At 69.3% G+C, this 87,184-nt stretch carries 79 protein-coding genes, 1 tRNA gene and 1 pseudogene; 42 read left to right on the plus strand and 39 right to left on the minus strand.

The features are described from left to right. Nucleotides 1-1,318: DUF6545 domain-containing protein (locus tag ACWC09_RS29175; protein WP_450853897.1), on the minus strand; the 1,318-nt coding region annotated here is incomplete at its 3' end. Then, nucleotides 1,315-1,833, minus strand: a complete 519-nt coding sequence (locus ACWC09_RS29180) for a toxin-antitoxin system, toxin component family protein (protein WP_450853898.1) — start codon at nt 1,831-1,833, stop codon at nt 1,315-1,317. The genes ACWC09_RS29175 and ACWC09_RS29180, both read right to left, overlap by 4 nt. A gap of 241 nt (nt 1,834-2,074) precedes the next feature. Here ACWC09_RS29180 and ACWC09_RS29185 point away from each other — a divergent pair, with 241 nt between their 5' ends. Genes ACWC09_RS29185 through arfA form a run of 5 tightly spaced genes read left to right on the plus strand, consistent with a single transcriptional unit; the run spans nt 2,075 to nt 7,739 of the window. Next, nucleotides 2,075-3,430 (plus strand): extracellular solute-binding protein, encoded by a 1,356-nt coding sequence (locus ACWC09_RS29185; protein WP_450853899.1) that lies wholly within the window; start codon nt 2,075-2,077, stop codon nt 3,428-3,430. After that, on the plus strand, nt 3,427-4,365 hold the full coding sequence (locus tag ACWC09_RS29190) for a carbohydrate ABC transporter permease (RefSeq protein WP_450853900.1): 939 nt from the start codon (nt 3,427-3,429) through the stop codon (nt 4,363-4,365). Before ACWC09_RS29185 ends, ACWC09_RS29190 begins: the two co-directional genes overlap by 4 nt. After that, entirely contained in the window at nt 4,362-5,231 is an 870-nt protein-coding gene (locus tag ACWC09_RS29195) for a carbohydrate ABC transporter permease (protein WP_450853901.1), read from the plus strand. Before ACWC09_RS29190 ends, ACWC09_RS29195 begins: the two co-directional genes overlap by 4 nt. Beyond that, nucleotides 5,228-6,199: an arabinan endo-1,5-alpha-L-arabinosidase gene (locus ACWC09_RS29200; RefSeq protein WP_450853902.1), complete on the plus strand. Its 972-nt coding sequence runs from the start codon at nt 5,228-5,230 to the stop codon at nt 6,197-6,199. The genes ACWC09_RS29195 and ACWC09_RS29200 overlap by 4 nt, the downstream gene beginning before the upstream one ends. 22 nt (nt 6,200-6,221) lie before the next feature. Next, the gene (gene arfA, locus ACWC09_RS29205; protein WP_450853903.1) at nt 6,222-7,739 is read left to right on the plus strand and encodes an arabinosylfuranosidase ArfA; all 1,518 of its coding nucleotides are present in this window, start codon (nt 6,222-6,224) and stop codon (nt 7,737-7,739) included. A gap of 599 nt (nt 7,740-8,338) precedes the next feature. Here the strand turns inward: arfA and ACWC09_RS29210 are convergent. Beyond that, complete coding sequence (locus tag ACWC09_RS29210) at nt 8,339-11,278, minus strand: glycoside hydrolase family 35 protein (RefSeq protein WP_450853904.1); 2,940 nt, start codon at nt 11,276-11,278, stop codon at nt 8,339-8,341. A gap of 79 nt (nt 11,279-11,357) precedes the next feature. Here ACWC09_RS29210 and ACWC09_RS29215 point away from each other — a divergent pair, with 79 nt between their 5' ends. Then, nucleotides 11,358-11,816 carry an RrF2 family transcriptional regulator gene (locus tag ACWC09_RS29215; protein WP_450853905.1) on the plus strand — a complete coding sequence of 153 codons (459 nt, stop codon included), beginning with the start codon at nt 11,358-11,360 and terminating at the stop codon, nt 11,814-11,816. A 156-nt stretch (nt 11,817-11,972) separates the two neighbouring features. Then, nucleotides 11,973-12,881, plus strand: a complete 909-nt coding sequence (locus ACWC09_RS29220) for a sulfite exporter TauE/SafE family protein (protein ID WP_450853906.1) — start codon at nt 11,973-11,975, stop codon at nt 12,879-12,881. On the opposite strand, the gene ACWC09_RS29225 is transcribed toward ACWC09_RS29220, so the two are convergent. Further along, nucleotides 12,882-13,730: an intradiol ring-cleavage dioxygenase gene (locus ACWC09_RS29225; RefSeq protein WP_450853907.1), complete on the minus strand. Its 849-nt coding sequence runs from the start codon at nt 13,728-13,730 to the stop codon at nt 12,882-12,884. A 301-nt stretch (nt 13,731-14,031) separates the two neighbouring features. On the opposite strand from ACWC09_RS29225, the gene ACWC09_RS29230 reads away from it, so the two are divergent. Next, nucleotides 14,032-14,682, plus strand: a complete 651-nt coding sequence (locus tag ACWC09_RS29230; RefSeq protein ID WP_450853908.1) for a DUF4360 domain-containing protein — start codon at nt 14,032-14,034, stop codon at nt 14,680-14,682. Between the two features lie 52 nt (nt 14,683-14,734). Here the strand turns inward: ACWC09_RS29230 and ACWC09_RS29235 are convergent, their stop codons facing one another. Beyond that, entirely contained in the window at nt 14,735-15,517 is a 783-nt protein-coding gene (locus ACWC09_RS29235) for an intradiol ring-cleavage dioxygenase (RefSeq protein WP_450853909.1), read from the minus strand. 347 nt (nt 15,518-15,864) lie between these two features. On the opposite strand from ACWC09_RS29235, the gene ACWC09_RS29240 reads away from it, so the two are divergent. After that, nucleotides 15,865-16,827 carry an arabinan endo-1,5-alpha-L-arabinosidase gene (locus ACWC09_RS29240; protein WP_450853910.1) on the plus strand — a complete coding sequence of 321 codons (963 nt, stop codon included), beginning with the start codon at nt 15,865-15,867 and terminating at the stop codon, nt 16,825-16,827. A 186-nt stretch (nt 16,828-17,013) separates the two neighbouring features. On the opposite strand, the gene ACWC09_RS29245 is transcribed toward ACWC09_RS29240, so the two are convergent. After that, entirely contained in the window at nt 17,014-18,636 is a 1,623-nt protein-coding gene (locus ACWC09_RS29245; RefSeq protein ID WP_450853911.1) for a pyridoxal phosphate-dependent aminotransferase, read from the minus strand. Nucleotides 18,637-18,951: 315 nt separating this feature from the next. Here ACWC09_RS29245 and ACWC09_RS29250 point away from each other — a divergent pair, with 315 nt between their 5' ends. Next, nucleotides 18,952-19,122 (plus strand): hypothetical protein, encoded by a 171-nt coding sequence (locus ACWC09_RS29250; RefSeq protein WP_450853912.1) that lies wholly within the window; start codon nt 18,952-18,954, stop codon nt 19,120-19,122. Between the two features lie 41 nt (nt 19,123-19,163). After that, on the plus strand, nt 19,164-20,678 hold the full coding sequence (araA, locus tag ACWC09_RS29255) for an L-arabinose isomerase (protein ID WP_450853913.1): 1,515 nt from the start codon (nt 19,164-19,166) through the stop codon (nt 20,676-20,678). Between the two features lie 198 nt (nt 20,679-20,876). On the opposite strand, the pseudogene ACWC09_RS29260 reads toward araA, so the two are convergent. The 7 genes and pseudogenes from ACWC09_RS29260 to ACWC09_RS29290 form a co-directional block, all read right to left on the minus strand. Then, nucleotides 20,877-22,003: pseudogene (locus ACWC09_RS29260) on the minus strand (aldose epimerase family protein). A gap of 166 nt (nt 22,004-22,169) precedes the next feature. Continuing rightward, on the minus strand, nt 22,170-23,417 hold the full coding sequence (mmsB, locus tag ACWC09_RS29265) for a multiple monosaccharide ABC transporter permease (RefSeq protein WP_450853914.1): 1,248 nt from the start codon (nt 23,415-23,417) through the stop codon (nt 22,170-22,172). Next, nucleotides 23,414-24,964: a multiple monosaccharide ABC transporter ATP-binding protein gene (mmsA, locus tag ACWC09_RS29270; protein ID WP_450853915.1), complete on the minus strand. Its 1,551-nt coding sequence runs from the start codon at nt 24,962-24,964 to the stop codon at nt 23,414-23,416. The genes mmsB and mmsA overlap by 4 nt, the downstream gene beginning before the upstream one ends. 50 nt (nt 24,965-25,014) lie before the next feature. After that, entirely contained in the window at nt 25,015-26,121 is a 1,107-nt protein-coding gene (gene chvE / locus ACWC09_RS29275; RefSeq protein ID WP_450853916.1) for a multiple monosaccharide ABC transporter substrate-binding protein, read from the minus strand. Nucleotides 26,122-26,257: 136 nt separating this feature from the next. Beyond that, nucleotides 26,258-27,229 (minus strand): hypothetical protein, encoded by a 972-nt coding sequence (locus ACWC09_RS29280; protein WP_450853972.1) that lies wholly within the window; start codon nt 27,227-27,229, stop codon nt 26,258-26,260. Between the two features lie 112 nt (nt 27,230-27,341). After that, entirely contained in the window at nt 27,342-28,346 is a 1,005-nt protein-coding gene (locus tag ACWC09_RS29285) for a zinc-dependent alcohol dehydrogenase (RefSeq protein ID WP_450853917.1), read from the minus strand. Next, nucleotides 28,343-29,503 (minus strand): mandelate racemase/muconate lactonizing enzyme family protein, encoded by a 1,161-nt coding sequence (locus ACWC09_RS29290; RefSeq protein WP_450853918.1) that lies wholly within the window; start codon nt 29,501-29,503, stop codon nt 28,343-28,345. The genes ACWC09_RS29285 and ACWC09_RS29290 overlap by 4 nt, the downstream gene beginning before the upstream one ends. Before the next feature lie 298 nt (nt 29,504-29,801). Between ACWC09_RS29290 and ACWC09_RS29295 the strand changes: the two genes are divergently transcribed. The 6 genes from ACWC09_RS29295 (at nt 29,802) to yjfF (ending at nt 36,943) form a co-directional block, all read left to right on the plus strand. Then, complete coding sequence (locus ACWC09_RS29295) at nt 29,802-30,569, plus strand: SCO2400 family protein (protein ID WP_450853919.1); 768 nt, start codon at nt 29,802-29,804, stop codon at nt 30,567-30,569. 291 nt (nt 30,570-30,860) lie between these two features. Beyond that, on the plus strand, nt 30,861-31,907 hold the full coding sequence (locus ACWC09_RS29300; RefSeq protein WP_450853920.1) for a LacI family DNA-binding transcriptional regulator: 1,047 nt from the start codon (nt 30,861-30,863) through the stop codon (nt 31,905-31,907). Nucleotides 31,908-32,042: 135 nt separating this feature from the next. Then, on the plus strand, nt 32,043-33,050 hold the full coding sequence (locus ACWC09_RS29305) for an ABC transporter substrate-binding protein (protein ID WP_450853921.1): 1,008 nt from the start codon (nt 32,043-32,045) through the stop codon (nt 33,048-33,050). Between the two features lie 238 nt (nt 33,051-33,288). Further along, nucleotides 33,289-34,827 (plus strand): sugar ABC transporter ATP-binding protein, encoded by a 1,539-nt coding sequence (locus ACWC09_RS29310; RefSeq protein ID WP_450853922.1) that lies wholly within the window; start codon nt 33,289-33,291, stop codon nt 34,825-34,827. Continuing rightward, on the plus strand, nt 34,824-35,918 hold the full coding sequence (locus ACWC09_RS29315) for an ABC transporter permease (protein ID WP_450853923.1): 1,095 nt from the start codon (nt 34,824-34,826) through the stop codon (nt 35,916-35,918). Before ACWC09_RS29310 ends, ACWC09_RS29315 begins: the two co-directional genes overlap by 4 nt. Nucleotides 35,919-35,920: 2 nt before the next feature. Continuing rightward, nucleotides 35,921-36,943: a galactofuranose ABC transporter, permease protein YjfF gene (yjfF, locus tag ACWC09_RS29320; protein WP_450853924.1), complete on the plus strand. Its 1,023-nt coding sequence runs from the start codon at nt 35,921-35,923 to the stop codon at nt 36,941-36,943. 93 nt (nt 36,944-37,036) lie between these two features. Here yjfF and ACWC09_RS29325 read toward each other — a convergent pair whose 3' ends face one another. Continuing rightward, nucleotides 37,037-37,507, minus strand: a complete 471-nt coding sequence (locus ACWC09_RS29325) for a MarR family winged helix-turn-helix transcriptional regulator (protein WP_450853925.1) — start codon at nt 37,505-37,507, stop codon at nt 37,037-37,039. Nucleotides 37,508-37,595: 88 nt separating this feature from the next. On the opposite strand from ACWC09_RS29325, the gene ACWC09_RS29330 reads away from it, so the two are divergent. Further along, nucleotides 37,596-38,594, plus strand: coding sequence for an NADP-dependent oxidoreductase (locus tag ACWC09_RS29330; RefSeq protein WP_450853926.1), 999 nt, complete (start codon nt 37,596-37,598; stop codon nt 38,592-38,594). A 136-nt stretch (nt 38,595-38,730) separates the two neighbouring features. Here ACWC09_RS29330 and ACWC09_RS29335 read toward each other — a convergent pair whose 3' ends face one another. Both ACWC09_RS29335 and ACWC09_RS29340 read right to left on the minus strand, forming a co-directional pair. Next, on the minus strand, nt 38,731-39,882 hold the full coding sequence (locus ACWC09_RS29335; RefSeq protein ID WP_450853927.1) for a serine hydrolase domain-containing protein: 1,152 nt from the start codon (nt 39,880-39,882) through the stop codon (nt 38,731-38,733). Nucleotides 39,883-39,891: 9 nt separating this feature from the next. Continuing rightward, nucleotides 39,892-40,095, minus strand: coding sequence for a hypothetical protein (locus ACWC09_RS29340; RefSeq protein WP_450853928.1), 204 nt, complete (start codon nt 40,093-40,095; stop codon nt 39,892-39,894). A 174-nt stretch (nt 40,096-40,269) separates the two neighbouring features. Between ACWC09_RS29340 and ACWC09_RS29345 the strand changes: the two genes are divergently transcribed. Then, complete coding sequence (locus ACWC09_RS29345) at nt 40,270-41,133, plus strand: hypothetical protein (RefSeq protein ID WP_450853929.1); 864 nt, start codon at nt 40,270-40,272, stop codon at nt 41,131-41,133. Nucleotides 41,134-41,190: 57 nt separating this feature from the next. Continuing rightward, entirely contained in the window at nt 41,191-41,988 is a 798-nt protein-coding gene (locus ACWC09_RS29350) for an EI24 domain-containing protein (RefSeq protein WP_450853930.1), read from the plus strand. Nucleotides 41,989-41,994: 6 nt separating this feature from the next. Here the strand turns inward: ACWC09_RS29350 and ACWC09_RS29355 are convergent, their stop codons facing one another. Further along, entirely contained in the window at nt 41,995-43,236 is a 1,242-nt protein-coding gene (locus ACWC09_RS29355) for a pyroglutamyl peptidase (RefSeq protein WP_450853931.1), read from the minus strand. Nucleotides 43,237-43,331: 95 nt separating this feature from the next. Then, complete coding sequence (locus ACWC09_RS29360) at nt 43,332-43,577, minus strand: hypothetical protein (RefSeq protein ID WP_450853932.1); 246 nt, start codon at nt 43,575-43,577, stop codon at nt 43,332-43,334. Nucleotides 43,578-43,654: 77 nt separating this feature from the next. Between ACWC09_RS29360 and ACWC09_RS29365 the strand changes: the two genes are divergently transcribed. After that, complete coding sequence (locus ACWC09_RS29365) at nt 43,655-43,993, plus strand: YrdB family protein (protein WP_450853933.1); 339 nt, start codon at nt 43,655-43,657, stop codon at nt 43,991-43,993. 22 nt (nt 43,994-44,015) lie between these two features. On the opposite strand, the gene ACWC09_RS29370 is transcribed toward ACWC09_RS29365, so the two are convergent. Continuing rightward, on the minus strand, nt 44,016-44,594 hold the full coding sequence (locus ACWC09_RS29370) for a TetR/AcrR family transcriptional regulator (protein WP_450853934.1): 579 nt from the start codon (nt 44,592-44,594) through the stop codon (nt 44,016-44,018). A 105-nt stretch (nt 44,595-44,699) separates the two neighbouring features. Between ACWC09_RS29370 and ACWC09_RS29375 the strand changes: the two genes are divergently transcribed. Continuing rightward, a complete protein-coding gene (locus ACWC09_RS29375; RefSeq protein ID WP_450853935.1) occupies nt 44,700-47,141 on the plus strand; it encodes a beta-glucosidase in 2,442 nt (813 codons plus the stop codon). A 90-nt stretch (nt 47,142-47,231) separates the two neighbouring features. Here ACWC09_RS29375 and ACWC09_RS29380 read toward each other — a convergent pair whose 3' ends face one another. Together ACWC09_RS29380 and ACWC09_RS29385 are read right to left on the minus strand one after the other, a co-directional pair. Next, nucleotides 47,232-48,200 carry an aldose epimerase family protein gene (locus ACWC09_RS29380; protein WP_450853936.1) on the minus strand — a complete coding sequence of 323 codons (969 nt, stop codon included), beginning with the start codon at nt 48,198-48,200 and terminating at the stop codon, nt 47,232-47,234. A 10-nt stretch (nt 48,201-48,210) separates the two neighbouring features. Further along, complete coding sequence (locus tag ACWC09_RS29385; protein WP_450853937.1) at nt 48,211-49,104, minus strand: SGNH/GDSL hydrolase family protein; 894 nt, start codon at nt 49,102-49,104, stop codon at nt 48,211-48,213. A gap of 257 nt (nt 49,105-49,361) precedes the next feature. On the opposite strand from ACWC09_RS29385, the gene ACWC09_RS29390 reads away from it, so the two are divergent. Next, nucleotides 49,362-49,856 carry a DUF3145 domain-containing protein gene (locus tag ACWC09_RS29390; RefSeq protein WP_450853938.1) on the plus strand — a complete coding sequence of 165 codons (495 nt, stop codon included), beginning with the start codon at nt 49,362-49,364 and terminating at the stop codon, nt 49,854-49,856. A 91-nt stretch (nt 49,857-49,947) separates the two neighbouring features. Here the strand turns inward: ACWC09_RS29390 and fabF are convergent, their stop codons facing one another. The 5 genes from fabF to fasR form a co-directional block, all read right to left on the minus strand. Next, nucleotides 49,948-51,219 (minus strand): beta-ketoacyl-ACP synthase II, encoded by a 1,272-nt coding sequence (gene fabF, locus ACWC09_RS29395; RefSeq protein ID WP_450853939.1) that lies wholly within the window; start codon nt 51,217-51,219, stop codon nt 49,948-49,950. 84 nt (nt 51,220-51,303) lie between these two features. Next, nucleotides 51,304-51,552 carry an acyl carrier protein gene (locus ACWC09_RS29400; protein ID WP_015660680.1) on the minus strand — a complete coding sequence of 83 codons (249 nt, stop codon included), beginning with the start codon at nt 51,550-51,552 and terminating at the stop codon, nt 51,304-51,306. A gap of 79 nt (nt 51,553-51,631) precedes the next feature. Then, nucleotides 51,632-52,627, minus strand: a complete 996-nt coding sequence (locus ACWC09_RS29405; RefSeq protein ID WP_450853940.1) for a beta-ketoacyl-ACP synthase 3 — start codon at nt 52,625-52,627, stop codon at nt 51,632-51,634. 20 nt (nt 52,628-52,647) lie between these two features. Beyond that, nucleotides 52,648-53,565, minus strand: coding sequence for an ACP S-malonyltransferase (locus ACWC09_RS29410; protein WP_450853941.1), 918 nt, complete (start codon nt 53,563-53,565; stop codon nt 52,648-52,650). A gap of 89 nt (nt 53,566-53,654) precedes the next feature. Further along, complete coding sequence (gene fasR, locus ACWC09_RS29415; protein WP_450853942.1) at nt 53,655-54,857, minus strand: fatty acid biosynthesis transcriptional regulator FasR; 1,203 nt, start codon at nt 54,855-54,857, stop codon at nt 53,655-53,657. Between the two features lie 95 nt (nt 54,858-54,952). Between fasR and ACWC09_RS29420 the strand changes: the two genes are divergently transcribed. Next, complete coding sequence (locus tag ACWC09_RS29420; RefSeq protein ID WP_450853969.1) at nt 54,953-55,612, plus strand: pirin family protein; 660 nt, start codon at nt 54,953-54,955, stop codon at nt 55,610-55,612. Here ACWC09_RS29420 and ACWC09_RS29425 read toward each other — a convergent pair. Further along, nucleotides 55,609-56,427 (minus strand): serine hydrolase domain-containing protein, encoded by an 819-nt coding sequence (locus ACWC09_RS29425; protein WP_450853943.1) that lies wholly within the window; start codon nt 56,425-56,427, stop codon nt 55,609-55,611. The genes ACWC09_RS29420 and ACWC09_RS29425 overlap by 4 nt on opposite strands. 116 nt (nt 56,428-56,543) lie before the next feature. Here ACWC09_RS29425 and ACWC09_RS29430 point away from each other — a divergent pair, with 116 nt between their 5' ends. Continuing rightward, nucleotides 56,544-57,014, plus strand: a complete 471-nt coding sequence (locus tag ACWC09_RS29430) for a MerR family transcriptional regulator (RefSeq protein WP_450853944.1) — start codon at nt 56,544-56,546, stop codon at nt 57,012-57,014. After that, nucleotides 57,011-58,027 (plus strand): aldo/keto reductase, encoded by a 1,017-nt coding sequence (locus tag ACWC09_RS29435; protein ID WP_450853945.1) that lies wholly within the window; start codon nt 57,011-57,013, stop codon nt 58,025-58,027. Before ACWC09_RS29430 ends, ACWC09_RS29435 begins: the two co-directional genes overlap by 4 nt. Nucleotide 58,028: 1 nt before the next feature. On the opposite strand, the gene ACWC09_RS29440 is transcribed toward ACWC09_RS29435, so the two are convergent. The 3 genes from ACWC09_RS29440 to ACWC09_RS29450 form a co-directional block, all read right to left on the minus strand. Then, on the minus strand, nt 58,029-58,886 hold the full coding sequence (locus ACWC09_RS29440) for a DUF4429 domain-containing protein (RefSeq protein WP_450853946.1): 858 nt from the start codon (nt 58,884-58,886) through the stop codon (nt 58,029-58,031). A 57-nt stretch (nt 58,887-58,943) separates the two neighbouring features. Continuing rightward, complete coding sequence (locus ACWC09_RS29445; RefSeq protein ID WP_450853947.1) at nt 58,944-60,161, minus strand: alpha/beta hydrolase; 1,218 nt, start codon at nt 60,159-60,161, stop codon at nt 58,944-58,946. A gap of 92 nt (nt 60,162-60,253) precedes the next feature. Further along, nucleotides 60,254-60,880: a TetR family transcriptional regulator gene (locus tag ACWC09_RS29450; RefSeq protein WP_450853948.1), complete on the minus strand. Its 627-nt coding sequence runs from the start codon at nt 60,878-60,880 to the stop codon at nt 60,254-60,256. A gap of 66 nt (nt 60,881-60,946) precedes the next feature. Here ACWC09_RS29450 and ACWC09_RS29455 point away from each other — a divergent pair, with 66 nt between their 5' ends. Both ACWC09_RS29455 and ACWC09_RS29460 read left to right on the plus strand, forming a co-directional pair. After that, nucleotides 60,947-62,590, plus strand: coding sequence for an MFS transporter (locus ACWC09_RS29455; protein ID WP_450853949.1), 1,644 nt, complete (start codon nt 60,947-60,949; stop codon nt 62,588-62,590). A 271-nt stretch (nt 62,591-62,861) separates the two neighbouring features. Next, a complete protein-coding gene (locus ACWC09_RS29460) occupies nt 62,862-63,170 on the plus strand; it encodes a small hydrophobic protein (RefSeq protein WP_450853970.1) in 309 nt (102 codons plus the stop codon). A 50-nt stretch (nt 63,171-63,220) separates the two neighbouring features. On the opposite strand, the gene ACWC09_RS29465 is transcribed toward ACWC09_RS29460, so the two are convergent. Then, nucleotides 63,221-63,958, minus strand: coding sequence for a potassium channel family protein (locus ACWC09_RS29465; RefSeq protein WP_450853950.1), 738 nt, complete (start codon nt 63,956-63,958; stop codon nt 63,221-63,223). A gap of 39 nt (nt 63,959-63,997) precedes the next feature. Further along, nucleotides 63,998-66,745, minus strand: a complete 2,748-nt coding sequence (gene aceE / locus ACWC09_RS29470) for a pyruvate dehydrogenase (acetyl-transferring), homodimeric type (protein WP_450853951.1) — start codon at nt 66,743-66,745, stop codon at nt 63,998-64,000. 386 nt (nt 66,746-67,131) lie between these two features. On the opposite strand from aceE, the gene ACWC09_RS29475 reads away from it, so the two are divergent. From ACWC09_RS29475 to ACWC09_RS29500, 6 genes are all read left to right on the plus strand, one after another. Continuing rightward, a complete protein-coding gene (locus ACWC09_RS29475; RefSeq protein ID WP_356341877.1) occupies nt 67,132-67,563 on the plus strand; it encodes a DUF3052 domain-containing protein in 432 nt (143 codons plus the stop codon). Nucleotides 67,564-67,674: 111 nt separating this feature from the next. After that, complete coding sequence (locus ACWC09_RS29480) at nt 67,675-68,133, plus strand: peroxiredoxin (protein WP_450853952.1); 459 nt, start codon at nt 67,675-67,677, stop codon at nt 68,131-68,133. Nucleotides 68,134-68,245: 112 nt separating this feature from the next. Continuing rightward, the gene (locus tag ACWC09_RS29485; RefSeq protein WP_356341872.1) at nt 68,246-68,821 is read left to right on the plus strand and encodes a calcium homeostasis/redox stress adaptation protein; all 576 of its coding nucleotides are present in this window, start codon (nt 68,246-68,248) and stop codon (nt 68,819-68,821) included. A 103-nt stretch (nt 68,822-68,924) separates the two neighbouring features. Further along, the gene (locus ACWC09_RS29490; protein WP_450853953.1) at nt 68,925-69,500 is read left to right on the plus strand and encodes a TerD family protein; all 576 of its coding nucleotides are present in this window, start codon (nt 68,925-68,927) and stop codon (nt 69,498-69,500) included. Nucleotides 69,501-69,548: 48 nt separating this feature from the next. Continuing rightward, complete coding sequence (locus ACWC09_RS29495; protein WP_450853954.1) at nt 69,549-70,697, plus strand: DUF475 domain-containing protein; 1,149 nt, start codon at nt 69,549-69,551, stop codon at nt 70,695-70,697. 89 nt (nt 70,698-70,786) lie between these two features. Next, the gene (locus tag ACWC09_RS29500) at nt 70,787-71,524 is read left to right on the plus strand and encodes a TerD family protein (protein WP_450853955.1); all 738 of its coding nucleotides are present in this window, start codon (nt 70,787-70,789) and stop codon (nt 71,522-71,524) included. 62 nt (nt 71,525-71,586) lie between these two features. Here ACWC09_RS29500 and ACWC09_RS29505 read toward each other — a convergent pair whose 3' ends face one another. Then, on the minus strand, nt 71,587-72,378 hold the full coding sequence (locus ACWC09_RS29505) for a TerD family protein (protein ID WP_450853956.1): 792 nt from the start codon (nt 72,376-72,378) through the stop codon (nt 71,587-71,589). Between the two features lie 184 nt (nt 72,379-72,562). Between ACWC09_RS29505 and ACWC09_RS29510 the strand changes: the two genes are divergently transcribed. The 3 genes from ACWC09_RS29510 to ACWC09_RS29520 are packed head-to-tail and all read left to right on the plus strand — an operon-like array spanning nt 72,563 to nt 77,224. Continuing rightward, nucleotides 72,563-73,729, plus strand: a complete 1,167-nt coding sequence (locus ACWC09_RS29510; protein WP_450853957.1) for an HpcH/HpaI aldolase/citrate lyase family protein — start codon at nt 72,563-72,565, stop codon at nt 73,727-73,729. Between the two features lie 19 nt (nt 73,730-73,748). Further along, entirely contained in the window at nt 73,749-76,409 is a 2,661-nt protein-coding gene (locus tag ACWC09_RS29515; RefSeq protein ID WP_450853958.1) for a phosphoribosyltransferase, read from the plus strand. Beyond that, nucleotides 76,409-77,224 (plus strand): HAD family hydrolase, encoded by an 816-nt coding sequence (locus ACWC09_RS29520; protein ID WP_450853959.1) that lies wholly within the window; start codon nt 76,409-76,411, stop codon nt 77,222-77,224. Before ACWC09_RS29515 ends, ACWC09_RS29520 begins: the two co-directional genes overlap by 1 nt. Nucleotides 77,225-77,240: 16 nt before the next feature. On the opposite strand, the gene ACWC09_RS29525 is transcribed toward ACWC09_RS29520, so the two are convergent. Next, nucleotides 77,241-77,456, minus strand: a complete 216-nt coding sequence (locus ACWC09_RS29525) for an FmdB family zinc ribbon protein (protein ID WP_450853960.1) — start codon at nt 77,454-77,456, stop codon at nt 77,241-77,243. A gap of 299 nt (nt 77,457-77,755) precedes the next feature. Here ACWC09_RS29525 and ACWC09_RS29530 point away from each other — a divergent pair, with 299 nt between their 5' ends. From ACWC09_RS29530 to ACWC09_RS29540, 3 genes are read left to right on the plus strand one after another with little or no spacing between them, the layout of a single operon-like run. Continuing rightward, nucleotides 77,756-79,687: a transglycosylase domain-containing protein gene (locus ACWC09_RS29530; protein WP_450853961.1), complete on the plus strand. Its 1,932-nt coding sequence runs from the start codon at nt 77,756-77,758 to the stop codon at nt 79,685-79,687. Nucleotides 79,688-79,735: 48 nt separating this feature from the next. Further along, on the plus strand, nt 79,736-81,037 hold the full coding sequence (locus ACWC09_RS29535; protein ID WP_450853962.1) for a hypothetical protein: 1,302 nt from the start codon (nt 79,736-79,738) through the stop codon (nt 81,035-81,037). Nucleotides 81,038-81,066: 29 nt separating this feature from the next. Further along, entirely contained in the window at nt 81,067-82,221 is a 1,155-nt protein-coding gene (locus ACWC09_RS29540; protein WP_450853963.1) for an amidase domain-containing protein, read from the plus strand. 77 nt (nt 82,222-82,298) lie between these two features. Here ACWC09_RS29540 and ACWC09_RS29545 read toward each other — a convergent pair whose 3' ends face one another. After that, nucleotides 82,299-83,696 (minus strand): hypothetical protein, encoded by a 1,398-nt coding sequence (locus ACWC09_RS29545; protein ID WP_450853964.1) that lies wholly within the window; start codon nt 83,694-83,696, stop codon nt 82,299-82,301. Nucleotides 83,697-83,777: 81 nt separating this feature from the next. After that, nucleotides 83,778-84,551: a DUF4097 family beta strand repeat-containing protein gene (locus ACWC09_RS29550; protein WP_450853971.1), complete on the minus strand. Its 774-nt coding sequence runs from the start codon at nt 84,549-84,551 to the stop codon at nt 83,778-83,780. A 184-nt stretch (nt 84,552-84,735) separates the two neighbouring features. Here ACWC09_RS29550 and ACWC09_RS29555 point away from each other — a divergent pair. Continuing rightward, nucleotides 84,736-84,807, plus strand: a tRNA-Val gene (locus ACWC09_RS29555). Between the two features lie 46 nt (nt 84,808-84,853). Here the strand turns inward: ACWC09_RS29555 and ACWC09_RS29560 are convergent. The 3 genes from ACWC09_RS29560 to ACWC09_RS29570 all read right to left on the minus strand — a co-directional run bounded on the left by ACWC09_RS29560 (nt 84,854) and on the right by ACWC09_RS29570 (nt 86,911). Then, nucleotides 84,854-85,180 carry a hypothetical protein gene (locus ACWC09_RS29560; protein ID WP_450853965.1) on the minus strand — a complete coding sequence of 109 codons (327 nt, stop codon included), beginning with the start codon at nt 85,178-85,180 and terminating at the stop codon, nt 84,854-84,856. 51 nt (nt 85,181-85,231) lie between these two features. After that, on the minus strand, nt 85,232-86,554 hold the full coding sequence (locus ACWC09_RS29565; RefSeq protein WP_450853966.1) for an MFS transporter: 1,323 nt from the start codon (nt 86,552-86,554) through the stop codon (nt 85,232-85,234). 189 nt (nt 86,555-86,743) lie between these two features. Further along, nucleotides 86,744-86,911 carry a hypothetical protein gene (locus tag ACWC09_RS29570; protein ID WP_450853967.1) on the minus strand — a complete coding sequence of 56 codons (168 nt, stop codon included), beginning with the start codon at nt 86,909-86,911 and terminating at the stop codon, nt 86,744-86,746. On the opposite strand from ACWC09_RS29570, the gene ACWC09_RS29575 reads away from it, so the two are divergent. Beyond that, entirely contained in the window at nt 86,910-87,134 is a 225-nt protein-coding gene (locus ACWC09_RS29575; protein WP_450853968.1) for a DUF2277 domain-containing protein, read from the plus strand. The two genes, ACWC09_RS29570 and ACWC09_RS29575, sit on opposite strands and share 2 nt — an antisense overlap. Nucleotides 87,135-87,184 lie beyond the last annotated feature (50 nt).

Genomic DNA, 87,184 nt, shown 5'->3' on the forward strand with positions numbered 1-87,184 from the left:
CGCCCGGGGCCTTCACCCCCGACCGCTCCACGCCCGGGGCCTTCACCCCCGACCGCTCCACGCCCGGGGCCTTCACCCCCGACCGCTCCACGCCCCCCACCCGCTCCACCCTCCGCACCGCCGCCAAGTCCTCGCCCCAGCGCAGCGCGCACGACACCGCCCCGATCTCCCGAAGCAGTTCCGTCGTGTCGGCCTCGTGTCCGGCCTCCCCGTCGTCTCCCGCCCGGTCCCGCCGCGCCTCCACCGCGTCCTGCACGGCCGCCGCGGCGGCGAGCGCCTTCGCCCGGGTCGGCTCGAAGCCCAGGGCCACCGCCGCCTCGTAGAACCGCTGTCGCCGTCCCTCGTCGATGTGGCGGGCCAGCGGCAGCAGGACGTCGCGGATGAACGTCTCCCGGCGGATCAGCCGCAGCTCCGGTGTGGCGTGCAGGAGTACGGGGACGCCGGTGCCGTTGGCCGTACGCATCAGCAGGTACAGGGGGCGCAGGCGGTGGTGGGCGAGGCGGAGGCGCCAGCGGTCGTGCAGGTACTGGCCGGCGTGGGGGAGGATGAAGCCGACCGCGATGAGGAGGGCCGACAGACAGGCCAGGGGTGGGGCCACCGCTGTGCTCAGCCAGTCCAGGTGGTGGCCGGTCCAGCGCGCCACCACCGCCGGCAACTTGACCGCGTAGAAGGAGAGTTGGGCCGCGTACCCGGCGCCCAGGAACTTCAGGCCCCAGCGCAGCCAGGCGTCGAGGCCGTCCGTGCGGATCCAGTTCCAGATCAGGGCCGACGTGATCACCGTGGCCACGGTCTGCGCCAGCAGGTACAGCACGATCATCTCGCGCATGTACGGCGTGTTCGCGTAGTACGTGTCGAGGTCGCGCAGGCGTTCCACCGGTGCGTCGGCGAGGGCGAAGAGCACCCACAGAGCGGCTATCACGCCCAGGGAACCCGCGATGACCCACCGCACCGCCCGCACCGTCGACGCCGAGCGGTCGTTCAGGCCGTTGCGCCACGCGATGATCAGCAGCAGACAGGAGCCGCAGAACGCGGTCAGCAGTGAGTACACCCAGGGCGCCGAGATGTTCGGCACGCCCGTGATCCGGTTGACCCGGGCGATCGTCGACGGCGCCACGAACACGAACACCGCGCAGGCGACGAGCAGTACGCCGCCCACGGCACGCAGCAGCGGGTCGCTCCACAGGCGCACGATCGTCGGCAGCTTGATGGCCAGCGCCGCGGTCAGGACGCCCGCCGGGATCCACCAGAAGGACGGGTAGAACTCGTTCACGAACCCCGCCGGGGACCAGGCCAGTTGGGCGGCGAGGGCGGAGCTCATCGGCCCGTTCCCCCGCGGCCCCGGTAGCCCAGCGACCGCCGGAGGGGGTCCAGCGGGGCCTCGGTGTCCCGCCCCGACAGCAGGGGCCTGAGCTCCGCCGCGAGCCGGTGCCCGAAGTCGTCCGCCTCCGCCTCGTCGTCCGCGCGCGAGCCGTCACGGGCCGCGACGGAGAGCGCCGCGTCCGCCCACTCCCGCCGGTCGGCCAGCGCCGCCCCCGCCAGGTGGTGATGGCTGTGCCCGGCGTGCAGATGCCACAACTCGTGCCCCAGTATGACCAGTTGCTGCATCCCCTCGGCCCGCTCCTCGACGATGACCAGGTCGAAGTCCTGGAAACCGACCCAGAGCCCGGTCACCTCGATCTCGTCCGGGAACCGCTCGAACCGCAGCTCCACCGGCCGCCCACCGCGCCGGACGCTCATCTCCGCGCACAGCGCCCGGCACAGCTCCTCCGCATCGGCCGGCCGGCCCGGTCTCGCCCGCACCGCGGCGGCCAGGCCCTCGGTGAGCTCCCGCATCCCGGAGGCTCGTCGCGAGCGTCGCAGCCGTAGCCGCATACCTCCCCCTCTCGCAGCCGCACAGCAGGCCGTTCGAGACTACGCCGTCGTACCGGTCGTTCAACCCGTAACGATCGCCTGTGGCTGGAAAGTCCCGCCCAGCCCATTGACCAGCAAGCGCTTCCTATCTACGGTCTCGTTCGAAGTTACGAGCGTATTTCGATATCTCGAACATTGGCTTCCTGGAGAGATAGGGCAGGGCATGGGACGACCTGACCTGAACCGCAGGCAACTTCTGGCCGCCGCGGGCGGTCTGGCGATCGCCGGCAGCTTCGGCTTCGCCGCGCTCGGCACCGGCGCCGACGCACTCGCCTCCACCGCACACACCCGCGTGCGCTACTGGAACCTGTTCAGTGGCGGCGACGGCTACAACATGATCGCGATGCTGGACGCCTTCCGTAAGGCCCACCCCGACATCGCCGTGAAGGACTCCACCCTCCAGTGGGGCAACCCCTTCTACACCAAGCTCGCCATGGCCGCCGCCGGCAACCGCGCGCCCGACCTCGGTGTGATGCACATGGGCCGGGTCACCGGCTTCGCGCCGGGCCGCCTCCTCGACGCCTGGGACGTCGACCTGCTCGCCCGGTACGGGCTGCGGGAACAGGACTACAACCCCAAGCTGTGGCAGCGCGGGGTCATCGACGGCAAGCTCTACGCCCTCCCGCTCGACGTCCACGTCCAGCTCTGCTTCTACCGCAAGGACGTGCTGAAGAAGGCGGGCCTGCTCGGCGCCGACGACCGGATCGTGCCGATCACGTCCACCGACGACTGGTTCGGCGTGCTCAAGGAGGCCAAGAAGGCCACCAAGAAGGACCTGCAGACCATCGGACTGTGGATCAACGACCAGAACTTCCAGTGGTGGTTCTTCGTCGCCTTCTACACCCAGCTCGGCGGCACCTGGTTCAACGACGCCCGGACCGAGGTCACCTTCGACACCGACAAGGCCACCCGGGTCCTGGAGTTCCTGCGCCGGCACGTCACCGACGGGTACGCCGACCCGACCAAGGGCTCCGTCGGCTCCGAGCAGTTCCTCAACGGCTCCCCCTTCGCCTGGGAGGGCAACTGGTCGGTGCCGGTCTACAACTCCGCCAAGCTCGAGTACGGCGCGATCCCGCTGCCGCCCGTGTTCGGCACGCAGGCCACCCACGCCGAGTCGCACACCTTCGTCCTGCCGCACCAGTCCGACCGCGGCGGCGCCACCAACGAGGCGGCCCACCGGCTCGCCGCCCATGTCGTCACCCACGCCACGCAGTGGGCGGCCGGCGGCCACATCCCCGCGTACACGCCGACGCTCTCGACACCCGCGTACAAGAGGCTCTACCCGCAGAACGAGTACGCGTCCGCCATCGACCACCAGGCCAACGAGCCGAAGGTGTGGTTCGCGGGCTCCACCGGCATCCTCGCCCAGCGGGTCGGCCCGATCGTCGTCTCCTCGACGCTGGGCTCCGCCAAGCCCGACGTGGTGGCCCGCCGGATGAAGAGCGAACTCGGCAAGCTGCTCACGATGAAGAACCCGATGGACGGCAAGACCGCCGCGCAGGGAGGTGCGACCGCATGACGACCAGTGCCGAGACCGTCCTCGCGCCGGCCCGCACGAGGACCGCCGCCGCAAGCGCCACCCTCCGTCGCAAGCAGGGCTTCCAGCACGGGGGTTGGTTCGTCGCCCCGTTCCTCGTCCTGTTCGTGCTCTTCGTGATCTGGCCGCTGCTGCGCGGTGTCTACCTCAGCTTCACCGACGCCAACATCACCGGCGACGGCGAGAGTTTCATCGGCCTCGACAACTACCGCGAGGCCCTCAAGGACCCCCTGATGTGGGACACCCTCGGCCACAGCGCGTACTTCACGCTGCTGGTCGTCCCCTGCATCACCGTCCTCGCCTTCCTGCTCGCGATGCTGGCCCACCACATCGAACGTGGCCCATGGCTGTGGCGGCTCTGCTTCTTCGCGCCCTTCCTCCTTCCCTCCACGGTCGCGGGCAACCTGTGGCAGTGGCTGTTCAACCCCGGTACGGGGATGGTCAACTACGTCCTCGGGATCAACACCCCGTGGCTCACCGACAAGTCGTACGCCATGCTCGCCATCGTCATCGAGACCCTGTGGTGGACGGTCGGCTTCAGCTTCCTGCTCTACCTGGCCGCGCTCCAGAACATCCCCGACCACCTCTACGAGGCAGCGAAGCTGGACGGTGCCAACGCCTGGCACCGCATGGTCCACATCACCCTGCCGATGCTGCGCAACATCACCGGCCTCGTCATCGCCCTGCAGATCCTGGCCTCGCTCCAGGTCTTCGACCAGGCCGTGGTGATGATGGACTTCGGCCCCGGACCCGAGCAATCGACCCGCACCTTCGTCCAGTACACCCTCGAAGAGGGCTTCACCAGCTACCGCGTGGGCTACGCCTCCGCGATCTCCGTCATCTTCTTCGTCGTCATCGCGTCCGTCGCCCTGGCGCGGATGTGGCTGCTGCGCAAGCGTGAGGAGGGCGTGCGATGACCGCCACGCAGGTACCGGTACGCGTCACGTCCCGCCCCCGCAGGGCCTGGACGCCCAGCCAGATCATCCTCACCCTCGTCGGCGCCGCCGTCTCCGTCGTTTTCCTGGCCCCCTTCTTCTGGGCCCTGTTCACCTCCCTCAAGTCCGAGACCGAGGCCGTGGAGGTGCCGCCGCACTGGCTGCCCAAGGTCTGGACGGCACAGGCCTGGAAGGCCATCTTCGAGACCGGCAACATCACCGACTGGTTCCTGAACTCCCTCGTCGTCTCCGTCTGCGTCACCACCGTCGTCCTGCTGGTCAGCGCACTCGCCGGATACGGCTTCGCCCGCACGGAGTTCCGTGGCAAGGGCGTCCTGATGGGCGTCGTGATGTCCGGGCTGATGGTCTCGCCGGCGGTCCTCGGCGTCCCCCTGTTCACCACCGTCCAGCAGATGGGCATGGTCGACACCTACTGGGGCATGATCCTGCCGCAGTGCGCGCCGGCCGCGATGGTCTACATCCTCTACAAGTTCTTCCAGGGCATCCCGCGCGAGCTGGAGGAGGCCGCCTTCATCGACGGCGCGGGCCGCTGGCGGGTCTTCTTCACGATCGTCCTCCCCCTCTCCCGCCCCTCCCTCGCGGCGGTCGGCATCTTCACCTTCATCGCCTCGTGGAACAACTTCCTGTGGCCGTACATGGTGACGAACAACCCCGACCTGATGACCATGCCGAACGGCATCGCGACCGTCATGAACTCCTACGGCATCCAGTGGGCCCAGCTCATGGCCGGCGGCCTCATGGCGGCCCTGCCGCTGATCGTCGTGTTCGTCTTCTTCCAGCGCCAGATCGTGGCGGGTGTCGCACACACGGGATTGGCGGGACAGTGAGAGTACACAGAGCGCTTACGGCCGTGGCGGTCGCCGCCCTCCTGGCCTTCCTCCCCAACGTCGCGCAGGCGACCGAGAGTTACCCCGACCCGCTCCCCCTCACGGGCCAGCAGATCATCCACGACCCCACGGTCATCCACCTCAAGTCCGGTGGCTACGTGGCCTATTCGACCGGCGGCATCATCGGCGCCCGCCTCTCGAAGGACCTGCGCCAGTGGGACGACGCGGGCAACGCCTTCGCCGTGCCGCCGAGTTGGTGGTACGAGTACAACTCCACCGGCGACCCCTGGGCCCCGGACATCTCCTACCGCGACGGCCGCTACTGGCTTTACTACGCCGTCTCGTCCTGGGGTACCAACCACTCCGCCATCGGCGTGGCGACCTCCCGCTCCGGCCTCCCCGGCACCTGGACCGACCACGGCACGGCGTTCACCTCCCAGGCCACGGACACCTGGAACGCCATCGACCCGGCGATCGTCCGCGCCGACGGCCGACTGTGGATGGCCTTCGGCTCGTACTGGACGGGCATCCGCATGGTCCAGCTGAACCCGAGGACCGGCAAGGCGATCCCCGGAGCGACGGTGGCCCACCTGGCGACCCGCCCGGACGCGCCGTACGCCGTCGAGGGGCCGTATGTGGTCAAGCACGGCCACTACTACTACCTCTTCGCCTCGTACGACGCCTGCTGTCAGGGCGTGAACTCCACCTACAAGATCAGGGTCGGCCGCTCCACATCGGTGACGGGCCCGTACGTCGACAGCGCGGGCCAGCCCCTGCTGGAGGGCGGCGGCGACCTGCTGCTGGCCGGCCACGGCAGATACATAGGCCCAGGTGGAGAATCGGTCTTCCGTGACCGAGGCCAGGACTGGCTGGCGTACCACTACTACGACGGTGAGGACAACGGCACGCCGAAGCTAGGACTGAACAGGTTGGATTTCACGCGTGATGGCTGGCCTGTTCTCAGGTAACACCTGTATCCGAGAGGACCCCATGAGCAAGACCACCGCCCGCTTCACCCTCGACCCCGCCTTCACCGTCGGTCAGGTCAACCCACGTCTCTTCGGATCCTTCGTCGAACACCTCGGCCGCTGTGTCTACACCGGCATCTTCGAACCGGACCATCCCACCGCCGACGACAAGGGCCTGCGCCAGGACGTCCTGGATCTCGTCCGCGAACTCGGCGTCACCGCCATCCGCTACCCCGGCGGCAACTTCGTCTCCGGCTACAAGTGGGAGGACTCCGTCGGCCCCGTCGAGGACCGCCCCCGCCGCCTCGACCTCGCCTGGCGCTCCACCGAGACCAACCGCTTCGGTCTCTCCGAGTACATCGCCTTCCTGAAGAAGATCGGCCCCCAGGCCGAGCCCATGATGGCCCTCAATCTCGGCACCCGGGGCGTCGCCGAGGCCCTCGAACTCCAGGAGTACGCCAACCACCCCGCCGGCACGGCCCTGTCCGACCTCCGTGCCGCGCACGGCGACAAGGACCCCTTCGGCATCAACGTCTGGTGCCTGGGCAACGAGATGGACGGCCCCTGGCAGACCGGCCACAAGACCGCCCAGGAGTACGGCCGGATCGCCGCCGAGACCGCCCGCGCGATGCGCCAGATCGACCCGAAGGTCGAACTCGTCGCCTGCGGCTCCTCCAGCCAGTCCATGCCGACCTTCGCCGAGTGGGAGGCGACGGTCCTGGCGGAGACGTACGACCTCGTGGACTACATCTCCCTGCACGCCTACTACCAGCCCGAGGACGGCGACGTCGACTCCTTCCTGGCCTCCGCCGTCGACATGGAGTCCTTCATCGAGAACGTGATCGCCACCTGTGATCACGTGGGCGCCAGGCTGAAGTCCAAGAAGAAGATCAACCTCTCCTTCGACGAGTGGAACGTCTGGTACATCTCGGAGTGGCACGCGATCGAGAACTCCGGCGCGCGGGACTGGGCGGAGGCCCCCCGCCTGCTGGAGGACAACTACAGCGTCACCGACGCCGTCGTCTTCGGCTCGCTCCTCATAGCCCTGCTGCGGCACGCCGACCGCGTCACCGTCGCCTGCCTCGCCCAGCTGGTCAACGTCATCGCCCCGATCATGACCGAGCCCGGCGGCGCGGCCTGGCGCCAGACGACCTTCTTCCCCTTCGCCCAGGCCGCGCGGTACGGCCGCGGCCAGGTCCTCGACGTCCGCGTGGACTCGCCGACGTACGAGACGAAGAAGTACGGCGAGACCGATCTGCTGCACGCCACCGCGGTCCGCGCCGAGGACGGCACCGTCACCGTCTTCGCCGTCAACCGCAGCCGCACGGACGCGCTGCCGCTCGAAGTCGCCCTCAGCGGGCTGGACTTGACGCACGTCGTCGAGCACAGCGCCCTCGCGGATGCCGACCCGGACGCCCGCAACACCCTCGACGACCCGGAGCGGGTGGCCCCGCACGCCGTCGAGGGCACGTCGGTGGAGGACGGCACCCTCACGGCCGTACTCGAACCGCTGTCGTGGAACGTGATCCGGCTGGCGTAGGCCCGTTCACTGCTCGATGTGCACCGTCGCGGGCGGATACGGCGAGGAGGACGTCGTACCGACGGACCAGTAGCCGCCCGCGCCGGGTACGGACGCAAGTCCCAGAGGAACCACCGGAGTCGACGAGACCGGACCGCGCTCGCTGATCCAGCCGATGCCGTTCCAGCGGAGGTAGTGCGCGCGGGTCTGGTCCCAGAAGTCCCAGCCGGCGATGCGGTCGGGAGCGCCCTGGCCGTCGTCGACGATGCCGCTCAGCAGGCCGGCGGTGAAGGGGGCGGCGACGCTGCTCCAGGCGGTGCCGTCCCAGTGCTTGAGGGTGATGCCCGGGGGTTTGCCGGGCGGGCCGCCGACCCCGTAGTCGTAGCCGGTGAGCCAGATGTCGTCGGTGGCGACGGGAAGCAGGCCGGTGACGGCGGGGCGGATGCCGCCGGGTGCGGTCAGCTCGGTCCAGGCCGCGCCGTCCCACCACCCTCACCGGCGTCACGGTCGGCCCCGACGGCCTCCCCTGGCTCTCCGGCCGGGACAGCGACGGCTCGGTGCTGCTGCACGGCCAGGACGGCCGACCGGATAAGGCAATGCACGGGGACGGCTCCATATGGTCACACCGCGGTCACCGGGACCCCGCCCGCCGCCGCCCCCAACAACGTCAGCCGCACCTCCGAAGGCCCCGACGCCGTGGTCCCGTCGGACAGGACCGCCAGCGCGAGTGTGTTGGAGCCACGTGTGCGCAGCACCCCGTTGGGGAGGACGAACGTGTGCTGGGGACCCACGTCGTTGATGTACTGGCCCATGTTCCAGCCGTTGAGGAAGATCTGGACGCGGTAGGCACGGCCCGGGTCGTCGTCGAGGACCAGCCCGATCGAAGCGTCGATGCCGGAGTCGACGGCCAGCTTGAAACTCGTCCGGTACCAGGTCACACCCTGCCCACGGTCGGCACGCGGCAGTTCGGCGCTCGCCCAGCCCCCGTCGGCGAACCCCGGCAGATGCCAGCCGTGCCGCTCCCCGTACAGCCCGCCGGTGTTCTGCGGCCCGCGCACCGGGTCCGCCGCCTTCTCGCCCTGGATCCGCCAACTCACCTTCGGAGCGGCCCCGTCGAAGGTCACCGCCGTCAGTCCGCGGGCCGTCTTGTGCGTGTTCTGCGCCTTGCCGTCCTGGTCGTGCTGCATCCGGCGGACGAGCACGGACAGCACATGCGAGCCGTCCGTCCGCACCGCCTCCGGCACCGCGAACTCCGCCGTCGCCGTCCAACTCCCTTGCCGCACCGTGCTGTTGTCCGGCACCGGCATCCGGTGCGAGCCCAGCGGACGCCCGTCCAGCCAGGCCATCAGCAGTCCCTGCGTGCCCGTGCTGTAGGCGAGGGACACGGTCCGTGCGCCACGTGCGTCGGTGAAGTGCCCCCGGTACCAGACGTCGCCGTAGTGGAAGCCGTAGTCGTCGGCGAAGAGGACGGGCTGTCCGTCGGGGACGGGGGTGGTGCTGTACGAGGTCGACTTGTCGGCGGCCTTCCAGGCGGAGTCGTCGTGGCCGGTGGCCGACTCGGGGTTCTCGGTCCTGCGCCGCCAGCCGTCGCGCAGGGCGGGCAGCGCGACCTTTCCGACGCCGGGGAGGGATCGGGTCGCCCGCAGGCTTCCGGAAGGGGTGGTCCTCGCCGTCAAGTCCTCGCCGTTCCAGGCGAGTTCACTCATCCCGCGCGGCCCCCACACCTCCAGTTCCGCCGCCTGGACGGTGTCCCCGGTGAGCGACACGGCCTTCCCGTTCACCTCCGCGGTCCGCACCAGCGCGGGCCCGTACACCAGCACCGGCCCGGACGGGGTGTCGCGGGGGAACAGCCGTAGCGAGGTCGGATCGTCGGCGAGGAGCAGGAGCAGCGGGGTGCCGGTGCCGCCGCCCGACACCAGTACCCGGGTCAGTCCGTCCAGGTGGGCCTCGATCCGCAGCAGCCCGTCCTGGTACGTATGGGCGGCGCCACCCTCCAGCACCTTCACCGTCGGCCGCACCGGGCACTCCAGCACGGTCACCGTCGCCTCGCCCGGACGCCCGGTGAGCACGGCGATCTCCTGGCGGCCGGCGGTGAGGGCCAGCATCGGCTGGGCGTTGGAGCAACGGACCCTGCGCCTGCCCAGCCGGAGGCCGGCGGCGAGCAGCCGGGCGTCCTTCGGCGGGACGGTGACATCGAGGCCGCCGAGGCCCGGGACGGTCGAAGTGACCGTCCGCGTACCGTCGTTGCGGACCACGTACACATCGGCGCCGGTGTCCGGGTTCTTGAGGTGATACACCTTCAGGCCCGCCGCCGAGACGTCCGTCGCGCGGTCCAGCTTGGCGAAGTCCGGTACATGGTGCAGGAGATGGCCGAGCTGGTGCATCGGGACGAGCTTGTCGGTGGGCTGCCGGCCCTCGTCGATGGCGGCCCCGTAGTCGTACGAGGTGTAGACGACCGGCGCGGGCAGCCAGCCCCAGGAGGTGCCGCCGAAGGTCATGTAGACGCTGTGCACGGTGATGCCGTTGGCGAGGTTGGTGAGGTAGAAGCGCCGCTCGTACGCCGCGTCGCGCTGCCGTCGCGACTCCGCGTACCCCTTCCTGTCGAACCAGACCCCGCCCCAGGGATCGAACCACCCGCCCCCGAACTCGGGCACGCACCCGGGCGTCAGTGGACTCGCCGTGGCCCCGCCCTTCGGCCCGCCCACTCCGAAGTGCCCCCAGTCGGGCGGGGTCTGGGTCGGCGAGGGATATCCGTCGAACCCGTACAGCCAACCCCCGTTCTCCCCACCGGTGTCGAACGACCCCGGCGTCCAGTACCCGTTCCTGCCCTTGTCGTTGTGGAAGAGCGGTACGTCGATGCCGTCGGCCCGCACCTTCCTGTACAGGTGGGACATGTAGTCCCGCCCCGTCGCCTCGGCGACATGGGCGTCGTACTCGTTCTCGATCTGGTAGAGCAGGACGGTGCCGCCGCCGTCGGTGTGGAGATGCCGGGCGGCGATGGCGTTCACCTGTGTCAGCCACTCGTCGACGTACGACAGATAGGTCGGGTCGGAGGTGCGCGCCGAGCCCTTCGTCGCCGTCAGCCAGCCGGGGTAGCCGCCGCCGTCGATCTCGGCGTTGATGTAGGGGCCGGGGCGGAGGATTACGTAGAGACCGGTTTCGGCGGCCGTACGCAGGAAGAGATCCAGGTCCCGGATGCCGGTGAAGTCGTAGGCCCCCGGGGCGGGGGAGTGGTAGTTCCAGGACACGTAGATGCTGACGGCGTTGTAGCCGTGGGCGCGCATCTTCTGCAGGACGTCCCGCCACAGGGACGGGCTGGGCAGCCGGAAGGGGTGCATCTCGCCCGACCAGACCACCAGCCGCCTGCCGTCGACGACGAGCGAGTAGCGGTCGAAGCCGATCGTGTGCCGCCGCCGGTCCGCGCGAGGCGGCGCGGGCGCGGGTCCCGTCGGGGCGGTCGGGCTGGCGTAGGCGCAGGTCGCGGCCCCGCTGCCGCCGAGCGCCAGCCCCAGCGCGGTGGTCCCGGCGAGAGCGCTGAAGGTACGTCTGCTGAGCCCCATGGAGGCCTCCCGTCGGGCCGGGTCGGTCGGCGGTGCGTGCGAGGTCATTTTGTACAGCAGTACCCGCCACAATGGTGTTATGAGGATCTCGGCACGGGCGGATTACGCGGTACGGGCGGTTCTCGAGGTGGCCGTTCGGCAGGACGGCGGGCCGGTGAAGGCGGAGGCCATCGCCGCGACGCAGGAGATCCCGCACAAGTTCCTGGAGGGCATCCTCGGCGATCTGCGGCGTGGCGGCATCCTCGACAGCCGGCGCGGGGGAGGGGGCGGTTACCGGCTGGCGCGCGAGGCGGAGAAGATCACGGTCGCCGACGTCATCCGCGCGGTCGACGGCCCGATCGTGTCCGTACGCGGCGAGCGCCCCACGGGCCTTGAGTACACCGGCTCCGCCCAGCCCCTCCTCCCCCTGTGGATCGCCCTGCGCGCCAACGTCCGCCGCATCCTGGAGGGCGTCACCATCGCCGACATCGCGGCGAACGCCCTGCCGGAACCGGTGAGGGAGCTGGCGGCGGAACCGGCGGCCTGGGAGAACCCGTAACCGGTCCTTGCCGTGAGCGTCCTCGCCCCGCCGATGTGTGCCGTCCTCATCCCCGTCTAAGGCTCTCCTCAGGTTGACCCCCTAGCGTCCCCTCCCGTTCATCCCTACCTCACCGGTGGGAAAACTCGGCAAACGGAAACACGGACGGGATCCCACATGCGCACGCTGATCCTGCTCGCCCTCGCGGGTCTGGGCGCCCAGCTCGTGGACGGCAGCCTCGGCATGGCGCACGGGGTGATCTCGACCGCGCTGCTGCTGGCCATGGGGACGACCCCGGCCGCCGCCTCGGCCATCGTCCACTTCGCGCAGATCGGCACCGGCCTGGTGTCCGGCGTCTCGCACGCCCGCTTCGGGAACGTCGACTGGAAGGTGGTGGTCCGGATCGGTGCCCCGGGCGCGGTGGGCGCCTTCGTCGGGGCGACCCTGCTGTCCACCATCTCGACCGCGCTCGCCGAACCGGTGATGGCGGTGATTCTGCTCACCCTGGGCCTCTACGTCACCTGCCGCTTCACTGTGCGCGGTGTGCCCAGGGGGCAGCTGGGCCGGCCGCTCGGCAAGCGGTTCCTCGTGCCGGTCGGGCTGGTCGCCGGGTTCCTCGGGGCCACCGGCGGGGGCGGCTGGGGTCTGATCGGAACCCCGGCGCTGCTGGCCAGCGGCCGGCTGGAGCCGCGCAAGGTGGTGGGTTCCGTCGATGCCAGTAAGGCGCTGGTCGCGGTCGCCGCCAGCCTGGGGTTCCTCTTCTCGCTGGGCTCGAACGGGGTGAACTGGTCGTGGGTGCTCGCGTTCCTCGTCGGCGGCATGGCGATCGCCCCGGTCGCCGCCTGGCTGGCCCGCTTCGTCGCCCCGCGCATCCTGGGCTCGACGGTCGGCGGACTCATCGTCCTGCTCAACGTCCGCACGCTGCTCGGCGACTGGTTCGACGTCTCCGGCACGGTCGGCACATCCGTCTACGTCCTCCTCTACGCCCTGTGGGCCGCCGCCCTCGCGTTCTCGATCCGCGCCCACCGTCAGGAGCGGGCCGCGGAGGCCGAGTCCGCCGAGGAGCGGCAGCCCGTCGGCGTCTGATCAGCTGGATTTGACGCCGACCGTGAGGGTGGCCGTGTAGCCGTCGGACACGCTCGAACCGAGCGCGGTCAGGGTCAGCAGGCCGGAGGAGGCGCCTCCGTCGTCGTAGATGGTGTCGTCGGAGAGGGACGTCTCGGTCGTGGTGTTGTCCGAGTACGGCGAGATCGCCTGGATCTCCTCGTTGATGTCCGGGTCGAAGAACAGCTGGCCGGTGTGGATGATCGAGCCGCCGGTGTACGAGTCGTCGGTGAGTGTCACATCCGTGTGCACCCGCATATGGACGTGCACCGCGCGCGAGACGTAGTGGCCCGGCCAGATCGAGATCAGGCTGACCTGACCGTTCTCGTCGGTCATCTGACCGCCGCGCAGGAACGTGCCGTCGTCGGTCTCGGTGTGGCCGTTGCCGCCGACGAAGCCTGAGTACTCGCCGAGCGAGTCGCAGTGCCAGATCTCGACGAGCGCGTCGGCGAGCGGCGCGCAGTCGTTGTCCTGGTCGACGACGGTGAAGGTGTACTGGACCTCCACGCCCTCCTTGTCCTCCCTGATGTCCTCGCGGACCAGGGCGCCCGTCAGTGAGTACGGACCCTCGGTGACCTCGGCGGTCAGGGTGCACACGCCGCTGGAGGCGGAGGCCTCCGCGGACGCCGTCGCCGCGTCGGTCGTCGTCCCGGTGGTCGAGGAGACCGTGTCGGCCGAGGCGAGGCCGGCGTACGCGAGACCGCCCACCACGGCTGCGGTGCCGCCGCCGATGAGAACGCGACGACGCTGGATGCCCTTGTCCCGGCGGTGCCGGGCGGGCTGGGTGTCGGTGTTGTCGAGTTGCTCGTTGTGCTCGTTGTTTCCCGTCATGGGCAGGGACGCTAGGGGTGTATCTGAGGAAACCATTGATGTGCGACTGTGAATGACCTGGGGACGGAACCCTCAACGGCCGTCTATTTCAACAGAGTTCCGACACGGGTCCGCCATGTGAAATCCACAACTGTGAATGGCTTGAGTTCGCCCTGACCGTGGTCTGTGCGTCTCCCTACGATGCGGATCGCCTTCGGTCTTCACAGAAACCTCACTGTTTCTCCAAAGGGTTCTCAGCGGGACTCTGTGGGTCTCTGTGGGCCGGGGCGTGCCACCCCCCACTCACAGAACCGGAGAAACCATGACTGGTGGATACCTGCTGGGCGGCGCCGTAGCCGCTCTGCTCACCACCGCGCTGCCCGCACAGGCCTCGTCCCCCGTGTTCGACAACCCGCCCCCGGACAAGATCGTCATCGATGTGGCGACGGTGAACGGCTCCGGCTGCCCCCAGGGCACGGCGGCCGTCGCCGTCTCCCCCGACAACACGGCCTTCACGGTCACCTACAGCCAGTACCTCGCCCAGGCCGGCGGCAACTCAGACCCCACGGCCTTCCGCAAGAACTGCCAGCTCAACCTGATCGTGCACGTCCCGCAGGGCTTCACCTACGCCATCGCCAGCGCCGACTACCGGGGCTTCCTCTCCCTCCAGCCGGGGGCGAGCGCCACGCAGAAGGCCTCGTACTACTTCCAGGGCTCCTCGACCACGGTGCCCAAGACCCACCCGTTCAACGGCTCGTACAACGACGACTGGCAGGCGACCGACTCCACCGACTGGGCCCAACTGGTCTGGGCGCCCTGCGGAGTTCAGCGCAACTTCAACATCAACACAGAGCTGAGAGTGAACGCCGGGACCGCGAATCCGGGCAAGGTCAGCTTCATGACGATGGACTCGACCGACGGGGACATCAGCACGGTGTACCACCTGGCGTGGAAGGAGTGCCCGGGCTCCTGACGCGGGGAACAGGGGTGGTCCGTGGTCCGGGCCACCCCTGTTCGTCACAAGCTCAGCTCTGGGCGACGCCGAGCGTGAGGGTGCCGGTGTAGCCCGACGAGGTCGAACTGCCCAGGGCGGTGAGGGTCAGCAGGCCGGAGGCGGCGCCTCCGCCGTCGTAGATGGAGTCCTGGGAGAGCGTGGTGCGGGTGACCGTGTTGGTCGAGTACGGAGAGACCGCGGCGACCCTGGTCGTGATGGACTCGTCGAAGAAGAGCTGTCCGGTGTGGAGTTCGGTGCCGCCGGTGAACGAGCCGTCGGAGGTCAGCGTGACGCCGGTGTGCACCTTGACGTGGATGTGGATGCAGCGGCCGCGGTACCAACCGGGGTAGATCGTGGTGATGTTGGCGACGCCGGAGGAGTTCGTCAGCACACCGCCGCGCAGGAAGGTGCCGTCGTCGGTCTCGTTGTGGCCGTTGTTGCCGACGTAGCCGGAGTACTCGCCGAGGGCGTCGGCGTGCCAGATCTCCACCAGCGCGTTGGGAATGACGGTGCAGGCGGAGTTGACGACGGTGAGGGCGAGCTTGAGCGGGATGCCTGCCTTGCCTTCGGTGATGTCGGAGCGGACGAGCGCTCCGTCCAGGTAGTAGGGGCCTTCGGTCATCTCCTCGGTGAGGCTGCAGACGGCCGCTGCGGCGACGGGCGTGGTGTCGGCCGTGTTCACGGCGGCGGGAGCCGACGGGGCCGCGGCGGCCACGGCGAGCCCTGCCGCCGTGGCGCCCGTGGCGATCAGCACGGTACGGCGTCCGATGGAGGTTCCTTCTTGTGGGCTGTCAGCCCTGGGGGTGTCTGTCATGGACACGGCACCGTAGGAGGGGATTCTGTTGATGAGCTGTCAGTTGGGCAAAGTGACGGAACGTCAAGTTTCTTGCAGGACAGGGTTCGTGACAGAAGGTGCGGTGCTCTGTAGTGCGGTGATGCGCCGACGCCCACGAACACGCCGCCGGGGCGCAGGAGTCGGTACACACGCATGAACAGGCGATCCTGGGCCCCGATGAACGCCACTTCCGCTTCACCGCACGCAAGCCACGGTAGGGACTGCGCGGACCATTGACGCGCAAAGGGTTCGATTCTACGGTCGCGTTCGCATTGACGATCGGCGTTCAGTATTCCGAACGCCTTCCAGTCAAGGAGGACCCCCACGTGAGCCGCACCTCCCGTACGTTCCTCGCCGTCCCCGCCGCCGTTCTGCTGGCCCTGCTGCCGAGCACGGCATCGGCGTACCCCAACCCCGGCACGGTCACCGGCGACACCGTCGTCCACGACCCGACGATGATCCGCACCTCCTCGGGCCGCTACCTGCTCTACTCCACGGGCGGCGGCCTGGGGTACAGGACCTCCACCGACCGGATCGCGTTCACGGCCGGCAGCGACGCCTTCTCGACCAAGCCGGGCTGGTGGTCGACGTACGCCACCGAGGCCTGGGCGCCGGACATCTCGTACCACGACGGCAAGTACCTGATGTACTACGCCGTTTCGACCTTCGGCTCCAACAAGTCGGCCATCGGAGTCGCCGGTTCGTCGACCGGGCTGCCCGGCTCCTGGACCGACTACGGCGTCGTCTACACCTCCACCACGGCCAGCGACTACAACGCCATCGACCCGAACCTCTTCGTCGACGACGACGGCAAGTGGTGGCTGTCCTTCGGGAGTTGGTGGACCGGCATCAAGATGATCCAGATCGACCCGAGCACCGGAAAACAGCTCTCGTCCAACACCACCCGGTACTCCCTCGCGTCCCGCCCCACCGGGACCAAGGCGATCGAGGCGCCGTACATCGTCAAACGAGGCGGCTACTACTACCTCTTCGCCTCCTACGACGTCTGCTGCCAGGGCACCAGCTCGACGTACAAGGTCAAGGTCGGCCGGGCCACCGCTGTCACGGGCCCGTACTACGACAAGAGCGGCGTCGCCATGCTGAGCAACGGCGGCACCCCGGTCCTGGAGTCCCACGGCAGCGTCATCGGCCCCGGCGGCCAGTCCATCATGAACGACTCCGACGGCGACCTGATCGTCTACCACTACTACGACGGCAACGACAACGGCACACCCAAGCTCGGCATCAACCTGTTGAGCTGGAGCACCGGTTGGCCCGTGGCGTACTAGGCCGACAGTGGGCTCGTCCGGGGCATCGACCGCGTGGTCCTGGAGCGGCGCGGGCGCGAGGCGGTGAAAAGGGCGGCCCAGGGGCCGGTTTCCTGGCCGCTGGACCCACCCCTGGGAGCCTCACTGATGAACGCCGCGCGACCAGCCACACACACCCGCACCCGGCCGCGCACAGAACCCCGGCGACTACCCGGCTTGTCCCATCCCCGCCGCATTGGGCCAACTCTGCGCATTCGGCCACCCGGTCGCCGGCGCCGGAGTCAACCCGGGCCCGGTAGTCCCCCGCACCTGCGCAGCCGTAAGCCCCCCACGAGCAGGGACCCCAGGCGGCGTGGGCCCGGTCGCCGCGGCGGCCGGAGCCATCGGCGCCTGGGCAGGTGCCGGCATCTGCGCGGGCACGGGCTGAGGCACGGGCTGCGGTACCGGCTGCTGCATGGGTTGTTGCATCGGCATCTGCGCGGCCGCCGGCATCGGCGCAGGCATCTGCAGGGGTGCCGGCATCTGAGCGGGCACCGGCATCGGCACCGCCTGAGCCGCCGCGGGCATCGGCATGGGCATCCCGCCCATCCCGCCCACGGCCTGCGCGGCCAGCGGCAGTCCCGCCCCGTTGGTCTCACTGACCAGCCGGTCCACGGCCGCCGTACCCGAGCTGTAGCTGGTCCCGGCGCCCAGCTCGGGCACGGCGGCTCCCCTCCTGGTCCCGTAGAGCACCTGTTCCATGCCGGACACCAGGCGACGCACGTCCGTCTGGGGGCGCACCACGAGCCTCAGGAAGCGGCTGGACGAACCGATCTTGTTGCCGCACTCGCGGACCAGGATGCGGTGCTCGGTGAGCATCCGGTCCCGGACCACGGTGCCTTCGGCGCCCACGGGGAGGCGTACGAAGAGGAAGTTGCCCTGGGACGGGTAGACCGTCAGGCCGGGCAGCGCGGCGAGATGGCTCGCCATGTCGAGACGGTCGCGGCGCACCTGCTGGAGGCTCTGCGCGTACTCGGCGCCGTGCTCCTTGAGCATGAACACCACGTGCTCCGCGAAGGAGTTGAGGTTCCACTTCGGGAGCATCGAGCGTATTCGGCCCGCGAGGGACGGGTTGGCGACCAGGTAGCCGAAGCGAATGCCGTGCAGGCCGAAGTTCTTGCCGAGGCTGCGCAGCACGACCACGTTGGGCCGGATCATCGCCTCCTGCACGACGCTCGGCTCGGCCTCCGCGTCGGCGAACTCCAGGAACGACTCGTCGATCACGACCAGGTCCAGATCGGCCATCGCGTCCATGAACTGCACCAGCGCGTGCTTGTGCAGGAAGCCGCCGTCGGGGTTGTTCGGGTTGCAGATCACCGCGACCCGGGTGCCGCGCTTGCGGATGAACTCGGCGTACTGCGCGAGGTCCAGAGCGAAGCCGCTGGACTCCTGCAGCGGGAACATGTCGACCCGCTTGCCGGTCTCCATCGGCTGGTCGGTCCAGCGGCCGAAGGTGGGGACGGGGATGGCGAGGGACTCGCGGACCAGCAAGTGGTCGATCCAGGTGATCAGTTCGGTCGACCCGTTGCCCATCGCGACGCACTGCGGCGGCAGCTGGAGGAGGCTGCACAGCTCGGAGGTGATCGTGTCGGCGCTGCTCGGGTAGTACGTGATGATGTCGCGCAGCCGGGCCGACATGTCGTCGAACATCGCCGGGGTGGGGAAGTAGGGATTGCAGGGGATACAGAAGTCGATCGGGCCGGCCCCGTCGCCGCCCTCCCGCGCCAGCGCAGCCATGGACGGACTGTGGGCCGCTGTGCTGCGGAACAGCGAGGTGACGTTGTCGGCCATGGAACCTCCGTATGGGGCGGGCCCGGTGGGGGCGGCGGGGCCCGTCGCGTTTAGGCGGCCCGTGCGGGGGAGCACGGGCCGCCCATGGATACGGATACGGGGGTGGCGTCGTTCAACGGATGTGAAAACGGTGTGAGTGCCGGGCCGAGTCCAAGTGGCTGACGGATCACCGCCGTTCGACCCTTTCCCAAGGCCCTGACGGCCCATGTCCGCAGATCGTCGCCCCGGACAGCATGGAGATGTCGGGCCCTTCGCCGCGTCACGCTTTCCGAACGGCGATCGATATATCGAACACTCCGGAAGGGCGGTCGGCGGATGAACCCCGAACCCTGCGTCGTAGGCGTCGACTTCGGCACCCTGTCGGACCGTGCCGCCGCCTACGACCGCCTGTACGCCGAATACCGCATCCTCCACGACTACTTCGGCCGCGGCGCCAACGACGTCCTGCACCGCCCGCGCCGCATCCGCACCGAAACCTCCGCGTGAACCAGACCTCCGCGCACCGGATCTCCGTGAAAGGAACCGTCATGAGCACCCCCGACGAGACATACCAGCCGCAGGAGATCTGGTTCCTCACCGGAAGCCAGGGCCTCTACGGCGAGGACACCCTGCGCCACGTCGCCGAGCAGTCCCGGCGGATCGCCGACATCCTCGACGGCGCTCCGAAGATCCGCGCCCGGATCGTGTGGAAGCCGGTCCTCACCGACGCCGACTCGATCCGCCGACTGTGCCAGGAGGCCAACGCCTCCGCCACCTGCACCGGCCTGATCGTGTGGATGCACACGTTCTCCCCGGCCAAGATGTGGATCGCCGGGCTCAGCGTCCTGGACCGGCCCGTGCTGCATCTGCACACCCAGTTCAACCTGTCGCTGCCCTGGCACAGCATCGACATGGACTTCATGAACCTCAACCAGGCCGCCCACGGCGACCGCGAGTTCGCCCACATCGAGGCCCGCCTGGGCGTCCCCCGCAAGATCGTCGCCGGGCACGCCACCGACCCGCGGGTCGTGGAGCGCGTCGCCGCCTGGTCCCGTGCGGCGGCCGGCCGGCAGGCCGCGCGCACCCTGCGCCTGGCGCGGTTCGGCGACAACATGCGCGACGTCGCGGTGACCGAGGGGGACAAGGTCGAGGCGGAACGGCGCTTCGGGTTCTCCGTGAACACCTACGCCGTCAATGACCTGGTCGAGGCCGTGGACGCCGTACCGGACAAGGAAGTGGCCGAACTCGCCGCCGACTACGGCGAGTTGTACGAGGTGGCGCCCATCCTGCGCCCGGACGGCCCCCGCCATGACGCGCTGCTGTACGCGGCCCGCATCGAACTCGGCCTGCGCGCCTTCCTCACCGACGGCGGCTTCACCGCCTTCACCACCAACTTCGAGGACCTGGGCGGACTGCGCCAGCTGCCCGGCATCGCCGTCCAGCGCCTGATGGCCGACGGCTACGGCTTCGGCGCCGAGGGCGACTGGAAGACCTCCGCGCTGCTGCGCACGATGAAGGTCATGGGTCAGGGACGGCCCGGCGGCACCACCTTCATGGAGGACTACACCTACCACCTCGGCCCCGGCGTCCCCCGCATCCTCGGCGCGCACATGCTGGAGGTCTGCCCGACCGTGGCCGCCGGACGCCCCCGCTGCGAGATCCACCCCCTGTCCATCGGCGGACGCGAGGACCCCGTCCGGCTGGTCTTCGACGCACAGCCCGGCCCCGCCCTGGTCGTCGGCCTGTCCGACCTGGGCGACCGCTTCCGGCTGACCGCCAACACCGTCGACGTCGTCGCGAGCGAACCCCTGCCCTATCTGCCGGTGGCCCGGGCCGTGTGGGTGCCGCGCCCCTCGCTGACCGAGTCGGCCGAGAGCTGGCTGCTGGCCGGCGCCCCGCACCACACCGTGCTCAGCTCGGCCGTCGACCTGGAGGCCCTGAACGACTACGCGGCCATGGCCGACGTCGAACTGCTCACCATCGACGAGGACACGACCGTGAACCAGCTCTCCAAGGAGATCCGCTGGAACGCCGCCTACTACCGCCTCGCCCAGGCTCTGTGACCCACGCGAGGAGGAGACACCGATGACCGTGCATCTCGTCCGGGACACCCTGCGCCAGGAGGTGCTGGAGGCCGACCTCGCCATCCCCCGCCAGCACGGTCCCGACGCCTACTACGGCAATCCCTGACCGCGCATGCGCAAGGGCGGCCCGTGCGCGAAGCACGGGCCGCCCTTACCGCTACCGCTCTTCGGGCCGGGTCAGCGGCCGAAGGTGTGGATCGTCGTGGTCTTGTACGTCTGTCCCGGTCGCAGCACCGTCGACGGGAAGTTCGCGTGGTTCGGCGAGTCCGGGAAGTGCTGCGTCTCCAGGCAGAGGGCGTCGCCCTGGCGGTAGGTGCGGCCGCCCGTGCCGGTGAGGGTGCCGTCGAGGAAGTTGCCGGAGTAGAACTGCAGTCCCGGCTGGTCGGTGGCGATCCTCAGAGTGCGGCCGGAGCGCGGGTCGCGCAGGGTCGCGACGTGCTCGGGCTTGGCGGTGATGCCCTTGTCCAGGGCCCAGTTGTGGTCGTAGCCCTTGGCCTGTACCTGCTGGACGTGGCCGGCGCGGATGTCCCGGCCGATCGTCTTGGTCTCGCGGAAGTCGAACGGTGTGCCGGAGACCTTCGCCAGCTCGCCGGTCGGGATGAGACCCGAGTCGGTGGGCGTGTACCGGCCGGCGTCGATCGTGAGCTCGTGGTCCTCGATCGTGCCGCTGCCCTCGCCGGCCAGGTTCCAGTAGACGTGGCTGGTCAGGTTGACGACGGTGGCCTTGTCGGTGGTGGCCTCGTAGTCGATCCGCCAGTCGCCGTGCTTGGTGAGGGTGTACGTCACCTTCACCTGGAGCGTGCCCGGGTAGCCCATCTCGCCGTCGACGCTCGTGTAGTGCAGGTGGAGGCCGACGTCGGAGCCCTTGGTGAAGGGCTCGATGTCCCACACGCGCTTGTCGAAGCCCTTGGTGCCGCCGTGCAGGCTGTTCACGCCGTCGTTCACGGACAGCTGGTAGCTCTTGCCGTCCAGGGTGAACTGGCCCTTGGCTATGCGGTTTCCGTAGCGGCCGATCAGCGCGCCGAAGTACGGCGTCTTGGCGACGTAGTCCTCGATGTTGTCGAAGCCGAGGGAGACGTTGGTGTAGCGGCCGTGCCGGTCGGGGATCTCCAGTGACTGGACGATGCCGCCCCAGGAGAGGACCTTCAGGCGGGTTTTGCCGTTCTCCAGGGCCCAGCTGTGGATCTTCGTGCCGTCGGCGAGCTTGCCGAAGAGCGACTTCACCGGCTTTCCGCCTCCCGAGGGTGGTCGCGGCGATACCCGCCGCCGGGGCCCGCGATGACGGTGCGTCTGTTCAGATCCATGTGCGACTCCTCGCGAATGATGGGGAAGTCCCCTCCCCCGACATGTGCGGTACGTAGTCGTTCTGTATCTTCGGGGCGGGCGGAGTCATGTGTGCGGCTCCCGTAAGGAGAAAGCGCAGTCCGGTAAAGGGCATGGGGCCCCGCCGGACGGCGGGGCCCCAGTCGTTCACGAACCTGACTTGCGCTTGTTCCACACGTCGAAGCCGACCGCGGCCAGCAGGGCGAGGCCCTTGATGACCTGTTGCCAGTCGGTGCCGACGCTGAGGAGGTTCATGCCGTTGTTCAGCACGCCGAGGACGAGACCACCGATGATCGCGCCGAGGACGGTACCCACACCGCCGCTCATGGACGCGCCACCGATGAACGACGAGGCGATCGCCTCGAGTTCGAAGTTGAGGCCCGCCTTCGGAGAGGCCGCGTTCAGACGGGCTGCGACCACCAGACCCGCCAGGGCCGCGAGCACGCCCATGTTGAGGAAGACGTAGAAGGTGACCTTCTTGTCCTTGACGCCGGACAGCTTGGCCGCCGGCAGGTTGCCGCCGATGGCGTAGATGTGCCGGCCGAAGACCGCGTTGCGCATGACGTAGCCGTAGCCGACCACCAGCACACCGAGGACGATCAGGATGATCGGGGCCCCCTGGTAGCTGGCGAGCAGCATCGTCACGGCGAGGACCGCGGCGGCGATGGCGACGAGCTTGAGCAGGAAGGCGTTGCGCGGCAGCACGTCCAGCGAGAAGTCCTGCTCGCGCTTGCGGGCACGGACCTCCTGGCCCACCACGAACGCCAGCAGGACGAAGCCCAGCAGCAGCGTGAGGTTGTGGTAGTTGGTGTTCGGGCCGACCTCCGGCAGGAAGCCGTTGCCGAGCTTCTGCAGACCGTTCGGGAACGGGCCGAGGGTCTGGCCCTGCAGGAAGATCTCCGTCAGACCGCGGAACAGCAGCATGCCGGCCAGGGTCACGATGAACGACGGTATGCCGAGATACGCGATCAGGAAGCCCTGCAGCGAGCCGGCGACGGCGCCCACCACCAGGCACAACACCAGTGCCACCGGCCACGCCACACCGTGCTGCACTGTCAGCACGGCCGCGAACGCGCCCACGAACGCCGTCAGCGAACCCACCGACAGATCGATGTGACCCGCGATGATCACCAGCATCATGCCGATCGCGAGGATCAGGATGTAGCTGTTCTGCAGCACCAGGTTGGAGACGTTGCGCGGCAGCAGCAGGTCGCCGCCGGTCCACACCTGGAACAGCACCACGATCAGGCCGAGCGCGATGAGCATGCCGTACTGCCGCATGTTGCGGCGCAGACCGCCCAGAATCAGCTGCAGCAGGTTCTCGCCGGAGGCGGATCCCCCGCTCTTGCCGGGCGGCGCCGAGGCCGGGACCTTGTCCGTCACATCCGTGCTCATCGGGTTACCTCTTTGTCCTTCGTCATCTGGCGCATCAGCACTTCCTGCGTGGCCTCGGCCCGCGGAACCTCGCCCGTGAGCCGCCCGGCGGCCATGGTGTAGATGCGGTCGCACATGCCGAGCAGCTCGGGCAGCTCGGAGGAGATGAAGACGACCGCCTTGCCCTCGGCGGCCAGTTGGTCGATGACCGTGTAGATCTCGTACTTGGCGCCGACGTCGATACCGCGTGTCGGCTCGTCCAGGATCAGCACGTCCGGACCCGCGAAGATCCACTTGCTGAGGACGACCTTCTGCTGGTTGCCGCCGGACAGCTTGCCCACCGGCTCGAAGACGGTCGGTGCCTTGATGTTCATCGACTTGCGGAAGCGCTCGGCGACCTGCCGCTCCTCGTGCTCGTCCACCACACCGCGCCGCGCGACCTTGTCCAGCGAGGCCAGCGAGATGTTGCGGTTGACGTTGTCGATGAGGTTGAGGCCGTAGTGCTTGCGGTCCTCGGTGACGTACGCGATGCCGTGCTTGACCGCCTCGGCGACGGTCTTCGTCCGGATCTCCTTGCCGTCCTTGAAGACCGTGCCGCCCGCGTGCCGGCCGTAAGTGCGTCCGAACACGCTCATCGCGAGCTCGGTGCGGCCGGCGCCCATCAGCCCCGCGATGCCGACGATCTCCCCGCGACGGACGTTGATCGAGACGTCGTCGACGACCTTGCGCGACTGGTCGATCGGGTGGTGCACCGTCCAGTTGCGGATCTCCAGCGCGGGAGCGGCGTCCACCTCGCCCTCGAACGGTGTGCGCTCGGGGAAGCGGTGGTCGAGGTCGCGGCCGACCATGCCCGTGATGATCCGGTCCTCGGTGGTCTCCGGGGCCTTCACGTCGAGGGTCTCGATGGACTTCCCGTCGCGGATGATCGTCACCGAGTCGGCGACCCGGCGGATCTCGTTCAGCTTGTGGGAGATGATGATCGAGGTGATGCCCTGATTCTTCAACTCCAGGATGAGATCGAGGAGTTTACCGCTGTCCTCGTCGTTCAGAGCCGCGGTCGGCTCATCGAGGATGAGCAGCTTCACCTTCTTCGACAGCGCCTTGGCGATCTCCACCAGCTGCTGCTTGCCCACGCCGATGTCGGCGATCCGGGTCTCCGGGTGGTCGGTCAGACCCACCCGGCGCAGCAGCTCGGTGGCGTGCTTGAGCGTCTCGTTCCAGTTGATGAACCCGCCCGAGGCGTGTTCGTTGCCGAGGAAGATGTTCTCCGCGATCGACAGGAACGGCACCAGCGCCAGCTCCTGATGGATGATCACGATGCCGCGCTGCTCGCTCGCCCGGATGTCCTTGAACTCGCAGACCTCACCCTCGAAGAGGATGTCGCCCTCGTAGGTGCCGTGCGGATGGACGCCGGAGAGCACCTTCATCAGGGTGGACTTTCCGGCGCCGTTCTCGCCGCAGATGGCATGGACCTCGCCCTGACGGACGGTCAGCGTGACGTCCGACAGCGCTTTGACGCCGGGAAAGGTCTTGACGATCGAGCGCATTTCCAGGACGGGTCCCGCCATGGTGTGCCCTTTCAATCCGTAGGAATGGCCGGCCTGTTCACCGGGTGGGACTACTTGAGCTCGTCGGCCGTGTAGTAACCGGTGTCGACCAGTTCCTTCGTGTAGTTGGTCTTGTCGACGCTCACCGGCTGCAGCAGGTAGGCGGGGACGACCTTGGTGCCGTTGTCGTACGTCTTGGTGTCGTTGACCTGCGGCTTCTTCCCCTTGAGGACGTCGTCGACCATGGTCGCGGCGACATCGGCGAGCTTGCGGGTGTCCTTGTAGACGGTCTGCGTCTGCTGGCCCGCGATGATCGACTTCACCGAGGCGAGCTCGGCGTCCTGGCCGGTGATGACCGGAATCGGCTTGCTCGAGGAGCCGTAGCCGTCCGACTTCAGCGCGGCGAGGATGCCGATGGAGATGCCGTCGTACGGCGACAGGACCGCGTTGACCTTGGCGCTGCCGTAGGTGGAGGTGAGGATGTCCTCCATGCGCTTCTGGGCGGTGGCGCCGTCCCAGCGCAGGGTGGTGACCTGGGTGAGCTTGGTCTGACCGGACTTGACGACGAGCTTCTTCTTGTCGATGTACGGCTGCAGCACGCTCATCGCGCCGTTGAAGAAGTACTTGGTGTTGTTGTCGTCGTTGGAGCCGGCGAACAGCTCGATGTTGAACGGACCCTTGCCGCTCTTCAGGCCCAGCTTGTCGACGATGTAACTGGCCTGCAGCTCGCCGACCTTGGTGTTGTCGAAGGACGCGTAGTAGTCCACGTTCTTCGTGCCGAGGATCAGGCGGTCGTAGGCGATCACCGGGATCTTGGCGTCGGCGGCCTGCTGCAGCACGTTGTTCAGCGACTTGTTGTCGATGGCCGCGACGATCAGGCCCTTGACGCCCTGCGTGATCAGGTTCTCGATCTGCGAGACCTGCTGGTCGGGGTCGTCCTCGCCGTAGACCAGCTTGGTCTTGTAGCCCTTGGCCTGGAGGTCCTTGACGACGTTCTTGCCATCCGCGATCCAGCGCTCGGAGGACTTGGTGGGCATCGCGATACCGATGGTGCCGCCCTTGGCACTGCTCGAGCTCTCCTTGCTGCCGCCTTCACTGCTCTGACCGCAGGCGGACAGGGTGAGGGCGAGAGACGCGGCTCCGGCGATGGCGGCGAGGGCGCTTCTACGAGTGCGCATGATCATCATCCTTGATGTGTGTGGGCAGTGCTCGGCCTGGCGATGCGAAGAGGCTCCGGAGAGGTACGGGAGACCGAGAGGTGTGTTGAATTGTGTTTGACTGCGTCTCTTTTTGTGAAGGAGATTGTCCGGAACGTTATGCGGAGGTGTCGAACCGCTTGAGGGTCCCGGGCAGCCGTGAGCCGAGGGGCGCCATGTCGCCGTCAGCTCCGTGCCGTGCGAGCAGGTCCAGGGCCAGTCGGCCGCGCCGCACCCGTTCCCGGGCGGTGGTCAGCGTCAGGTCCCGCATGTGGTGTCCGTACGGGTAGATGCCGGGGCTCTTGGACAGCCCGAACTTCAGGTAGAGCGGTGCGCCGCGCCGGATGAGCTCGGCGACCTCGTACATCCGGATGTAGCCGCCGAGATCGTCGGGTGCCTCGATGTACATATCCATGGGGGCGGCGGAGACCCGCCGTATCTCCGTGAGGTGATCGAGCGTCAGGTCGCTGGGCACGTTGAGGGAGTCGGCGCCGAGCCGCTCGTACACGGCGTAGGCGGCCGGGTTGACGGGGCCGATCAGCGCGGACACCTTCAGCGTGGTGTCGGCCGGGATGATCCCCGCCTCGCGCGCCCGGTGCAGCGTCCACAGCACGCCCTCGTCGGCGACGAGCAGGCACTTGACGCCCAACTCCGTCGCCCGGACGGCGTCTTCGACACACCCGGCGACGGCGTCGTGGCCCCGTGCGCGCAGTCCGGCCCCCCGCGAGTCGGAGCGCACGGAGCCGCCGATGTCCCAGGTGCCGCGCGGGCCGGTGAACAGGCAGAGTTCGATGTCGCGTTCGGCGGCGGCCTCGACCATCTCGGTGATCTCGGCGTCGGTCAGCATCCACACGCCGCTGCCCTGGCTGATCCGGTGGATCGGCACGTCCAGGCGCGAGGACTCCTTGAGAATGACGGCCAGCGCTTCGGGACCCTCGCACGAGGGGATCTCGGTGCGCCAGCGGCCGCCGCCGGGGAAGGTGTGCGGGGAGGCGTCGGCGGGGTCGAGGGCGGGCGCGCCCAGGCCGAGGGCGGCGAGCGCCTGCTCGCCGGGTCGGCGGGCCGCCGTGGCGGAAGCGTCGGTCGTCACAAGCTGTCCTTCATGTTCGATATTTCGGACGAGGTTCGCGGCTCGGGGCAGGGAAGGGCTCTGGTGTACGCCGGTACGGGGGCCGTCAGGTCGCCCCCGTACCGGCGTACGTCTAGGGGCGGAGCAGCACCTTGCCCACCTTCGGATCGCCGGACCCGACCAGCTCGATGGCCTCCAGGAACTCGCCGAGCGGCAGCTCGTGCGTGACCAGAGGCAGCGGATCGAGCAGACCGGCCCCGAACACCCGCACCGTGTGCGCCCAGGCGTCCGGCGCCGCACCGAAGACGGTGTGCACCTCCAGCTGCCGTACGACCAGGTCGGTCGGGTCGAGCCCCTCGGCGCCCGGCGCCGGGATGCCCGTCAGGACCAGGCGTCCGCCGCGCCTGAGCAGGGAGGCGGCGGTGCGCGCGGCAGACGCGGACCCGGCGGTCTCGATGACGACGTCGAAGTCGTCCGGGAGCTCCTGGTACTTGGTACGGAAGTCGGTGGCGCCGAAATCCTTCGAAAGCGCCGCACGGTCCGGCCGGGTGCCCACGATGAGCAGCTCGGCCGGGGAACCCGCCTTCAGGAACTGCACCGCGAACATCCCGAGCGTCCCGGTCCCCACCACGGCGACCCGCTCGCCTGGCAGTGCGTTCGCCTTGATCGTGGCGGCCGCGATGCAGGCCGCGGGCTCCATGAGGGCGGCCGCGGTGAGGTCCGCGTCGTCCGGCAGGACGTGCAGGAGACGGGCCGGGAGGGTGAGCGTGGTGGCCATCGCCCCCGGCTGGGTGAACCCGGTTTCGTCGTACCCCGCCGTACACAGCGTCGTCTCGCCCGCGTGGCAGCGGTCGCACACCTGGCAGTTGCGGAAGCCCTCACCGACGACCTTGCGGCCTACGAGACTTGAAGGCACTCCGGCCCCCACGGCCTTCACCGTCCCGGACCATTCGTGCCCCGGCGTGATCGGATAGCGCACGTACCCTTCGGGCCGGTTGCCCTGGTATACCTCGCGGTCGCTGCCGCAGATGCCCACGGCGTGGACGCGTACCAGCGCCTCGCCGGCTCCGGGCTCACGGGGCGTGTGCTCGGTGAGCCGGTGCTCACCGGGCGCCTCGATGACGACCGCGCTGCTCACTTCTGGGTGCCTTTCGGTTTGCGCTGCTCCCAGCCCTCGGCCCACAGGTCGAACCGAGCCTGCTGCTGCGGGAACTCCGCGGCCGCGTCGACGTCCAGCTCGACGCCGAGGCCGGGCGCGTCCGAGAGGTGGAAGTACCCGTCCACGACCTGCGGCGCGCCCTTGACCACCTTCTTGATCTCCGCGTCGGCGAAGTCGTTGAAGTGCTCCAGGATCTTGAAGTTGGGGGAGGTGAAGCCGACCTGCAGCGAGGCGGCGGTGAGCACCGAACCGCCCACGTTGTGCGGGGCGACGAGCACGTAGTGGGTCTCGGCGGTCGCGGCGAGCTTCCTGGTCTCCCAGATACCGCCGATGTGGCCGACGTCCGGCTGGATGATGTCGACGGCCTGGCTCTCGAACAGCTCGCGGAACTCGATGCGATCGTGAATCCGCTCACCGGTGGCGACCGGGATGTCGACCTTGGCGGCGACCTTCTCCAGCGCCTTCAGGTTCTCCGGCGGGCAGGGCTCCTCCAGCCACGCGGGCTTGAAGGGCGCGAGCTCGTGGGCGAGCCGGACGGCGGTGGCGGGGGAGAAACGGCCGTGCATCTCCAGCATCAGCTCGGAGTCCGGCCCGATCGCGTCCCGCACGGCCTCGATCAGGGAGACGGCGTACAGGGTCTGCTCGTGGTCCAGCTCGAAGTGCCCGGTGCCGAAGGGGTCGATCTTGAGCGCCTTGTACCCGCGCTCCATGACCCCCTGGGCGGCCTTGTGGTACGCCTCCGGAGTCCGCTCCGTCGTGTACCAGCCGTTGGCGTACGCTTTCACCTTGTCGGTGACCTTGCCGCCCAGCAGCTGCCAGACGGGCACCCCGAGGGCCTTGCCTTTGATGTCCCAGCAGGCCATCTCGACGACGGCGATGCCGGACATCACGATCTCGCCGGCCCGTCCGTAGTCGCCGTGCTTCATGCGGCGCACGAGGTCCTCGACAGCGAACGGGTCGGAGCCGAGAATGTGGTTGGCCTCGGCCTCTCGCAGGTAGCCGATCAGCGCGTCGGTGTGACCCAGCATGCGGGTCTCGCCGATGCCCGTGATGCCCTCGTCGGTGTGCACCTGGACGTACGTCAGGTTGCGCCAGGGCGTCCCGACAACGTGTGTGCTGATTCCGGTGATGCGCACGGATGTTGCCCTTCAGCTGTTCGAGATTTCGCCACTCGTTCGAAATGCTGGCCAGACACTAAGGATGGGGTGGCGGGAGTGTCAATGGGTCGAACGCGTAGCGGTTCCGACACTCTCGAAAGTCCGGTTTCGGGATGATGTCGGAGAGATGGGGCGGGTTGCCGGGGGGATGCCGCTAGATGGCGCGGAATGTGGGCCGTCCGTATCAAGTTGGGGTGCCGGAGCGGTCTGTTTCCCACACAACTTTCACAGGCGCGCCTAGGAACGTTATCGATCGAGAACCTAGTCTTCCCGCGTCATGGACTTCTGCCACCCGTGCCGACGGCACCTCAATGGCGCCCTCGCATGCCCGGGGTGCGGTACGCCAGTCGAAGAGCTCCGCGCACATGCGGAGGAAGCGGACGTTCCTCCGCCGTCGGACATCGCCCTCGAGCCGTACCGGACCGACGGCTCCGGCACTCCCGACGGGCACGAGCACGGCCACGACGACGCAGGCGCGCCGCAGGGTCGGGCGGCCCGGCGCCGGGCACAGGGACGCGGACGGGGGCCGGGGCGGGAAGCCGGCGAGGAGGTCACCGGGCCGGTCGGCGCCGGGAGTCGTCGCGACCGCAAGGCCGCGGCCCACCGCCGGCGCCGTCGGCGCACCCTCCTCCTCGCCGCGGGCTTCGTCCTCGCGGCGGGCGGCCTGAGCGTCGCGGAACTCGGCATCGACGTGCCCTTCGCCACCTCCAGGCCTCCGGCGGCCGGGGGTGCGAATACCTCGTCGGAGACGGGGGAGGCGGCGCAGCCCCTGGACAGTGCGACGGGTAGGGGTGCCCGCTCGAAGCCCCCGAACGCCTCGGTGTCCGCGTCGGCCTCGGAGTCCCCGTCGCCCTCGGTGTCGAAGAGTGCCGACGGCAAGGCCACCCGATCGTCGACCGCGGGCACCTCACCGGTCACGCCGACGGCGGGCCGGACGGCTACGAGCCCGACCGGGACGACCACGCCGACGGCGAATCCGACGACGTCGAAGCCGGGTCCCTTGCCGTCCCAGACCTGCACGCGGTTCCTCTGGTGGTGCGGGTAGGGTTCCGGCTCAACAACGGCCGCCGCCGGGCGCGTTATTCAACCGTGACGGCCTTCTGGTGCAAACTCTCTTGACCGCCATCAATTGTTAGCGCTCACAATAACCCCCGCATTCACCAGTCAGCTTCAACGCCGGCACGGGAGGTACGAGGGTCGTGTCCACAGTGCTCCAACTTGCTCTTCCCGCCCGGAACGTTGGGCTTTCCGGAACCCCACAGTGACGTCGGCGGCGCGGCAACAGCCGCCCACCTCACAGGACTTATCGGCAGGCGAGCGCCAGGGAGGGGTGGCCGTGACAGACAGTCAGCTTCGACCACCCACCATGGCGGACGTGGCGCGCGTGGCCGGCGTGTCCCACCAGACCGTGTCCCGCGTGCTGGGGGATCACCCCAATGTGCGGGACGAGACACGGGCCAGGGTGCTGCGCGCGATCGAGGAGATGGGCTATCGCCGTAACTCCTCCGCACGGGCCCTGGCGACTCGGCGTACCCGGACGCTGGGTGTGGTCGCCTCCGACACCACCCTCTACGGGCCGGCCAGTACGCTGTTCGCGCTTGAGGAGGCGGCGCGCGCCGAGGGGTATCTCGTCTCGACGGTCAGTCTGCGCAGGCTGACCATGGAGACGCTGTCCGAGGCCCTGGACCACCTCAGCGAGGGCGGAGTGGAAGGAGTGGTCGCCATCACGCCGCAGCGGTCGGCGGTGGACGCTCTGGCTGAACTCCGGTATCCCTTCCCGGTGGTGGTCGTGGGCGGCGGGCCGGACGTGAACGTCCCCAGCGTCAGTGTGGACCAGCACCTGGGGGCGCGGCTGGCCACCAGTCATCTGCTGGCCGTCGGCCACCGCACGGTCTGGCACCTCGCCGGGCCCGAGGCCTGGCAGGAGGCGGCCGACCGGGCCGCCGGCTGGCTGGCGACCCTCGAAGCGGCGGGCGTCGAACCGCCCATGCTGTTGCGGGGGGACTGGAGTCCGTTGTCGGGCTACCGCGCAGGCCAGGAACTGGCCGGCTGGGTGGGCCGGGGGCTGACCGCCGTCTTCGTCGCCAACGACCAGATGGCACTGGGGGTGTTGCGGGCCCTGCGTGAGGCGGGGGTCCGGACTCCCCAGGACGTCGCGGTGGTCGGCTTCGACGACATCCCGGAGTCGGAGTTCTTCGGTCCTCCTCTCACCAGCGTTCGGCAGGACTTTTCGACGGTGGGCAAGCGAGGCATCGCGCTGCTCCTGGACTTGATCGAGGGACGGGCACCCGCCACCGCGGCCCGGATCGCGATCGAACCCCAACTCGTCGTCCGCGCCAGCACGTTCCCGTACGCCGCTCAACTGGAGGACGTACCCCTCTGACAAGCCGACCGGCCGCCCTCGGCATCAGTGCGGCCGATATACCGAACAATGATCGACAGGCTGGACGCAGTGCGGCCGATGCCATCGAGTAACAAGCGGGTCCATCCCCGGGCCGACTCTTCAAAGGAGAAGAACATGATCAACAGACGGAACTTCCTCACTGCGGCGGTCGGTGTGGCGGCCGCGGGCGGCCTGGCGGCCTGCGCCAAGAAGGACGACAGCTCGTCCGGTTCCTCCTCCGGGGGCGGCAGCAAGGGGATCACCCTCGGCTTTTCCCAGGTCGGCGCGGAGAGCGGCTGGCGCGCCGCGAACACCACCTCGGTGAAGGACGCGGCCAAGAAGGCGGGGTACACCCTCAAGTTCTCCGACGCCCAGCAGAAGCAGGAGAACCAGATCTCCGCGATCCGCAGCTACATAGCGCAGAAGGTGGACGTCATAGCCTTCTCGCCGGTCGTCGTCACCGGCTGGGACGCGGTGCTCAAGGAGGCCAAGGCCGCGAAGATCCCGGTGGTCCTCACTGACCGCTCGGTGGAGACCTCCGACAGCTCGCTGTACGTCACGCTCGTCGGCTCCGACTTCACCGACGAGGGCCGGCGCGCGGCCAGGATGCTGGAGAAGGTCATCACGAAGGCCGGCCTCAAGGGCAAGGTGAAGATCGCTCAGCTGGAGGGCACCACCGGTGCCGCCCCTGCGATCGAGCGCGCCAAGGGCTTCAAGGAGGTCATGGACGCGGAGCACAAGGACGACTGGAAGATCGTCGTCAGCCAGACCGGTGACTTCACCCGCGCCGGCGGCAAGCAGGTCATGGCGGCCTTCCTGCAGTCCCACCCGGAAATCAACGTGCTCTTCGCGCACAACGACGACATGGCCATCGGCGCCATCCAGTCCATCGAGGCGGCGGGCAAGAAGCCCGGCAAGGACATCCTGATCGTCTCGATCGACGGTGTCCACGACGGCTTCGTCGCCATGTCCGAGGGCAAGATCAACGGCATCGTCGAGTGCAACCCGCTGCTCGGTCCCCAGCTGATGGAGGTCGTGAAGAAGGTCCACGACGGCGAGAAGGTCGAGCGCTGGATCAAGACCAAGGAGGGCGACTTCACGCAGGACCAGGCCAAGGCCGCGCTCCCTTCCCGCAAGTACTGACCGATCGCACCCACCGGCAGGGAGCCTCCGGCCGACCGAAACTCGGTCGGCCGGGCCCTGTGGGCCTGTGGCGGCTCGATCCCATGAGGAGCGCTGCCGTGACTCCGCCCCGTGTGAGGGGCTTCCAGCCCAAGAGCTGCGGTCCAGCCCGAACCGACCCCTTGCGGGGCGTAATCAATCCCACACGCAGTGAATTCCCTCACCGGGCAAAGCCGGTGGTCCCCTCACTAGGAGAGGTATGGCAGAGCCGCGGCCCGTGCTGGAGATGACGGGCATAGTCAAAGAGTTCCCGGGGGTACGGGCTCTGTCGGACGTCGACTTCCGGCTCTTCCCCGGCGAGATCCACGCCCTGATGGGCGAGAACGGCGCGGGGAAGTCCACCCTGATCAAGGTGCTGACGGGGGTTTACTCCCTGGACGGCGGCACGATCACCCTGGAAGGGAAGTCCGTGCTGTTCGGCAGCCCGCTGCAGGCGCAGCAGGCTGGCATCAGCACGGTCTACCAGGAGGTGAACCTCTGCCCCAATCTGTCGGTGGCGGAGAACATCTTCATCGGGCGCGAGCCCACCCGCGCGGGCCGTATCCAGTGGAAGCGGATGCGCATGGAGGCGGCGGAGCTGGTGGACCGGCTCGGCCTCGACATCGACGTCACCGCGCCCTTGTCCTCGTACCCGCTGGCCGTGCAGCAACTGGTCGCGATCGTGCGGTCGGTGGGCACCGGCGACAGCGACGGCCAGGGATCGGGCACCAAGGTGCTGGTCCTGGACGAGCCGACGTCCAGCCTCGACCACGACGAGGTCCAGGAGCTGTTCCGCCTGATGCGGCGGCTCAAGGACGAGGGCGTGGCGATCCTGTTCGTCTCGCACTTCCTCGACCAGGTCTACGAGATCTGCGACCGGATGACCGTCTTGCGCAACGGCGCTCTCGTCGGTGAGCACCTGGTCGCCGACCTCGACCAGGTCGGGCTGATCCAGCTGATGATCGGCAAGGCCCTGGACCAGTTGGAGCAGCTCCACGGCCACCAGTTGCACTCCGACGTCGGCGAGACGCTGCTGAAGGCGGACGGCCTGGGCAGGACAGGCGGCATCGCCCCCTTCGACCTGGAGATCAAGAAGGGCGAGGTGCTCGGACTTGCCGGCCTGCTGGGGTCGGGCCGGACCGAACTCGCCCGGCTGCTCTTCGGCGCCGACCAGCCGGACAGCGGCAAGGTGTCCATCGGCGGCAAGCACGTCTCGATGAGCGCCCCGAACGACGCGATCGGCGCCGGCGTCGCGTTCTGCTCCGAGAACCGCAAGACGGAGGGCCTGGTGCCCGATCTGACGGTGCGGGAGAACATCATCCTGGCCCTGCAGGCCTCGCGCGGCTGGACCCGGCCCATCCCGGTCTCCCAGCGCGACGAACTCGTCGCCAAGTACATCAAGGCGCTGGACATCCGGCCCGCCAACCCCGAGGCCAGGGTGGGCCAGCTGAGCGGTGGCAACCAGCAGAAGGTGCTGCTGGCCCGCTGGCTGATCACCCAGCCGAAGCTGCTGATCCTGGACGAACCCACGCGCGGCATCGACGTCGGCGCCAAGGCGGAGATCCAGAAACTCGTCGTCTCGCTCTCCGAGGACGGCATGTCCGTGCTGTACATCGCGGCCGAGCTGGAGGAGATCCTCCGGCTCAGTCACACCATCGGAGTGCTGCGCGACCGCCGGCTGGTGGCGCAGCTCGCCAACGGGCCGGAGATCACCAGCAGCCGGATCATGGAGACCATCGCGAGCGGAGAACACCAGTGAGCACCACTCCCCGATGGCGAGCACTGACACACCACCACCTGTTCTGGCCGGTCGCGGTCCTTGTCTTCCTGCTGCTCGTCAACGTGCCCTTCACCCCTGACTTCTTCTCGGTCAAGATGACGGGCGGCCACCTCTACGGCAGCCTCGTCTCGATCGTGCTGTTCGGATCGCCCCTCATCCTGGTGGCGGTCGGCATGACCGTGGTCATCGCCACCGGCGGCATCGACCTGTCCGTCGGTGCCGTGGTCGCCATCACCGGAGCACTCTCCTGCTCGTACATCAGCCACCAGGCCGACCAGAACGCCCTGTCCGGGGTGCTGCTCGCCATGGGCCTGGGCCTGCTGGCCTCGGTCGTCTGCGGTCTGTGGAACGGCTTCCTGGTCGCCAGGATGGGCATCCAGCCGATCATCGCCACGCTGATCATCATGGTCGCCGGACGCGGTGTCGCCCAGCTGATCACCGACGGCCAGATCATCACCATCGACAGCGACCCGTACAAGCTGATCGGCGGCGGCTACTGGCTGACGCTGCCGTTCTCCATCTTCGTGGTGGCCGTGGTCGTGGCCGTCACCGTGGCGCTGACCCGCCGCACGGCGCTCGGGCTGCTGATCGAGTCGGTCGGCGGCAACGCCGAGGCCAGCCGCCTGGTGGGCATCAGGTCCCGGCGCATCAAGATCATGGTGTACGTGTTCTGCGCGCTGTGCGCCGCCATCGCGGGCCTGATGATCAGTTCCAACACCTCGGCGGCGGACGGCAACAACGCCGGTCTGTGGATCGAACTCGACGCGATCCTCGCCGTGGTGATCGGCGGGACCTCCCTTCTGGGCGGCCGGTTCTCCATCGGCGGCACGGTGGTCGGCGCCCTGGTCATCCAGACCCTGACCACCACGATCTACACCATCGGTGTGCCGACCCAGACCAACCTGGTCTTCAAGGCCGCCGTCGTCATCGTCGTCTGCCTGCTCCAGTCCCCGAAGTTCCGCGCCAAGGTCTTCGGCGCCGGGTTCGGCGCGAAGGGCAGGCCCAAGCCGGCCGCAGCCCCGGCGGACACCGCCGCGGCGACCGACGCCGCTCCGAAGATGGAGGTGTAGTGATGAGCGCGACAACCCAGAGCCCCACGGCCGTGGACAGCCGTATCCCGTCCAAGGCCGCGCGCCTGCTCGGCGACCGGCGCCTGCCCGTCGCGGCGACGGCCCTGCTCTTCCTCGTGATGTACGGGGTGGGCCTGAGCCGCTACCAGAACTACGGGTTCGCCGAACCGCAGGTCTTCCTGAACCTGTTCATCGACAACGGCTATCTGCTGGTCGCCGCGGTCGGTGTCACCTTCGTCATCCTGTCCGGCGGCATCGACCTGTCCGTCGGCTCGATGATCGGCTTCACGACGATGTTCACGGCCTGGCTGGTGGAGCGCGAAGGGGTGCCGCTGCCGGTCGTGATCCCCATGGCGCTGGGCGTGGGCGCCCTCGGCGGCTTCCTGATGGGCTATGTGATCCACAACTTCGAGATCCAGCCCTTCATCGTGACCCTCGCCGGCCTCTTCCTCTTCCGTGGTCTGTGCCTGGTCATCAGCAAGGAGTCGATCTCCATCAGCGACTCCTCGGTGAGCAGCATGGCCACGGCGCAGGTGTCCCTGGGGATGGGGTTCCTGTCGATCGGCGCGGTCGTCTCGCTGGTCGTCCTCGCCGTGGCGTTCTACGTCCTGCACTACACACGTTTCGGGCGCCGGGTGTACGCCATCGGCGGCAACGAGCAGTCCGCCCTGCTGATGGGTCTCCCGCAGGGCGGTACGAAGATCGCCGTGTACACGGTGAGCGGCTTCTGCTCGGCCCTGGCCGGACTGCTCTTCACGCTGTACATCCAGTCCGGCGACCCGTTGCACGCGACTGGTATGGAACTCGACGCGATCGCCGCGGTCGTCATCGGCGGCACGCTGCTCACGGGCGGCTCCGGGTATGTGCTGGGAACCCTGTTCGGTGTGCTGGTGCTGGGCCTGATCAAGAGCATCATCCAGTTCGAGGGCACGCTCAGTTCCTGGTGGACGAAGATCGCCACCGGTGTGCTGCTGTGCGCGTTCATCCTGGTCCAGCGCGTCATGACGGTACGCAAGAAGACCTGATCCGAAAGGAACGTCTCCTTGTCGGGAGCGGTCCGGGGCACGTACGCCGTGCGCCGGGCCGCTGACGTCTGTCGGTTCCGGACCTCAGGGCCTTCAGTGCATGCCCTGATCGCCCGGGGCCAGCATCCGCTGCAGCAGCCCCCGCATCACGTGTCGCTCCTCCTCGGACAGCCCGGCCAACGGCTCCCGCGCGAAGCGCAACCCGTCCCGGAGCTCCCGGGCAATCCGCAACCCCTCACTCGTCGCGGCAGCCAGCTTGACCCGCCGGTCGGCGGGATCGGGCCGTCGCTCCACCAGTCCCCGCGACTCCAGCCGGTCCACGATCCCGGTGACGTTCGACGGCTCGCACTTCAGCTTCTGCGCCAGCTTCCGCATCGGCAGCGGCTCCAGCGACAGCAGGCTCAGCAGCCGCGCCTGGGCCCCGGTCAGCGCGTGCTCCGCCGCCGCCTCGTCGAAGTCCGCGTAGAAACGCGCCACGACGTCGCCGATCAGCTCGACGACCTCAAGAGTCAGCGGATCGGGGCGATCGGTCTTCTGTCGATCGGTCTTCTGCGGAGTGGCCATGGCTCAAGAGTACCCCCATTACTTGACAACCTGAAATATTCAGGAGCATGGTTGTTTCAGGTACTGAAGTAAATCGAAAGGCTCCGTCATGATCAACCGCGAGTGGCACCTCCTCTCCCGCCCCGTCGGCTGGCCCAGGCCCGAGGACTTCGCCCTGGTCGAGGCGGAGGTCCAGCAGCCCGGTGAGGGGCAGGTCCTCGTACGGAACACGTACCTGTCCGTGGACCCGTACATGCGCGGCCGCATGAGCGCCGCCAAGTCCTACACCGCCCCCTTCGAGCTGGGCAAGGTCATGCAGGGCGGCGCGGTCGGCGAGGTCGTCGCCTCGAACGCCGAGGGCATCGCGGCCGGCGACCACGTCCTGCACTTCGGCGGCTGGCGCGAGTACGCCACCATCGACGCCCGGCAGGCCGTCAAGGTCGACCCGGACGCCGCACCCCTGTCGACGTACCTCGGCGTCCTCGGCATGACCGGCCTCACCGCCTACGCCGGCCTGCTGCGCACCGCCGCCTTCAAGGAGGGTGACTCCGTCTTCGTGTCGGGTGCGGCCGGTGCCGTGGGCAGCCAGGTGGGCCAGATCGCCAAGCTGAAGGGCGCCTCGCGGGTCATCGGCTCGGCCGGGTCCGACGAGAAGGTCAAGCTCCTGGTGGAGGAGTACGGCTTCGACGCGGCCTTCAACTACAAGAGCGGCCCGGTCGCCGAGCAGCTCCGCGCCGCCGCGCCCGACGGTGTCGACGTCTACTTCGACAACGTCGGCGGCGACCACCTGGAGGCGGCCATCGGCTCCCTCAACGAGAAGGGCCGCATCGTGATCTGCGGCATGATCTCCGTCTACAACAACACCGAGCCCGCCCCGGGCCCGAAGAACCTCGCCCGCCTCATCCAGACCCGCGGCCGGATCGAGGGCTTCCTGGTCGGTGACCACTACGACCTGCAGCCGCAGTTCGTGGCCGAGGTCGGCCCGTGGGTGGCCTCCGGGCAGCTGAAGTACCGCGAGACCGTCGTCGAGGGCATCGAGAACAACCTGGAGGCGTTCCTCGGGGTGCTGCGCGGCGACAACACCGGAAAGATGATCGTCAAGCTGTAACGCCTCTTCGGCCGGCCGAGGTCCACTCGAAGGCGACCCGCGGGAACATCACCGTGACGCGGTCCGACGTCAGTCGTTCTGTCACTGCGGAGGCCGCACCCCTGGACGTGGGGTGCGGCCTCCGTCATGGCCCGGCTCAGCCTCTCAGCGCCGCCGCGTGTACGGCCTTGACCAGCCGGTCGTTCTCCGGCGCCGCGCCTCCCGGGAAAGCGAGACGGCGCCTGGTGTAGCCGTAGGCCAGGCCGCTGCGCGGGTCGGCGAAGGCCTGGGAGCCGCCCGCTCCGCTGTGGCCGAAGGCACCCGCGCCCAGGAAGGGGTGCCAGGTGTCGGCGGTGGCCTGGAAGCCCAGGCCGTACGACTTGTGGGTGCGGGCCACCAGGTCGTAGCCGACGGAGTGGATCTGACCGACCTCGGCGATGGTGTCCGGTTTGAGCAGCGGGGTGCGGCCGTCCACCTCGCTGATCGTCGCCGCGTACATCCCGGCGAGCCCGCGCGCGGCGGCGACACCGCCCGCCGACGCCGGGCCCTTGGCGCGTACGGTACGGGAGTTGGCGTAGTCGACGAGGCTTCCGGTGCCCGCCACATGCGTGTTGAACGCGATCGAGGCCAAGGTGTGCGGCCCGGCCGGGGCCTCGTCCAGCACCGCCTGCTGCACCGGCGTCGGAACCATCGGCTGCACGGACCGGAAGCGGGGTTCGAGGGCCATGGGCAGGCCGAGGTGGAAGTCCAGGCCGTACGGCGCCCGCACCCGTTCCTCGTACACCTCCTGAAGGGTGCGGCCCGTCGCCCGCCGGACCACCTCGCCCGTCAACGCGCCGATGACCAGCGCGTGGTAGCCGAAGGCCGTGCCGGGGCGCCAGAACGGCTTCTGGTCCGCGAGCCGTTCGGCGATCGCGCGGTCGTCGGCCATCTCCGCGGCCGAGAACCCCGCGTCGGCGCCGATCAGCCCCGCCCGGTGCGCCAGCAGATCGCGCAGGGTCAGCGCGCCCTTGCCCTCGGCCGCGAACTCGGGCCAGTAGTACGTCACTTTGCGGTCCAGTTCGAGCGTGCCGTCCTGCACGAGCAGCGCCACCACCAGGTGCGCGGCCCCCTTGGTGGACGAGTACACGCCATAGAGCGAGTCGGCGCCGACCCCGTCCCCGGTCCACAGGTCGACGACCCTGCGACCGTGCACATACGCGCACAACTGGCCCTCGTAGTCCGGCAGTTCCCCCGCCACGAACGCGGCGAACTCCTCGCGCACCGCTTCGAAGCCGTCGGCGACCGTGCCGTGGATCTCCTGAGTCATCCGCTCTCCTCACCTGAAGCGACGCTTGTGCGAGCCGCTGTGGCCGTCTGGCAGAACCTTGATCATGGCGGGGCGCACATCCGGAGCAGAGCCTTCCCGTACCGGCGCTCCGGGATGGGCGTCGGCGGCATACGGGGTCAGCAGGAACGAGCCGGTCAGGGCCAGGGCGGCGAACACGGCGCGTTTCGCAAGGGCGGTTCTCGTGGTGGGCACGCGTACCTCCTCCGGGGCTTCCTGAGATCGGTACGGCGAGGTGTACCCGTTCGACTCAACCGCAACAAGAGGGAGTCCATGTCACGGAACTCCCGGATGGCGCATACCGGGTGCCGTCGAGCGGGCATCCTGAGGGCGGACCGCCGGCTCGGGCCCGTGAGGCGAGGAGAGACCATGGCAACGATCCCTTCGCTCCCCAGCAGGGACGACGTGCTGCGCATGGCACGCAACACCACCGACATCACCGGCCAACTCCTGGACACGGCCGGGAACATCACCAGAATCGCGATCAACACCTTCGATCCGAGGGACGGTTCGGGAGCGGAGGTCCTGCGCGTCCTGCGCGAGACGACCGCGGAACTGGCGGAGGCAAGCGCGTCCCCCCAGGCCCAGGAGGCCTTCTACCGCATCGTCGACACCCTCACCCGCCTGGGCACGAGCGGGGCGCCGCTGGCGGTGCATCCCGTGAGCGAGCCCGCACAGGCCTTGCTGACGGTGCTGGGAGACAGCCTCCTCCCCGTGCTGGACGCGGTCGAGCCCGCGGTCGAGGAGTTCGCGGATGCGCTCGGTGACCTGGTCGAGGCGTCGTCACCGCTGCTGCCCGCGGCGGCCGGTGCGGTCGCGGGAGCACTGCTGGCGGTGACGCCGGTGCTGAGGGCCGCGGCGGACGTCCTGCGGGACTCGTCCCCGGAACTCCGCCGCATCGCCGACGCCCTGACCGCCGCCCTGGCCCCGTTGATACCCCTCCAGGTGGCCCTGGCGGAGCGCGCGGCAGCGGCCGGCACGGGCGTCGCCCGGGCAACACTGCCTCCCCTGGCCGACCTCACGGAAGCGGCGGCGGCAACGACCAAGGCGGCCCGCCCGGTCCTGATCGCAGGGGAGGAGCTACTGGTGGCAGGCCTGGAACAACTCCAGCCCCTGCTGATGGCAGCGGCTTCACGAGCGGGAGGCCTGGCAAGGGCGGCAGCCGTACGCATCTCGGCGGCGGTGTCCCCGGCGGCGGACCGTGGAGTGGTGGTTGCCGTTTCACCAACGTGACAGCCCGCACCCCGCACCCCTCCGGACACCCACCCCCTCCCCGGTAAAGTCCTCCCCATGCGTGATCTTGCGACGGGCTTCGCCTATCTCCTGAAGGGCCACCGCTGGGCAGCCCGCCACGGCAAGCAATACGGCTTCGGTCTCATCCCGGGCCTCATAACCCTCGTCCTCTACGCGGCGGCGCTGGTCGCACTGGCGCTGTGGGGCGAGGACGCCGTCACCTGGTCGACCCCCTTCGCCGACACCTGGTCCAGCCCCTGGCAAGGAACGTTCCGCGGCTTCCTCACGGCCGTGCTCTTCGCCCTGGCCCTCCTCCTCGCCGTCCTCACCTTCACCGCCGTGACCCTCCTCATCGGCCAGCCCTTCTACGAGAACCTCTCCGAGAAGGTCGACCGAGACGTCTCCCCCGACGGCACCGCCCCGGAGTCCGGCCTCCCCCTCTGGCGCGAGCTGTGGATCTCGGCGCGGGACAGCCTCCGTATCGTGGTCCGTGCCGTCCTCTGGGGCGTCCTGCTCTTCGCCTGCGGCTTCCTGCCCCTGGTGGGACAGACGGTCGTCCCGGTGATCGGCTTCTTCGTCACCGGCTTCTTCCTCACCGAGGAACTGACCGCCGTGGCCCTCCAGCGCCGAGGCGTCGAACTCCGCGCCCGCCTCGCCCTCCTCCGCTCCCGCAAGACCCTGGTCTGGGGCTTCGGCACCCCGCTGGGCCTGGCGTTCCTGGTGCCGTTCGTCGCGGTGTTCCTGATGCCGGCAGCGGTCGCGGGAGCGACGCTGATGGCACGGGAGCTGCTGGGCGAGGAGACGGACGACGGCGCGGACGAGGACGAGGACGAGGACGAGCAACTCACTACCTGAACCGGGTCACTTCTTGAACGTGACGTCCGCGGCCACCGTCACGATGGCCCGCACCTGAGCCACGATGTCCACCCGGTTCCGCACGAACTCCGGATCGGTCACCTCGGTGGTGTTCCCTGCCCCGAACTCCAGCACCGGTGTGTGCACATGCCCGCCCGGCAGGGTGTCGTGCAGCCCCAGCCGATCCCGCAACAGGGTCGCCCGATAGGCGATCTCGTTCGACAGGTAGTTCCCACCGCCCCCGGCCCGTGCCGTGGACCCCTCCGTCGGTCCGTCCGGCCGCACCACGGCAGTCGTTCCGCCCGCCGGGATCTCCGTCACCTCGGTGTGGTCGTAGACCGGGAACCGCCCGGTCTTCGCGGCCACGATCTCCTTGTACGGCAGGGTCGTCGTCGTCCACTGCGGCTGCGAGGCCGGATCGCTCACCGGAACGGTCTCGGTCCGCCCGATGTTGTCGTTGTCGGGGAACCCGCCCCGCCAGGCCCCGTTGGTCCGCTCCACGTCGAACCGCCCGATCCGCCCCTGACTCACGGTCGTGAAGAGATCGACCTTCTTCAGATACGGCCGCAGCGTCCGCTCCACCGTCCTGTCGGTGAAATCCTGCCACCGCACCGGGAAGACGACCGTCTCGATCCGCGCCGGCCCCTCCGCCGTCCGGATCACCGTCCCGTCGAGCGCGAGCGCACTCGCCCCGGACGGATTGGAGATCCGGATGTCCCGGTCCAGCGTGAACGGATCGAACCCGGTGACGAGAATCCGCCGCACGCTCTTCCCACGCGGATAGCGCACCTCGGTCTGCCCACGCGAGTTCCGTTCCAACTGATCCATCAACGAAGCCCGTTGGGCATCGCTCAGCCCGAACTCCGGCTCCCAGGTGCGCACTTCCCGCGTCATGCCCAGCCGTGCCCAGTACAACGGCCGGTCGTCGTCCCGGCTCAGATCCCCACCGGCCGGCCCCCGCCCCTGCACCCGGTCCACGGCCCGCCGCCACAGTGCGGACCCTTCGCGTACGACGATCCGTCGCGCCTCGGCATAGGAGTGGACCCGGCCCAGGTCACGGGCGAACTCCGGTGCCACGACGTCGAATCCCGACCGCCGGAGAATCTCCTGCGGCACCGCCTTGTCGAGCCGTTGCTCCTCGACGGTGGGGGAGGGGGCGGTCTGCGCCGCCGTGGCCGTGGTGGGGGTCGCGAGGCCCGTCGTGAGGGCCAGTCCGAGGAAAACGATCCGAACACGTAGGGAAGTCAAGGCGGTTCAGGTCCTTCCGTCGCCGTCGTGGGGGAGCGTGGTGCGGACGGCGGCAGTATCGCGTGACGGAAGTGGTCTACGCCATGGGGTGTGGCTCAGGGGGCGAACATCAGCCAGACGAGCATGAGTACCGGGACCGTCTGAAGCAGGGCGGCACCCTTCAACCGGGTCGCCCACAGCACCGCGACGATGACCGCCAACACTCCGCAGATCACGGCGAGTTGACCGGTCGGCGGCTCGCTCGGCTCGTCCTGCCAGATCACCGCCGTCCACCCGAAGCCCACGCTCAGCGCATCCACCGGCAGCAGCGCGAGCACCGCGACGACATCCCTGACCTTCATACGGCCATCGTGGCCGCGAACGAGCGCGAGCGCCTGAGTACACGTACTCAGCCGGGCGGCAGGTGATACTGCGGCTCGTGAAGACAGCGAAGGCAACGAATCTGGGCGTCCTCTTCCTCATCGAGCTCGGCGCCCTCGCGGCCGTCGGCCACTGGGGGTTCACCTCGGACGTGGCGACCCCGCTCGCCTGGCTGCTGGGCCTCGGTGCCCCGGCCGCACTCGTCGTGCTGTGGGCGCTGTTCGGCTCGCAGAAGGCGTCGTACAAGACCCGTGGCGCGGTCCGCGTCGGCTTCGAGCTGCTGTGGTTCGGGGCCGGGGTGGCCGCGTTGTTCGCCGCCGGGGCGGTGGGGTGGGCGATCGCCTTCGCCGCCGTCTGCGCCGTCAGCAAGACCCTCGCCGTCATCTGGCGTCAGTGACGGCCAGTAGCGGCAGCCGAGTTCAGACCGGCTCGCCCAGCAGCGCCACGAAGTCCCGGAACGCCCCCGGCATGTCCACCGACTCCGGGTCCAGCAGCCACTGGTACTGCAGGCCGTCCATCACCGCGACCAGAAGAGGCGCCGTCCGCTCGGGCGTCAGCCCGTTCGGCAGCCGGTCCCCGTACTCGGCGCGCAGCACCGCCGCCATGCTCTCCCGCACCTGCCGGTACCGCTCCGTGAAGTACCCCTGCGCCGGATGCCCCTCCGTCACGCTCTCCCCGAGCAGCGCCGAGAACGTCTGGATGATCCCGGGCCGCATGGCGTTGTACTCGACCAGCGACACCAGCAGATCCACCCGCCACTGCGAGTCCGGCACCGCGTCCCACTGGTCCCGTTCCTTCAGCACGGCGACCAGCAGCGCCTCCTTGGTCGGGAAGTGGTGCAGCAGCCCCTGCTGGGTGAGCCCCACCCGCTCGGCGACCGCGGCCAGGCTCGCACCCCGGTAACCGCGCTCCGCGATCACCTCCAGCGCCGCCCGGACGATCTCCGCGCGTCGTTCCTCGCTCCTGACCCTGGCGTTCATGGCGTCACGGTACGACATCGCCGTACAGTCCATATCACGGAACCGTAACGAAACCTACCGCGTTACAGGGAGTGGGGTGCACGATGGGCGCAGGACGACATGACTCGACGAGGAGGCACCGCGATGGCGGCAACCCCGGGGAACGCCGGCGACCAGGCCCGTGAGGCGGCCGTGGAGGCGGCGCTCGGCAAGCTGGACCTGGACGCCAAGGCCCGGCTGCTGTCCGGCCAGGACATGTGGTCGCTGCCCGCGCTGCCGGAGATCGGCCTGAAGTCCCTCGTCATGTCCGACGGGCCGATCGGCGTCCGGGGGGTGCGTTGGACCGCCGACGATCCCTCCGTCGCCCTGCCCTCCCCGACCGCCCTCGCCGCCACCTGGGACCCACAGCTCGCCCGCCGCGCCGGCACGCTCCTCGCGCAGGAGGCCCGCCGCAAGGGGGTGCATGTCCTTCTCGCGCCGACCGTCAATCTCCATCGCTCTCCGCTCGGCGGGCGGCACTTCGAGGCGTACAGCGAGGACCCGTACCTGACGGGCCGCATCGGCGCCGGGTATGTCACCGGCGTACAGGAAGGCGGCGTCGGCACCACCGTCAAGCACTTCGTCGCCAACGACGCCGAGACCGACCGCTTCACGGTGAACAACCTGGTGAGCGAACGCGCCCTGCGCGAGCTCTACCTGGCCCCCTTCGAACTCATCGTCGAGGACGCCCGTCCCTGGGGCGTCATGACCGCCTACAACACGGTCAACGGCACGACGATGACCGAGCACCGGTATCTCGTGAACGAAGTCCTGCGCGGCGAATGGGGCTTCGACGGCTACAACGTCTCCGACTGGATGGCCGCCCGGTCGACGGTCGGCGACATCGAGGGCGGGCTCGATGCCGCCATGCCCGGACCACAGACCGTCTACGGCGCCCCGCTCGCCCAGGCCGTCCGCGACGGCAAGGTCGCGGAGGCGACCGTCGACGAGGCCGTCCGCAACGTCCTGCGCCTCGCCGCCCGCGTCGGCGCCCTGGAGAGCGCCGAGCCGGTCGTGACCGAGCCGCCGGCGACGGTCGACGGCGAGGCCCTGGCCCGCGAGATCGCCCGCCGTGCCTTCGTCCTCGTCAAGAACGAGAACCAGGCCCTGCCGCTGAGGCCCGGCACGGTGGCCCTCATCGGCGCCGCCGCCCGTGACGCGCGCGTGCTCGGCGGCGGCTCCGCCACCGTCTTCCCGCCCCGGATCGTCTCCCCGCTCGACGGGCTCACCGCGGCCCTCCCCGAGGGCACCCTCAGCTACGCCGTCGGCGCCGACCCGAACACCGAACTCGCGATCGCCGACAAGGGGTTCGCCCTCAAGGCGATCTGCCGTGACCAGGACGGCACCATCCTCGGCACCGGCTCCGCGCCGGGCGGCCAGCTCCAGTGGATGGGCGCGGACCTCCCCGAGGGCGTCACCCACGCCACCCTGCACACCGTCGAACTGACCGGCACCTTCACCCCACGCGAGACCGGCCTGCACACCTTCGGCGCCAAGGGCACCGGCCACTTCACCCTCAAGGTCGACGGGATCACCCACTACGACGACCTGCAGGGCCCGGCCGACGACAGCGACCCCTTCGAGGCGTTCTTCGGCGCCCCGGTGCCCCGCGCCCAGGCCGAACTGACCGCCGGTGAACCGGTCGAGGTCTCCCTCACCCATGTCTACGCGCTCCCCGAGGAGTTCCCCTTCAAGGTCGTCGCCTTCGCCCTGGCACACCTGGAGCCGCAGCGCGCCGCCGACGAGCTGATCGCCGAGGCCGTGGAGGCCGCCCGTGCCGCCGACACCGCCGTCGTCGTGGTCGCCACCACCGACCGCGTCGAGTCGGAGGGCTTCGACCGCAAGGACCTCGACCTCCCCGGCCACCAGGACGACCTGGTGCGTGCCGTCGCCGCCGCCAACCCGAACACCGTCGTGGTCGTCAACTCCGGCTCCCCGGTGGAGCTCCCGTGGCGAAACGAGGTCGCCGCCGTGCTGCTCAGCTGGTTCCCGGGCCAGGAGGGCGGCGCGGCCCTGGCGGACGTCCTCACGGGCGCGTACGAGCCGGGCGGCCGCCTCCCCACCACCTGGGGCTCCCTGGCCGACGCCCCGGTCACCCAGGTGACCCCGAAGGACGGCCGACTCGCCTACGACGAGGGCGTCTTCATCGGCTACCGCGCCTGGGAGAAGGAGGGCAGGACCCCCTCGTACCCCTTCGGGCACGGCCTCGGCTACACCGACTGGAGTTATGAGTCCGTCGAGGTGGAGGGCACCACCGCCAGAATCCGCGTCCGCAACTCCGGCGAGCGCGCGGGCCGCGAGGTCGTGCAGGTCTACCTGGCGCCGACCGCGCCCGGCCCGGACCGCCCGGCGCGCCGGCTGGCGGGCTTCGCGGGCGTGGAGGCGGGTCCGGGCGAGACGGCCGAGGCCGTCATCGAGATCCCCCGCCGCGCTTTCGAGGTGTGGGACGAGGTGACCGGCTCGTGGTCATTTGTGAAGGGTTCGTACGAGATTCAGGTGAGCCGCTCGATCGTCGACCGCCGCCTCACCGCGACGATTAACGTCTGACCCGGGGCACGCCTCCCCCACGAACTGCCCCGGTCCGGGACCTGACCCCTGGACCGGGGCAAGTCTGTTCCACGGCCCCCACCGCAGGCTCTACCGCACGCCGAATCCGTACACCGTCTCCGACCGGAACACCTCGCCCGGCCGCAGTACCGTGCTCGGGAAGTCCGGCCGGTTCGGGGAGTCGGGGAAGTGCTGGGTCTCCAGCGCGACACCGTCGTTCGGGGCGAAGGGCTCGGAGAGGTGGTCCGCGGTGTACAGCTGGAGGCCGGGCTCGGTGGTCGCCACGGTCAGCAGGCGCCCGGACGCCGGGTCGTACAGCTCGGCCACCTCCCGTGCGGCCTCCGTCACCCCGCCGTCGAGCACGAAGTTGTGGTCGAACCCGGCACCGACCTTCTTCCCCTCCCGGAAGTCGAAGCGCGTGCCCGTGACGTCCTCCACACCGGTCGGGATCAGATCGGCGTCGACGGGCGTGTAGCGGGCCGCGGCGATCCGCAGCTCATGCCCGCCCGCGTCGCCGGAGCCGGCGAGGTTCCAGTACGAGTGGTTCGTCAGGTTCACCAGGGTCGGCGCGTCGGTCACCGCCTCGTACGCGATCCGCAGCGAGCCGGAGGCGTCGAGCGTGTACGTCACCGAGACGTCGAGTCGCCCCGGGAAGCCCTCCTCCCCGTGCGGGCTGACCCGGCTCAACCGCACCCCGTGCTCCACCGGTGCGACATCCCACACACGCTTGTCGAAGCCCTGGGCGCCCCCGTGCAGGGAGTTGGGCGCGTTGTTCGGCTCCAGGGCGTACGTCACGCCGTCGAGCGGGAAGCGGGCGCCGGCGATCCGGTTGGCGTACCGCCCGATCAGGGCGCCGAGAAACGGCTCCGGGTGGTCGAGATAGCCGTCCAGATCGGCGAATCCCAGCACCACGTCTGCGGTACGTCCGTCCCGGTCCGGGATCTCCACCGACTGAACGATGCCGCCGTACGACAGGATCCGCACCCGCACGCCGGCCCGCTCCAGGGTCCAGCGCCGGACCGGGCTGCCGTCGGAAAGTGTGCCGAAGTGTTCGCTCATGAGCGGAACTTTAAGTCACGTCTTTCTTGGCGGTGACGGCACGGTACGCGATCTCCGCCAGCCGGGCCTGTCCGTTCACACTCGGGTGGAACCAGTCCCAGTGACTCAACTGTGCGGTCCCGAACCGGTAGTCGTAGACCGCGCCCCCGTCGAACCGGCACCGCTTGTCCGTCGCGCACACCTCCTTCAGCACCTTGTTGTAGTCCTCCACCCGCTTCTGCACGGTGTCCCGGCGCGTGGTCGCCGCCGAGTCCAGCGCGTCCGCGTCGCCCAGCATGGAGGGGCAGATGCCGAGCTTCCACACCTGCTTGCCCATCGGGTTGGTCCGCCCCTCGGACCACAGCCGCTTCAGGTTCGGCACGCTGGCCACGTACACCTGCGTCTTCGGCAGTGCCTTGCGCAGACCCGCGAGCGCGTCCTCGAAGTCGGCGCGGAACTCCGCCACGGAGGTCATGGCGGAGGTGGAGGCACGGCAGGCGTCATTGGCCCCCACCATCACCGTCACCAACTGCGGCTTCTTGCTGACCGCCTGCGCGACCTGCCCGGGCAGATCGGCCATCCGCGCCCCGGTCACCGCGTAGTTCCAGCTGCGCTCGGCCGCCTCGGCCTTCCCCAGCAGCCGTACGGCGAGACTGTCGACCTCGGTGCTGGAGCCGGTCGCCCAGGACACCTCGGGGCAGTCGGACAGCACCGTGCAGGCGTCGAAGCCGCGGGTGATGGAGTCGCCGACGGCGGCGACGGAGCTCGGGCTCACGTCCCAGGCCGGCGCCGGTTTCGCGCGGTGCACCTCGGAGCCCGTCGGACCGGCGGAGTTGCCACCGACGGCGTCACAGCCTGCGACGCCCAGGACGGCCGCCGTGGCGACGGCGAGAACGGCCCGTGGGCGGTGGCTCGGCTTCCGCATCCCCTGGTGTTCCCCTCGGTCGACGTATCTGGAGGTGTCCCCCCATAACAACGCGCGAGAGTTCCCGATCCGAGTCAGGTGCAACGGTTCCCGCCCGTACAAGCGTCCTGCCGGGTGAATGGCGGGCGTTTCGGCGCCTCGGGACCGACGGTACGTCACACTCCTTGCGCCGCCGCACGGTAGCCTCGCCATCAACGTGGCTGCCCGGCCACACCGTCCGCCAGTTCGCGAGATGCCTGCTCTGCCCGGAGGTCCCGGTGACGACACGTGGAGTTCTGTACGTGCACTCCGCGCCGCGCGCGCTGTGCCCGCACGTCGAGTGGGCCGTCGCCGGGGTGCTCGGCACGCGCGTCAACCTCGACTGGATCCGGCAGCCGGCCGCGCCCGGCACCTGGCGCTCCGAGTTCTCCTGGAAGGGCGAGGTCGGCACGGCCTCCAAACTGGCGTCGGCCCTCCGCGGCTGGCACCTCCTCCGCTTCGAGGTCACCGCCGAGCCCTGCCCCACCGCCGAGGGCGAGCGCTACAGCTGCACCCCCGACCTCGGCATCTTCCACGCCGTCACCGGCATCCACGGCGACATCCTGATCCCCGAGGACCGTCTGAGGGCGGCCCTGGTCCGCTCCCAGCGCGGCGAGACGGATCTGGAGGCCGAGATCGCCAAGCTGCTCGGCAAGCCGTGGGACGACGAGCTGGAGCCCTTCAGGTATGCGGGAGAAGGCGCCCCCGTCCGCTGGCTCCACCAGGTCGTCTGAGCCGCCCGGCACCCGGCCGACAACGGTCACCACAACGGCGAATGGCCCGATCTCCCACCGGAGACCGGGCCATTTCCAGCTGACGGCGCTCTCAGACCGTACGGAACGCCAGCACCACGTTGTGTCCACCGAAGCCGAACGAGTCGTTCAGCGCGGCGATGCGGCCCTCCACGGGCAGCTTGCGGGCCTCGCCGCGGACGACGTCGGCGTTGGCCTCCGCCTCCGGGTCGAGGTTCTCGATGTTGATGGTCGGCGGGGCCACCCGGTGGTACAGGGCGAGCACGGTCGCGACCGTCTCGACACCGCCCGCGCCACCCAGCAGGTGACCGGTCATCGACTTGGTCGCGGAGACCGCCATGTGATCCGCGTCGTCGCCGAAGACCTTCCGCAGCGCCTTCAGTTCGGCGATGTCACCGGCCGGCGTCGACGTGGCGTGCGCGTTGACGTGCACGATCTCCGCCGGGTTCAGGTCGGTCCGCTCCAGCAGGTTCAGCAGGGCGTGCGAGATGCCCCGGCCCTCCGGCTCCGGCTGCACGATGTCGTGGCCGTCGGCGGAGATGCCCTGCCCGACCGCCTCGGCGTACACCCGCGCACCGCGCGCCGCCGCGTGCTCCGCGGACTCCAGGACGACGACACCCGCGCCCTCGCCGAGGACGAAGCCGTCCCGGGCGGTGTCGTAGGGACGCGAGGCGCCCTCGGGGTCGTCGTTGTTCTTGGACATCGCCATCATGTTGCCGAACGCGGCGATGGGCAGCGGGTGGATGGCCGCCTCCGTGCCGCCCGCGACGACGACGTCGGCGCGGCCCGTACGGATCATCTCGATGGCGTAGCCGATGGCCTCGGCGCCGGAGGCGCACGCGGAGACCGGCGTGTGCACGCCCGCCCGGGCGCCCACGAGCAGGCCCACGTTGGCCGAGGGGCCGTTCGGCATCAGCATGGGGACGGTGTGCGGGGAGACGCGGCGGACGCCCTTCTCCTTGAGCACGTCGTACTGGTCGAGCAGCGTCGTCACACCACCGATGCCGGAGGCGATGACGGCACCGAGCCGGTCCGGGTCGACGCTGGCGTCGTCGCCGGCCCTGTCGGTGAAACCGGCGTCCGCCCAGGCCTCCTTGGCCGCGACGAGCGCGAACTGCGCCGAGCGGTCGAGGCGTCGGGCCTGCGGCCGCGGGATGACCTCGGTGGGCTCCACGGCGACGGGCGCCGCGATACGGACCGCCTGCTCGGCGGCCCACTCCTGCTCCAGGGGCTTGACGCCGGACTTGCCGGCGATCAGACCCTCCCAGGTAGAGGCTGCGTCGCCACCCAGCGGTGTGGTTGCGCCGATACCGGTGACGACCACGGTGCGATTGGTCGGGCTCACGGGAATTCTTTCTCCAACGATTACGAGGATTCAGCGGCGCCACCGCCGGGTGGCGGGGCCAGACAGCCGGACCTAAGAGGTGGATCAGGCCTGGTGCTTGAGGATGTAGTCGGTCGCGTCACCGACCGTCTTGAGGTTCTTGACGTCCTCGTCCGGGATCTTGACGTCGAAGCGCTCTTCGGCGGCGACGACGACCTCGACCATGGACAGCGAGTCGACGTCCAGGTCGTCGGTGAAGGACTTGTCCAGCTGGACGTCCTCAACCGGGATGCCGGCGATCTCGTTCACGATGTCGGCGAGACCGGCGACGATCTCTTCCTGAGTGGCGGCCATGTCAGGCGCTCCTTCTTTGTGATCCAGAGGGTTTGGCGGTGGTGCTTCCATACCGGACGTGTGATCCGGCACGGAGTGCCTAGGGGAGAGTAACGACCGTCGCGGCGTAGACGAGACCCGCCCCGAAGCCGATGACGAGCGCGGTGTCGCCGCTCTTCGCCTCACCGGTCGCCAGAAGCCGCTCCATCGCGAGCGGAATCGAGGCGGCCGAGGTGTTGCCGGTGGTGCGTACATCACGCGCGACCGTGACGTGCTCCGGCAGTTTCAGCGTCTTCACCATCGAGTCGATGATCCGCTCGTTGGCCTGGTGGGGAATGAAGACGTCCAGGTCGTCCGGGGTGATCCCGGCCGCGTCCAGCGCCTGCTGGGCGACCTTCGCCATCTCGAACACGGCCCAGCGGAACACCGCCTGGCCCTCCTGCGTGATCGCAGGGAACTTGCCCGTGGAGTCGTACTCGTTCCACGGCACGGTCTGCTTGATGGTCTCCGACTTGTCGCCCTCGGAGCCCCAGACGGTCGGGCCGATCGCCGGCTCCTGGGCGGGGCCGACCACGACCGCGCCCGCGCCGTCGCCGAACAGGAAGGCCGTCGCGCGGTCCTCCAGGTCGGTGAGGTCGGACAGCCGCTCCACGCCGATGACGAGGACGTACTCGGCGGAGCCCTCGACGATCATGCCCTTGGCGAGCGTGAGGCCGTAGCCGAAGCCCGCGCAGCCGGCCGAGATGTCGAAGGCGGCGGCCTTGTTCGTGCCCAGCTTGTCGGCGATCTCCGTCGCCACGGCCGGGGTCTGCTTGAAGTGCGAGACGGTCGAGACGATCACGCCGCCGATCTGCTCGGCGGAGATCCCCGCGTCGGCGATCGCCTTCCCGGACGCCTCGATGGACATCGCGGCCACGGTCTCCTCGTCGGAGGCCCAGTGCCGGGTCTCGATGCCGGAGCGCGAACGGATCCACTCGTCGGACGAGTCGATCGTCTCGAGGATCACCTCGTTGGGCACCACCCGGGTCGGACGGTAGCCGCCCACGCCCAGGATGCGCGCGTACGGGGCGCCCTTGCTGGGCTTGATCTTCGACATGTTCGTACGGCTCCTTGGTGTCAGGCGTTTGCGTGCTCGGAGATGAGCTCGCGGGCCGCGTCGAGGTCGTCGGGGGTCTTGAGCGCGAGCGTCTTCACGCCCGGCAGCGCGCGCTTGGCGAGGCCGACCAGGGTGCCGCCGGGGGAGACCTCGATGATCGCGGTCGCGCCGAGCTCCTTGAACGTCTCCATGCACAGGTCCCAGCGGACCGGGTTGGCGACCTGGCCGACCAGCCGCTCCAGCACCTCGGCACCGGTGGCGACGGTCTGCCCGTCCTTGTTGGAGACGTACGTGACCTTCGGGTCGGCCGGCGTCAGGTCGGCGGCGGCCTTGGCCAGCGTGTCGACCGCGGGCGCCATGTGGTGCGTGTGGAAGGCACCGGCGACCTTCAGCGGGACGACCTTGCGGACGCCCTCGGGCTTGTCCTCGTTCAGCACGGCGAGCTGCTCCAGCGTGCCCGCGGCGACGATCTGACCGGCGCCGTTGACGTTCGCCGGCGTCAGACCGAGCTTCTCCAGGTGCGGGACGGTCACCTCGGGGTCGCCGCCGAGCAGTGCGGACATGCCGGTCTCGGTGATCGCGGCGGCGTCGGCCATGGCCAGACCCCGCTTGCGTACGAGGGTCAGCGCGGCGGTGTCGTCGAGGACGCCGGCGAAGGAGGCGGCGGTGATCTCACCGACGGAGTGGCCGGCGACGGCGCCCGGGGTGATGGCACCCAGTGCCGCGGCGGACAGGATCCCGGCCGCGACCAGCAGCGGCTGGGCCACGGCGGTGTCCCGGATCTCCTCCGCGTCGGCCTGTGTGCCGTAGTGGGCGAGGTCCAGTCCGATGGCGTCCGACCACGCGGCGACGCGGTCGGCGGCGCCGGGCAGTTCGAGCCAAGGAGTCAGGAAGCCGGGCGTCTGGGCGCCCTGGCCGGGAGCGACGAGTACGAGCACTCTCACACTCTCTCTTGTGGATGGGCACGGCCGCCCGTGAGGACAGGGACGAAGAACACGAGGGGGTTTTGTGGACCCCCGACAAAAGACTAGGCGGGGAGATCTCCATCGGCGAGACGCCCCAGGATCAGCGCGATACGCAGTGTGAATGCGGAGCGTACATCCGATGGCGACCATCCGGTGACGTCAGTCACACGTCGAAGCCGGTAGCGCACGGTGTTGGGATGGACGAAGAGCATCCGGGCCGCGCCCTCCAGACTGGACGCCTGTTCGAGATAGACGGAGAGCGTCTCCAGAAGAGCCGACCCGGCCTCCTCCAGCGGTCTGTAGATCTCCTCCACCAACTGCTCCCGCGCGCTCGGGTCACCGGCGATCGCGCGCTCCGGAAGGAGATCGTCCGCCAGCACCGGCCGTGGCGCGTCCTGCCAGGCGGAACAGGCCTTGAGCCCGGCGGCCGCGGCCTGCGCGGACCGGGTCGCGGCGAGCAGATCGGGCACGATGGGCCCGGCGACGACCGGCCCCGCCGCATAGGGCCCGATCAGCGACTTGGCGACGCCGAGCGGATTGTCGCTGCCGCCCGCGATGACGACGAGCCGGTCGCCGAGCACCCCGGTGAGGACCTGGAGCTTGGCGTGCCGGGCGGCCCGGCGGATGGCCTCGACGGTGAGTTCGGAGTCGCCGTCGGGGGCGGTGCCGAGCACGACGCACACATGCTCGGGGGCGTTCCAGCCGAGGGCGGCGGCCCTGCTGACGGCCCCCTCGTCGGCCTCCCCGCTGAGCACGGCGTTCACGACGAGCGACTCCAGCCGCGCGTCCCAGGCACCGCGTGCCTCGGCGGCCTGGGCGTAGACCTGGGCGGTGGCGAAGGCGATCTCACGGGCGTAGACGAGCAGGGCCTCGCGCAGCACGCTCTCGTCGCCGGGCGCCGCCACCTCGTCGATGGCGGACTCCATGACCTCGATCGTGGTCCGCACCATCTCGACCGTCTGGCGGAGGGTGATGGCCCGGGTCAGCTCCCGCGGCGCCGTTCCGAAGACATCCGTGGAGATGGCCTGCGGGGCATCGGGATGCCGGAACCACTCGGTGAACGCCGCGATACCGGCCTGGGCGACCAGCCCGATCCAGGAACGGTTCTCCGGGGGCATCGCCCGGTACCACGGCAGCGTCTCGTCCATGCGCGCGATGGCGTGCGCGGCGAGCGAGCCGGAGGACTTCTCCAGCCGCTTCAGGGTCGCGGAGTGCGGATGGAGGGGCGCTACGGCTTCGGGCTTGCGGGATACGGGTTCGGGCACGGGACAAGACTGCACTATCCGGACCTGAGTGTGCGCCGCCGGGTCACCGGTGACCGCTACGCAGAGCAGCCCGCGCCGCTACCGTGGGGCATGTGATGGACGTACGGCGCGCTGCGGAGCGCTACCCCGGGGGCGATGCGGCGGCCGGCATCGAGTCGTGGCACGCCTTCTCCTTCGGCCCGCACTACGACCCCGACAACCTCCGCTTCGGCGCGGTGATCGCCTGCAACGAGGAGCGGCTCGTCCCCGGCGCCGGGTTCGACGAACACCCGCACAGTCACACCGAGATCGTGACCTGGGTGGTCGAGGGCGAGCTGATGCACCGGGACTCCAAGGGCCACGAGACGACGGTCCGCCCCGGTGACGTACAGCGGCTGAGCGCGGCGGCGGGCGTCCGGCACGTCGAGCGCAACGACGCGGAGGTCCCCCTGACCTTCGTCCAGATGTGGCTGGCCCCGCTGAAGCCGGGCGGCGAGCCGTCGTACGAGATCGTCCACGGCATCGCCGACTCCACGCCGTACGCCGTCCCCGAGGCGGGCGCGATGCTTCATGTACGGCGGCTGGGCGCGGGGGAGCGGACGGCGGTGCCGGACGGGGCGTATGTGTACGTCCATGTCGTGCGCGGTGAAGTACGGCTGGACGGCGCGGAGTTGGGGATGGGGGACGCGGCCCGGATCACGGATGCGAAGGATCTCGAGATGGTCGCGCTGACCCCGGCCGAGCTGCTGATCTGGGAGATGGCTCCGCCGTTCTAGCGGACCTCGCCGAGCACCGCGTCCGTGAACGCCGGCCACGCCTCGATCGCCCAGGGCCCGAAGGCGCGGTCGGTGAGCGCCACGCAGGCCAGCGCCGCGTCGGGGTCGATCCACAGGAACGTACCCGACTGCCCGAAGTGGCCGAAGGTGCGCGGGGAGGACGAACCGCCCGTCCAGTGGGGGGACTTGGAGTCGCGGATCTCGAAGCCGAGGCCCCAGTCGTTCGGGTTCTGGTGGCCGTAGCCGGGGAGCACGCCCTTCGTGCCGGGGTACTGGACCGTCATCGCCGCGGCGACCGTACGGGGGTCCAGCAGGCGGGGTGCCTGCACCTCGGCCGCGAAACGCAGCAGGTCGGCCACCGTCGACACGCCGTCCTTGGCGGGGGAGCCGTCGAGGGTCGTGGACGTCATGCCGAGCGGATCGAGGACCGCCTGCCGCAGGTACTCCCCGAACGGGATGTCCGTCGCCTTGGCGATGTGGTCGCCGAGCTGCTCGAAACCGGCGTTGGAGTACAGCCGCCGCTCCCCGGGCACGCCCATCACCTTCTGCTCGTCGAAGGCCAGCCCCGAGGTGTGCGCGAGCAGATGCCGGACCGTCGCTCCGGCGGGCCCCGCCGGCTCGTCGAGCTCGATCGCGCCCTCCTCGTACGCGACGAGGGCGGCGTACGCCGCGAGCGGCTTGGTGACCGAGGCCAGCGGGAAGCGGTGGCCGGACGGTCCGTGGACGCCGAGGACCGTGCCGTCGGCACGCACCACGCCCGCGGCGGCGGTGGGAACCGGCCAGTTCTCGATCAACGCGAGGCTCTGCAAGGACATGCCGACGAGCCTAAGCGGCTCGCGGCTGCATACTTCTCGTGGGGTCGGGCTCCGGGGACGAATTCTTACCGGTTCCGCTTGCTTGGAGTGCACTCCAACCCCATAGCGTTGAGCCCATGACGGTGATGGAGACCACGCGTACCAGGACCGACAGCTGCGGCGCCCCGCCCCACCCCCACCGGCGCCCCGAAGGGCAGGACAACTACACGATCAGCGAGGTCGTCGCCTTCACCGGGCTGACCGCGCACACCCTGCGCTGGTACGAGCGGATCGGACTGATGCCGCACGTCGACCGCTCCCACACCGGCCAGCGTCGCTACAGCAACCGCGACCTCGACTGGCTGGACCTCGTCGGCAAGCTGCGCCTCACCGGCATGCCGGTCGCCGACATGGTGCGGTACGCGGAGCTGGTGCGCGAGGGCGATCACACGTTCGGCCAGCGGTTCGAGCTGCTGGAGGCGACCCGGTGCGATGTGCTGGCGCGGATCGCCGAGCTGCAGGACACCCTGGCGGTGCTCGACCGGAAGATCAGTTTCTACGCGGACGCGGACCGCGCCCGTACCTACGAGGCGGAGAAGGTGCGATGACCGACAGCAGGATCCCGACCGCACGACTGGGCGACACCGGCCCCGAGGTCGGCGTACAGGGCCTCGGCTGCATGGGCATGTCCTTCGCCTACGGCCCCTCGGACGCGAAGGAGTCGCGGGCCACCCTGGAGCGGGCGCTGGAGCTGGGCGTCACCCTGTACGACACCGCCGACGCCTACGGCCAGGGCGAGAACGAGAAGTTCCTGTCCCCGTTCTTCAAGGCCAACCGGGACGCGCTCGTCATCGCCACCAAGTTCGCTCTGGCCATCCCGCCCGGCGAGCCCACCCGCCGCGTCATCCGCAATGACCCGCCCTACATCCGCCAGGCCGCCGAGGCCAGCCTCAAGCGCCTGGACGTCGACGCGATCGACCTCTACTACATGCACCGCCGTGACGTGAACGTGCCGATCGAGGAGACCGTCGGCGTCATGGCCGAACTGGTCCGCGAGGGCAAGGTGAAGCACCTCGGCCTGAGCGAGGTCACGGCCGACGAGCTGCGTGCCGCGCAGGCCGTGCACCCCATCGCCGCCGTGCAGTCGGAGTGGTCGCTGTTCAGCCGGGACATCGAGGCCCACGTGGTGCCGGCCGCCCGCGAACTGGGCGTCGCGCTGGTCCCGTACTCCCCGCTCGGCCGTGGCTTCCTCACCGGCTCGTTCACCAACGCCGACAAGGACCTCACCGCCGACGACTTCCGCCGTCAGCAGCCCCGCTTCACCGGCGAGAACGCGGCGGCCAACGTGACCCTGCTGGACCCGATCCGCACGGTCGCCGAGGCCCACGGCGCGTCCCTGGGCCAGATCGCCCTGGCCTGGGTCCAGCAGCAGGCGGCCGTCCACGACCTGCCGGTCATCCCGATACCGGGCACCCGCAAGCCGGGACGGGTGGAGGAGAACACGGCAGCGGCGAGGATCGCGTTGACGGAGGACGAGCTGGCGCTGCTGGAGCCGATAGCGGCGAAGGTGGCGGGCGACCGGTACCCGGACATGACGTTCGCCTCCGCCGGACGGGAGTGACTCAGAGCTCTGCCAGCAGCTCGGCCTTCTTCGTGGAGAATTCCTCGTCCGTCACCAGCCCCGCCTGGTGCAGCTCTCCCAGGTGACGGATTCGCTCCGCGATGTCGGCGGGGTCGCGTCGAGGGCCCGCCGCGGGTACGACCGCGGTGGGCCCGCTGTCACGTACGGCCGCCAACACCGCCGCGGCGAACGGCAGCGACTCGTGCACGGGCCCGTATCCGAGGCCGAACACCACGGCCGCCGGATCCTGGTCGGCCTGGGGAGGCTGGTCGTCCGTGGCACGCCGTATCAAGCGCAGATGCCCCTCGAACACCTCCGGCGACCGCCACTCGACCCCGCTCAGCTCGGCCACCGGAAAGCTCTGGTCGCCGGCCTTCCACTTCGTCGACGAGGCCCCCGTCCAGAACCACCGGAAGTTCACCGTCTTCCCGTCGAAGGACGCCTTCGCGTCGTACGCCTTGAACTGGCGAGGTGCCTCGGGCGCGGCCACCAGGTAGCCGTCCGCCGGTCCGCCGCCGTCCAGCCGTGCCCGCAGCTCGTCGGCGTAGTACTCGGCCAGCGTCTCCTTCTCGGCCGGCAGGACGAGGCGGTACGGATCGCACCCTTCCTTCAGCTGCCCGGCGGCCGCCTCCAGCAGCGGATCGGCGCCGTCCCGCAGCGCGGCCCGCAGGACGACGGTCCCGCGCTTGCCCGGCGCCAGCGTCACCCCCGCGATCGCCTCAAGGGGAACACGACGTTCTCCCAGCGCCTGGAAGAGCTTGGGTGTTCGAATCCCCCGTTCGTAACGGATGAGCACGGAGTCGGACTCGAACTCCCAGGCGGCATGAAATCCGGCCAGTACGTCACCCATGCGGCTCATCGTATGCGTGACCCGCTCCTTCGTCGCCACCCCGCGCAGACCGCAGTTCCTGCGCCTCTACGCGCGTCCGGCCGTAGCCGCGCCGGACAAACCCTCACTGCACCCGCCGACCTCGCGGGCACAGACCACCGACTGGTACGCGCCAACGCCGATCTCCGCGAAGTTCAGCAGACTCGCCGTACCCGGCTCGAAATAGCCCGCATGCCCCTTGGCGCCCGAGGCCGACAGCACCCGCGCCCCGAAGGCCGACGACACCGGGTCGGCGCCGTGGCCCAGGCCCCCGACCTCCATGTAGGGCACGTCCTGGATCCAGTCCGTGCTGTCCCGCATCGCCCACACCGTGGCGGACGTGTGCAGACCGGCCGCCCGCTCGACCCGCATACCAGGGCTGGCGGCCACCGCTATGTCGGCCACCCGGCGCGGCAGCGCGTGCGCGGCCACCCCGCAGACGACCGAACCGTAGCTGTGGCAGAAGAGCGAGACCGGTGCCCTGCCGGGCAGCGCCCGCAGCAGGGCGTTCAGCCGGACCGCGCCGTCCTGCGCGCGCATCGCCGTCGCCGAGTCGATGCCGAGGCCGGCCGGTGCCGTGTAGTCGGCCCAGGCGATCACGGCCGTACGCGTCCTCGGGCCGGCGTCCTGCTCGGCCGCGTACAGCGACTTGGCCATGCCGACCGGCGCCGAGTACGGGCGGTAGGTCTTCTGGAAGGTCAGCAGGTCGGTGTCGACGCCGGGGACGACGACCGACACCCGCTCCGCCTTCCGCAGGTCGCCGAAGACCTCGGCGACCCGGCCCATGCCGCCCGGGTCGAAGGCCAGGATCTGCCGGCCCCCGCTCAGCAGGGACTCGTAGCGGTGCATACGGCGGCCCGCCTCCTGCTGCCCGACGGGGGACAGGCGGCTGTCGTGCATGCGCTTGAGCTCGGCCCTGCGCTGCTGCTGGAGCGCGAGGTGGTTGGCGCGGTAGCGCAGGACGACGGGGGCGCCGTTCATGTTGCCGACCGCGAGCGGGTAGCGGCGGGCCAGCGCCGCGCGCTCCTGCGCGGTGAGCGAGGCGAAGAAGCGGGACAGGCGCGCGGGGGACGCGTCCGGGTCCGGCAGGTGGTGGCCGTGTATCCGGCCGTGCTCCCATGAGGAGAGCGAGGCCTGGAGCGGGGTCGTCACGCCGTGGTTGCGCAGGGCCGTCCAGCCGGTGGTCGCCAGCATCACGAAGACGACGGCCAGGGCCAGCAGGGCGCGCCAGACGTTCAGTTGCGGGGAGGTGTCGAAGGAAGTCACTGGGAGGACACACTAGGAGAACGAGAGGGTCTCGCGTGAGCCGAGTGACGGGGATCACGTTTCGATAAACGTGGCGATGACCTCAGTGTGTCTCAGCGTGTTCGCCAGTTCTCCGTGAGTGCAGGTCCCACCTGTTCGAGGTACGAGATCGTCAACGCGCGCATCGCCTCCAGGCTGAAGTCCGCGTCCGTGCCCCACTGCCGTTCCGTCACCCGCATCACCCCGCTGAAGACCGCCACGGCCAGCCGCGGCCGCGGATCGGCGTCCACGTCGAGGCCCTCGCGCTCGGCGAGCACGCGGGCGAGGGCGTCCTCGACCTCCAGGTTGCGCCGCAGATGGGCGGCGAGCAGGGCCGGCGTCGACTCGATCACCCGGTACATGCGCAGATAGAACTCGACCGGTACGACAGCCTCGATCACCTCGTGGAGGCTGTCCCACCCCTCCAGGACCGCCTGCCGCAGCGCCTCCATCGGCGCCTCGTCCGCCGGCCGCTCCCGCACGCTCTCCACGAACCGCGCCACCACCAGCGCCTCCAGCGCGAGGGCCGCCTCCTCCTTGCCGGCGAAGTAGCGGAAGAAGGTCCGCTGCGAGACGTCGACGGCGTCGACGATGTCGTCGACGGTCGTCCGCTCGTAGCCGTGTGCGGTGAAGAGCTCTACGGCGGCCCTCAGCAGGGCGTCCCTGGTGCGCTGCTTCTTGCGTTCGCGCAGTGTTTCCATATGCGTCAGTTACTGACTTGTGAACTCGTTTGTCAATTGTCAGTGGCTGTCATTAGCCTCGAACGCATGACTAGTCAGACCATCGACACGACGGGGTCGGGGGGCACGGCGCCACAAGCCCCGTCGGACGGGTCGCCGTCCTCCGGGCTGCGCGGCCACCCCTGGTTCACTCTCATCACCGTGGCGGTCGGCGTCATGATGGTGGCCCTGGACGGCACCATCGTGGCCATCGCCAACCCGGCCATCCAGAAGGACCTCAAGGCGAGCTTCGCCGACGTCCAGTGGATCACCAACGGCTACTTCCTCGCCCTCGCGGTTTCCCTGATCACCGCGGGCAAGCTCGGTGACCGCTTCGGCCACCGCCAGACCTTCCTGATCGGCGTCGTCGGCTTCGCCGCTGCCTCGGGCGCCATCGGCCTGTCCAGCAGCATCGCCGCGGTCGTCACCTTCCGCGTCTTCCAGGGTCTGTTCGGCGCCCTGCTGATGCCGGCCGCGCTGGGCCTGCTGCGGGCGACGTTCCCGGCCGAGAAGCTCAACATGGCCATCGGCATCTGGGGCATGGTGATCGGCGCCTCCACGGCGGGCGGCCCGATCCTCGGCGGCGTCCTCGTGGAGCACGTCAACTGGCAGTCGGTGTTCTTCATCAACGTGCCGGTAGGTGCGATCGCCCTGGCCCTGGGCCTGCTGATCCTCCTGGACCACCGCGCGGCCCTCGGGCGGAGCCCGAAGAATGGATACAGCGCTCCGCGCTCCTTCGACATCCTTGGCATCGTCCTGCTCTCCGCCGCGATGTTCTGCCTGGTCTGGGCTCTGATCAAGGCGCCGAGCTGGGGCTGGGGCGACGGAAGGACGTGGACGTTCATAGCCGCGTCGGTCGTGGGCTTCGCGCTCTTCTCCTTCTGGGAGACGAGGGTCAAGGAGCCCCTGATCCCTCTCGGCCTCTTCCGCTCGGTCCCGCTCTCCGCGGGAGTCGTCCTGATGGTCCTGATGGCGATCGCGTTCATGGGCGGCCTGTTCTTCGTGACGTTCTACCTGCAGAACGTGCACGGGATGACCCCGATCAAGGCGGGTCTGCACCTCCTGCCGCTCACCGGCATGATGATCGTCGGCTCCCCGCTCGCCGGCGTGCTGATCACCAAGCTGGGACCGCGTATCCCGCTGGCCGGCGGCATGGCGGCCACCGCGATCGCCATGTACGGCATGTCGACGCTGGACGCGGACACGGGCAGCGCGCTCATGTCCCTCTGGTTCGGCCTCCTCGGCCTCGGTCTCGCGCCGGTCATGGTCGGCGCCACCGAGGTCATCGTCGGCAACGCCCCCATGGAGCTCTCCGGTGTCGCCGGCGGTCTCCAGCAGGCGGCGATGCAGATCGGCGGCAGCCTCGGTACGGCGGTCCTCGGCGCGGTGATGGCCTCCAAGGTCGACAACGACCTCGCGGGCAACTGGAAGGACGCGGGCCTCCCGCCGCTCACCTCGTCCCAGCTGGGGCAGGCCTCGGAGGCGGTCCAGGTCGGCATCGCACCGGTCGCCAAGGGGACGCCGGAGGCGATCGCCGCGAAGATCGCGGACGTCGCGCACGCGACGTTCATCTCGGGCATGAGCCTGGCCTCGCTGGTCGCGTGTGGGGTCGCGGTGGTGGCGGTGTTCGTGGCGCTGCTGACGAAGCGGGGCGAGAACGCGGAGGCGGGCGCGGGCGTGGGCCACATCTAGGCAGCCGCCTTCTGACGGTCGTGTCGCTCGTGGATCTGACGGAATTTCAACGGACTTCGCCTATCAGGGTGAAGACGCTAAAGATTCCTCGCCCTCGGTGCGCGCCGCAGGTCACAGTGGGGCATGCCCATCGCAGGGGGCGACAGGTGCTGCGGCGCGCTGCCGGAGGGGGACAGCGCGCCGACAGACCGGCGACGCGGCGATGATTGGGAGCCGCAGCGGGGGTACCCGTCTCGTTGACCCCGAACAGACCCCGGGGTTGAGGGAGTTGATGATGGCGGGCTTCGGACACGGAACGCGCAGGTACCCCCGCTCACGTGGCCGGACGTGGTCACGGTCCGGGCCGGATCGCGCGACGCTCGGAATCATCGGAGTCATCTGCGCGATCGCCGGATTCTTCGTGCTGGGGATCATCCTCGGCCCCGTCGCGGTCGTCTGCGGCTGGCTGGCAATGGGCCGTAGTTGGGCGGGCAGCCGCCCGATCCCGGCCCTGGTCGCCTTCGTACTGGGCGCCATCGACACGCTCCTGGCCATCATCTGGCTGGCAGGGGCGGCAACCCCGGGCATCGGACTCTTCTGACCCGGGGCGCGTGAGGGAGGGGCCCCCGGTTGATGGGCCGGGGGCCCGCCTCAGCCCTCGACGGAGGTCTTTCTGAGTGCCGCGACCTCGGCTCGGAGGGCGCGGACCTCCTCGGCCAGCGCTTCGATGGCCTCCGTCTGCCGCCGTTCCTCGATGTCGTCCTTCTCGAAGCGGGCGATGAACCACGTGGCGATGTTGGCGGTCACCACACCGAGCAGTGCGATGCCGGAGAGCATCAGGCCCACGGCGATCATGCGGCCCAGGCCGGTCGTCGGCGCGTGGTCGCCGTACCCCACCGTCGTCATCGTCGTGAACGACCACCACAGTGCGTCACCCAGCGTGCGGATGTTCCCGTCCGGTGAATCACGCTCCACGGACAGCACGGCCAGCGACCCGAACATCAGCAGCCCGACCACGGCCCCCGCGACATACGTGGTCAGCTGGATCTGTGAGGCCATCCGGGCCCGCCGCCCGACGAGTATCAGCGTCGACACCATCCGCAGCAGCCGCAGCGGCTGCAGGACCGGCACCACCACCGCGCACAGGTCCAGCCAGTGCGTCCGCACGAACTCCTTGCGCCGCCGGGCCAGCCCCACCCGCACCACGTAGTCGACGGCGAACGTCCCCCACACCACCCACTCGACCCATGTGCACACGGTCGTCAGCAGATGCCCCGCCGAGTGATCCACGATCGGCACGGCATACGCGACGGCGAACAGCACGGCCAACGCCAGCAAGGGGCGCTGGGTGACCTGCTCCCAACGCCCCTGCGCCGTTTGTTGCTTCATGCCCGCATCGTAGAGACAAGGCACGACGGAACTGCGCGACTACGCGTCTCCGCCGGCGGCCCCGGGATCGGCGGCGGAAACATCCAGCAACTGGTACCGGTCGATCGCCTGCTTGAGCACCGACCGGTCCACCTTCCCCTCCCTCGCCAGCTCCGTCAGCACCGCCACCACGATCGACTGCGCGTCGATGTGGAAGAACCGGCGAGCGGCGCCACGGGTGTCGGCGAAGCCGAACCCGTCCGCGCCCAGGGACTGGTACGTCCCCGGCACCCACCGTGCGATCTGGTCCGGAACCGACCGCATCCAGTCCGACACCGCCACGAACGGCCCCTGCGCACCCGACAGCTTCTGCGTCACGTACGGCACCCGCTGCTCCTCCTCCGGGTGCAACAGGTTGTGCTGCTCCACGGCGACCGCGTCACGGCGCAGCTCGTTCCAGGAGGTCGCCGACCAGACGTCCGCCTTGACGTTCCACTCCTGGCCGAGGATCTTCTGCGCCTCGACGGCCCACGGGACCGCGACACCGGACGCCATGATCTGCGCGGGGATCGACCCCGAACCGCCCTCGGAGAGCCGGTGGATGCCCTTGAGGATGCCCTCGACATCCACGTTCTCCGGCTCGGCCGGGTGCTGGATCGGCTCGTTGTAGACGGTCAGGTAGTAGAAGACGTCCTCGCCGTGCGGGTGTTCGGCGTCGCCGCCGTACATCCGGCGCAGCCCGTCCTGCACGATGTACGCGATCTCGTACGAGTACGCCGGGTCGTACGCGACACACCCCGGGTTGGTCGAGGCGAGCAGCTGCGAGTGGCCGTCGGCGTGCTGCAGACCCTCACCGGTCAGTGTCGTACGGCCCGCGGTCGCACCCAGTACGAAACCGCGCGCCAACTGGTCGGCCATCTGCCAGAACTGGTCACCGGTGCGCTGGAAACCGAACATCGAGTAGAAGACGTAGACCGGGATCAGCGGTTCGCCGTGCGTCGCGTAGGCCGAGCCGGCCGCGATCAGGGAAGCCGTGCAGCCCGCCTCCGAGATGCCGTCGTGCAGCATCTGCCCGGTCGGCGACTCCTTGTACGCGAGCAGCAGGTCCCGGTCGACCGCCTCGTACTGCTGGCCGAGCGGGTTGTAGATCTTCGCGCTCGGGAAGAACGAGTCCATGCCGAACGTGCGGTACTCGTCCGGCGCGATCAGCACGAACCGCTTGCCGAGCTCCTTGTCCCGCATGAGGTCCTTGAGGAGACGGACAAAGGCCATGGTCGTCGCGATCGACTGCTGGCCCGAGCCCTTCTTCACACTCGCGTACGTCTTGTCGTCCGGCAGCGCGAGCGGCTTGGAGCGCACGACGCGGGTGGGGACGTAACCACCGCACTGCTTGCGCTGGTCGTGCATGTACTGGATCTCTTCCGAGTTCCGGCCGGGGTGGTAGTACGGCGGCAGGCCGGACTCCAGCTCCCTGTCGGAGATCGGCAGGTGCAGCCGGTCGCGGAAGCGCTTGAGGTCGTCGACCGTCAGCTTCTTCATCTGGTGCGTGGCGTTGCGGCCCTCGAAGTTCGGGCCCAGCGTCCAGCCCTTGATCGTCTTGGCGAGGATCACCGTCGGCTGGCCCCGGTGCTCCGTGGCCGCCTTGAACGCCGCGTAGATCTTCCGGTGGTCGTGACCGCCGCGACCCAGGTGCAGGATCTGGTCGTCGGTCATGCCCTCGACCATCGCGCGCAGCCGCTGGTCGTCGCCGAAGAAGTGGTCGCGGATGTAGGCGCCGGACTCGGTGGCGTACGTCTGGAACTGGCCGTCCGGCGTCGTGTTCATCTTGTTGACGAGGAGGCCGTCCCGGTCCTGCGCGAGCAGCGGGTCCCAGGAGCGGTCCCAGATCAGCTTGATCACGTTCCAGCCGGCGCCGCGGAAGACCGACTCCAGCTCCTGGATGACCTTGCCGTTGCCGCGCACCGGGCCGTCCAGGCGCTGCAGGTTGCAGTTGACGACGAAGGTCAGGTTGTCCAGACCCTCACGGGCGGCGATGGTCAGCTGGCCGAGCGACTCCGGCTCGTCCATCTCGCCGTCGCCGAGGAACGCCCACACATGGGACTTCGACGTGTCGGCGATCCCGCGCGCGTGCATGTACCGGTTCATCCGCGCCTGATAGATCGCGCCGATCGGGCCGAGGCCCATGGAGACCGTGGGGAACTCCCAGAAGTCCGGCATCGAGCGCGGGTGCGGGTAGCTGGACAAGCCGTTCGGGGCCTTCGACTTCTCCTGGCGGAAGCCGTCGAGGTTCTCCTCGGTGAGGCGGTCGAGCAGGAACGCGCGCGCGTAGATGCCCGGGGAGGCGTGGCCCTGGAAGAAGACCTGGTCGCCGCCGAGGCCGTCGTCCTTGCCGCGGAAGAAGTGGTTGAAACCGACGTCGTAGAGGGACGCGGACGAGGCGAAGGTGGCGATGTGGCCGCCGACGCCGATGCCGGGGCGCTGGGCGCGGGAGACCATCACCGCGGCGTTCCAGCGGGTCGCGTTCAGGACCTTGCGCTCGATCTCCTCGTTGCCCGGGAAGAACGGCTCGGCCTTGGTGGCGATCGTGTTCACGTAGTCCGTGCTGCGCATCTCGGGCACGGCCACGCGCTTCTCGCGGGCCCGCTCGATCAGCCGCAGCATCAGGTAGCGGGCCCGCTCACGGCCGCGCTCGTCGACGGCGGCGTCGAGGGAGTCGAGCCACTCCTGGGTCTCTTCGGGATCGAAGTCAGGAACCTGACTCGGAAGGCCGCCAATGATGATCGGGTTGCGATCGGATCCGGAAGCCACGCTGTTCCTTACCTGTCAGAGGGCTGCTTTGAGCTGCTTTTCGGTATGCCTGCACCGTTCCCCATCGTGTACCTCGGGGAAGCAAACGTCATCTCTACTGAGAGGTAACCGAGACCTACGGAGGCTTTCCCTGGTTCCCAATGCCACAAAGGGGACAGAAAGGTGTGGTGTAGGTCACTTATGGCCGTGGCGGCGTGCCTGGAGTTGCGGTGACACGGCCAGGAACGTCACCGTTTCGGCGGTCTGAACGGCCGGGTACTTGCGCGATCCGCCCCGCCCGTGTGGACTACGGCCAATGCTTCGCGCACGCGCGTGGCTGAGACGCCCCCAAGCCCTGAACGGGCTCGGGGGTACCCCCGTTCCAAACCATGATCAGGAGGCAACCCGTGAGCGCGACCGCGGACCACGCGGAGACGAGCCCTGCCGTGAGGCTGGGGTTCCAGCCCGAGCAGGTGGTCCAGGAGATCGGCTACGACGAAGACGTAGACCAGGAACTCCGCGAGGCCATTGAGGAAGTCATCGGCAGCGACCTTGTGGACGAGGACTACGACGACGTCGCCGATGCCGTGGTGCTCTGGTTCCGCGACGAGGACGGCGACCTGACCGATGTGCTGGTGGACGCCACCACGTACATCGAGGAGGGCGGCTCGATCCTGCTGCTGACGCCGAAGACCGGCCGTGACGGCTACGTCGAGCCGAGCGACATCTCCGAAGCCGCGACGACGGCGGGCCTGTCCGCCTCCAAGAGCGTCAGCGTGGGCAAGGACTGGAGCGGCAGCCGGCTGGTGACGCCGAAGGCAGCCAAGTCCAAGAAGTAGGCCATCCCGGACGGGCCGAGTGTTCGCTCGGCCCGTCCGTCGTCTTTCGGTGAGCGCTGCGTAGGGTTGGGTCCACCACCCGAACAGCCCCACCGAAAGGGATGTATCCCGATGGCGATCCAGGTCGGCGACAAGGCCCCCGACTTCGAGCTCAAGGACAACCACGGCGCCACCGTGAAGCTCTCCGAGTTCCGTGGCCAGAAGAACGTGGTCCTGCTCTTCTACCCCTTCGCCTTCACCGGCGTGTGCACCGGTGAGCTGTGCGAGGTGCGGGACAACCTGCCGCAGTTCTCCGACCGCGACACCCAGGTGCTCGCCGTCTCCAACGACTCCATCCACACCCTGCGCGTCTTCGCCGAGCAGGAGGGCCTCGACTACCCGCTGCTGAGCGACTTCTGGCCGCACGGCGAGGTCTCCCGCGCCTACGGCGTCTTCGCCGAGGACAAGGGCTGCGCGGTGCGCGGCACCTTCGTCATCGACAAGGAGGGCGTGGTCCGCTGGACCGTCGTCAACGCGCTGCCGGACGCCCGCGACCTGAACGAGTACGTCAAGGCGCTCGACACCCTGTGATTCTTCGGCTCCAAGCCATGCGTGGGGCGGGAACCCGTCACTAGGATCGATTCGTTGATCCGATGTCAAACGCACGGCGGGGCGCCCCGCCCCTGAACCCAATGGAGGACTCGTGGGAGTCAGCCTCAGCAAGGGCGGCAACGTATCGCTGACCAAGGAGGCCCCGGGCCTGACCGCGGTCATCGTCGGTCTGGGGTGGGACGTCCGCACCACGACCGGCACCGACTTCGACCTGGACGCCAGCGCGCTGCTGCTGAACAGCTCCGGCAAGGTCGCCAGCGACCAGAACTTCGTCTTCTTCAACAACCTCAAGAGCCCCGACGGCTCGGTCGAGCACACCGGCGACAACATCACCGGTGAGGGCGAGGGCGACGACGAGCAGATCAAGGTCAACCTCGCGGCCGTCCCGGCCGACATCGAGAAGATCGTCTTCCCGGTGTCGATCTACGACGCCGAGAACCGCCAGCAGTCGTTCGGCCAGGTGCGCAACGCGTTCATCCGCGTGGTGAACCAGGCCGGCGAGGCGGAGATCGCCCGGTACGACCTGAGCGAGGACGCCTCGACGGAGACCGCCATGGTCTTCGGCGAGCTGTACCGCAACGGCGCGGAGTGGAAGTTCCGCGCCATCGGCCAGGGCTACGCCTCGGGCCTGCGCGGCATCGCGCAGGACTTTGGCGTGAACGTCTGAGCGGCAGCCCGGCCGGTCGAACCCTCCGGCGCCGCACCGCCCGTGTGCGGCGCCGGACCCGCAGTACAACCAAACACGCACCGTCTCGGGGAGGACCAGCATCATGGGCGTCACGCTCGCCAAGGGGGGCAATGTCTCCCTGTCCAAGGCCGCACCCAACCTCACTCAGGTGATGGTCGGGCTCGGCTGGGACGCGCGCTCCACCACCGGAGCCGACTTCGACCTGGACGCCAGCGCGCTGCTGTGCAACAGCGGGCGGGTGCTCGGGGACGAGTGGTTCGTCTTCTACAACCAGCTCAAGAGCCCGGACGGCTCGGTGGAGCACACCGGCGACAACCTCACCGGTGAGGGCGAGGGCGACGACGAGTCGATCCTGATCGACCTCTCCAAGGTGCCGGAGCGGTGCGACAAGATCGTCTTCCCGGTCTCGATCCATATGGCCGACGAGCGCGGCCAGACCTTCGGCCAGGTGAGCAACGCCTTCATCCGCGTGGTCAACCAGGCCGACGGCCAGGAACTCGCCCGCTACGACCTCAGCGAGGACGCCAGCACGGAAACGGCCATGATCTTCGGCGAGGTCTACCGCTACCAGGGCGAATGGAAGTTCCGTGCGGTGGGGCAGGGGTACGCGTCGGGTCTCCGGGGCATCGCTCTAGACTTCGGAGTCAATGTTTCGTAAAGCCGAGTGCGGCCCGGGGAGACCCGGTCGCCAAGGATTGGGTAGCCAGTGCTTCTGAAAACCTTCGGCTGGTCGTTCGCGATTACCGCGGTCGGCCTGGTCGCGGCGGTCTTCTACGGGGGGTGGGAGGCCTTCGGCATCGTGGCGATCCTCTCCGTTCTCGAGATCTCGCTGTCGTTCGACAATGCGGTGGTCAACGCCGGAATCCTGAAGAAGATGAGTGCCTTCTGGCAGAAGATCTTCCTCACCGTCGGCGTGCTCATCGCGGTCTTCGGCATGCGGCTGGTCTTCCCGGTCGTCATCGTCGCCATCAGCGCCAAGATCGGCCCGATAGACGCGGTCGACCTCGCCCTGAACAACAAGGACCACTACCAGCAGCTGGTCACCGACGCCCACCCGGCGATCGCCGCGTTCGGTGGCATGTTCCTGCTGATGATCTTCCTGGACTTCATCTTCGAGGACCGCGACATCCAGTGGCTGCGCTGGATCGAACGCCCGCTGGCCAAGCTCGGCAAGGTCGACATGCTGTCGGTCTGCATCTCCCTGGTCGTCCTGCTGATCACGTCGTTCACCTTCGCCACCCACGCCCACCAGCACGGCGGCGCCCACGTCGACAAGGCCCAGACGGTCCTGATCTCCGGCATCGCCGGCCTGATCACCTACATGGTCGTCGGCGGTCTCTCCGGTTACTTCGAAGACCGCCTGGAGGCCGAGGAGGAGCGCGAGCACGAGGAGGAGGAAGAGGCCGAGCGCAGCGGCAAGAAGAAGCCGGCCGTCGTCCTGGCCGGCCAGGCCGCCTTCTTCATGTTCCTCTACCTCGAGGTCCTGGACGCCTCGTTCTCCTTCGACGGCGTCATCGGCGCGTTCGCCATCACCAACGACATCGTCCTGATGGCCCTCGGTCTCGGCATCGGCGCCATGTACGTCCGCTCGCTCACCGTCTACCTGGTCCGCCAGGGCACCCTGGACGACTACGTCTACCTGGAGCACGGCGCGCACTACGCGATCGGCGCGCTGGCCGTGATCCTCATGGTCACCATCCAGTACCAGATCAACGAGGTCATCACGGGTCTCGTCGGCGTCGTCCTGATCGGCTGGTCCTTCTGGTCCTCCGTCCGCCGCAACCAACGTCTCGCGGCCGCCGAGGGAAAAGCGACGGACTCGGACGAGAAGACTGAGGTCTCGTCCGGGGTGTGACGCGCCTTCGGGTGAGGAACGCTCTGAGCGGGGCGGCCGGGCCTCCGGCCGCCCCGCCGGTCTTTTTCAAGTCGAACGTGGGGGCGGTAATGGGGTTTTTCGACGGTCTGCTGGGGTCGCGCGCGGCCGAGTTCGACTCCGGCAGTTCGGCCACCAACGCCATCGAGCTGACCAAACGGCACAACCAGGTCTCACTCACCAAGCAGGGGGCCGCCACCGGGCATCTGCGGGTCAACCTGAACTGGCGGATGCGGACGTCCGACATAGGCGGCTCGCAGCGGGAGTCTCTTTTCCGGCACCCGTTCAAGGCGCTGAAGCCGCCGGAGGTCATGGGGCACAACCAGAGCATGGTCAACGTCGACCTCGACCTGGCGTGCCTGTATGAGCTGGCCGACGGTACCAAGGGCGTCGTACAGCCGCTCGGGAACTACTTCGGGGACGTCAACGCGCCGCCGTACGTCAAACTGAGCGGCGACGACCGGTTCGGGTCGGCGTCCGGGGAGACGATGTACGTCAACCTCGATCATCGGGACGAGATCAAGCGGTTGCTGGTGTTCGTGTACATCTACGACCAGACGCCCGCGTTCGACCGTACGCACGCGATCGTGACGCTGTATCCGAGCAATGGGCCCCGGATCGAGATCCATCTTGACGAGCGGCATCCGCAGGCGCGGTCGTGCGCGGTGGTGATGATCGAGAACGTCAAGGGGGAGCTGGTCGTCCGGCGCGAGGTGAAGTTCGTGTACGGGTTCCAGGCGGAGTTGGATCGGTTGTACGGGTGGGGGCTTCAGTGGGGGCGGGGTTACAAGACGAAGGTGGAGCGATAGTCGCCCAGGAGCTCGGGGGCGGCTGTGCGTCGGCGGCTGCGGGTGGTTCGTAGGGGGTTCCTCTAACGCCCGATGAACTGGGGCCCTTGGGGTGGCAGCCGGAAGTCCGGGTTCGGGAGTGTGGTCACCGGGGGTGGGTAGCCGTAGCCGGACTGGGTGCCTGCTGCTGCGGGCTGGGGGTAGCCGTACGCGGGTTGCGTGGTCGGTGGCTGCTGCGGATAGCCGTAGGCCGGCTGGGCCGGGAGCGCCGTCGGCTGTTCCGGGGGCAGCGGCTGGGAGATCTCCGGCTGAAGCGGCGCAGCCGTCGGCTCGGACTCGTCGACCGAGATGCCGTAGTCCGTGGCCAGGTCCTTCAGACCGTCCGTATAACCCTCGGCCACCGCACGGAACTTCCAGCCCTCGCCGCGGCGGTAGAGCTCGCCGCAGATCAGGGCCGTCTCGCTGCCGGTCTCCGGTTTGATGTCGAAGGTGATCAGCGGTTCGGCCTCGGCGAGCCGGGCGTCGTACAGCAGGATGCGCAGACCCGGTACGCGGCCGAAGGGAACGTCCTCCGCCGAAGCGACCAGAAGAATCCGGCTGACATCGGTCTCGACTCCGGCCAGATCTGTCTGGATCGTGTCCGTAGGACCGTCGGCGAGCCGTTTCTTTCCGAGCCACCAGATCTTCCCGGAGGGGTGCCGGGGCTGGTTGTAGAAGACGAAGTCCTCGTCGGAGCGCACACGTCCGTCGGGGCCGAGGAGCAGCGCCGAGGCGTCGACATCCGGAACTCCCGGCCCGGGCGTCCAGCGCAGCACGGCGCGCACCGTCGTGGCTTCGAGCGGGACGTTCGATCCCTTCAGCATCGCGTGCGTCATGCGGTCATCCTGCCCTCTCGGTCCTGGTCACGACAACGCGGGGTACGGCAGCCGTCACAGCTGTTCATGTCCTGCGTTACCTGAAATTCATGCCCGGTGGGAACCCATGACATGGGTTTGTACGTACTATTACCGGCCACCTTTCTGCAGATCACGGGCCACATAGCCAACGCGGGGGAGCTTTATGCGTCATTTCGGGCACATCGCCCCGGAGGTGCGTCAGCGCCTCTTCCACCAGGAGCCGTGCGAGTTCGGCGCGGACTCCCCGGCCCGGCTGCTCTCCGCGGCCCTGGGCGCCACGCTCTACAGCCCGGCCACCCGGCCGCGGCTCGCCGAAGACATCGTCAAACAGGCGGCGCTCGGCGTGGTCTCGATGGTGCTGTGCCTGGAGGACTCGATCGACGACGCGGACGTGGTGGCGGGGGAGGAGAACCTCGTCCGGCAGTTCGCCGACCTGGACGCGAGAGGCGGTGACTGCATCCCGCTGCTGTTCATCCGGGTGCGCACGCCCGAGCAGATCCCCGATCTCGTACGGCGACTCGGTCCGAGCGTCCGGCTGCTGTCCGGGTTCGTCTTCCCGAAGTTCACCGAGGAGCGCGGTATCCCGTTCCTGGAGGCCCTCGCGGGCGCCGAGGCCGCGAGCGGGCACCGGCTGTTCGGGATGCCCGTGCTGGAGACACCGGAGCTGATGTACCGGGAGACGCGCGTGGACGCCCTGGAGGGCATCGCCCGCGCCGTCGAGAAGTACCGGGAACGCGTGCTGGCGCTCCGGCTGGGTGTCACCGACTTCTGTTCGTCGTACGGGCTGCGCCGGGCTCCCGACATGACCGCCTACGACGTCCAGATCATCGCCTCCGTGATAGCCGACGTGGTGAACATGCTGGGGCGCGCCGACGGCACCGGGTTCACGGTCACCGGGCCGGTGTGGGAGTACTTCCGTGTCCCCGAACGCATGTTCAAGCCGCTGCTGCGCACCAGCCCCTTCCTCGAGGGGCAGGCGGTCGAGCTGCGCGAGAAACTGATAGAGCACGCCATGGACGGGCTGCTGCGGGAGATCTCGCTGGACCAGGCCAACGGTCTGCTGGGCAAGACCTGCATCCACCCGACCCACGTCCTGCCGGTGCACGCGCTGTCCGTGGTCAGCCACGAGGAGTTCAGCGACGCCGCGGACATCCTGCGGCCCGAGCGGGGCGGTGGGGGCGTGCTCAGGTCGGCGTACACGAACAAGATGAACGAGGTGAAGCCGCACCGCGCCTGGGCCGAGCGGACCATGCTGCGGGCCGAGGTCTTCGGCGTCGCGCGCGAGGACGTCAGCTTCGTGGACCTGCTCGCCGCCGGCATACCCGGCTGACCTCACCAACTAGGGACTCATGAGCAACGCAGTGAACAACGGGGTCTGGTCCGGGACCTGGGTCGCCGAGCGACTCGGGCTGGAACTCGTGGGCGACGACAAGCTGACGGACCTGCTGGGGCTGGCGCTGCGGCGCAACCCCAAGCGGGCCCATCTGCTGGTCTCCAACGTGCTGGGCAAGCATGTGCCGCAGTCGCCGTCGGTGGTGTACGGGTACGGCTTCGCCCTCGGCCGACGGGTCCGGGAGCTCCTCGGCACCGAGGAGGCGGCCAGGGCGGTCGTCCTCGGGTACGCGGAGACGGCGACAGGGCTGGGCCACTCCGTGGCCGACGGCGTGGGCCTCGCGCCGTACCTCCACTCCACCCGTCGCCCGGTGGCCGGCGTGGCGACCGCGGGCGGCTTCGAGGAGTCCCACTCCCACGCCACGTCGCATCTGCTGCTGCCGGAGGATCCTGCGCTGCTGGTCGGTGACGGCCCGTTGGTGCTGGTCGACGACGAGTTCTCGACGGGGAACACGGTTCTGAACACCGTCCGGGATCTTCATCAGCGGTATCCCCGTCGGCGGTACGTGGTGGTGGCGCTGGTCGACATGCGGTCCGCGGCCGACGCGGGGCGACTGGAGGAGTTCGCGCGGGAGATCGGCGCCCGGGTTGATCTGGTGGCGGCCGCTTCGGGGACGGTGCGGTTGCCCTCCGGGGTGCTGGAGAAGGGGCAGGAGCTGGTTGCGCGGTACGAGGCGGAGGGTGCGGCGAGCGGTGGTTCGTCGTCTGCGGCTGAGTGGGGGCTGGTCGCGCCCCGCGGCGGAGCCGCACATCGACACAGCCCCGCGCCCCTGGAAGCAAAGGCGGGCGATGCGGTTGCCGACCTTGAAGGGGCGCGGGGCTGTGTTGAATGTGCGGCTACCGCCGCGCGGGCGCGACCAGCCACAGACAACCCGCACCCGGCAGCGAACAAGACCCGGCAGACGCTTGGCCGCCCCCACCCCACCCGCGTCGATCTGCACTGGCCCCGCGGCCTCCCCGACGGCGGACGCCACGGCTTCACCCCCCAGCACCGCATCCGCCTGGAACGCGCCCTTCCCGCCATGGCCGCCCGCCTCGCGGAGGCACTCCCCGCCGACGCCCACCGCGTCCTCGTCCTCGGCTTCGAAGAGCTGATGTACGCCCCGCTCAGACTCGCCCGCGAGCTGGAGCAGGTCGTCGCCGACGTCGAGGTGCGGTACTCGACCACGACCCGCTCACCCGTCCTGGCCGTCGACGACCCGGGTTACGCGATACGCAGCCGGATGACGTTCCCGGCCCACGACAACCCCGCCGACGGCCCCGGCGACCGCTACGCGTACAACGTCGCCGGCGCCGACTTCGACGCGGTCGTCGCCGTCGTCGACTCCACCGCCGACACCCCCGGACTGCACGCGCCGGACGGCCTGTTGGCCCAGCTGGCCGCGCACACCCCGAACGTCGTCCTCGCGGTCGTGCCCTCCTACGTCCCCGAGCCCCTGTACGTCCCCGAAAGGCCCCCCATGCTGCCCGAGCCCCTCCGCGGCCCCGCCTTCTCCTCGTACGCGCCCGAGGAGGTCGGCTGGCTGCTCCAGGACCTCTCGGACGTGACGCTGGAGGCGCCGACCGAGGAGCGGGAGGAGGCCATCCAGAGCGGCGGCGCGCACTACGCGGAGTCGCTGCCCGTCGAGTACCAGCCCAGCGAGCAGTACCAGGAGCTGTTCCACGCGGCCCTGGAGACGACCGCGTCCCGGCTCGCGGAGGCGGTCGGCGCCGTCACGGAGATCGTGCTCGCCGAGCGATCCCCGCGCCCCGTCCTCGTGTCGCTGGCCCGCGCCGGCACCCCCGTCGGCGTCCTGATGCGCCGCTGGGCCCAGTACCGCCACGGCCTCGAACTGCCGCACTACGCCGTCTCCATCGTCCGTGGCCGCGGCATCGACGCCAACGCCCTGCGCTATCTGGCCGCCCACCACGACCCGCACGACGTGGTCTTCGTCGACGGCTGGACCGGCAAGGGCGCCATCACCCGCGAACTCGCCGACGCCATCAAGGAGTTCGAGGCCTCCGACGGGGTCACCGGCTTCGACCCGGAGATCGCGGTCCTGGCCGACCCCGGCTCCTGCGTGCGGACGTACGGCACCCGCGAGGACTTCCTGATCCCCTCCGCCTGCCTCAACTCGACCGTCTCCGGCCTGATCTCACGGACCGTGCTCCGCTCGGACCTGGTCGGCCCGCACGACTTCCACGGCGCCAAGTTCTACCGCGAACTCGCCGGCGCGGACGTGTCGGTGGACTTCGTCGACGCGGTCGCGGCCCGCTTCCCGGAAGTGGCCGACGCGGTGGACGCCCAGGCCAAGGAACTGCTCTCCGGCGACCGCGCGCCGACGTGGGAAGGCTGGGCGGCGGTCGAGCGCATCAGCGAGGAGTACGGCATCCACGACGTGAACCTCGTCAAGCCGGGCGTCGGCGAGACCACCCGCGTCCTGCTGCGCCGGGTGCCCTGGAAGATCCTGGCCAGGCAGGGGGCGGGCGCCGACCTCGACCATGTACGGCTGTTGGCCGGGCAACGGGGCGTACCGGTCGAGGAGGTCACCGAACTGCCGTACACCTGCGTGGGGTTGATCCACCCCCGCTTCACGCGCGGTGCGACCGGTGCCGACGGCAAGGCGGTGAACGTCTGATGCCGGTGCTGGTGGCGAGCGACCTCGACCGTACGCTGATCTACTCCCCGGCGGCCCTCGCGCTGACCATGCCGGACGCGCGGGCGCCCCGGCTGCTCTGCGTGGAGGTGCACGAGAGCAGGCCGCTGTCCTTCATGACGGAGACGGCGGCGGCCCTGCTGACCGACCTGGGCGACGCGGCGGTGTTCGTGCCGACGACGACCCGGACCCGCAAGCAGTACCAGCGCATCAACCTCCCGGGCCCGCCGCCCACGTACGCGATCTGTGCCAACGGCGGCCATCTGCTGGTCGACGGCGTCTCCGACCTCGACTGGCACGCCCGGGTCACGACGCGCCTCGCCGACGAGTGCGCCCCCCTGGACGAGGTCCGCGAGCATCTGCTGGCGACGACGGACCCGGAGTGGGTACGCAAGCACCGCGTCGCCGAGGACCTCTTCGCCTATCTGGTGGTGGAACGCGAACTCCTCCCCGAGGAATGGGTCAAGGAGCTGGCGGTCTGGGCGGAGAACCGTGGCTGGACGGTGTCCCTGCAGGGGCGGAAGATCTACGCCGTCCCGAAGCCGCTGACCAAGAGCGCGGCGATGCGGGAGGTCGCGCGGCGGACGGGGGCCGAACTGACGCTGGCCGCCGGCGACTCCCTCCTGGACGCCGACCTGCTGCTGGCGGCGGACCGGGGCTGGCGCCCGGGCCACGGCGAACTGGCCGACGCGGAGTGGGCCGCGCCGGGGACCATCGGACTGCCGGAGCGGGGAGTCCTGGCGGGCGAGCGCATTCTCCGGGAATTCCTGAAGGCAACCCGCCCTGCGACCCCCTAGGGGCGCGGGGCTGCGTCTAGCCGCAACACCCTCCACCACAACACCCGCCACCGGCGCCGCTCGCTCGCGGCGCCGGCTCAGACGCCGTACCCCCTACCGCCACCGTCGACAACAACTTCACCGTGTCGGTGTGTCCTGCGGAGCACTCCGCGGGGTCGGACGACTGAGCCATGGGCCGGCTCACTTCAAACGTGTCGCCGCACGTCCGGCAGCGGTACTCATAGCGAGGCATGGACTCAGGCTAACCGCTCGGAGGACGGACTCCCTCTCGGTGTGGTGGGAGCAGGGTCGCCGAAGGTTGCCATTGATGAGTGTGGCGTAAATCACAAAGCCCGCCATGTTCCGTACTGGTCGGTATGTGAGCGTTCCTGATGGATTCTTATGTGGAGAAGATGCGAAGATCGTTGATATTTTTCGAGCGTGACCGGGACAGCACAACGTAGGGGCCGGCCGGCTGACCACCGCCGCCCACGCCGCCGCCGGGCGGCACCGAAGCGGTCCCCCTGGAGAACGGCGTTAGGCCAAGTCCGCTTGGCGTTACGCCGTTTGCGCCCCGCCTACCCCCGCCCCGGCCGTGCCGGCTTGCGGCGCTGGCTGCCCTCCTGGCGGCAGTGGCTCGGTGGCTTCCTGGGAGCCGTCGGTCTGACCGGCATGTTCCTGGTCGTCGCCTACGCCGCCACGGACATCCCGCAGAACCTCAACTCGTACGCCACCCAGCAGGACAACGTTTTCTACTGGTCCGACGGCACCCCGATGGCCCGCACCGGCTGGGTGCAGCGGCAGGCCATGCCGCTCAAGGACATACCCGAGGACGTGCGCTGGGCGGTGCTCGCCGCCGAGAACGAGAGCTTCTACTCGGACCCCGGCATCTCCCTCAAGGGACTGGCCCGCGCACTGGTGCGCACCGTCGGCGAGGGGGACACCGAGGGCGGTTCGACGATCACTCAGCAGTACGTCAAAAACGTGTATCTGACGCAGAATCAGACCGTCAGCCGCAAGTTCACCGAGGCGATGATCTCCCTCAAGCTCGACAACCGGATGAGCAAGGACCAGATCCTCGAGGGGTATCTGAACACCAGCTGGTTCGGGCGCGGGACCTATGGCATTCAGCGTGCCGCCCAGGCCTACTACGGCAAGGACGTCACCCATCTGAATGTCAGTCAGGCGGCGTTCCTTGCCTCATTGTTGAAGGGAGCCGGGCTCTACGACCCGACTCTCTCCCCGGCCAACCACACGCGTGCCGTGGAGCGTTGGTCCTGGATCCTCGACCGTATGGTCAAGATCGGCAGGCTGACGCCGGCCGAACGGGCCACGTACACGACGTTCCCCGAGCCGCTGAAGTCCGCCCGGGTCTACGACACCGGCAAGCAGAGCGACTACCTGGTCGAACTCGCGCAGCAGTACGCCAAGAAGGCCGCGCACATCTCGGCCAAGCAGTTCGACCTGGGCGGCTACCAGATCTACACGACCTTCGACCGCAAACGGGAGACCCAGCTCACCGACGCCGTCGCCAAGGCCCGCAAGCAGGCGAAGAAGGACGACCCCAAGGCCGCGAAGACCGCCCACTACGGCGCCTCCACCGTCGCCGACGACGGACGGATCCTCGCCGTCTACGGCGGCCCCGACCACCGTACGCAGGGCTACAACGAGTCCAACGCCAGTACCGTGCAGGCAGGTTCGGCCTTCCTGCCGTTCGTCTACGCGGCCGGTCTCGAACACGGCGTCCGCAAGTCCCGTACAGGACCCACGACTTCGGTCTCCCCGGAGACCGTGTACGACGGTGACGACGGCCTCACGGTCACCACGCCCGAGGGGCCGTACTGGGACCGCAGCGGCAAGAAGGTCCTCGCGCACAACGACGACGGGAAGTCCTACGGCCCCATCGCGCTGAGCAGGGCGCTCGCCGTGGGCGTGAACACGCCGTTCGTGCAGCTCGGCCTGGACACCGGCCTGGACAGGGTGCGCGACACCGCGGTCGCGGCCGGGCTGCTCCCCTCCAGCATCGGAGCGCAGATACCCGCGCTGTCGACGGGCAGCTCCACCCCGAGTGCGATCCGGATGGCGAGCGGATACGCCACCTTCGCCGCCGCGGGCATGCACACCGAGCCGTACTCGGTGCGCCGTATCACCCGGAACGGCGCGACCGTCCCGCTGGCCACCCCCACCGCCCGCCGGGCGATCGACGCGGAGGTGGCCGACGAGGTGACCGCCGCGCTGACCAGCTCCCTGCGGCTCGCCCACCCCACCGTCCGGGCGGTGAGAGCGGCCGGGAAGTCCGGCACCACCGCGGACGACACCGCCGCCTGGTACGCCGGCAGCGACGACTCCGTGTCGACCGCGGTCGTCGTCTACCGCATGGATCTCACCAAGTCCCTGGAGCCGCTGCCGCTCAAGGGCATCGCAGGCACCTCGGCCGACAGCGTCCCGTACGCCGTCTGGTCGGGCGCGATGGGCTTCGGCTGACCTCCGAGGCCCGCACACCCCCCACCCCCCTCGCAGAATGAGCACCGCATGCCCCACACCATGCCTGGCAGGACGCCCACGGGCCGTCGCCGCAAAGCGCGTGCCCCTCGCAAACCCGCCCGCCCCGAAGTCCGTACCCTGACCGCCCTCCTCGTGGTGGCCTCCGTGGTCGCCGGTTTCCTGGTCCTGACCCGCCAGGACCACACCCAGCCCACCGCGTCCGCCTCCGGACGCCCCGGAAAGGCCTCGCCGAAGCCCACCGCGGAGCCCTCCTGGGACGGCAGGACCAAGCTCCTCGGCGACGGTTCCACCTCCTACACCGGCCCGCAGCTGGGCGAGTTGAAGCCAGTGCCGCTCAAACCCGGTGAGAAACCACCTCAGTTCGTCGTCTTCTCCTGGGACGGCGGTCTGGAGGGCAGCGACCATCTCTTCTCCCACTACCGGGAGTTGGCGCAGAAGTACGACGCCCATATGACGTTCTTCCTCACCGGCATCTATCTCCTGCCCAAGAGCAGGAAGACCCTCTACCACCCGCCGCAGCACAAGCCCGGCACCGCGGCCATCGACTACGCCACCGACGAGCACATCCGCGACACGCTGGAGCAGCTCCGGCTGGCCTACAACGAGGGCAACGAGATCGGCACCCACTTCAACGGCCACTTCTGCGACAGCAAGACCAGCGGCCAGAACTGGAGCGTCGACGACTGGAAGCAGGAGATCTCCCAGTTCTACTCCCTGGTGGAGAACTGGAAGACCAACACCGGCTTCAAGGACGTCCCCGCCCTGCCCTTCGACTTCAAGAAGGAGATCGTCGGCGGCCGCGCGCCCTGTCTGGAGGGCCAGAAGAACCTGCTCAAGGCCATCAAGGGGCTCGGCTGGACATACGACGCCAGCTCGCCGGGCGACTTCCAGATCTGGCCGTCGAAGAAGGACGGCGTCTGGAACTTCCCGCTCCAGCTGGTGCCGTACTCGAACGACAACCAGGCCCTGTCGATGGACTTCAACTTCCTCTACAACCAGACGGACGGCGCGACCGACGGCAACCCCGCCGAGTACGCCAAGTGGGAGAAGCAGGCCGTCGACGCGTACATGAACGGCTTCAACCGCGTCTACTACGGCAGCCGCGCCCCGCTGTTCATCGGCAACCACTTCGAGGACTGGAACGGCGGCATCTACATGAAGGCCGTCGACCAGGTCGTCAAGAACCTCTGCACGAAGAAGGGCGTCAAGTGCGTGTCCTTCAAGGAACTGGCCGCCTGGCTGGACGTGCAGAAACCGGAGACCTTGGCACGGCTGCGCAGCCTCGAGCCCGCGCAGTCACCCGCCGACTGGTCCACGGTCGTGAAATGAAACACCCCCCACCGCAAGGAGAAACACCAGTGAGATCGAGCAACTCCGGCGTGCGCAGAGCCCGTTGTGCGGCCCTCGCGGCCACGGCCCTGTCCGCCGCCCTGCTCCCCGTCTCCGCCGCCCACGCGGCCGACGCCCCCGCCCCCGCCGTGACCGCGGCCACCACCGACGCCTTCGGCCGCATCGCCGACGCCGTCCTCACCGACCGCACCGCCGCACTGGTCGAGGGCGCCAAGCCTGCCGCCCTTACGGCCCTGAAGGCCACCGGTGGTGTCCGACTGGCCGCCGCCCAGGCCAAGTCCGAGATCTCCGCCGTGACCTCCCTGCACGGCACCCGCTCGCGGCTCGCCGCGCTCGGCGAGGCCTACACCGACGCCGACACCGAGGTGACCGTCGACAGCACCAAGCTGCGGGGGCGTGTCGCCACGGTCCGGGTCACCGAGCGCACCACACTGACGTACGCGAAGATACGCGGCGACGAACCCGCCACCACGGGGTTCACCGCCCACCACGAACTCACCTTCACCGTGGGCGCGGACGGCACCTGGAAACTCACCCGCGAACGCCTCACCGACAAGGGGCCCCGGCCGGTCAACGAGCCCGCGCCGGCGCCGGCCACGACCACGGTGCGCCCGAGCGCCGTCATCGACGCCCCGAAGTCGGCCATCACCTACCCGGCACCCGCGGCCCCCAAGAACCTCGGCTCCGGGACGACGTACAACTACGCGGCGATGGTGGCGTACGCCGAGAAGTACTGGAAGAACTACAACACCGCGTACCGGCGTTACAACGGCAACGGCGGTGACTGCACCAACTTCCTGAGCCAGTCGCTGTATGCGGGCGGCTGGAAGAAGGTCACCAACTCGACCGAGGACTACGGCACTTGGAACTCGGGGACGTCCAGCGACACCGACACCTGGATCGGGGTCAACGAGTGGTCCTGGTTCACGCAGACCGCCAAGCGGACGACTCCGCTGGCGAACGCGTACCAGATGGATCTCGGTGATGTGCTGCAGATGGACTTCGACAAGGACGGGTCGAAGGATCACTCGATGATGACGACGTATCGGAGTTCGAGTGGGGTGCCTTATCTGACGTACCACGACACGGATACGTATCGGCGGTCGTTGTCGAGCCTGATTGCTTCGTACCCGAACTCGGCCTACTACGCCTACCGGAGCTAGTTGGTCGTCTGCGGCGCCGTCGTGGCTGGTCGCGCCCACGCGGCGGCAGCCGCAGATTCAACACAGCCCCGCGCCCCTCAGGGGGTTACGGAACCGCGGTCTTCTCGGATCTGTGCGACCACCCTCGCCACCGTTTGCCTTACCGCCTCTGTCTCCGTCAGGAAGTGCCAGTAGTCGGGGTGGCGGCCCTCCAGGCCCGTGATCGCGCGGTCCAGGCGGGCCACCGCGTCGTCCAGGGGGCGGGCGTGCCGTGGATCGGGCGTTGCCTTGCCCGTCATCGCCAGGCGCTGGGCGTCCCGGATGGTGAAGCGGGTCTTGTCGATCTCCTGTTGGGGGTCCTTCTGGACGGCGTTCAGCCGCTGCAAGCGGTCTCGCGCCGCCGACACGGACTCGTCGGTCGTGTTCAGCAGGGCCCGCACCGTCGACAAGAGTGAGGTCGCGTCCGGCCAGCGCTGCGCGTCTCTCGCCGCCTGGGCCTCCTTCAGCTTGGTCTCGGCCCGGCGGACGTTCTCCGTGGCCTGGTCGGGGACGTGCTGGAGGTCCTGCCAGCAGGCCGCCGAGAAGCGGCGGCGCAGTTCGCTCAGGATCGGCTCGACCTGGGCGGCGCGGGTGGTGAGGGCCTGGGCGCGGGTGCGGAGGGAGACGAGGCGGTGGTCGATCTCGGCCGCCTTTTCCGGGAGCCGCTCGGCCTCCACCCGGATCGCCTCGGCCTCGCGCGCGACCCGCTCTGCGCGCTCCAGGGTCTGCGGGACGCCGTGCTGCCCGGCGCCCTGGTTGAGCCTGGTCAGCTCGGGGCCGAGGGCGGCGAGGCGGGCGGCGAGGTCGTCGGCTCTGAGGTGGGTGGCTCTCACGGCGTCGAGCGCGTTCGAAGCGGCGAGCAGGCCCTGGCGGGCGCGTTCCACGGCCGGGGCGAGCCGGGCCAGCTGGGTCTCCGCCTTGCCGAGGAGGGGGCCGAGGCTGTCGGCGAAACGGTCCAGCTCCCGCTTGACGTTGGTGAGCTCGTCCTTGGCGCGGGTGAGTTCCGTACGCGCGTGTGCCGCGACCGAGGCCTCCAGGTCGTCGCGGTCGAGGTCATGGGCGTCGACGGCCTCGATGTAGCGGTGGCTGACCTCGTCGATACGGCGGCCGAGGGCGTCGAAGTCGGAGACGACGCGGCGGGCGGCCGGGGTGTCGTCGACGGCCGTGATCGTCTCGATCGAGATCCGCAGGTCGCGCTGGGCGGTGTCCAGTTCGTAGAACGCGGCCGCCGCGGCGTCCTTCGCGGCCTGTGCTTCGGCCCGCTGGGACTCGGCCCGTCCGCCGAACCAGCGCCGGGTGCCGCCGCCGGCGAACGCGGCGGGCAGCGCGAGCGCGGCGACCAGGGGCAGGGCGAGAAGCGTGAGGGTGTCCTTGAACGGGATCAAGGCATCCCCGCGCGTCTGGCGGGGTGCGCGCGGCACCGACGGCGAGTACGGCTGCGAAGGTGTCGCCGTCACTTCCCTCTCCCGTGCTGTCATCCGTCCTGGCGGGTGCCCGGTTTCATTCTCCCACCCGTAGAGGACGAACACACGGGCCGGTCAGTTCGCGCTCTTCACTGTGACTTTGCCGTCACTGGTACGCGCGGAGACCACGTGCGAGCTGGAGTCGGACCGGGGCACGGACACGTCCACCGAGCCGTCGCCGGTGTGGGCGGTCACCCGGTACGTGGAGCGGGGCAGCGCGATGGTGACGGAGCCGTCCTTGCTGCCGGCGTCCACGAGATCCGGTACGGCGCCGAGTTCGAGGTGCACCGAGCCGTCGGCGGTCTCGGCGCGGACCTGCCGGGAGGACACGGCGGCGTGTACGGAGCCGTCGGCGGAGTGGAGCGTCAGCGGCCCGGTGGAGTCACTGACGTGCACCGAGCCGTCGTCGGTACGAATGTTCAGCGCGTCCTGGAAGCCACGCGCGCGCACGCTGCCGTCCCGGTCCTCGACCTTGACCCGCACCCCGCGCGGGACCTCGATCCGGTGCTTGGCCGAGCAGTCGGCGACGATGCCGGAGCACGTCATGCGCAGCGTCAGCCGGTCGTCCTTCATGGACCAGGACACCTTCGGGCCCTTGCCGATGGCCACGGACCCCTGCCACCAGCGGGTGACCTCGACCTTGCCCGCCGGGTTCGCGTCCGCGGCGACGATCTCCAGCGCCGAGTCGTCGGAGTCGACGGTGAGCGTCTTCCCCCGCAGCGCGAACGTCCGGTGATCGGGATGCTCGTCGTCCCCGGCGGAGGCACCGCAGGCGGTGGCACCGGCGACGACGAGCACGACGGCGGATGCGGCGAGGCTCACGCGGGCGACGTTGCTGCGGCTGACCATGCTGACCATGAGGAGCTCCCCCTGAGGCGGATGGTGAAGGCCCTTCGACGGTAGGGAGCCGGGGCTCGCGGGGGGATCCGGGCCGCTCCCGGATCGGAGGTGGGGAAAACCCCCGCACCTGGCACGCTCCCGATACGGGTTTGCGGGGCACCACCTCGGGCAAGGTAGGCTGTCGACTCGTCTCGGGTGCGTAGCTCAGGGGTAGAGCGCCTGCCTTACAAGCAGGATGTCGGCGGTTCGAAACCGTCCGCGCCCACCGCAGGAGAAGACCCCGGCCATGGATGGCCGGGGTCTTCTTCGTTTCACTCGCCGCGTGTGTGCTTCAGCGTCGTGCGGGCGTCGACCCGCTCTCCGGCCGTGACCTCCGTCCAGAAGCGGTGGGTGGTGACGAAGACCGCCAGTTCGTGCTCGCGCTGCCGCAGCTTCTCGACCTCCGCCTGCTCGTCGGCCGTCCAGCCGGGGGAGGCGGGGCGCTCCACCTTGCGCCAGCCGCCCGTGTCACTGAAGCCGTCCAGGGGCTCGACCGACCAGGGGAGACGCTTGAGCAGGGCCGACAGCTCGGCCCGGACCTGATGCAGCTCCTCCTGACCGGCGAGGAGGTCACTCGGAAAGTCATAGGTCGTTGCCACGGCGCAATGCTACGCCTGTTCGAATTTGGGATGCGAGTTCCTTCCCGGGGTTCATGCGCACGGGTGGGGGCCGTCCTGTCCCGCGAGGGCCGGAAGCGTCCGGCCCAGGCGGGCGAGCGGGGACAGGGTGATCAGTACCGGGGAGAGCAGCATGCCTGCGGCCGTCACCAGGAGGCCGGTGCGCAATCCCCACCCCTGTGCGAGGAAGCCGCCGAGCAGTGAGCCGAGTGGGGTCATCCCCATCCCGGCCCATGTGATCGTCGCGGCCACGCGGCCCTGCATCCCGTCCGGAGTGACCGCCTGCCGGACGGCCATGACCGTGACGTTGACCAACTGGCCGCCCGTACCGAACACGAAGTTGACCGCAACGAGCACGGGAACGGTCACCGCGGAGGAGCCGTGCAGCGCCGGTACACACAGGAACGCGCCGTCGCCGAGTGCCGCCGCGGACACCAGCACCGCGCCATGGCCGAACCGGCCCGGCAGGCGGGCGGCCAGCACCGAGCCGAGGAGCGCGCCCGGACCGGTCGCCGCGAGCGACAGCCCGACGGCGGTGCCCGACAGATGCAGTTCCCGTGGCAGGAAGAGCAGATAGACGGTCGTCATGGCCGCGAAGGAGAACTGGAAGGCGGCCGAGGCGAGGCACACGGTCCGCAGCGAGGTGTCGCCGGCGACGAAACGGAGGCCCTCATGGATCCGCCGCCCCATGCGAGGGGGCCGTTCCGAGCGCTCCGGGATCGATTCGCGGCGACCGATCCGGCGGATCGACAGGAACGAGAGCGCGAAGAACACTGCGCTGCAGGCGGCGGCGATCGGTGCCGACAGCAGTGACACCAAGGCGCCGCCGAGGGCGGGACCGCCGATCTGGGCCGCGGACCGGCTGCCCTCGAGCGCGCTGTTGCCCCGTACCAACCGGTCGCGTTCCACCAGCCGCACGAGAGACGTCTGGTACGCCACGTCGAAGAACACGGACAGTGCCCCGACGGCGAAGGCGACGACGAGCAGCACGGGCAGGCCGAGCATGCCCAGGAGACCGGCCACGGCGGCAGCAGCCAGCGCCGCGGCCCGGCCGGCATCCGCCAGCACCATCACCGTGCGGGTCCGCCATCCGTCGACCCACGCGCCGACGAGGAGCGACAGCAACAGGATCGGCGCCTGCCCCACCGCCCGGAGGACGCCCAACTGGCCGGCACCGGCGTCGAGCGTCAGAACGGCGAAGAGAGGCAACACCAACAGGCTTGTGTGCTCGCCGAGTTGGGAGACGGTCTGGCCCACCCAGAGGCTACGGAAGTCGCCGTCCCGCCACAGACCGGAAGGGACGGGGCGACCGGAATCGGATGCAGCGGAGGAAGAGCGAGAGGAGGCGGACGGCACGGGGATCCCTTGGGTTGCCGACGGCACGCGAGGACAGGCCGATCACGGCCTACGACGTCAACGCGTGCTCGGAAGGCCGACCATGTCTCAGCTCCTCGTGGGTCACTCGCCGAACCTGACGCTAGCCTTCGGCGGCCGGGCATGAAAGGCGTTTTTGGCCGGGGCGGATGGCCAGGCGACTCATGCCACTCACACGTCGACGGCACGGAACGGGGGTTCCGCGACGCCGACGATGTTCCCGCCGACGGGGCGGACGCGGGCCGACCAGCCCAGGGCCGCGAGGTCGGCGGTGAGGGTCCGGGGAGCGTGGAACTTCTTCATCGCAGGCGCCCCGGAGTTGGGCCAGACTGGTCGCATGTGCCGGAGCATCAAGACCTTGCGCCCGCCCGCGTTGCCCGAAGAGGCGACCGAGGAGGAGATCAGGGCCGCGGCCCTGCAGTTCGTACGGAAGGTGTCCGGCTTCCGGGCGCCCGCCGCACACAACCAGGAGGTGTTCGACCACGCGGTCGAGGTGATCGCGCAGGCCACGGCCGAGCTGCTCGACGGCCTCGACATACGAGGTAAGAAGGCAAGCGCCTAGTAGTGCTTCGTTAGGTTCTGGTTCTGCCGGTTTTGAGGGGGCGGCCGCAG

This window comes from Streptomyces sp. NPDC001617 (genome assembly GCF_053596855.1).

Excerpts from the sequence above, each read along its gene's own strand:
- ACWC09_RS29180 (WP_450853898.1), bottom strand. The coding sequence starts at position 1,833 with ATGCGGGAGCTCACCGAGGGCCTGGCCGCCGCGGTGCGGGCGAGACCG.
- ACWC09_RS29185 (WP_450853899.1), top strand. The coding sequence starts at position 2,075 with ATGGGACGACCTGACCTGAACCGCAGGCAACTTCTGGCCGCCGCGGGC.
- ACWC09_RS29190 (WP_450853900.1), top strand. The coding sequence starts at position 3,427 with ATGACGACCAGTGCCGAGACCGTCCTCGCGCCGGCCCGCACGAGGACC.
- ACWC09_RS29195 (WP_450853901.1), top strand. The coding sequence starts at position 4,362 with ATGACCGCCACGCAGGTACCGGTACGCGTCACGTCCCGCCCCCGCAGG.
- arfA (WP_450853903.1), top strand. The coding sequence starts at position 6,222 with ATGAGCAAGACCACCGCCCGCTTCACCCTCGACCCCGCCTTCACCGTC.
- ACWC09_RS29210 (WP_450853904.1), bottom strand. The coding sequence starts at position 11,278 with ATGGGGCTCAGCAGACGTACCTTCAGCGCTCTCGCCGGGACCACCGCG.
- ACWC09_RS29215 (WP_450853905.1), top strand. The coding sequence starts at position 11,358 with ATGAGGATCTCGGCACGGGCGGATTACGCGGTACGGGCGGTTCTCGAG.
- ACWC09_RS29220 (WP_450853906.1), top strand. The coding sequence starts at position 11,973 with ATGCGCACGCTGATCCTGCTCGCCCTCGCGGGTCTGGGCGCCCAGCTC.
- ACWC09_RS29225 (WP_450853907.1), bottom strand. The coding sequence starts at position 13,730 with ATGACGGGAAACAACGAGCACAACGAGCAACTCGACAACACCGACACC.
- ACWC09_RS29230 (WP_450853908.1), top strand. The coding sequence starts at position 14,032 with ATGACTGGTGGATACCTGCTGGGCGGCGCCGTAGCCGCTCTGCTCACC.
- ACWC09_RS29235 (WP_450853909.1), bottom strand. The coding sequence starts at position 15,517 with ATGACAGACACCCCCAGGGCTGACAGCCCACAAGAAGGAACCTCCATC.
- ACWC09_RS29245 (WP_450853911.1), bottom strand. The coding sequence starts at position 18,636 with ATGGCCGACAACGTCACCTCGCTGTTCCGCAGCACAGCGGCCCACAGT.
- ACWC09_RS29250 (WP_450853912.1), top strand. The coding sequence starts at position 18,952 with ATGAACCCCGAACCCTGCGTCGTAGGCGTCGACTTCGGCACCCTGTCG.
- araA (WP_450853913.1), top strand. The coding sequence starts at position 19,164 with ATGAGCACCCCCGACGAGACATACCAGCCGCAGGAGATCTGGTTCCTC.
- mmsB (WP_450853914.1), bottom strand. The coding sequence starts at position 23,417 with ATGAGCACGGATGTGACGGACAAGGTCCCGGCCTCGGCGCCGCCCGGC.
- mmsA (WP_450853915.1), bottom strand. The coding sequence starts at position 24,964 with ATGGCGGGACCCGTCCTGGAAATGCGCTCGATCGTCAAGACCTTTCCC.
- chvE (WP_450853916.1), bottom strand. The coding sequence starts at position 26,121 with ATGCGCACTCGTAGAAGCGCCCTCGCCGCCATCGCCGGAGCCGCGTCT.
- ACWC09_RS29295 (WP_450853919.1), top strand. The coding sequence starts at position 29,802 with ATGGACTTCTGCCACCCGTGCCGACGGCACCTCAATGGCGCCCTCGCA.
- ACWC09_RS29305 (WP_450853921.1), top strand. The coding sequence starts at position 32,043 with ATGATCAACAGACGGAACTTCCTCACTGCGGCGGTCGGTGTGGCGGCC.
- ACWC09_RS29310 (WP_450853922.1), top strand. The coding sequence starts at position 33,289 with ATGGCAGAGCCGCGGCCCGTGCTGGAGATGACGGGCATAGTCAAAGAG.
- yjfF (WP_450853924.1), top strand. The coding sequence starts at position 35,921 with ATGAGCGCGACAACCCAGAGCCCCACGGCCGTGGACAGCCGTATCCCG.
- ACWC09_RS29325 (WP_450853925.1), bottom strand. The coding sequence starts at position 37,507 with ATGGCCACTCCGCAGAAGACCGATCGACAGAAGACCGATCGCCCCGAT.
- ACWC09_RS29330 (WP_450853926.1), top strand. The coding sequence starts at position 37,596 with ATGATCAACCGCGAGTGGCACCTCCTCTCCCGCCCCGTCGGCTGGCCC.
- ACWC09_RS29335 (WP_450853927.1), bottom strand. The coding sequence starts at position 39,882 with ATGACTCAGGAGATCCACGGCACGGTCGCCGACGGCTTCGAAGCGGTG.
- ACWC09_RS29345 (WP_450853929.1), top strand. The coding sequence starts at position 40,270 with ATGGCAACGATCCCTTCGCTCCCCAGCAGGGACGACGTGCTGCGCATG.
- ACWC09_RS29350 (WP_450853930.1), top strand. The coding sequence starts at position 41,191 with ATGCGTGATCTTGCGACGGGCTTCGCCTATCTCCTGAAGGGCCACCGC.
- ACWC09_RS29360 (WP_450853932.1), bottom strand. The coding sequence starts at position 43,577 with ATGAAGGTCAGGGATGTCGTCGCGGTGCTCGCGCTGCTGCCGGTGGAT.
- ACWC09_RS29370 (WP_450853934.1), bottom strand. The coding sequence starts at position 44,594 with ATGTCGTACCGTGACGCCATGAACGCCAGGGTCAGGAGCGAGGAACGA.
- ACWC09_RS29375 (WP_450853935.1), top strand. The coding sequence starts at position 44,700 with ATGGCGGCAACCCCGGGGAACGCCGGCGACCAGGCCCGTGAGGCGGCC.
- ACWC09_RS29380 (WP_450853936.1), bottom strand. The coding sequence starts at position 48,200 with ATGAGCGAACACTTCGGCACACTTTCCGACGGCAGCCCGGTCCGGCGC.
- ACWC09_RS29385 (WP_450853937.1), bottom strand. The coding sequence starts at position 49,104 with ATGCGGAAGCCGAGCCACCGCCCACGGGCCGTTCTCGCCGTCGCCACG.
- ACWC09_RS29400 (WP_015660680.1), bottom strand. The coding sequence starts at position 51,552 with ATGGCCGCCACTCAGGAAGAGATCGTCGCCGGTCTCGCCGACATCGTG.
- ACWC09_RS29405 (WP_450853940.1), bottom strand. The coding sequence starts at position 52,627 with ATGTCGAAGATCAAGCCCAGCAAGGGCGCCCCGTACGCGCGCATCCTG.
- ACWC09_RS29420 (WP_450853969.1), top strand. The coding sequence starts at position 54,953 with ATGGACGTACGGCGCGCTGCGGAGCGCTACCCCGGGGGCGATGCGGCG.
- ACWC09_RS29425 (WP_450853943.1), bottom strand. The coding sequence starts at position 56,427 with ATGTCCTTGCAGAGCCTCGCGTTGATCGAGAACTGGCCGGTTCCCACC.
- ACWC09_RS29430 (WP_450853944.1), top strand. The coding sequence starts at position 56,544 with ATGACGGTGATGGAGACCACGCGTACCAGGACCGACAGCTGCGGCGCC.
- ACWC09_RS29435 (WP_450853945.1), top strand. The coding sequence starts at position 57,011 with ATGACCGACAGCAGGATCCCGACCGCACGACTGGGCGACACCGGCCCC.
- ACWC09_RS29440 (WP_450853946.1), bottom strand. The coding sequence starts at position 58,886 with ATGAGCCGCATGGGTGACGTACTGGCCGGATTTCATGCCGCCTGGGAG.
- ACWC09_RS29450 (WP_450853948.1), bottom strand. The coding sequence starts at position 60,880 with ATGGAAACACTGCGCGAACGCAAGAAGCAGCGCACCAGGGACGCCCTG.
- ACWC09_RS29455 (WP_450853949.1), top strand. The coding sequence starts at position 60,947 with ATGACTAGTCAGACCATCGACACGACGGGGTCGGGGGGCACGGCGCCA.
- ACWC09_RS29460 (WP_450853970.1), top strand. The coding sequence starts at position 62,862 with ATGATGGCGGGCTTCGGACACGGAACGCGCAGGTACCCCCGCTCACGT.
- ACWC09_RS29465 (WP_450853950.1), bottom strand. The coding sequence starts at position 63,958 with ATGAAGCAACAAACGGCGCAGGGGCGTTGGGAGCAGGTCACCCAGCGC.
- ACWC09_RS29480 (WP_450853952.1), top strand. The coding sequence starts at position 67,675 with ATGGCGATCCAGGTCGGCGACAAGGCCCCCGACTTCGAGCTCAAGGAC.
- ACWC09_RS29490 (WP_450853953.1), top strand. The coding sequence starts at position 68,925 with ATGGGCGTCACGCTCGCCAAGGGGGGCAATGTCTCCCTGTCCAAGGCC.
- ACWC09_RS29500 (WP_450853955.1), top strand. The coding sequence starts at position 70,787 with ATGGGGTTTTTCGACGGTCTGCTGGGGTCGCGCGCGGCCGAGTTCGAC.
- ACWC09_RS29505 (WP_450853956.1), bottom strand. The coding sequence starts at position 72,378 with ATGACGCACGCGATGCTGAAGGGATCGAACGTCCCGCTCGAAGCCACG.
- ACWC09_RS29510 (WP_450853957.1), top strand. The coding sequence starts at position 72,563 with ATGCGTCATTTCGGGCACATCGCCCCGGAGGTGCGTCAGCGCCTCTTC.
- ACWC09_RS29515 (WP_450853958.1), top strand. The coding sequence starts at position 73,749 with ATGAGCAACGCAGTGAACAACGGGGTCTGGTCCGGGACCTGGGTCGCC.
- ACWC09_RS29520 (WP_450853959.1), top strand. The coding sequence starts at position 76,409 with ATGCCGGTGCTGGTGGCGAGCGACCTCGACCGTACGCTGATCTACTCC.
- ACWC09_RS29525 (WP_450853960.1), bottom strand. The coding sequence starts at position 77,456 with ATGCCTCGCTATGAGTACCGCTGCCGGACGTGCGGCGACACGTTTGAA.
- ACWC09_RS29535 (WP_450853962.1), top strand. The coding sequence starts at position 79,736 with ATGCCCCACACCATGCCTGGCAGGACGCCCACGGGCCGTCGCCGCAAA.
- ACWC09_RS29550 (WP_450853971.1), bottom strand. The coding sequence starts at position 84,551 with ATGGTCAGCCGCAGCAACGTCGCCCGCGTGAGCCTCGCCGCATCCGCC.
- ACWC09_RS29575 (WP_450853968.1), top strand. The coding sequence starts at position 86,910 with ATGTGCCGGAGCATCAAGACCTTGCGCCCGCCCGCGTTGCCCGAAGAG.
- ACWC09_RS29570 (WP_450853967.1), bottom strand. The coding sequence starts at position 86,911 with ATGCGACCAGTCTGGCCCAACTCCGGGGCGCCTGCGATGAAGAAGTTC.